The sequence below is a fragment of the Pseudomonas sp. GV105 genome (assembly GCF_003058185.1).
In the GTDB taxonomy this organism is placed as follows: Bacteria; Pseudomonadota; Gammaproteobacteria; order Pseudomonadales; family Pseudomonadaceae; genus Aquipseudomonas; species Aquipseudomonas veronii.
On record NZ_QBUF01000007.1, the window covers coordinates 1 to 112,494 of the forward strand.

The window sequence follows — 112,494 nt, forward strand, 5'->3', positions numbered from 1 at the left end:
CAGCAGTGAAACGATGCATCGCCGATGGTAGTGTGGGGTTTCCCCATGTGAGAGTAGGTCATCGTCAAGATTAAATTCCAGAACCCCTGTTTGCTCACGCAGACAGGGGTTTTGTTCTGGGCGGTCGGAAAGGGTCAAGGGGCTCGCACCCCCTCGGTACTCGACAAAATTGCGCAGTTATTTCTGAACCAGACCACTAGAATAGGTACCTAACCTTTTTTAGCGTCCGAGCCCTATCTATGCCCGATCCGGTTGATGCCCCCAAGGTGTCGGATTTACCCCTGGACGACCTGGTGGCATGCCATGAGTGCGATTTATTGATGCGCAAACCTGTGCTCGCCCTCGGCGAAAAAGCCCAGTGCCCGCGCTGCGGTTACGAGCTGTACGCACATCGCCACAACGTCGTCGAACGAAGCCTGGCCTTAGTCTTGGCAGCGCTATTGTTGTACATCCCCGCGAACTTTTTGCCCATCATGCAGCTCAATCTACTCGGGCAGTCCTCGGAGGACACCGTGTGGACCGGCGTCGTCGGCCTGTTCGACACCGGCATGCACGGCGTCGCTGCCGTCGTGTTCCTGTGCAGCATGGGTATTCCCCTGCTCAAGTTGCTCTGCCAATTGGCGGTGTTGCTCAGCATCCGCTGGAACATCGGTCGCAGTTACGGGCTGTTGCTCTACCGCATTTACCATCACCTGAGAGATTGGGGGATGTTGGAGGTGTACCTGATGGGCGTCCTGGTGGCGATCGTAAAGCTCGCCGACATGGCCTCCATCACGATTGGCCTGGGTCTGGTCTGCTTCGTCAGCCTATTAATGGTTCAGGTTCTGCTTGAGGTGGTGATGTCGCCCCACCAGATCTGGCAAGCACTGTCAGGAGAGGATGATCATGCGGGCGATTGATGCAGGCATTCTGATTTGTACCGAATGCCACGAATTGAACAAGCAAGAACCGGACACCGATGAGCAAACCTGCACCCGTTGCGGTGCGCTGGTCCATGCCCGTCGTCCCAACAGCCTGACGCGCACCTGGGCCTTGCTGATCGCCGCTGCGATTCTCTATATCCCGGCCAACCTGTTACCGATTATGACCGTCAATTCCCTCGGCCAGGGCGATCCCAGTACCATCATGTCCGGCGTGATCCAACTGGTGCAGCACGGCATGTTCCCCATCGCCGCCGTGGTGTTCATCGCCAGCATCCTGGTGCCGACGTTCAAGCTCGTAGGTATTGGTCTGCTACTGTTCTCGGTGCAGCGTCACCAACCGCTGTCCGCGCAACAACGGATTATCATGTACCGCTTTATCGAATTCATCGGCCGCTGGTCCATGCTGGATATCTTCGTGATCGCCATCCTGGTGGCGGTTGTAAACTTTGGACGGCTTGCCAGTGTCGAGGCCAACCTCGGCGCGGCGGCGTTCGCCAGTGTGGTGATCTTGACGATGCTTGCCGCAGTAACTTTTGATCCCCGACTGATTTGGGATAACACGGAGTCGGACGACGACCATGAGTGATTTGCCTAAAGCTAAAACCCGCCCGGCTTCCAACTGGTCGGCTATTTGGGTACTGCCCCTGATCGCCCTGATCATCGGCGGTTGGTTGGGCTGGCGTGCCTATTCTCAGCAAGGCATCGAGATCCAGGTACGCTTCGAAAGCGGCGAAGGCATCCAGGTCAACAAGACCGAAGTAGTCTACAAAGGCATGCCCGTGGGCAAGGTCAAGACCCTGGCCCTGGACGACGAAGGCAACAATCGCGGGGTGATTGCCACCATCGAGATGAACAAGGACGTCGAGCAATACCTCAAGACCAACACGCGCTTCTGGCTGGTCAAACCCAGCGTCAGCCTCGCCGGCATCACCGGCCTGGAGACCCTTGTGTCAGGGAACTACATTGCCGCCAGCCCCGGCGACGGTGAGCCCACACGCAAATTCAAGGCGCTGTCCGAAGAACCGCCCTTGTCCGACGCCAAGCCAGGCCTGCACCTGACCATCAAGGCCGACCGCCTTGGCTCGCTCAACCGCGGCAGCCCGGTGTTCTACAAGCAGATCCAGGTCGGCCAGGTCAAAAGCTACCTGTTGTCCGAGGACCAGAGCACCGTCGAGATCAAGGTCTACATCGAACCGACCTACGCCAGCCTGGTGCGCAAACACACGCGTTTCTGGAACGCCAGCGGCATCAGCATCGACGCCAACCTCTCCGGCGTGAAGGTGCGCAGCGAATCGCTCTCCAGCATCGTCGCCGGCGGTATCGCCTTCGCCACCCCGGAGAATCGCAAGGACAGCCCACCGACCGACTCGAGCCTGCCCTTCCGCCTGTATGAAGACTTCGACGCCGCCGCCGCCGGTATCAAGGTCAAGGTCAAACTCACCGACTTCGAAGGCCTGCAGGCCGGGCGCACCCCGGTGATGTACAAAGGCATCCAGGTCGGCAGCCTGAAAACCCTGAAGATCGACCCGGACCTGTCCAGCGCCAACGCCGAGCTGACCCTCGACCCATTGGCCGAAGACTACCTGGTACAGGACACCCAGTTCTGGGTGGTCAAGCCGTCGATTTCCCTGGCTGGTATCACTGGGCTCGAGGCGTTGGTCAAAGGTAACTACATCGCGGTTCGTCCCGGTGACAAAGGTTCTCCGCCCCAACGGGAATACGTGGCTCGAGCCAAGGCGCCGCCCTTGGACCTGCGTTCCCCTGGCCTGCACATGGTGCTGTTCACCGATAGCCTCGGCTCCCTGGATGTCGGCAGCCCGATCCTCTACAAGCAGGTCAAGGTCGGCTCGGTGCAGAGCTACCAGTTCTCGCGCAAAAACAAGCAACTGGTGATCGGCGTCCATATCGAGAAGGAGTACGCCAACCTGGTCAATGGTTCGACGCGTTTCTGGAACGCCAGCGGCGTGACCCTGACCGGCGGCCTCACCGGCGGTATCCAGGTGAAAAGCGAATCCCTGGCCAGCCTGATGTCCGGCGGTATCGCCTTTGAAACGCCGGAACCGAACGTGCCGCTGAAAAAACGTATCCCACGTTTCCGCCTGTTCGCCGATCGTGAAGCGGCCAATCAGAGTGGCACCCTGGTGACCATCAAAGTCGACCGCGCCGACGGCCTGCGCCCCGGCACCCCGGTGCGTTTCAAAGGCCTGGACGTCGGTAAGATCGAGAGCGTCGACCTCAGCGCCGATCTGCAATCGGTGCTGCTCGGTGCGCGCATCACCCAGGTGACGGATCGCATCGCACGCGTCGGCAGCCAGTTCTGGGTGGTCAAGCCGGAACTGGGCCTGATGAAAACCTCGAACCTGGAAACCCTGGTCACCGGCCAATACATCGAAGTACTGCCCGCGCTGAAAAACGCCGGGCCGCAGAAGAGCTTCGTCGCGTTGGACCAGCCGCCCGAAGCCGTCCACCAGGAGGCAGGCCTGAGCCTGGTACTGAGTGCCGCACGCCGTGGTTCGCTCAAAGAAGGCGTGCCCGTCACTTACCGCGAAGTCACTGTGGGCAAAGTCACCGGCTACGAATTGGGCCAGACCGCCGACCGCGTGCTGATCCACATCCTGATCGAGCCCAAGTACGCGGCGTTGGTGCGCAGCGGCAGCCGCTTCTGGAACAGCAGCGGTTTTGGTCTCGACTTCGGCCTGTTCAAAGGCGCGACGGTACGCACCGAGTCCCTGGAAACCCTGGTTGCCGGCGGCATCGCCTTCGCCACGCCCGATGGCGAACGCATGGGCAGCGCCGCGCGGCCGCAGCAAACCTTCCCGCTGTTCGATAAGTTTGAGGATGAGTGGCTGACCTGGGCGCCTAAGATTCCGCTGGGCAAGTAGGCCGAGGCGCGGCTATCGCGGGCAAGCCCCCTCCCACAGATGAGCGCATTCCTACAGGATAAACGCGGTCACTTGTGGGAGGGGGCTTGCCCGCGATGAGGCCCTCAAAAACACCACCAAACCCCAGCCCACAAAAAAGGCCGCGATCCATAAGATCGCGGCCTTTTGGCATTTCACCGCCGAACGTCAGACCTCATCCAACTCCGGCTCATCCGCCTGCACCGTCACCGTTGCCTTCACCGCATCATGGCGCCGGATGTACTTCCAGTCCGCCTCATCGATGTAGATCCCGTTCGGCCCGCTGCCGCCTTCCAGGTCGATCGCCACCTGGGCCGACACCTGCGGCTTCACGCTCGCCAGGATCGGCACGAAGCCCAATTGCAGGCTGGTCTCCAGCAGCGCCGCCTGGTTCTTCTCATCGATGTCGGCCGCTTCGTCGAGGTAGTACGGCAAGCGCACGCGCCCGGCCTGGTCGCGGTCCATCAAGTGCAGCAACAAATACATGTTGGTCAGCGCCTTGATGGTCATGGTGGTGCCGTTGGACGCCGCGCCATCGATGTCGGTGTGAATCACCGGCTGGCCATGCACCTTGGTGATCTCGAACGCCAGTTCGAACAAGTCCTTGAGGCCCAACTGGTTGTGGTTGGCCGCCACCAGGCGCGCCAGGTATTCCTTGGCCTCTTCGTTCTTGTTGTCCTGCTCGGCGCTCTGGCTCAAGTCGAACACCGACAGGGTTTCGCCTTCTTCGTACTGACCGGCGCTGTGGATGATCTGGTCGATATGCTTGAGCGCTTCCTTGTTCGGTGCCAGCACGATGCGGAAACTCTGCAGGTTCGACACCTGGCGCTTGTTGATCTCACGGTTGAACAAGGCCAGTTGGTGTTCCAGGCTGTCGTAGTCGCTGCGGATATTGCGCAAGGTCCGTGCGATATCGGTGACCGCCGCGCGCCGTGCCTTGCCCAGGGTCAGGGCTTCGTCGGTACGGTGAGCATAGGCGTTGATCAGCAGTTGCAGACGCCGCTCCACGTCATCCTCGCTGTCGAATTTGGCCACGCCCTTGAGGCGAACCTGGGCGTACAGCGCTTCGATCTGGCCATCAGCGCGCAGCAAGCCTTGCCAACTGTCCTGATAGTCATTGAGCAGCGGCAGCAGGTTGTCCATGGAATCGTCGACCGGGTCCATGAACGACGTGCCGAACGGTAAGTCCGCCGGCAGCAACTGGCGACGGCGCAAAGCGTCATCCAGGGTGCGTTGCTTGGCTTCCATATCGCCGATCTGGCGACCGACCAGTTGCAGCTTGGCCGACAGTTGCTGGACACGTTCGGTGAACGCGTCGCTGGAGCGCTTCAATTCATCCTGGGCGGCTTCCATCTGCGCCAGCTGTTCCAGCTTCTCGCCTTCTTCGGCGCTCAGGGTTTGCGCACGGCGGAAATCTTCCAGGGCCTTTTGCGCGTCCAGCACTTGCTGGTACAGCGCTTCGGTCTGGGTTTTACTCGCGGCGCGGTCAGAGGCCACCGCCTGCTGCGTCTTGAGCTGCTTGAGTTCTTTTTCCAGGCGCTCTTTCTGGTCGCGCAACGCCGCACGATCCGCCAGGGCCTGCAAGGCGGGCGGCTCGATGTGGGAGATGTCGATCGACAGCCCCGGCACTTCAAAGCGCTCACCCTTGAAACCATCGAGGATCAGTTCCAGGGATTTGACCCACTGGCCGTCCTCATCCAGCGTGATGCCATGTTCACCCAGCGGCAGGCTGAACAGCGAACTGTTGAACAGACGCATCAGGCGTTCGACATCTTGCTGTGAGAATTCTTCGCGCAGCTTGGCGTAGCTGTTGTTGTCTGCGTGATCGAGCTGTTGCTTGACCGACTTCAGGCGTTTTTCCAGCTCGCGCAGGCGCTCGTCCAAGTCTTCGGCGCTGAACTGACGTGACTGCGCCAGGGCGCCGGCGAGTTCATCGTGGGCATCCTTGGCCGCCAGCAGTTGCTGTTCCAGCACCCTGACATCATCGACCAGCGCAAAGCGATGCTTGAGCACCGACAGCTCGCCCAGCCAACGCTGGATACCGCTGATTTCGCGCTCCAGGCGCATCAGCTCCTGGGTGCCGCCACGTTGGTCGTGCTGCAGCGCGTCCTGCTCGTTGCGGTAGTGCTCGGCCTGGATGGTCAGCTCTTCCTTGCGCGCACTGGCGTAGTCCGACCAGGTGCCCAGCAGCGAGTCCAACAGCGGCGACAGGCGATGCAATTTACCGCGCAGGATGTCGCGTTGTTTCACGCCATTGGCCAGGGCCTCGACCAGCGGGCCGGCGGCGACCAGGGAGTTGTAGTCCTGCTCCATGCGTCGCACGTCGCGGAAGGCTTCTTCACACGCGGCGATGTAATCGACACTGCCGGAGCGCAGGCTGTGCTCAAACGCATCGAGGAACAATTGCTTGAGCTTGGCTGCGGTGATTTCGCGCATGTGCAGCAGGTTGATAAACAGCGCGCGGAAGGTCTTCAGGCTCTGTTCGCTGGTGGAACGCAGCGGGATCAGCGTCAGGTCCAGCGGGATCGACGTGTGGCCGCCGACCAGCAAACGACGTAGTTCATCGGGCTTGAGTTCGTAGGCTTTCAGGCCCTCGCGCTCCAGGTTGGTGAACAGCTCTTTCTGGCGCAGGCAGGTATCGTTTTTCTGGTAGTGGGCCAGGTCGAGCTTGCCGGCGTAGGCAAAGAACTGGTGACCGAAACCACCGCCCGGGCCGCGCCCGACCACGCCGATCACATGCGGGCCGTGGGGCAGGGAGACTTCCACGAGGATGTAGCTGGTGTCGGTGGCGAAGTAGAAGCGCCGCGATTGTTCCAGGGTGTACTTGCCGAAACTCATGTCCGACATGCGCGCCAGGATCGGGAACTGCAAGGCGTTGATCGATGCGGATTTACCCAGGTTGTTCGCGCCGTACACCGACAGCGGCTCTTCGAGCGGGAACAAACCGAGGCTGTAGCCGGCGGTATTCAATAGGGCGAAGCGGCGGATGCCGTAGCGTTCCTTGCTCATGCGTCGGTCTCCTGTTCTTCGGCAATGGCGCGGGCCAGGGCGTCTTCTTCGCTTTCGTCGGCAAAGTCGCTCAAGTCCAGCGGGTCATCGGTCTTCAGCAGTTTTTCATCGCTGTCTTCGTCGATGATCACCGGTGTCGGCAATGGCAGCACGCTGTGGATGCTGGCCGCGAGGTCGCGGTCCTGTTGCACCGACAGGCACACATCGAGGAAGCGATGCATCGGCGGCAGAAAGCGATAGATGCCGTTTTCTTCGCTGGCAAAACCCAGTTGGGTCATGCGGCGCATGATTTTCTCTTCGAGCTCTTCCTGGGTTTGCACTTCGGCCTGGATAAACAGGTCGCGGTATTTTTCCAGCAGCGACGGCAGTTCATCGCGGCCGAGGCTGCCGCCGTCGAGCACGGCAATCGGGTCGCGGCCTTGGTCGGCCAGGTGCTCGACGATGATGAAGGTGAACAGCGCCAGGCGCTGCGCGGTCTTGTTCACCTGCGCGCTGGCGATGGCCGAATCCGGCACGAAGTAATAGAAACCACGGGTATCGCACACCAGTTCAAAGCCCAGGGCCTTGAACAGCGTGCGGTACTGGTCCTGGAAATTCGACAGTTGCGCGTACAGCTCCGGGTCGCGGCGGCTGACGTGGTAACCCTTGAACAGCTCGCGAAAGATCGGCGCCAGCTGGGACAGTTCGGATAGATCAAGATGCATAAGGGGTGCTCGCAGAATTCTCGGCGGCGTCGGGCGTGGCCGGGAGCAGGGCGAATGAGCGCAGGCTGACCTGATGCTCGTGTGTGTGGTAATCGCGGCGTTCCAGGCGCTCGCGCTTGAAGCGTTTTTCGCGGGACAGGCGCGAGAACCAGTAGAGCAATTCGTCGGTGGCGCCGTCCGGTTCCTGTTCCAGCAGCCAGGTCATCAGGTCCGGCATCGGCAGCGCGTCTTCGCAGCGTTCGAGCATTTCCTTGACCGTGCGCGGTGCGCGCTGGGCTTCGCCTTTATGGGACTTGTGCGCCTTGGGGAAGCGCGCCGGTTTCGGCTCGAAGTTCGCCAGGGCGTACACGTAGGCCTCGACCTGACTCGCACTGCCGAGGAAGGTGCTTTGCGGCCGGGTGAACATCGGCATCGCGGCCTGCGGCACCGCGTCCAGGCCTTTACGGCGAATGGCCGACAGCGCCAGCGCGGCGCCACGGGTCACGGCGTTGTGCCGACGCGCTTCTTCACGCAGCGGCAGCAGCAGCTCGCGGGCGTGACGCAGGGTCAACTGGGCGCTGGTCTGCATTTCGAGGATGCGCGCGTGGGTGCGCAACAGCATGTCGTCGTCGACCAGATGGCCGAGGCGCTGCTGCTCGGTGAGCAGGCGCAGCAGCACGTTTTCGACCTTGCGCACGCCTTGTTCGAAGGCGCCGTCGGCGTTCACCAGTTGGATCATCGGTTCGACGTATTCGTCCCAGGTCGCCAGCACTTCGGCGTAGCGCTGACGCAACGGGATCTGCCGGTCGCTGGTCTTGGCGCGGTCGGCCACGGCGGCGAGGGCTTGTTCGTCGTTGGCGAGTTTTTTCAGCACGTCGCGCACGCGCATGTCGAGCAGGCGCAGTTGCCGGGCCAGGTCGTGGCCGTCACGGATGTCGAAGGCGTCCTGGATATAACCGGCCAGGCGCTCGAGGTGGCGCAGGTAGGCTTCGATTTCCAGGCACAGGCCAAGCCGGTGCTCCTTGCGAAGATAGGCGAGGAAGTCGTGGATCTGCGCATTGAGCTCGAAACGGTTCGGGCTCTTGGCGACAGGCACCAGGATATCCAGGCGAATCCACACGTCCAGCAGGCTGGTGATGTCCTGGGGCGTGCTGTCCAGTTGTTGGGCGGCCAGTTGTGCGCGCAGCTCGCCGAGGCTCAGGGTGCCTTGGTCGAAGTGTTCGCACAGTGGCTCAAGTAAGGCCCAGTGTTCGGCGAGGGCGCGCAGGACGCGCTTGGGTTCGATCATGGGAATGGCCGGCTGGTTGGCGATTAAAAGTCGCGATTGTACTGCATCAGGCGCGGGATTTATCCACAGCCGGTCAGTGCGCAGTGGGCGATTGTTACCGAACAGCGGTAGAATCCCCGCTCTTTACTTATCCACAAGTGGCCGAGCTGTGCTTATCGAGTCCCGACGTCGCGCTTACTTGACCGCCATGCAGGTGGTCAACTGGCTGCCCCGCACCGAACTGCCGTTTGCCGCCCCGTCGCGGCCCGAGCTGCTGCAGGCGCTCGAGCCCGATGACGGATTGGAAACGTCGGGCGAGGAGGCGGCTGCGCCCGTGGCGGTGGTCAAGCCTGAGCCGCCGACGCGGCCGGTGGTCGAACGCGCCAAGGTCGAGGTGCCACGCCCGTCGCCGATGGCCAAGCCGGCGGTGGCTGAAGAGGCGGCCCCGGTGGTCAAGGCGCCTGTCGTCCCACCGCCGCGGTTTGCCCTGCAATTGCTGCGGGCCGGGCGTTGCCTGTTGCTGGTCGAGCTGCCTACCGGCGAGCGCTTCCAGACCCGCGATCCGGCCTACATGTTGCTCAAGGACATGCTGCGCGCCGCCGGCCTGCCCGACAGCCCGCAAATCGTCGGCGACCCGGTGCGCTGGCCGTTGCTGGTGCGCGGCACCATGGACCAGGGCCCGGACGCCGCGCGGGATTTTGTGCAAGGTTTTGTGTCGGCACGCCTGGAAGACGAACCCTGCGTGTGCCTGTGGCTGATCGGCCTGCCCGCCGTGCGGTTTGCAGGCGAAGCCGATGCCGAAGTCTGGTACCGCGAGCTGCAGGTCGAAGGCCTGGGCTCGGTATGGGCCCTGCCGGGCCTGGAATTATTAATGGAAGAGCCACAGCGTAAGGCTGATGTCTGGCAAGCCATGCGCCGGCTGATGGCGCGCTGGAAAACAATCGATGAGTGAGGCTTTATCCTTCCGCCCGATGACCGAGGCCGACCTCGACGCCGTGCTGAAAATCGAATACGCGGCATACAGCCACCCCTGGACCCGTGGGATCTTTCTCGACGGGCTGGGCAAGTACCAGATCTGGCTGATGTTCGAAGGTGAGCAGCAAGTGGGCCACGGGGTGGTGCAGATCATCCTCGATGAAGCGCATTTGCTGAACATCACCGTCAAACCGGAAAACCAGGGCCGCGGTCTCGGCCTGGCGCTGCTCGAGCACCTGATGTCCCGCGCCTATGCCGCCAGCGCACGGGAATGTTTCCTCGAAGTGCGTGACAGCAATGCCGGCGCGTTCCGGCTGTATGAACGCTATGGCTTCAATGAAATCGGCCGTCGGCGCGATTACTACCCAGCCGTCGGCGGTCGCGAAGATGCGGTCGTGATGGCCTGCACCCTCGTCGACTGAACACGCAACCCATGTGGGAGCCAGCGCCCTCCCACATTTGGAACTACAGGGTGTCAGCGGTTGCCGTCGACAGGATCTCGCTCGGCCAATTCGGCCTCATCCAACCCGTTGCCGCCGCCGATGTCATCTTCATTCACGATGCTCAGGTCCCAATCGGCCTGTTCGCCTTCGCCTTCTTCCTGTGCATCCCGTGCGCCGTCCTCGCGGATCAGGTTCTCCGGGCTCATCTCGTCATCGGTCGTCTCGGCCTCGCCCACCCGTTTATCGCGCATCCGGTGTTTGCGCTCGACAAGCGGCAGTTCATCGCCGATTTGCGCCGTCGGCTCTTGATCGTCAAAGTCCAGCTCGCGCACCGAGCCCATGCGATCCTCATTGTCATCAATCGGTTCCGGCTGTGTAGCGCCGTATGGACGTCGTGATTCAGTCATGGCCAATCCTCATACTGTGGGGCTTATAGTGTGTGGACAGGCCTGGCGCACCAAGATTCAAGTCATCGCCTGCCGTCTATCTTTATTCCGGGCGTGACCCGGACGGGCGGTCGTCTGTCAAAGCTGCGCATCATTCCTGAGGCTTTCCCTGATGAACGAACTACAAGAGCTGCTTGATAACAACGAACGCTGGGCGGATGCGATCAAACAGGAAGATCCCGAATTCTTCGCCAAACTGGCCCGCCAGCAAGCACCGGAATACCTGTGGATCGGCTGTTCCGACGCCCGCGTACCGGCCAACGAAATCGTCGGCATGCTGCCGGGTGATCTGTTCGTACACCGTAATGTGGCCAACGTGGTGCTGCACACCGACCTTAACTGCCTGTCGGTGATTCAGTACGCCGTCGATGTGCTCAAGGTCAAACATATCCTGGTCACCGGCCACTATGGCTGCGGCGGTGTGCGGGCGTCGATGCAGGACCGTCAGTTCGGCCTGATCGACGGCTGGCTGCGCACCATTCGCGACCTTTACTACGAAAACCGCGATCTGCTGGCCAAGTTGCCGACTGAGGAAGAGCGCGTCGACCGCCTCTGCGAATTGAACGTGGTTCAGCAGGTGGCCAACGTCGGTCATACCAGCATCGTGCAAAACGCCTGGCACCGGGGGCAGAGCCTGTCGATCCACGGTTGCATCTACGGCATCAAGGATGGCCGCTGGAAGAGCTTGAACACCACTATCACTGGTTTTGAGCAGTTGCCGCCGCAGTATCGCTTGCGCCCGCTGGGTGAAGCCTAAGGGCGCTTGCGCTCGCGCCACAGGGTCATGAACGTCTGCCCTTCGGCGTTCAGCGGCTCCTGGCTGCCGGTGATCCAGCCCCGGCAGTTCAGCTCGCCGCATTGGCACGCGAACTGCCGGAACAGCGCGTCCTCGGTGCAGGCGTAATCCAGGGTCAACAGGGCGCCGGCCGCGATGGGCTGCACGGTCCAGAGCTCCAGGTAGGTGGTGTCCAAAAATACATTCGGGTTGCAGGAGTGGCGCAGCAGGCCGCAGAACCAACAGTCGTACAAGTGGATGCGCGGCGACAGTTGCAAGGTGTGCGGGCGTCGCTCGTTCACCGCGTAGCCGGAGACCTTGGCAATGCGTATGCGACTCTCAAAGGTGATGCGTGCCTTGACCCTGGCCCCGGCGCCGTCCCTGGAGTGGGTGACCTGGAAGTGTTTGGACGAAGGGTAGCCCTGCCCGACGAACAGTGTCTTGAACGGGTAAAGGCAGTCATTCACAGGGTTTACAGCCTTATCCATGGCGCGAGTTTTCATAACTCTCCTGGGGTGGGCTGCATCGACCTGCGGGTGGTGTCTGACTGCCAGTCTTGCAGCGGATGGGCCCGGATCAAGACTCGCTGAACATAACGCCGATTTCTACTGTCAACTTTGACAGTAGAAATCGGTTTTTTTTTTGCGCTTTTACAGCGCCGGGGCGCTGATCGTCGGGGTGGGCGCGGCGTCTTTCAGTTGTTTGAGCTGGGCTTTGATCGCGGACGTGGCGCATTTCGCGTTGGCCTGTTCCGGGGTCAGGTTGCGCACCGAGGTGTAGAACAATTCGCAGGTCTGTTCTTTACGCGTGACCTGCCAGGTGTTCATGCACGCCTTGAGCAGCACATTCGCATCGCTCGCCGGTTTCTGGCCCATTCCGGCTTGCCAGCAGGCGGCGCTCAAATCCTGGCCCATCACTTTCAAACCGGCCTCGTCGGCCTTCTGCTCGTTACCGTCATACGTGTCGGGGCTTGCCGCATACCAGATGTAACTGGGGTGGTTGGCGCCCAGGACCGAGACGGTTTTGCCGGGGATCGGGCTGATCTGCGCCAGGCCCAGCACACCCACGGTTTGCCCGTATTGTTGCTTGATCCAACTGCGCACCGGTGCGCCGAACGCGACCATCGGCAACGCACCTTTGGGCGGCAGGCTCAGTTCCTTGACCATGCGTGTCTGGTAGTCGGTGAAGTAGCTGTAGACGTTTTCCAGGTCTTTTCCGGCGTTGGACGGCGCGGCGATCGGGGCGATGTCGATGATGGTCTGGTAGGCCGGGGTTTCGGTGGCCGGAATGCCATTGTCGACGAGCAGGGCGGCCCAGCGGTCGGTGGTGGCCGATTCCAGGTAATCTTGGGCCTGGGTCAGTGAGTAATCTGGCGGAAAGTGCAGCAGTTCGATGCTTTTGCGGTTTTCCAGGGCCATGCCCAGCGGCAGGAACAAGTACCAGTTGTAAGCCCACTTGCCATCGCTGTTAAGCCGGCTCGCGCCCTGGTAGGCCAGGTCGGCGGTAGCGAGCAAGCTCGTCAGCGGCTGGCCATAGTTGTCGGGCACGCCGCTGAAGGTCGCCGCGACCTGGCCGTCATGCTTTCTGACGCTGACCTTGGCGCGGCTGTAACCGTCGCGCTGCAGGCTCTGGTTGAGGTAGTGCTCGACGGTCTGCTCCAGCGTCCACGGCCGGAAGCAGATCACGTTGCAGTTATTGGGGTAAGCGAACAACTGGGTAACCCGTTGCGTGCTGCCCAGCGGTACGTCGATGTCGGCCTGTACGACCGCACTCGCGATCAGTGCGGCCAAGGTGAAGGACAACCTGGTCGGTTTAAACATAGATGATTCCTTGTCAGCGAGAGCCCGTCTGCGCGGGGTGAAAGCCCACCTCCACACAGTAGCGGCTGACCAGGAAAACCGCGTGCAAAATCGCCGGGCGTGTCGCTATTGGATAAGCCGTCCTACATCTCGAACTGCAACGCATTGCTCAAGTCGCCCATCGGTTTCTGGCCGCGGGCGATCATGGCGTCGTCGCGCCGCTTGAGCCCGTCCAGTGTCTCCAACTGGAAGACGCGGGTGATCAGGCGCAGGATCGACGCGGTGTCGTACACCGTATGGTCCACCGTGCCTTTGCGCGCGAACGGCGACACCACCAGGGTCGGAACCCGTGTGCCAGGGCCCCAGCGGTCGCCTTTGGGCGGTGCCACGTGGTCCCACCAGCCGCCGTTTTCATCGACGGTCACCACCACCACCATGTTTTTCCACTGCGGGCTTTCCTGCAGCACCTTCAGGGCGCGGGTGATATGGCGGTCGCCCGAGGCTACGTCGGCATAACCGGCGTGCATGTTGAGGTTGCCCTGGGGTTTGTAGAAGGTCACGGCGGGCAGCTTGCCCGCCTGCGCGTCGGCAAAGAACTTGTTGGTGCTCGACTCATCGCCCAGGCCCGCGTCGCGCAGGCGCTTGTCACGCTCCGCGCGGTTTTCCGGGCCCTGTTGCTTGAAGTAGTTGAACGGCTGGTGGTGGTACTGGAAGTTGGGGATCTTCGGAATGCCGCCCGAGTCCTTGAACTGTTCCAGCGTCGCTTGCCAGGCCCCGGCGTACCAGGCCCAGTCGATGTTCTTTTTCGACAGCTTGTCACCGATGTGTTCGTGGGTCTGCGGCACCAGCACGTTGGGCAGGTCGGGCTTGGCGTAGTCCGGGTTTTGCGGGTCGCGAATCCAGGTCGGCCAGTAGGGCGGGGCCAGGGTGTTCACGGCGTAACCGTCCGGGGTCAGCGCGCTCGGGCCGAACTGCGGCGGGCCGCTCATGGCGCTGGCCGGGGATTTGTCCAGGGGCTTGAGGCGTGGGTCGGTGGGATCGTCGCTTTGCAGCGTGGCGATCTGCGCCTTGGCCACCGACTGCGCGGCGTTCGGATAAACCGGCGCGGTCGCGCTGATCAGGTATTGGTGGTTGAGGAACGAGCCGCCAAATGCGCCCTGGAAGAAGTTATCGCAGAGCACAAACTCCTTGGCCACGTCCCACAGGCGCAGGGAATAACGGCTCTGGGCGTAATGCCCCATCACCAGGCCGCCGGAATCGGCCCAGGCGACGAAATTGTCGTTCTTGCCGCCGTTGATCTGCATCTGGTTCTGGTAGAACACGTGCCACAAATCCCGGGTGACCAGGCTCAAGGGCAGGTCTTCGGCGTTCGGGCCCTTGAGGGCGAACGGGGCGTTGGGCAGGTTTTCCTGGAATTGCACTTCGCTGGGGTAGGTCACCCCGTCGACGCTTTGCGAGCCGACTTGCAACACACCACCCCACACCGGGGGCAGGGTGGTCAATACGCTGGCGTCGCGGTCGCGCTGCTGATAGTCGGCGGGAGACAACGCCGACAGCGGTTTCTCCAGACCGGGGAAATCGGCAAACAGGTTGTTGAAGCTGCGGTTTTCGGCGTAGATCACCACGACGGTTTTCACTTGGTCGTGTAATGCCTTATCCAACTCTTGCGGCGTGAGCGGCCGAGGCAGCGGTTTGCCCGGCGCGTCGCCGGGATTGCCGCAGGCACTCAAGGTCGCGCCCACCCCCAGCACCGCTGCGCCGCCGAGGAAGCGCCGCCGGCTGGTGTCTACCGGCGGTTGATCGATGGAATCGGGGGCCGGGCGGTCTTCGTGCTCGTCACTCATTGCGGGAGTCCTTGCTGGCAGTTTGTTGCAAGATATTTCGCCAGGACGGTAGCAGTGGAATGTGACGCAGGGAAGACAGCTTGAAGTTACACGCTTTAAGCGGAAAGCCTGGAGCTACAAACCTCAAGCTTGCCGCTGCGTTTAAGGCATCACCGGCGGCAAATACTTCAACGTCGTCCCCAACGCCCACAACAGAAACAACACCAACGGCGCGTGTACCAGCAACTGCACGAACGAAAACCCGATCAGATCCCGCGCCTTCAGCCCCAACACGCCCAGCAGCGGCAGCATATAAAACGGGTTGATCAAATTCGGCAGCGCCTCGGCCGCGTTGTAGATCTGCACGGCCCAGCCCAGGTGGTATTGCAGGTCAGTGGCCACTTGCATCACGTAGGGCGCTTCGATGATCCACTTGCCGCCGCCCGACGGGATGAAGAAACCCAGCACCGCCGAGTACACGCCCATCAACAGGGCATAGGTGTCGTGGGAGGCGATGGAGGTGAAGAAGGTCGAGATATGGTGAGCCAGGGTCTGGCCGTCGCCGCCCTTGACCACCGTCATCAGCGCGGCAATCGAGCCGTACAGCGGGAACTGGATCAGCACGCCGGTGGTGGTCGGCACCGCGCGGGCGACCGCGTCCAGAAAACTGCGCGGGCGCCAGTGCAGCAACGCGCCGACCATGATGAACAGGAAGTTATAGGTGTTCAGCCCGGAAATCGCGCTGATCGCCGGTTTGGTCGAGAACTCGTGGAACAACCAACCCGCCGCCAGCACCGCCAGCAGGATCGTCAGCACCGGGCTGTGTTCCAGCCATTCGCCCGGGCGTGTCGGGGCCTGCGGCGTGGGCAGGTTGAAGGCCGGGTCGACCCCGCAGGCCTTGGCGTCGCGGGCGCTGTTCGGGCCGGGCGCGGTGGCGTAGGCGATGATCAGCGAGACCACGATCAGCGCCAGCAGCAGTACGCCGGATTGCCACAGGAAGATGGTGTCGGTGAACGGGATCACCCCGGTGATCGACAGGATCGACGGCGGCAAACTGGCCGGGTTGGCCTGCAACTGCGCGGCCGACGACGACAGCCCCAGCGCCCATACCGCGCCGAGCCCCAGGTAGGCCGCGGCACCGGCAGCGCGGTAGTCCATGCGCAAGTCCGTGCGCCGCGCCAATGCGCGCACCAGTAAACCGCCGAACACCAGGGACAGCCCCCAGTTGAGCAACGAGGCAACCATGGAAATCAACGCCACCCAAGCCACGGCCGAGCGGCCGTTCTTCGGGATGCGCGCCAGGCGGTCGATCAGTTTCACCGCCGGTGGCGAACTGGCGACCACGTAACCGCCGATCACCACGAAGGCCATCTGCATGGTGAACGGGATCAGGCTCCAGAACCCATCGCCAAACGCCTTGGCGGCTTCGGTCGGCGCGGCGCCCATGCCCAGGGTCGCCACGGCGACAATGATCACGGCGAGGGCGGCAAACACCCAGGAGTCGGGAAACCAGCGTTCGGCGAAATTGGAGCAGCGCAGGGCAAATCGGGCATAGCGGCTTTCTTCGATAGCATCGGCCACGAGTCATTCCTCTTGTAATTGTTATGGTTTTGGCAGTTTTACGGCATGTTCCGCTACGGCCATTGATATGGGAATGCAGTTATCTTCATCGATCATTGAGGAAAACAAATATATCCGCCGCGATTGCCATCATCCGGCGCAGCTCATAACCTGCACGCCATTTTGTTTGTCTGCCGAGCCTCAACATGACTGCCACCTCGCTTGCCCAGGCGCAGCGTTTTTCCCGCTCCGACTACAAAACCCTGGGCCTGGCCGCCCTCGGCGGTGCCCTGGAAATCTACGACTTCATCATTTTCGTGTTTTTCGCGCTGACCCTCAGCCAACTGTTCTTCCCGCCGGAAATGCCCGAGTGGCTGCGCCTGCTGCAAAGTTTCGGGATCTTCGTCACCGGCTACCTCGCGCGCCCGCTGGGCGGCATCCTGATGGCGCACTTCGCCGATCACCTGGGGCGCAAGCGCGTGTTCAGCCTGAGCATCCTGATGATGGCCTTGCCCTGCCTGCTGATCGGGATCATGCCGACCTACGCGCAAATCGGCTATTTCGCACCGCTGATCCTGCTGGTGCTGCGCGTGCTGCAAGGTGCGGCGGTGGGTGGTGAAGTGCCCAGCGCCTGGACCTTTGTCGCTGAGCACGCGCCGCCCCATCACCGCGGTTACGCCTTGGGCTTCTTGCAGGCCGGCCTGACCTTCGGCTACCTGCTCGGCGCACTGACCGCCACGCTGCTGGCGCAAATCTTTACCCCGGCGGAGATCCTCGACTACGCCTGGCGCTTCCCCTTCCTGCTCGGCGGCGTCTTCGGCGTGATCGGCGTGTGGCTGCGCCGCTGGCTCAACGAAACCCCGGTATTCCTCGACATGCAGGCGCGCCGCCAAGCCGCCGCCGAACTGCCGCTGCGCACCGTATTGCGCGATCATCGCCGCGTGTTGCTGCCGGCGATGATCCTCACCTGCGTGCTCACCTCCGCCGTGGTGGTGCTGGTGGTCATCACCCCGACCATGATGCAGAAAACCTTCGGCATGACGCCCAGCCACACCTTCGCCCTGAGCGCACTGGGCATTGTGTTCCTGAACATCGGTTGCGTACTTGCCGGCCTGCTGGTGGACCGCATCGGCGCCTGGCGCGCGGTGCTGGTCTACAGCCTGTTGCTGCCACTGGGGATCGCGGTGTTATACGCCAGCCTGATCGCCGGTGGCGTCTGGCTCGGCGCGGCATATGCCGTGGCAGGCTTGAGCTGCGGCGTGGTCGGCGCAGTGCCGTCGGTGATGGTCGGACTGTTCCCGGCGCCGGTGCGGGTGTCAGGCATTTCCTTCACCTACAACATTGCCTACGCGCTGTGGGCGAGCACCACGCCCTTGATGCTGATCGCACTGATGCCGACCAGCCCGTGGATTTGCGTGGGTTATTGCGTGGTGATGGGCGCGGTGGGGGTGGTGAGTGTGGTGCTGTTCAGCAAGCGCCACGCAGTGGATGCAGGCGCTCGCGGAGCCTAAGGGCCACCAATTGACGGGTATTGCGGCCGCTCCTATAGTCAGGTCCACCCCCCGATCAGCACATAGCCCTTCATGACCCAGACGGCCCTTATCAACCCCGCCATTCTGTCCTGGTCTCGCCAGCGGGCGGGGCTGTCTGAGGCTCAGGTCGCCAAGGGGCTTACGGTCAAGACGCAAAGGGTCATGGAGTGGGAGAGCGGCCGGAGCCTTCCCACCTTTAACCAGGCGCAAAAGTGGGCTGCCATCGCGCATGTTCCTTTTGGTTTTCTCTTTCTCCAGGCGCCTCCACAGGAGCATCTGCCACTTCCGGACCTGCGCACGGTAGGCGGCGAATTACCCGATAAACCCAGCCTGGATTTGATGGACACCGTCAGGGATGTGCTACGCAAACAGGCCTGGTACCTGGAGTATTTGCAGGATCACGAACGAGCGCCGCTTTCCTTTGTCGGGAGCTTCAACAGTCGCTCGCCGATCAAGGACGTCGTTGCCGATATCCGTCGTGTCCTGGGCGTAACCGATGCCCCGGCCCGTATGAGTTATGAAGACTATATGCGGGCATTGGTGAGTGGCGCGGAAGACGCCGGCATTCTCGTTATGCGCAGCGGTGTTGCCTTGGGCAATACCCGCAGGAAACTTGATGTCAGCGAGTTTCGAGGATTTGCGATCAGCAACGTGATGGCCCCCGTTGTGTTTATCAACAGTGCGGATGCACCCTCGGCACGGCTTTTTACCCTGGTGCATGAGCTTGCCCATCTCTGGATCGGCAGTACGGGCGTATCCGATGGGGGCAGTCAGGGGCCTGGTCAAGAAGAAGCCTTCTGCAATGCGGTGGCGGGCGAGTTTCTTGCGCCGGGAATCGCCTTCAGCGCGTACTGGGACAGCGATCTTTACTGGGAAGACAACCTGGCGCCTTTGGCGGGGCGCTTTCATGTCAGCACACTCGTCATTGCCCGCCGTGCGCGTGACCTTGGTTACATCAGCGGCGATCAATACGGCGCCTACTACCGACGGATCTTGCAGGCATATCGAGATAAGGACGGCGGTGGAGGGGACTACTACCGTACCGCTGCGACCAGGAACAGTACCCGGTTGAGCAAGGCTGTTCTGGCGCAAGCCCAGAGCGGTCAGATTTTGCTACGCGACGCGGGAAAACTGCTGGGTGTGCAGCCTGCCAAGTTGAAGACGTATGGAATGAAGCTCTCGGCATGAAGCATCTATTGGATTCGAATACGCTGATCGAGGCCAAAAATCGCTATTACGGGATGACGATTTGTCCGGGCTATTGGGCATGGATACTTCAACAACACCAGGCTTTGGAGATTGCCAGTATCGTACCGGTAAGGGACGAGCTGGCTAAAGGCAATGACGATCTGACCCAGTGGGTCAAGAGCAATGCCCAGCTCTTTGAAGACGCCAGCGATGAACGGACTCAAGTGGCATTTGGGTATATCGTCGCCAAAATTGCCGAGCAGGCGCCGCTGATGAAGGTTGGCGCGCTTGAGGAGTTTCTTGAAGGGGCAGACCCGTGGCTGATTGCCAAGGCGATGACGACGGGAGCGGTGGTTGTAACCCATGAAGTGTATAACCCCGATATCAAGCGTAAATACACCATTCCCAATGTGTGCTCACTGGTCGGCGTCTCTTATATGAATACGTTTGAGTTGCTCGGTAAGCTGGACGCACGTTTCGTTTTGCACCGCTGACCCATTGGGGCAAAGAGGTTTTGGTGTCATCAAAGGTAACCGCCTGCTGGCGTGCGGATGACAATTTTGTAACCCGTGCCAGCGTATTTAGCCGATAGCTCTATGATTCATCCAACCACACCCCACGAGGATGTTTCATGAGCGCAGGACACAACCACGCCCAGGTACGCGCCGGCCACGAACGGCAGTTGTGGATGGCCCTCGGGCTGACCAGCAGTTTCATGATTGCCGAGGTGATCGGTGCCTTTATCACCGGCAGCCTGGCGCTGTTGTCCGACGCCGCGCACATGATGACCGACGCCCTGGCCATGGCGATTTCCCTGGTGGCGATCCAGATCGCCAAGCGCCCCGCCGACCGCAAGCGCACGTTCGGCTATGCCCGCTTTGAAATCCTGGCGGCGGCGTTCAATGCCTTGCTGCTGTTTGCGGTGGCGTTCTACATCCTTTATGAGGCCTATCAACGCCTGCAGGCACCCGCCGAAATCCAGTCGACCGGCATGCTGGTGATCGCCGTGCTGGGGCTGCTCGTCAACCTGATCTCCATGCGCCTGCTCAGCGCCGGCAGTGGCGAAAGCCTGAATGTCAAAGGCGCGTACCTGGAGGTCTGGAGCGACATGCTCGGCTCTATCGGCGTGATCATCGCAGCCGTCGTGATCATGTTGACCGGCTGGGCTTGGGTCGACTCCGTGGTGGCGGCGGCGATTGGTTTCTGGGTGTTGCCGCGCACCTGGGTGCTGCTCAAGGACAGCATGAATGTGTTGCTGCAAGGCGTGCCCGACGGCGTCGATATCGACAGCGTGGAGCAGGCCATGCGTGGCGTGCCCGGCGTGAAGGACGTACACGACCTGCATATCTGGGCGCTCACCAGTGGCAAGAACGTGCTGAGCAGCCATCTGGTGGCGGATGCGATGCCGGGCACCGAACAGCAGGTCCTCGCTCAAGTGACGCAATTGCTGCATGAACAATTCGATATTTCCCACGTCACGCTGCAGGTCGAGGGCGAGGGTTTTCATCGTGACGGGCCCGAAGACGCCCATGCTTGAGCCTTGCTAACGGATTTGTAATGTTCGCCCCACCGCCCTGATAAGTACCGAAAGTTACAGTGCCCCGGCTTGGATTTATCCGCCATTTCATGGGCCTGGAACTCTCGTTATGCCAACTCGTGCAAGAACTCTACTGTGCTCGATCATCGTGTTGCTGGCGACGGCGCAAGGGGTCGGCGCCCAAACCCTGACCCTCGACGCCGCCCTGCAAACCGCCTTCGCCAACAACCCCGACCTGGCCGCCGCGCAATGGGAGATCGACATCGCCAGCGGCGGCCGCCAGCAGGCGGGGCTGATCCCCAACCCGGTGGCCTCGTGGGATGCCGAAGACACCCGCCGCGACACCCGCACCACCACGCTCAAGTTAAGCCAGACCCTGGAACTGGGCGGCAAGCGCGGCGCGCGCATCGAGCTGGCCACGCGTGGCCAGGACGTCGCGGCGCTGACCCTCGAACAGCGCCGCAACGGCTTGCGCGCCGAGGTGATCGACAGTTATTACGGCGCCCTTCGCGCCCAGGAGCGCCTCGACCTGGCGCAACGCTCCCTGGCGTTGGCCGAGCGCGGCCTGGTGATCGCCAATGGCCGCGTCAACGCCGGTAAATCGTCGCCAGTGGAAGCCACCCGCGCCCAGGTGCAGTTGTCGGAAATCCGCCTGGAACTCAACCGCGCCCAGATGGGTGTCAGCGATGCCTATCGCCGCCTGGCTGCCAGCACCGGCAGCGCCGCGCCCGACTTCGCCGCCGTCGCCACGCCAAGCAGCGGCCCGGCGACGTTGCCGCCCGCCGCGCAACTGCTGGCGCGTCTTGAACAGACCGCCGAGCTGCGCCTGGCCGAACTGCAAATCCTGCAGAACGAAGCCAGCGTGGGCCTGGAAAAAGCCCAGCGCATCCCCGACCTCGATGTGTCGATTGGTAGCCAGTACGACGCCAGCGTGCGCGAGCGCGTGAATCTGGTGGGCGTGTCGATGCCGATCCCGCTGTTCAACCGCAACCAGGGCAACGTGCTCGCCGCCACCCGCCGCGCCGACCAGGCCCGTGACCTGCGCAACGCCGCCGAACTGCGCCTGCGCACCGAAACCCGCCAGGCCCTGGACCTGTGGCAAACCGCGAACACCGAAGTGCGCGCATTCAACCAGCAGATCCTGCCCGCCGCCCAGAGCGCGGTGGACAGCGCCACCCGTGGCTTCGAAATGGGCAAGTTCAACTTCCTCGACGTCCTCGACGCCCAGCGCACCTTGATCGCTGCCCGCACCCAATACCTCACGGCGACCGCCCAGGCCACCGACGCCTGGGTACGCATCGAACGGATCTACGGCGACCTCGCCCGTTTCTGATTTTTTTGGAGTCCTCTATGCAGACTAAACATGGCGTGGCGCTAGCCCTTGTCCTGGGCCTGATGCTGTCCGGCCTGGCAAACGCCGAGGAAGAAGAAGGCACACTCGAACTCACCGAGCAGCAGATCGAGGCCGCCGGTATTCAACTGGCCCAGGCCCAGCCGCGGCCGATCAGCACGGTGCTGTCGTTGCCGGGTGAAGTGCGCTTCGATGAAGACCGCACGTCGCACATCGTGCCGCGTGCGGCGGGGGTGGTGGAGGCAGTGAAGGTCAACCTCGGCCAGACGGTCAAGCAAGGCGAGTTGCTGGCGGTGATCGCCAGCCAGCAGATTTCCGATCAGCGCAGCGAGCTGGCCGCCAGCCAGCGCCGCCTCGAACTGGCGCGCACCACCTTCCAGCGCGAGCGCCAACTGTGGCAGGACAAGATCTCCGCCGAGCAGGATTACCTGCTGGCGCGCCAGGCCTTGCAGGAAGCCGAAATCGCCCTGAACAACGCCCGCCAGAAGATGACCGCCCTCAGCGGCAGCGCCGTGCCGGCCGGCGGCAATCGCTATGAATTGCGCGCACCGTTCGCCGGCGTGGTGGTGGAGAAACACCTGGGCGTCGGCGAGGTGGTCAGCGAGACCAGCAACGCCTTCACCTTGTCGGACCTGTCGCAGGTGTGGGTCACGTTCGGCGTCTTTCCCAAGGACTTGAACAAGGTCCGCGTCGGCAAGCCGGTGAAAGTCAGCTCCACCGAAATGGGCACCGAAGTACTCGGTACCGTGGCCTATGTGGGCAACTTGCTGGGCGAGCAGACGCGCACCGCCACCGTGCGCGTGACCGTGCCCAACCCCGATGACGCCTGGCGCCCGGGGTTGTTCGTCGCCGTACAGATCGCCACCGACACCTACCAGGCCAAGGTCACCGTGCCCGAGGCCGCGATCCAGACCGTCGAGGACAAGCCCTCGGTGTTCGTTCGCACGGCGGACGGGTTCGTCACCCGCCATCTGGAACTGGGCGTCAGCGAAAACGGCTACGTCGAAGTGCGCCGGGGCCTCGACGCCGGGGCACAGGTGGCCACGGTTGGCAGCTTCATCCTCAAGTCCGAACTGGGCAAAGGCTCGGCCGAACACGCCCATTGATCCTGCGAGTGATTTCCCATGTTTGAGCGCCTTATCCAATTCGCCATCGAGCAGCGCATCATCGTGCTGTTGGCGGTGCTGTTGATGGCCGGTGTCGGCGTCGCCAGCTATCAGAAACTGCCCATCGACGCAGTGCCCGACATCACCAATGTGCAGGTGCAGATCAACTCGGCGGCGCCCGGTTTTTCGCCGCTGGAAACCGAACAGCGCATCACCTTTCCCATTGAAACCGCGATGGCCGGGTTGCCGGGGTTGCAGCAGACCCGTTCGCTGTCGCGCTCCGGTTTGTCCCAGGTCACGGTGATCTTCAAGGACGGCACCGACCTGTTCTTTGCCCGCCAATTGGTCAATGAACGCCTGCAAGTCGCCCGTGAACAATTGCCCGTCGGTATCGAAACGGCGATGGGGCCGATTTCCACCGGTCTTGGGGAAATTTTCCTATGGACCGTGGAAGCCGAAGAGGGCGCGCGCAAGGACGACGGCACGCCCTACACGCCGACCGACCTGCGCGTGATCCAGGACTGGATCATCAAGCCGCAACTGCGCAACGTGCCCGGCGTGGCCGAGATCAACACCATCGGTGGTTTTGCCAAGGAATACCAGATCGCCCCCGACCCCAAGCGCCTGGCGGCCTACAACCTGACCTTGAGCGATCTGGTCACCGCCCTGGAACGCAACAACGCCAACGTCGGTGCCGGCTACATCGAGCGCAGCGGCGAGCAATTGCTGATCCGCGCACCGGGGCAAGTGGCGTCGATCGACGATATCGCCAACATCGTCATCACCACCTCGGACGGCACGCCGATCCGCGTGCGCAATGTGGCCCAGGTCGAGATCGGCCGTGAGCTGCGTACCGGCGCCGCCACCGAAAACGGCCGTGAAGTGGTGCTGGGCACGGTGTTCATGCTGATCGGCGAAAACAGCCGCACCGTGTCCCAGGCCGTGGCTGCGCGACTCGAACAGATCAACCGCTCGCTGCCCGAGGGCGTGGTCGCCGTGACCGTCTACGACCGCACCAACCTCGTCGAAAAAGCCATCGCCACCGTGAAGAAAAACCTTTTCGAAGGCGCGCTGCTGGTGGTCGCGGTGTTGTTCCTGTTCCTCGGCAACATCCGCGCGGCGCTGATCACCGCGATGGTGATCCCGCTGGCGATGCTGTTCACCTTTACCGGCATGTTCACCAACAAAGTCAGCGCCAACCTGATGAGCCTCGGCGCGCTGGACTTCGGCATCATCGTCGACGGCGCGGTGGTGATCGTCGAGAACGCGATCCGTCGCCTGGCCCATGCGCAACAGCGACACGGCCGCCTGTTGACCCGCAGCGAGCGCCTGCACGAAGTGTTCGCGGCGGCCAAGGAGGCGCGGCGCGCGCTGATCTTCGGGCAACTGATCATCATGGTGGTGTACCTGCCGATCTTCGCCCTCACCGGCGTGGCCGGGAAAATGTTCCACCCCATGGCCTTCACCGTGGTGATCGCCCTGTTCGGCGCGATGATCCTCTCGGTGACCTTTGTGCCGGCGGCGATTGCGCTGTTTGTCACCGGCAAGGTCAAGGAAGAAGAAAACCTGGTGATGCGCAGTGCGCGCCGGGTCTATGCGCCGGTGCTCGATGGGGTGATGGCGCGGCGCCCGCTGGTGTTCGGTTTGGCGCTGTTGACCATCGTCGCCTCGGGGCTGGTGGCCAGCCGCATGGGCAGCGAATTCATCCCCAGCCTCAGCGAAGGCGACTTCGCCCAGCAAGCCCTGCGCGTGCCCGGCACCAGCCTGACGCAGTCGGTGCAGATGCAACAGCAGTTGGAAAAAACCTTGATGGCCCAGGTGCCGGAAATCGAACGGGTCTTCGCCCGCACCGGCACCGCGGAGATTGCCTCCGACCCGATGCCACCGAACATTTCCGACAGCTACGTGATGCTCAAGCCCAAGGATCAGTGGCCTGATCCGCAGAAGTCCCGCGAAACGCTGATCGCCGATATCCAGCGCGCCAGTGCGATTGTGCCGGGCAGTGCGTATGAACTGTCGCAACCGATCCAACTGCGCTTCAACGAGCTGATTTCCGGGGTGCGCAGCGACGTGGCGGTGAAGGTATTCGGCGACGACATGGCGGTGCTCAACGCCACCGCCGGGGAAATCGCCGAGACCTTGCAAGGCCTGAACGGCGCCTCGGAAGTGAAGGTCGAGCAGACCTCCGGCCTGCCGGTACTGACCATCAATATCGACCGCGACAAGGCCGCGCGGTTTGGCCTGAACGTCGGCGATGTGCAGGACACGATTGCCGTCGCAGTCGGTGGGCGCCAGGCCGGAACGTTGTACGAAGGTGACCGACGTTTCGACATGGTCGTGCGTTTGTCCGACGCATTACGCACCGATATCGATGGCTTGTCGCGGCTGCTGATCCCGGTGCCGGCGCTGGCCGGTAACGCCTCCGGGCAACTGGGTTTTATCGCCTTGTCCCAGGTCGCCAGCCTCGACCTGGTGCTGGGCCCGAACCAGATCAGCCGCGAGAACGGCAAGCGCCTGGTGATTGTCAGCGCCAACGTGCGGGGGCGTGATATCGGCTCGTTTGTCCAAGAGGCCGAAGCCGCCATCGGCGCCCAGGTCAAAGTGCCGGTTGGCTACTGGACCACCTGGGGCGGGCAGTTCGAACAGTTGAAGGAGGCCTCCGACCGCCTGCGCATCGTGGTGCCGGTGGCGCTGCTGCTGGTGTTCGGGCTGTTGTTCATGATGTTCAACAACCTCAAGGACGGGCTGTTGGTGTTCACCGGGATTCCGTTCGCCTTGACCGGTGGGATCATGGCGCTGTGGCTGCGCGATATTCCGCTGTCGATCTCGGCCGGGGTGGGCTTTATCGCCTTGTCCGGCGTGGCGGTGCTCAACGGCCTGGTGATGATCGCGTTTATCCGCAACCTGCGCGAGGAAGGGCGCTCGCTGTCGATGGCCATCAACGAAGGCGCGCTGACCCGGCTGCGCCCGGTGTTGATGACGGCGCTGGTGGCGTCCCTCGGATTTATCCCCATGGCCCTGGCCACCGGCACCGGCGCCGAGGTGCAGCGGCCGCTGGCGACGGTGGTGATCGGCGGGATCATTTCCTCTACGTTGCTGACCTTGCTGGTGCTGCCGGCGTTGTATCACTGGGCGCATCGCAAGGACGAGGAAACACCAGGCTGAAGCGCGTAAAACGCCCCGGCTGGCTGCTGACATCGGCGTGGCCCTGATGCAGGTGCATGATCGACTGCACGATGGCCAGCCCCAGGCCGGTGCCGCCCTCGGCGCGGGTACGGCTGCTGTCGGCGCGGTAGAAGCGTTCGAACAAGTGCGGCAGGTGGTGCGCTTCGATGCCGCGCCCGGGGTTGCCGACCGACAGCGATACACGCTGGCCGTAGGTTTCCACCAGCAACAACACGGTAGACGCGGTTGGCGTGTGGCGGATGGCATTGGACAGCAAGTTGGAGATGGCCCGCTGGATCATCAGGCGATCGCCCATCACCCAGGCGTCGCCGCGCAGGTTCAGGGTCACCTGCTTGTCCTCGGCGCTCAAGGCAAACAGCTCCATCACCCGCTGCGCTTCGTCACCCAACGACACCCGGGCAAACCCGGCCCGCGCCGCCGGATGGCTGACCTGGGCCAGAAACAGCATGTCGGAGACGATGCGCGACAGGCGTTCCATTTCCTCGACGCAGGATTCCAGGCCCGCTTGGTATTCCTGCGAAGGCCGCTCGCGGGACAACGTCACCTGCGCCTTGCCCATCAGGTTGGTCAACGGCGCGCGCAGTTCGTGGGCCAGGTCATCGGAGAACTGCGACAGTTGCCGCACACCGTCGTCCAGGCGGTGCAGCATGAAGTTGATGCCCTGGGCCAACTCGCCCAGCTCCTTGGGCAGGTTGTCCAGCGCCAGGCGATGGGTCAGGTCCTGGGTGCTGACCTGCGCCGCCACACGGCTGAACTGCTGCAACGGCGCCAGCCCGCGCTGCACCAGCCACCAGGCGCCCATGCCGATCAGGATCAGCAGCAGCGGCAGGGCGATCACCGTGGAGCGCAGGTAGGCACTGAGCAACGCTTCATCGTCGGAGCGGTCCAGCGAGAGCAGCACGCGCACGTTCTCGCCATTGCGCAGCGCCACCATGCGCGAGGCGCTGAGGATGCGGTTGCCATGCCCGTCCACCCAGTTCAGGTAGGCCAGGGTCTTGCCGGCCGGTACGTCGAGCAACAACGGCTGCTGGGGTTTTGCGCCCACGCTGAGGAGCACCGGCGCATCGGCCTGGGTGCTCATGATGGTCAGGTAGATATTGTCGTGGCCCATCACCAGGTCCAGCAGCGAGTGGGGGCGGCTGCTGATGTCGCGGGGGGCGAGGCTCTGGCTCAGGCTGTGTTCCAACTGATCCAGCTTGTTTTCCAGGCCCTTGCGCGCGAGTTTGTCCAGCTCGTGGGTCAAGGCCAGGTAAGCCAGGGTCGCCAGCAGCACGACCAGTCCGGCGCCCATCAGGCTGACCGTCAGGCCCAGGCGCATCGACAGGCTGCTGGTCCTCATTGACGCGCCTCCAGCACGTAACCGACGCCGCGAATGGTGTGGATCAGCTTGACCTCGCTCTGGTCGTCGACCTTGCCGCGCAGGCGGCTGATGGAGACTTCGACGACGTTGGTGTCGCAGTCGAAGTTCATGTCCCACACCAGCGAGATGATTTGCGTGCGGGTCATCACCTCGCCGGCCTGGCGCATCAATACGTGCAGCAGGGCGAACTCTTTGGTGGTCAGGTCGATGCGTCGTGTGCCGCGGTAGGCGCGGTGGCGGCGCGGGTCCAGCTCCAGGTCGGCGACGCGCAACACGTCCGGCAACGGAATGTGCTCGCTGCGGCGCAACAGCGTGCGGACGCGGGCCAGCAGTTCGGGGAATTCGAAGGGTTTGACCAGGTAATCATCGGCGCCCATGTCCAGGCCCTTGATCTTGTCGGCCAGCCGGCCGCGGGCGGTCAGCATCATCACCCGCTGGTTGCCGTCGCGGCGCAGGTGTTCCAGCACTTCCCAACCGTCGGTGTTGGGCAGGTTCACGTCGAGGATCACCAGTTCATAGGTGTGTTGCCGGGCCAGGTGCAGGCCGTCGACGCCACTGGCGGCGCAATCGACGACATAGCCGCTTTCGGTCAGGCCCTGCTGCAAGTAATCGGCGGTTTTCTGCTCGTCCTCAACCACAAGGATACGCATGGGGATTTACCTTCAAAGGAAACGGAGAGGGGGCATGGCCTCATAGAGGCGCTGAATTTGGCTGTAGGAAAACTCTGAGCCGTGAAGTCGCTATAGGGTCAAGCCACGTCAGGTAGCTGCGACGATTCGCCGCTGTGCGAGTGAACAAAAAAACGCCCCAAGCGGGGCGTAAAAAGTTCATCTCCGTTCCAAAGGAGCTACACAAAAGCCGCAGAGATGAATAGTGCTCGATGCGCAGTATAAAAACTGCAACTTAACGCGAAGGTGAGGCCGATATTACAGTTCTGACAGATTTGAACCTGTGAAGAGATGTACTTCATCGGCAAGTAAATGTAAGCGTTGCTTAGAGCACCGCCAGTGGATATTCGATAATGACCCTTACTTCTTCCAGGTCCGACTCAAATGCACTTGAGCGCACGCTCGCCTGGCGCAGGCGCAGGGATAAGTCCTTCAGCGTGCCGGCCTGCACCACGTACTTGGCTTCGATATTGCGTTCCCAGCGGCGCTGATCGGTGAGCGGATTACCGGCGGCATCGCGGCGCATATACACCGCGTTGGCGTTGCTGTAGTCGGCCCCGCTGCCTTTGGCGTAGCGGGTCATGAACGTCAGGCCGGGAATGCCGAAGGCCTGCATGTCCAGGTCGTAGCGCACCATCCATGAGCGTTCCTTGGGCGAGTTGAAGTCGCTGTACTGGATCGAGTTGTTGAGGAAGATCGAGTCCGACTGGCGCAGGTAATCGAAGTCGTCGTCGCCATTGTTGCGCTGGTGCGACACGGCAACGCTGTGGGCACCGACTTTCACCCCGAGCCGGGCGCTCCAGATGTTGTTGTCGAATGTGCCCAGGCGCTTTTTGCCCTCGTCCACGGCCTTGTAGTAATTGACGTCGCCGAACAGCGAAACGTCTTCGGTGAGCGGGTAACTGGCGGTGCTGCCGACGTAGTATTGGTCCCAGGCGTCTTTCAGGCGGCTGCTGTACAGGCTGAAACCGAGGTGCTTGTTGAGTTGATAGTCACCGCCGAAATAGCCGATCCAGGGCGAGTCGACCGGGCCCGCATAAAACGTCGCGAAGCCTTTGTTCATGCCGCTTTCATTGGGCTGGCTCATGCCGCTCAAGCGTCCGCCCTGCAGGCTCAGGCCGGCGAGGCTGGTGTTTTGCACGGTGACGCCACGGAAACTTTCCGGCAATACACGGGAGTCGCCGTAGGCCACCACCGGCGTCAGCGGGAACACGTCGCCGGCCTTGATCACTGTGTCCAGCACGCGCAGTTTCGCGGCGCCGCCGACCTTGCTATAGCTGTCTTCGGGGCGGTTGTCGCGGTCCACCGGCAACATGCCGAACGAGCCCTTGCCGCCGCTGCGGCCGGTGCCCGAATCGAGTTTCACGCCGACCATGGCAAACGCATCCAGGCCAAAACCCACGGTGCCTTGGGTGAAGCCGGACTCGAACTTGCCGATCAGCCCCTGCGCCCAGGCTTCTGAATAGCCGTTGCCGGTCGGGCTGGATTGGCCTTTGCGATCATCGCGGTTGAAGTAAAAATTACGTGCCAGGACGTTCAGGCGGCTGCCTTCGATAAAACCGTCGGGCTGGTCTTCCACGGCCAGCGCTGCCAGCGGCAGGGCGGCGATGAGTGAGAGGGGGAGGGTGTAATAACGGATATGCATGTTTCGCTCCTCGGTATTGGCAGTGATCAGCTTCTTATGGAGGCGGGCGTTCTTATTGATTTGGCCCGGGCTGATAGTTGCAAACCGTGGATAACGGCTGTGTTGCGTGAACATTACAATTCTGGAACCTTAGTGCCACCTAACAAATACGTAATCTTCTGGTGAACATCGCGTCAGGGTTGTTTGGTTAGTCTCGACACTGAACTTTCAGTCGAGGAATGAACAATGAACTTTTATAAAACCAGCCTGGGTATATTGACGGCCATCCTGTCCTTCGGCGCATTGGCCGAAGGCGGCGGCGATCGCACGTTTGCGCTGATGATGGAGCGCAATGAACAAGCCATGACCGAGTACGCGGCCAGAGAGGGCAAAGCGGCCCCGGTGGTGCAGACCTATCGCTATGGCATGACCCTGGACATCGCCAAGGTGGTCAACGTGACACCACCGATCCGCTCTTGCAGCCCCGTGCCCTCGCGCATGACCTACGAAGACACCAGCGGCAAGCTCAATACCCTGGAATATCAAGTGATGGGGATCTGCCGGAACAATGGCAGCTGACCGCTGCAAAAAGAGTGACGCCGGGCATTGAAGCGCTCTTCAGAAAACGCCGGCCACACCGATGAAGGCCGGGTGGAATGGGCGAATGCCAACTTCCTGCAGGAACTGGCTTACTCGATGTCGCAACTGCAGGCGCGCGGCGAACACGTTGCCGGTGCGGTGCGCCTGATGAGCGACGGCCGCCAGCAAGCCGAGCAGGGCCTGGCCCTGGCGGCCGAAGCCGGCACGGTGATCGTGGACATCCAGGACGGCGCACAAAAGGTCGTCAGCGCAGTCGGACAGTTCGCCAACCAGCTCTCGAACTGACCCGTAGGGCTTGTGCTTGAGGTATCGTAGGTTTTTTCACTATTGAAGAGCCGATCCTTCATGAGCCCCGACCACTGCCGCCCCGTTCCGCTGTCCAAGGCCTACCGCTTGCTCAACCACGGCCCGACCGTGCTGGTCAGCGCCGCGCATGACGGTCAGCGCAACATCATGGCTGCCGCCTGGGCCATGCCGTTGGATTTCGAACCGCCGAAAGTCGCCGTCGTGCTGGACAAGGCCACCTGGACCCGGCAACTGCTGGAACGCGCCGGCACCTTCGTGCTGCAGGTGCCCTGCGCGGCCCAGGCCGATCTCGTACAGACGGTGGGCACTACCAGCGGCGCGGAACTTGACAAATTCGCCGCCTATGGCCTGCGCACCTTCAACGGTGAACACACTGAGGCGCCTTTGCTCGAAGGCTGCGTCGCCTGGTTGGAATGCCGCCTGTTGCCCGAACCGCACACCCAGCAGACCTACGACCTGTTCCTCGGCGAAGTGGTCGCGGCGTATGCCGACGAGCGCGTGTTCAGCGAAGGGCACTGGCACTTCGAAGGCTTTGATCAACTGCGCACCTTGCACCATGTGGCGGGCGGGCATTTCCTCACGATCGGCCAGCCGATTGACGGGCAGCAGCTGACGCCCGCCGGTTGAGCGCGTTCAGCGCCCGAGCATCTTCACCCAGCGCGCCGGCGGCATGCCGTAGGTGCTGTGAAATTGCCGGGTCATGTGGCTCTGGTCGGTGAAGCCGGCGATCATCGCTGCGTCCACCAGCGTTTTGCCCTGGGCCAGCAGGCTGCGTACCAGATCCAGCCGGCGCATGGTCAGGTAGCGGTAAGGGCTGGTGCCGAACAACAAACGAAAATCCCGCGACAAGGCCCAGCGGTCGCGGCCGGCGTGTTCGGCCATTTCATCCAGGGTGATGCTGCGGCCCAGGGCGCTGTGGATAAATTCCCGGGCGCGTTCGGCGGCGACGTAATCGAAGGTCTTGCGGGTGGTGATCGCTCCCGAGGCGTTGTTCAAGGCTTGGGCCAGGTCGAACAGGGCGTCCTGCTCCTGCAGCCGGTCGATCGGGCAGTCCAGGCTTTGCAGCAACACTTCGCTGGCGCGAAACAGCCACGGGTCGATGGACACCCCGCCGGGGATAAACGGCAACGGCTTGCCGCCGAGGATCTGTTGGACCAGCGCCGGCTCCACATAGATCATGCGGTACTTGAAGCCTTCCTCGCTGCCGGCGCGGCCGTCATGGGTCTCGTCGGGATGAATCACCATGGTGGTGCCGGGCAGGCCATGGGTCATGCCGCCGCGATAATGAAAACTCTGCACGCCGAACAAGGTGCGACCGATGGCATAGGTGTCATGGCGATGCAGGTCGAACGCGATGCCGGCGAAGTACGCCTCGATACGGTCCAGGCCACTGGCATGCGGCGCGCGGTGGACCCAGTCGAGGGTGGGGGTGGGTTTACCCATGGTGACTTGTCACAAGAAGAGGTGGAAACACGTTAACCGAGTCTGAGGCCCTTGTCTGCCGGGGTCTTGTACGATTGTGCAGGGGGGCAGGCGAGGCCTATGATCGCTGTTCGTGCCCTGTGCTGATGGAGTTGCCCGCCATGGATTTGCTCAACCCCGCCTACGTGACGCCCCTGATCTCGCTGGCCCTGCTGTGGACGGTGGCGGTGGTCACGCCCGGGCCCAATTTCTTCAACACCGCGCAACTGGCCGCCAGCTGTTCGCGCCGCCATGGCGTGGTGGCCTCGGCGGGTGTCGCGACTGGGACGATCCTGTGGGGGCTGGCCGGTGGGCTGGGCATAAAGTCGCTGTTTACCGCCGCCCCCATGCTGTACCTGGCGTTCAAGATCATCGGTGGCTGCTACCTGATCTACCTGGGGTTGAAGCTGTTCAAACGCTCGGCGCCGGTGATGGGGCAGAGCCGCTTGCCGGACGGGGCTAGGCGCTCGTTGTTTTCCGCCTGGCGCCTGGGGTTGCTGGGCAATCTGTCCAATCCCAAGGCCGCGCTGTTCGTCGCCACCATCTTCGCGTCCACCATGCCGCCGTCGCCATCGCCGATGCTGTTGACCCTGGCGGTGATCATCATGGCCACCTTGTCGTTCAGCTGGTATTCCAGCGTGGCCCTGGTGTTTTCCAGTGCGCGCATGGCCGACCTCTACAGCCGCTCGCGTAAATGGCTCGACCGTTTTGCCGGGAGTTGCTACATGCTGTTCGGTGTACATCTGGTAGCGAATCGCTGACCGCTCATGGTAAGAAGCCTTACTTTCAACAGTGAGGTCGGGTCATGAGCAAGGTGCGCGTAGGGATTATTTTTGGTGGCCGTTCGGCCGAGCACGAAGTCTCGCTGCAATCGGCGCGCAATATTGTCGATGCCCTCGACCGCTCGCGCTTCGAGCCGGTGCTGATCGGTATCGACAAGGCCGGTCACTGGCACCTTAACGACACCTCGAACTTCCTGATCAACCAGGAAAACCCGGCGCTGATCGCCCTCAACCAGTCCAACCGCGAACTGGCGGTGGTGCCGGGCAAGGCCAGCCAGCAAGTGGTGGAAACCGCCGGCAGCGGCCTGCTCGCGCATATCGATGTGATCTTCCCCATCGTCCACGGCACCCTCGGCGAGGACGGTTGCCTGCAAGGCCTGCTGCGCATGGCCGACCTGCCTTTCGTCGGCTCCGACGTGCTCGGCTCGGCGGTGTGCATGGACAAAGACATCAGCAAACGCTTGCTGCGCGACGCCGGCATTGCCGTCACGCCGTTTATCACCCTCAACCGCAACAACGCGGCGCGCACGTCGTTCGACATGGCGGTGGGCAAGCTCGGCCTGCCGATGTTCGTCAAACCCGCCAACCAAGGCTCTTCGGTGGGCGTGAGCAAAGTGAACGACGAGGCCGAATACCACGCCGCCGTCGAACTGGCCCTGGGTTTTGACGAGAAAGTGCTGGTGGAGTCCGCCGTCCACGGCCGCGAAATCGAATGCGCCGTGCTGGGCAACGAACATCCCATCGCCAGCGGTTGCGGCGAGATCGTGGTGAGCAGCGGCTTCTATTCCTACGACAGCAAGTACATCGACGACCAGGCGGCCCAAGTGGTAGTGCCGGCCGATATCAGCGTGCAAGCCAGCGAGCGGATTCGCCGCCTGGCCGTCGAAGCGTTCGAGGTGTTGGGGTGCGCAGGGCTGGCGCGGGTCGATGTGTTCCTCACCGAGGACGGCGAAGTGCTGATCAACGAAATCAACTCGTTGCCGGGTTTTACCCGGATCAGCATGTACCCCAAGCTGTGGCAGGCGGCGGGGATGAGCTACAGCGAGTTGGTCAGCCGCTTGATTGAACTGGCGTTGGAGCGGCATGCGGGGCGCAAGGGGTTGAAGATCAGCCGATAGTCATCGCCCGGCGCGTCAGTAACGCCATCAGGCGTTACTGAGGACTTCCCGGAAAACGTCCGGTCTTATAGCCGCAATATGCAGCAGCGAACGTGCTGCGCCGGAGGGGGAGCGACGCCCTTGTTCCCACTCTTGAAGGGTTCTTATCGACACCCCCAACAGCTCGGCAAATTTGGCTTGCGACAACCCAGTCTTACTTCTTGCGTCCGCGGCTTGAGTGATTTCAACCTGGTGGATTGCGCCGTAAAGCCCCGCTTTGACATCCTGAATGGCTGCCAGTAATTCTTCGCCGATAGCGCGCTTGGCGTCACGTTCCTTCAGCTGTTTCTCAGTGAGTGGCATGGTTCATGTCCTTCGCGATTTTGTACAGGATATGCGCTGGAATAGGCTCGGTAGCGCCCTTGCCGTAAATCAGCAGGGCTACTACTGCTCCACACGACAATTGTGTGGTGTAGATGATCCGCACTGATCCACTTTTACCTCGGCCTTCCAGGCTCCAGCGTACTTTGCGGCAGCCACCCGAGCCGGGAATTACGGTTCCGGCGTCTGACGTAGCTTCTGGCAAGAAAGGGCGGGCCAGAAAATCGCAGTAGTGGAGCCGCTGTTCAAGGGCGTTTTTATCGCAAAAAATGACATGGCACTTTGCGTTTTGTCTCAGGGAGCATAGGTATCCACACAACTTTGGCGTGGTCCTGAACCTGTGGCGAGGGAGCGTGCTCCCGTGACGGCTCGGGAGCCGACGACTATCTAACTGATGCCCCGCGACCTAAATGTGGGAGGGGTGGTGCGACGATTCGACTTGCCCCCGATGGCGGCCTGACAGCCGACCAAGATGTTGGATCAGACTGAGTACATATCCGTTGCTGCGGTAACGGCGGCTATTGGTTCCGCTCTTACAGCGGCTCACTTTTGGAAAGGCCCAAAAGTAAGCAAAAGGCCTTCGCCCCACCACTCGGCACCTCGCCTAGGCTCGGTGTGCCCGTAATCCGACATTGATTTGGGGGGCCGCCGCCACGCGCCATCCATGGCGCGGGGCGGCTAAACCGGCATCCCTGCCGGTTTACCCCCCAAATCAATATCGAATTCCGGCCAGCGTGGTTTAACGGGGCGCCTGAGATCAAAAGCAAAATCAAGAGCGGCTCGCTTCGCATCGTGGTTACCGTTGGCTGCTACAAAGTTGTGTAGATACCTATGCTCAGGGAGGGGACATTCAAAAGAGGGCTGTAGGCCTTTGTTAATCAGCTTGTACGAGCAATCCACGAATACAACAACGTCTTCGCCTCTTGCGGTTGATGCGTGCGTCGGCGGTAGCTGGCAAACGTCGGTGATGTGCAGTAGGTACACACCTCACTCACTTCAATCTGCTCGCGCCGAATGCCCGCCGCTTGCAGCAGCATCAGCCCATACCCGCTCAAGTCAAACCATGCGCTGCCCGCTTGTCTCGCCTGGGGCGGTGCAATTTCCGGCGTCAGCAGCGGTGCCGGTTGCTCAGCGCTCCATGGCGCCTGGCGGTGTGGCCACAGGTGCCCTTGGTCCGACTGGAACTCGGCAATAAACGCCGCGCTCACCTCATAACAACAGGGCTTGATCGACGGCCCGATTGCCACCTGCAATTGATCGACAGCCACTCCTTCAGCGGCAAAGCGCTGCACGGCGCTGGCGATGATCCCGCGTTGCAGGCCCTTCCAGCCACCGTGCACAGCGGCCACCCAGTCACCGTTGTTCGAGGCGAACAGAATGGGCAGGCAGTCGGCGGTGATCACCGCGATCGGGTGGTGATGGCGCGTCAACACGCCATCGGCTTCGACCGTATTGGCCACCCGATCTGCCTGCCATTCCATCACCGACGCACTGTGTATCTGCTTGCAGATGAATACCTCTTCCGGCCGCTGCGGGTCATTGATCGAACAAAAACCGTGGTCGACACCAGGAACGGAACCGAGATTGTTTGCCTTGCGCACTGTGCTGTTCTCCGTGCATTAACGATCAATCGCCCAACGCCTCTCCCTCCCGCCGAGGGTCGGCACCGCCGCTCAGCAGCACCTTGCCCTGCGCATCCCGCGTGCGAACGATGGCCTGGACGCCACTGGTCATCTCGATCTCGCTCAGCGCATGGCCCTTGTCCCTGAGCGCCTGTTTCAACGCCGGGCTGAACAGGCCGGTTTCCAGTTCGGTAGCGCCATTGCGGCTGCCGAAGTTGGGCAGGTTGATTGCGGCTTGCGGGTCGAGTTGCCAGTCGAGTATCGCCACCAGGGATTTGCTCACGTATTCGATGATCTGCGAGCCGCCCGGCGAACCCAGGGTGGCCAGCAACTCACCGCTGTGGCGGTCGAACACCAGGGTCGGCGCCATGGCCGAGCGTGGGCGTTTGCCGGGTTGCACGCGGTTGGCCACCGGCTGGCCGTTTTCTTCGGGAATGAACGAGAAGTCGGTCATCTGGTTGTTGAGCACAAAGCCCTGGACCATCAGGTGCGAGCCAAATGCGGACTCCACCGTGGTGGTCATCGACACGGCGCCACCCTGGTCATCCACCGCCACCACTTGTGAGGTGGAGATGCGCAGCGGCGAGCGGTCCGGGGCATACGCCACTTGAATGCCCGCCGGTTGGCCCGGCTGCGCGATGCCCAGGCTGCGTTCACCGATCAGCGCGGCGCGTCGGGCCAGGTAATCCGGGGCGACCAGGCCGGCGACCGGCACCGGCACAAAGTCGGCATCGGCCACATACAGGGCGCGGTCGGCAAAGGCCAGGCGCCCGGCCTCGGCGATCAGGTGAACCGCCTCGGGCGTGGGCTCAAGGCCGGCGGGGGAGGCGCTCTTGAGCGGCGTCATGGGCGCGATGGCCAGGCGCGGGTCGCGGGCTTGCAGGGCCTGCAACGTGCCGAGGATCTGCGCGATGGCAATCCCGCCCGACGACGGCGGCGGCATGCCACAGATTTTCCAGCGCTTGTAATCGGTACACAGCGGCGCACGCTCCTTGGCCGCGTAGCCTGCAAGGTCGGCCTCGGACAGGCTGCCCGCGTTGCGGTGGCCCTGCACTTTGCGTGCGATCTCGTCGGCAATCGGGCCGTGGTACAGCGCGTCCGGGCCTTCCTCGGCGATGCGCTTGAACACGGCGGCCAGCGCCGGGTTTTTCAATAGGGTGCCGGTGGCTTTGGGCGTGCCATCGGCGTTCAGAAAGTAGGCCGCCATCTCCGGCGACTGTGGGATAAAACGGTCAGCGGCAATCAGGCTGTGCAAGCGCGGCGAGATGGCGAAGCCGTGTTCCGACAGCCGGATCGCCGGCTCGAACAACCGGGCCCAGGGCAGATGCCCGGTCTTTTTGTGCGCCAGCTCCAGCGCTCGCAACACCCCCGGCGTGCCCACCGAACGCCCGCCGATCTGCGCTGCGGTAAACGCCATCGGCTGCCCGTCGGGCTTGAGGAACAAGCGCTCGGTCGCCCCGGCCGGTGCGGTTTCCCGGCCGTCATACGCCTGCACGCGGTTCCCGTCCCACAGCATGATGAACGCGCCGCCGCCAATCCCCGACGACTGCGGCTCCACCAGCGTCAACACCGCCTGCATGGCAATCGCCGCGTCGATCGCCGAACCGCCCTGGCGCAACATCTCGCGCCCGGCTTCGGCGGCCAGCGGGTTGGCCGCTGCCGCCATATGCTGCGCGGCGTGGCGCGGGCTGAGGTCGGTGCGATAGCCCGAGCCCAACTCCGGCGCCGCTGGCGGTTCGTTGACCGGGGAGTGGCAGGCCACCAGGGCCAGGGCTGCGGCAATGACCGTCAGGTGACGGCGGGCAATCGAAAACACGCGTTGAACTCCGTTCATTTTGCGAATGATCTGTCGTTCTTGGGGAGTGCGTTTTACAGGTAGATCGAGCCCTGCATATACAGCACAGCCTTGCCGGAAATAATCACCCGGTCGCCTTTGAGGGCACAGCGCAACTGGCCCTTGCGCGTGCCGCCCTGTTCGGCGCTCAGGCTTGTCTTGCCCAGGCGCTCGGCCCAGAACGGCGCCAGCGAAGTGTGCGCCGAACCGGTGACCGGGTCTTCATTGACCCCCACATTCGGGCCGAACCAACGGGAAATGAAATCGAACCGCGCACTCTTGGCCGTCACCGCAATCCCGCGTTTGGGCAGGCCCTTGAGCCGGGCGAAATCCGGGGTGAGCGCGGCGACCTGGGCTTCGTCGTCGAGCAACACGATGTAGTCATCGGTGCCGAACACCTCGGCGCGTTCAATCCCCAGCGCGCTCAACATTCCGGCAGGCGGCTCGCACGCTTGTGGCGCTTTCGCCGGGAAATCCATCGCCAGTTCATCGCCCTCGCGGGTTACCCGGAGCTCGCCGCTGCGCGTTGCAAACCGCAGCACGTCAGGCGCATCCGCCAACGCATTGATCAACACCCACGCCGCTGCAAGCGTGGCATGGCCGCACAGGTCGACTTCGACGGTCGGGGTGAACCAGCGCAACTCATAAAAATCGTCACGCGGTACGAAGTAGGCGGTTTCGGACAGGTTGTTTTCGGCGGCGATGTTTTGCAGTTGCACGTCGCTCAGCCACTCGGTCAGCGGGCACACCGCAGCGGGGTTGCCGCCGAAAGGGTGTTGGCTGAAGGCGTCGACTTGGTAGATGTCCAGTTTCACCGTGGTGTACTCCATGTGCGAGGGGGAGGCTGGACACTAACAGCGGGCTGCGGGGAGCGTCAAAATACAGATGGGCTGTTTTTTTGCGCGCATGCACGCTGCCGCGAGGGACGCGGCGCAGCTTTTTCGGCGGCTCGGAAAAAAATGCCCCGACGGGCCGGGGCATTTCAGGTCGCGGTTTTACGTGCTGGCGCTATTTCGCTGCTTGGTTTTGCGGGCCGCCACTGCCGATCTGCCACACGTAGGGCGGTTCGGTGCCGTTGATTTCCCAATCACCGATGATCCGCTCTTTATAGATCAATGGATTATGCGAGGCCGCGGTGCGCGCATTGCGCCAGTGGCGGTCGAGTTGCAGGCTCGTGCGTGCGGCGGAAGCGCCCAGGGCGTTGAACAGGTCGCTGGTGGCGCGAAGCACCAGCTCGGCAATCACCACTTGCGCTTGGGCCGACTCCAGCTCCGCAGCGATGTTGGCCTCGCGTTCGACCTGCGCATCCTTGGCGAAGTGCGCCGCGTAGGCGCGTTGCGACGCCGCGGCGGCGCGCAGGGCGGCCGCTTCGGCGGTGTAGACCTGCGCCGAGGCCTTGCCGACCACCTGCTGCACCTGGGCATCGTCACGCACCGCTGCCGCATTGCCATGGCTGAACACCCGGGCGCGAACACGTACCTGTTGGGCCACCTCTCGCACGGCCGCCTGCCCCGACCCGACCAGGACAGCCAGCAGGGTCAGTTGGTAAAACGCCGTCTGGTATTTAAAGCGCGTCGAGAAGTCGATCAGGTGGTCGTCTTCGACCACTGCGTTTTCAAACACTGACGTGCCGCTGCCGGTGGTGCGCTGCCCAAAGCCATCCCAATCGTCGCTTTGCCGCACACCCGGTTGCTGCACGCGGACCGCCGCGATCACGTCGGCACCGGTGTCGTCCCGTTGGGCGTACAGGTCGATCCAGTCGGCGAACAGGCTACCGGTGCTGTAGAACTTGGTGCCGTTGGCGACCCATTGCTCGCCCTGGCGGCTGATGCGGGTAATCACCTGGCCGATCTTCACGTCGCCGACTTCGGTCCAGGCATTGCCGACCAGTTCCCCGGCCACAAACCGCTCGAACCAGGCGTTCTGGGCGCTGAATGCCTGAGCGTTGAGGCGGTCTTCGACAAACGCAAAATGCCCGCGCAGGGCTTGTGTCACGTTGGAGTCGGCGGCCGCCAGTTCAATCAACAGTTGGAACAGTTGCGGCAGCGAGGCGCCGGCCCCGCCGAATTCGACCGGGACGCGCACGGCGCCGAACCCGGCGTGCTTGAGCCATTGGATCGGTTCGAACGGCAGCGTGCGGCTGCGTTCGCGCTCGACCGCCCCTTCGGCAATCCGCGCAAAGATCGGCCGAAAACGCGCGGCGAGCGCTTCGTAATCGGTGCCGACAGACAATGTATTCAGCGTGGTGAAACTGGACATAGGATGAATTCCTCTTCAGCGCAGTCAAGCGTCAAGTCAGGTCGGAGAATCTGGACGGTTTGGTGTGGTCGGTGGCGTTGGCGCCGGTTTTGAACGCTCCGCGATAACGCGCCGCCGGATGGTCATCGGCGGCATACGGCGAAGTGCCGTCGAGGAGGTTTTCGCGCAGGGTGTCGCCCTCATAGGAGGTGCGGACACGGCCCCGGCGTTGCAGCTCGGGAACGATGAACTCGACGAGGTCTTCGAAGGTGCCCGGGGTGATCGCATAGGCCAGGTTGAACCCGTCGATACCACCGACGTCCACCCAGCGCTCCATCTCGTCGGCCACCGTTTTCGGGCCGCCCACCAGCACTGGGCCCAAGCCGCCGATGCTGCGGTGTTTGATGATGTCGCGCGGCGTCCACTTGCGGTCGGGGTCGGCGGTGGCGAGCAGTTCCAGCACCGAGCGGATGCTGTCGTTGTCGATCGCTTCCAGGGGTTGGTCCGGGTCGTATTCGGAGAAATCGATGCCGGTCCAGCCGCCGTAAAACGACAACATGCCTTCGCCGTTGGCATAGCTCAGGTAGTCGCGGTATTTGGCTTGCGCGGCTTCATCGCTTTCACCGGTGATCACCGTCAGCAGCGTGAACACCTTGACCGAGTCACGGCTGCGGCCGGCTGCCACGGCGCGGTTGCGGATGTCATCGGAGACCTCGCGCGCCTGTTCGGCGGTGGCCGGGCTGATGAACACCCCTTCGGCGTGCTTGGCGGCAAAGGCGCGGCCACGGCTGGAAGCGCCGGCCTGGAAAATCACCGGGGTGCGCTGTGGCGACGGCTCGGACAGATGAATGCCCGGCACATCGTAGTATTTGCCCTTGTGGCCGATCGGATGGACTTTGCTCGGGTCGGTAAAAAACCCGCGCTCGCGGTCACGCAGCACCGCGTCTTCATCCCAGGAGCCTTCCCACAGCTTGTAGGTCACGTCCAGAAACTCATCGGCGATGTCATAGCGTTCGTCGTGGGAAATCTGTTGCTTGAGGCCCAGGTTGACCGCCGCGCTGTTGAGGTACGAGGTCACCACGTTCCACGCCACGCGGCCTTTGGTCAGGTGGTCGAGGGTCGAGAACTTTCGCGCCAGGGCGTAAGGCTGTTCGTAGGTCAGCGCCGAGGTCACGCCAAAGCCCAAGTGCTTGGTGACGGTGGCCATGGCCGGCACTTGAAAGAACGGATCGTTGACCGGCACCTGGTCGGCGTCGAGCAGGGAGGTTTCCACCGAGCCGCGATAGATGTCATAGACGCCGACGACGTCGGCGATAAATACCGAGTCGAAATAGCCGCGCTCAAGCAGCTTGGCCAACTCGACCCAGTAATCGAGATCCTTGTATTTCCATGCCTGGCTGTCCGGGTGACGCCAGGTGCCCGCGGCCTGATGACTCACGCAGGTCATTTCAAACGCATTGAGGATAATGCGGGAAGCCATAGTCGATTAACTCCAGTTGTCTTGATTCATGGGGCACGCAGGGCCGTTCACTCGTGGTTTGAGGGGGTGATTGCATGGTTCATGCCGAGTGCCAAAGGCCCGTAATGCCTGGGTTTTGTCGGTTCCTGGGGCTGGCGGCCTATCACTGGAGCAACACTTTGTTGTTCTGGTGAACGGTGGCGAACACCCGGCGCGTGTGGTCAGGAATAGAAACTCGGTGTCGGCGGTTTTTGCTTCAACGCCCATTCGCCGAGTTCGCGGATGCGGTAGTCCACCGGGTCGTGCAGGGTCTGGGTCCGCAGGTTGCGCCAGTAGCGGTCGAAGCGCCGCGAGGCGTGGGTGGCGCGGGCGCCTGTCACCTCAAACAGCCTCGAACTGAGGTCCAGGCCCACCCGCGTGGCGTGGACCTTGGCGCTGCCGATGGCCAGGGCCAGGTTCGCCCGTTCCTCGGCGCGCAGTTGTTCGCCGCGGTTCCAGGCCTTGTCGAACAACGCATTGGCCCGTTCGGCCAGGGCGCGGACTGCCTCCAGGCCGGCCCAGAACTCGCCGTAGTGGGCCAGCACATAAGGGTCGTCGACCGCCCGCTCGACCTCGGACTTGAACCAGGCGCGTGCTTCGTGGGTGGTGTAGTGCTGCGCCTGCTCGAAGGCGCCTTCGGCAATGCCAAGGAACAGGTTGACGAAGGTCAGTTGCGCCAACAGCGGTCGCAGCCCGGAAAACACCGTGCTCAGCGGGCCCGGGTCCAGCAGCAGTTCATCTGCGGCGACCCGCACGCGTTCGAAACGGGCGCTGCCGCTGTCGGTCTGGCGTTGGCCCATGTTGTTCCAGTCGTTGAGCAGGGTAATGCCGGCGCGGTCGGTGGGGATCGCGGCGATCAGCAGTTTGCCTGTGCCACTGTCCTCCAGCGCCGAGGCGATCAGGCGGTCGGAGTCGCTGGCCCCGGAACAGAAGCTTTTCATCCCGGTGAACTCGCGCCCGCCGTCCACGCGCGTGGCCACGGTGCGGGTGTCCAGCGGGTTGAGCGCGTTGCCCCAGAACCAACGCTGGCGGACGGTCTGCTCCAGCCAGGGCTGCCACTGATCGGGCCGCGAGAACAGGCGCACGGTGGCGAGCATCAAGTGTTGGAAACCGAACACGTGGGCCATCGAACTGTCGACCTTGGCGAACTCGCGCACGATGTTCAGGGTGTCGCTCCAGCTGGCGCCGAGGCCGCCGAATTCATGGGGAATACTCAGGGTCAGCAGGCCGCTGTCGCGCAGGGCATCACGCTCGCGCTTGGGTGTGCCGCCGCGTTCGTCGCGCTCGACAGCCGTACTCGCCCAGTCGGCCGCCAGACGGCGGGCGACCTGCACAGGATCGTTGGGGGTGGTCACAGGGGAACTCCTTGCAATGGAAAACAACGCCGGGCCGGCCTGGGTGGCGGTCGGTCCCGGCGTGTGGCGCGACGTGTTCTACAACCCGAACAGGCGGGCGGCGTTGCCATAGAGGACGTTGTCGAGCACCTCGGGTCGCAACCCCAGGCGCAGGACATCCTCGATGGATTGGCGAATCGGGCGGAACGGATAGGACGAGCCGAACAACAGCTGCTCTGCCAGAAAGCCGTTGGCCGCTTGCACGTAGGCTTCGCTGCCGGGCTGGAACAGGTACATGTCCGGCACCAGGTAGATGTTCGGGTAGCGAAAGGCCACGCCGAGCGCTTGCTGCACGTTGGGCCAGTAGCCGTGGTAGCAGACGATCGCCAACTGCGGGAATGCCCGGGCGACCTTGGCCAGGCGTTCGGGGTTGTTGAAGGCGGGGTCCGGGGTGGTTGGCCCGCTCATCAGAAACAGCGGAATACCGCGTGCCTGCAAATGCTCGTAGATCGGCCAGTACAACGGGTCATCCGTTTGCCTGGCTGGTTCGCCAAACCCCGGCTCCAGGTCGATGCCGGCCAGGCCCAGCCCGGAGATGGCGCGCTCGATTTCGCCCAGTGCGCCGTCGATACCCTGCAGCGCCGGGTCGATGCTGGCGATGCCGAGCAGCTCAGCGTGGTCGCGCACGATGCTGTGAATCAGGTCGTTGGGCAGATGCTGGCCGGGGGTGTGCCGACCGACCACCACCGCCCGGTTCAACCCGGCGTCGCGCACTTCATCGAGAAACCCCTGGGGTGTGCGCGAGCGGGCGAAGTGCTCGTCGTCGCCACGCGTGCCCACCCGGCGGTTCAGCCAGCGGGCAGTGGCGGTCTCGGCGCTGCCTGGGGTGGCGCCGAAAAAATCGTGCAGGTACGCCGGGCGGCAGCGCATATCAATCACGTTCATGCCGTGGCCTCTTCCTTGGCCGAGGTGTGGCCGGCGCGCACGTCGAACGCGCCGCCGGTGAGTACTTGGTCGCGGACCGTGACAGGCTGTTTGCCCAACAGCGGGAACACCAGTTCGGCAAAGCGGAAAGCCTCTTCCAGGTGCGGGTAGCCGGACAGTACAAAGCGGTCTACGCCGAGGTCGGCATATTCCTGCAGACGCTTGGCCACGGTCTGAGGGTCGCCCACCAGCGCCGTACCGGCGCCGCCGCGCACCAGGCCGACACCGGCCCACAGGTTGGGCGAGACCTCGAGTTTGTCGCGCTGTCCGCCATGCAAGGCGGCCATGCGGCGCTGACCTTCGGAGTCCATCTTGGCGTAGTTCTCTTGGGCGTCGGCGATCACATCGTCGTCGAGGTGGCTGATCAGCTCTTCGGCCGCCGCCCAGGCCTGCTCGTTGGTTTCACGCACGATCACATGCAGGCGCACGCCGAAATGCAGGGTGCGGCCATATTTTTTCGCGCGCTCGCGCACATCGGCGATCTTCGCGGCCACGGCCGCCGGTGGTTCGCCCCAGGTCAGGTAGGCGTCGACCTGTTGCGCCGCCAGCTCATGGGCGGCCGGGGACGACCCGCCAAAATACAGGGGCGGGTGCGGTTGCTGCACGGGTTTGAAGAAGTTCTGCGCGCCTTCGACGCGCACATGCTTACCGGTGAAATCCACCACCTCGCCACTGAGCAAGCGACGCCAAACGCTCAGGAATTCGCCGGCGGCTTCGTAGCGTTGGTCGTGGTCGAGGAAAATACCGTCGGCGGCCAACTCGGTGGCATCACCACCGGGCACCACGTTGAGTAACAGGCGGCCGTTGCTGGCCTGGTCCAGTGTGGCCGCTTGACGGGCCGACGCCGTGGGGTTGCCCAGCGAGGTGCGCAGCGCCACCAGCAACTTCAGGCGATGGGTGACCGGTACCAGGCTGGCGGCGGTAATCCATGGGTCCAGGCAACTGCTGCCGGTGGGAATCAACACCCCGTCATAGCCCAGGCTCTCGGCGGCGACCGCGATTTGCTGCATGTACTTATTGGTGGCCGGGCGGCCGCTGTCGGATCGGCCCAGGTAACGGGTGTCGCCGGAGGTGGGCAGAAACCAAAAAATATCAAGACTCATCAACATGCTCCTCGCTGCAAAAATAAGAAGCCCGCTGCCTTGGGTAAGGTAAGACGGCAGCAGGTTGTGCAACGCAGGGCCGGCACGGCTCTAGGGAGGCGCTTGTTGGAACAAGTCTGTGGCTGTGGCCGATGGTTCTGAAGGAGCAAGCATCGTACCAACCCATCAACTTATTGATTTGTAAGGTGATTGTTGTTTTTTTGCGAGACGCTGAGTGTCGCTGGAGGAGAGGAAGTGTTGAACCACTGTTGCCTGGCAGACAGTTGTGCACAAAGCGGGAAGTGTTCGCAGGGCAACAGGTGTTAAGCAGGCTGTGCCGAATCAATACATGATTGTGCTCGAGGTTTTTATATAACTAATTGATAAATAACGATTTAAACCTTGGCATGGAGACTGCAGAAGGGCCTGTATAGCACTCTGAAGGAGAGTCCCCATGGCCCAGACACTGCCTCTGGCGTTGTTACAGCAAGCCCAGGCCCGAGGTGCGGCGATTGCCCTGCGCTACAAGCGCCTGGGCATCTGGCATGCGCGCACTTGGAGCGAGTTGGCGCAGGAGGTCAGCCGCCTGGCGGCAGCCCTGCATCAGCGCGGGTTCAGTCGCCACGACGATTTACTGATCATCAGCCAGGCCCGTTCCGAAGCCTTGTTACTGGCCCTGGCCGCGCAGTGGCTGGGCGGCAGCGTCACCCTGCTGGACCCCGAACGCGACAACCGCGCATTGCTGGCCCGGCTGCGCCCGAGCTTCGTGCTGGCCGAAACCCTGGAGGCGGTGCAACAGGTCGGTCATGCCGATCGTGCGCCCCCGGTATTGCTGTTCCTCGACGGGCGCGGTCTGAATGCCGGTGACGGGAAGGGGTTGAGCGCTTACGCCGATTTGTCCGCTGGCGTGGCGGCGGAACCGCCGGCCTGCGCCACTGACTCCGCAGCCGTTGCCTTCGTGTTCCATGCCGATACGCACGGGCCTTCCCTGCGGTTGAGCCATGCGCAATTGCTGGGGGGCGCACGCAAGCTGGTGGCGCGCGAGCAACTGAGCGGCGCTGAAGAAGCCTTGGCCGCCCGCGTGTTCGCCGCCAGCGGTCAGGCGCGTTACCTGCTGGCGCCCTGGCTCTGCGCCGGGTTCTGCCTGAATTTCCCGGAAGCCATGGCCACGCGCGACACCGATCGCCGTGAATTGGGGCCAACCCTGGTGCTGGGCACGCGTGAGTCCTATGCCCGTCTGGAGCTGTGGGCCCGAGAGCGCCTGCCGTTGCCCGGCACGCTCGCGCATCGGGTGTACCGCTGGGCAATGACGCCGGATGCCCAGGGTTTGCGCCGCTGGCTCGGCTACTGGCTGGTCCGCAGACCCTTGCTCGATGTGTTGGGCATGAGCCGCCTGCGCGTGCCGTTGCTGGTCGGGCCCGCGCTGAGCCAAGAGAGCGCCGCTTTCTTTGGTGCTTTGGGCATCCATCCGGGCGCCTGGCAGGAACCTTCCGCCCGGCCGGAACGTGCCGAGGCCCACACCCATCTGATTTCTCACTCCGTCTGACGAGCCCCATGAGCGCAACCACTGAATCCGAATTACTGCGGCTCGATGACATCTCCCTGTCGTTCAAGGGCGTCAAGGCCATCACCTCCATCAGCTTCGCCGTGAAGGCCGGGGAAATCTGTGCATTGATCGGCCCCAACGGCGCGGGAAAAAGTTCGCTGCTCAATGTGATCAATGGCGTCTACCAGGCCCAGAGCGGCAGCATCACCTATGCCGGACAGGCCCGGCGGCGCATGCGCCCGCACCAGGCCGCCGAGCGCGGTATTGCGCGGACCTTTCAAAACATCGCGCTGTTCAAGGGCATGAGCGTGCTCGACAACGTGCTGACCGGCCGCAACCTCAAGCGCCGCAGCAGTTGGGTCGAGCAGATGCTGCGCCTGGGCCGTGCGCCTCGCGAGGACGACGAGCAGCGCCTTCACGCCGAACACATCATCGAGTTTCTGCGCATCCACCCCTGGCGCCATGTGCTGGTGGGCACGCTGCCTTACGGTTTGCAGAAACGCGTCGAGCTGGCCCGCGCCCTGGCTGCGCAGCCCCGGTTGCTGCTGCTGGATGAACCCATGGCCGGCATGAACGCTGAAGAGAAGGGCCAGATGAGCCAATTCATCCGCGACATCAACCGCGAGTTCGGTACCACCGTGGTGCTGATCGAACACGACATCGGGGTGGTCATGGGCTTGTGCGACCACGTGGTGGTGCTCGATTACGGCCGCAAAATCGGCGATGGCACGCCCGAGCAAGTGCGCGCCAACCCCGATGTGATCGCCGCTTACCTGGGCACGCGGCGTTCCCGTGCGGAGAGCCACTGAACATGCAATTTTTCTTCGAAGTGCTGATTGGCGGGCTGCTGGCGGGCGTCATGTACTCCCTGGTGGCGATTGGTTTTGTCCTGATCTACAAGGCCTCCGGGGTGTTCAATTTCGCCCAGGGGGCGATGGTGCTGTTCGCCGCGCTGACCTTTGTCAGCCTGCTCGAACGCGGCTTCCCGTTCGTGTGGGCCTTTGTCATCACCCTGGTGAGCATGGTGGTCCTGGCGCTGCTGATCGAAAAAATGGTGCTGCGGCCGTTGGTCAATCGCGCACCGATCATCCTGTTCATGGCCACGCTCGGGCTGTCCTACCTGATCGAAGGGTTTGCGCAGTTCCTGTGGGGCGCTCAGGTCCACGGCCTGGAGTTGGGCATCGCCGATGAGCCGTTGGAAATCCGCGGCATGCTGCTTTCGCAGTTCGACCTGTTCGCCGCCGGAACGGCCGCCACACTGGTGATCGCCCTGTCGCTGCTGTTCAACCGGACCCGCGTCGGTCTGTCGCTGCGCGCGGTTGCCGACGATCCGTTGGCGTCCCTGGCGATTGGCATCCGCCTGCCACGCATCTGGGCACTGGTCTGGGCGGTGGCGGGTTTTGTCGGGCTGGTGGCCGGGTTGCTCTGGGGCGCTCGCCTCGGGGTGCAGTTCTCCTTGTCATTGGTGGTGCTCAAGGCCTTGCCGGTGTTGATCATCGGCGGTTTTTCCTCCATCGGCGGGGCGATTGTCGGCGGGCTGATCATCGGCGCGGCGGAAAAAATCGCGGAGATTTACCTCGGCCCGATCATCGGCAGCGGCATCGAAAACTGGGTGCCTTATGTCCTCGCCTTGCTGTTTCTGTTGGTGCGGCCTGCCGGGTTGTTCGGCGAGCGGGCGATCGAACGGGTCTGATTTTCTTTCAAGGAATGCCTCCATGCTTTATCGAGAATCCGGTCAACTGAGCACCTCTTATGCGATGGAACGGCGCACGTTCCGCTTGCGCCAGGACCGCGTGGGCTTGTGGCTGCTGTTGGGGTTTGCCTTCATTGCGGTGCCCTGGCTGGGCAATGACTATTGGTTCAGCGCGATTCTGCTGCCGCTGCTGGTGCTGTCCCTGGCGGGGCTGGGGCTGAACCTGTTGACCGGTTATGCCGGGCAGTTGTCCCTCGGGTCGGCGGCGTTCATGGCGGTGGGTGCGTTCGCGGCCTACAACCTGCAATTGCGCGTGCCGGGTTTGCCGTTGCTGGTGAGTTTCGCGCTGGGCGGAGTGATTGCTGCGCTGGTGGCTGTGCTCTTCGGTTTGCCGAGCCTGCGGATCAAGGGCTTTTACCTGCTGGTGGCGACCCTGGCCGCGCAGTTTGTGGTGGAGTGGGTACTGACCCGGTTCAGTTGGTTCACCAACGACAACGCTTCCGGGGTCATCACCTCGCCACCGCTGCTGATCGCGGGGCTGGATTTCAGTTCGCCCCGTGGGCGTTATCTGTTGACCCTGACGGTGGTCGTGGTGCTGTTCTGGCTGGGCAAAAACCTGGTGCGCAGCGAGTTGGGCCGCAACTGGATGGCCGTGCGCGACATGGACACCGCAGCCTCTGTGATCGGCATCCGCCTGTTCAAGGCCAAGCTGCTGGCGTTTGCCATCAGTGGCTTCTACCTGGGGGTTGCCGGTTCGCTGTGGGCGTTTGCCTACCTGGGCACGGTGGAGCCCCACGGCTTCGATCTCAGCCGCTCGTTTCAAGTGCTCTTCATCATCATTATCGGCGGCCTGGGCAGTGTGCTCGGCAATGTCCTGGGCGCCGCTTTCATCGTGCTGTTCCCGATTCTGCTGGCCAACCTCTTCGGGCTGTTGCCCGGTGGGCTGATCGATTCCGGCCAGTTGGAAAACCTGCAGAAAATGCTCTTTGGCGCGTTGATCATCGCTTTTCTGATCAAGGAACCCGAGGGCCTGGCCCGACTGTGGCAACGCTTTCGCCAACGGGCGCGGATCTGGCCGCTGCGTTACTGATTGTTCTCATCCCTGACCCCCATCCTTCGTTCACGAGGAACTGCCTTCATGACTCTCCGCACACCGCTGCGCCGCCTGCTATTGGGCCTGGCCTTGATCACCGCCGGGCTCAGTGCCGGCGCTCACGCCGACAACGAACAGTACTTCCCCTTGCAGAGCTATCGGGTCGGCCCCTACGCCGCCGGTGGCACCGGCTTCTTCGGCGGGTTTATCGACTACCTGCAATACATCAACGCAAAGGGTGGGGTGAACGGCGTCAAGCTGACCTGGAGCGAGTGCGAAACCGAGTACGTGGTGGAGAAGGGCGTCGAATGCTACGAGCGCCTCAAAGGCGGCCTCAACGGCGCGCCAGCCGCCGCGACCAACCCGCTGTCGGTGGGCATCGCCTACGCGACGCTGGACCGTTCGACGGCCGACAAATTGCCGCTGATCACCATCAACCACGGCCGCACCGATTCCACCGACGGTAGCGTGTTCCCTTACGTGTTCCCGCTGCAGCTCAACCCGTATTCGGAAGTCTCGGCAATCATCAACTACATCGGCACGCGCGAAGGTGGGGCGGACAAACTCAAAGGCAAGAAAATCGCCGTGCTGTACCACGGCTCGCCGTATGGCAAGGAAACCAATGGCGTCTTGGAAACCCTAGCGAAAAACGCCGGTTTCGAACTGACCCTGCTGGAAGTGCCGCACCCCGGCAACGAGCAGCAATCGCAGTGGCTCAATATCCGTCGCCTCAAGCCGGACTGGGTGATCCTGCGCGGTTGGGGGGTGATGAATCCGGTGGCGCTGAAGTCGGCGCAAAAGGTCGGTTACCCGGTGGATCACATCATCGGCAACATCTGGAGCAACTCGGAAGAGGACGTGGTGCCGGCAGGCGCGGCCGCCAAGGGCTTCATTTCCATCACCACGCACCCATCCGGGACGGATTTCCCGGTGCTGCAGGGCATCAAGCAAAGCGTGGTGGACGCCGGCAAGGGTAACCTGGCCGATCCGAAGCGTTTCGGTACGGTGTACTACAACCTCGGTGTGGTGAACGGCATTCTCAACGTCGAAGCCGTGCGCCTTGCGCAGGCCAAATACGGCGCCAAGCCGTTGACCGGCGAGCAGGTGCGTTGGGGCTTCGAACACCTGAACCTCGACGATGCGCGGTTGCAGGCATTGGGCGCCAAGGGCCTGGTGCAACCGTTGAAGTTGTCGTGCGCCGATCATGAAGGCGGCGGCGCGGTGCGCTTTCAGCAATGGGACGGCCAGCGCTGGAACCTGATCAGCGACTGGGTCCAGGCCGACCGTGCGTTGCTGCGGCCGATCATCGAGGCTTCCGCGGCCCAGTACGCCAAGGAAAAAGGCATCAGCCCGCGCAATTGCAGCCAGGAGCAATAAGGTCCGTTAAGCCAGAGTCTGCAAGCCAACCCTCCCTTGTCGAGGGGGCGAGCGGGTCGTTGTTTTCTACGAACAGTCGATCCCCGCCTTGCGCGGCGTAACCCAAAGGAAAGGCCATAAGCCTTTCCTTTTTTTTTTGTATAGGCGACAGCACAAGTTCAACTTGTGCCAAGTGTTTGCAGTGCAACAGCGGGCGCGCAAAGTGCGGATTAATACATGCGATAAATAGTGGATAACTTTATTTAACTAATTGAAATATAAGTATTTATTGTATTGGCATGATTTTCGGAATGTTAAGGCAGGATCAGCATTTTTTGCCGCCCTCCCTCCTTAACAGTTTGAAGAGAACAACATGCGTAAAGTAGCTGTTTTGTCTGCGTTTTTTGCCGTTACCGCGCCCGGTTATTCATGGGCCGCCAGTGATAAAAATGAAAATGGATTTATTGAAGATAGCCATTTGAACATTCTCAACCGGGACTTCTATTTCAGTCAGGACTTCCGTAATGGCAGCAGTGCAACCAACCCACACACGGGGGCGCGCCAGAGCCGCCGGGCGGAATGGGCCCATTCGGTCATCGGGCGCTTCGAATCCGGCTTTACCCAGGGCCCCGTGGGGTTCGGGGTCGATGTTTACGGGCAGTTCGGGGTCAAGCTCGACGGCGGTGATGGCGTGGTGGGCAACGGTGTCGGCGGGCCGGGGTTGATTCCGCGCAAAGGCGATAACAACGGCGAGCCCAAGGATGAGTGGGGCAAGGCCGGTGGCGCGGTCAAGGTGCGGGCGTTCGATACGGTGGTCAAATACGGCGATGTGTCCCCGACCAGCCCGGTACTCCATGCCGGTGATATCCGCCTGTTGCCGCAAACCCTGACCGGTCTGATCTTCGACAACACCTCCATCGCCGGCTTGAAGATCGAGGGCGGCAAATTGACGGCGTCCAGCGATCGCAGCGGCGTCAACCATAGCGGTGACCTGGGCACGGTCTACGGTGGTCGCTTGACCGGGGCGGATAATGTGCAGTACATCGGCGCGGATTATCGCTTCAACGACAACTGGAGTTTCAAACTGCACACCAGCCGCCTGGATAACGTCTGGAACCAGTCCTTCGCCCGGGTCGACTTCAAGCAACGGCTGACCCCCACCATCACTTGGGATACGGGGCTCAATTACTATCGCACCCGTGACAGTGGCGACGCCCTGCTGGGTAAGATCGATAACGACAGCTGGAGCACGCACCTGGGGCTGAATGTCGGATTCAACCGTTTTCTGCTGGCATACGAGCAAGTGCGCGGTGACTCGCCGTTCGACTATGTGTGGAACACCTACGACCTGGAACTCGACAACGCTTCCCAATGGTCGGACTTCAACAACCCCAACGAACGCTCCTGGCAGGCCAGTTATACCTATGACTTCGCCGGGTTAGGGCTGCCGGGGCTCAGCCTCACGGGCCGTTACCTGCGTGGTGACAACATTGATGGCACGCGGGCAACGGGCGGCTACACGGCGTTCAACAGCGTCAGTGACGGCAAGCACTGGGAGCGTGATTTCTGGGCGAGCTACATCGTTCAGAGCGGCCCGGCAAAGGACCTGAAGCTCCAAGTACTGCAAGCGACGCACCGGGTGGGAGGCGATTTCGGTAACTACGACGCCAACGTTGACGAGCTGCGGGTCATCGTCGAATACCCGCTGGATTTGCGCATGCTGTAACCGCGCCATCGGTGGCATGGCAGCAACAAAAAGCCCGCGCGAGGCGGGCTTCTTGGGGATTCATAGGCGGCCGTGGACGTCTATGGATCGGTGCCTGGAACCGGTCAGATACGGAAACTGCCCACCAGATGCTTCAAGCGTGCCGCCTGCTGTTCCAGGTCGGCGCAGGCGCGCAGGGTCGATTGCAGGTTTTCCACACCTTCCTGATTGAGCGTGTTGATCTCGGTGATGTCCATGTTGATCGACTCCACCACCGAGGTCTGCTCCTCGGTGGCGGTGGCGACCGACTGGTTCATCCCATCGATCTCGCCGATGCGCTGGGTCACGCTGCTCAAGCGTTCGCCGACCTGGTTGGCGATCTCTACGCTTTCGAGGCTGTGGCGCTGGCTTTCGCCCATGGTGCTGACCGAATCCCGGGCGCCGACTTGCAGCTCCTCGATCATCGTTTGCACCTGTTGCGCCGACTCCTGGGTGCGGTGCGCCAGGTTGCGCACTTCATCGGCCACCACGGCAAACCCACGCCCGGCGTCACCCGCCCGGGCGGCTTCGATGGCCGCGTTGAGCGCCAGCAGGTTGGTTTGCTGGGAGATGCTGGTGATCACTTCGAGGATCTGCCCGATATTCACCGTTTTGCTGTTCAGCGACTCGATATTCGTACTCGAGGCGCTGAGCATTTCCGACAGCTGATTCATTGCACCGATGTTGCGCTCCACCACTTGCTGACCCTGCTCGGCCATCCCGCGCGCGTCGCTGGCCTGGTGCGAGGCCTCAGCCGCATTACGGGCTATTTCCTGAGCCGCGGCCCCCAGTTCGTTGATGGCGGCGGCCACACTGTTGGTTCGGCTAGCCTGTTCGTCGGAGTTGAGCATGGATGAGTTGGAGGCGCTGACCACGCGCATTGCCACTTCGTTGACGTGCTCGGTCGCCGACGAGACCTCTCGGATCGAGGTGTGAATACGTTCGACAAAACGGTTGAACGCATTGCCCAGCATGCCGAACTCGTCATGCGTGTGGATGACCAGGCGTTTGGTGAGGTCACCTTCGCCTTGGGCAATGTCCTCCATTGCGCGGGTCATCGCGTGCAGCGGTTGGAGCAATACGCGGATCAGCAGACTCAGCAGGACGATGATGATGACCACCGCAACGATGGTGGCAATCACCGCCGAATAGCGGAACTTGCTCAGCGTTGCGTAAGCCTTGTCTTTATCAATAGACAGGCCGATGTACCAGTTGGCGGAAGGTAGACCTTTGATCGGTGCGAAGGTCAGCAAGCGGGCTTGCCCGTTGAACTGGACCTCGGTCAGCTCGCCGGAAAGTTTCGGTGTGTGTGTAGGGTACAAATCCGAAAGCGACTTCATCACCAGCGCTTTGTCCGGATGGACCAGGATCTTGCCCTGATCGTTGACCAGGAAGGCATAGCCCATGCCGCCAAAGTTCAACGAGTTGATGATTTCCACCAGGCCATCCAGCGCCAGATCGCCGCCGACCACACCGATGTTGCTGGAAACCTTGCTGATGACACCAATGACCATCTTGTTGGTGGCCATATCGATATAAGGCTCAGTCAGCATGGCGCCGCTGGCGTTCATACCGTCCTTGTACCAAGCCCGGGAGCGCGGGTCATAGCCATCGGGCATCTTGGTGTTCGGACGAATACTGAAGCTGCCGTCGACCTTGCCTAGGTAGTCGGTGAGAAAATTTGAGGTCAGGACGCTTTCATCCATCAGCGTCTCGGCGTTGGCAGGCTCCCTGGCAATGTTCTGCGCCAGGTTCGTCACCAGATTGATCCGCCCCTCCAGCAGGTTGCGAATATTGGTGGAGGTCGACTCACCCATTTCAGCCAAATAGTTTTCCAGGCTGGTGCGGGTGGCATTGCGTTGTAGATAGTCGTTGTACAGCGTGAACAGGGTGAAGGCGAGCATCACTATCAGCGACACGGCCAAAAGAATTTTATGACTGAAACGAAGGCTTTTATTCATGGCGTATTGAGTTCGCTAGGTCTTTTGCGGGGACTGTGGAAGCGTATCGGCTGGAGCCGAGTAAACCTTGAGATGCGAAGAGCCCGATTACTGCGACGGAGGAAGGTAAAGGGGCAAGGAGCGACCGCCAGAAACAACAAAGCCCGCAGGAGGCGGGCTTCTTGAGGGGCGTCATAGACTGCTGCACAGCGGCGGGGGATTTCCGCTCATTCGGTTTTTAATCGATGCTCAGGGTCTTTCCAGCGGCTCAGGTATGAAGCCTTGCTCCCTGAGGGACTTGATTACACCTCGAATGAGATAGTTGTTGGAAAAACCGATCGTGTACTGCCTCGCGCCGGCGTTCAGCGGTAGAAGCATCCCTTGGTCCACCAGCTTTTTGATCAGGTAAGTCCGTTGATTGCTCGACTGCTGTGGGAGTACGGCTGCTACATCTGCCGATTTTACGACCTTCAGTTTTATTGCGGCCAACAGCACTGCTTCCTCTGTCTCCGTGATCCATTTGCGTTCCCGTGCGAAGGCCACGGCAGGCACGAGTATGCATTTGGTCAGGTATGCGTAGTCTGTGAGGCGATCGACTTTCTCCAGCTCCTCACGAACCCCTTCCAGCACGTAGGTACACCACGCCTCCAGTCCGTCCTTTGTTCCTTTGTCGGCGGTGGCAAGCATTGCGTAATAGCGCTCACGATCGTTGCAGAATACGGCCGTAGGATTCAGGACACGGCCGCCGGCGTTGACGTTGAAACCATACTTGATCAGGAGTGCGTAGGTTAGCAGCCTGACCACGCGGCCATTGCCATTGCCGAATGGATGTATCCATCCAAATCTATGGTGAGCGAGCGCAACCTTCATGAGGTCGTATTTCGGGGGGGCTTCGTGATTCACGAATGCGACAAGTTCCTGCATATACGCTTGAACGTGGATGAAGTCAGGAGGCTGGTGATCAGACTGAGATATTCTGACCTCTCCACTGCGATAGGCTCCGGGCGTTTTGTCGCCCTCACGCACCAGATCGTCGACGGTCATCGCGTGCAGCTCTCGAATCATCTGCTCGGTCAGCGCTGCGCCGGGCGCCATGATCCGCTCAATGTAGTCCATCGCCTTTTCAATATTGGCCACCTCGCGCAACGGGTCCGTGTCCTGGGCCTTACCTTCGACCTTGCTGTCTATATAGTCCGCCAACGTCGTGTGGTTGCCTTCTATGCGGGCAGAACCGAGGCTTTCCAGTGCATGGAAAAGCGATTTGAGTTGGTAGAACACCTGCGGCGGCGTATCACCTTCAAGCCTTAGGCGACGCAGATGCTCCAGTTCGCTCAGTACATCGACAAGGTCCGAGTCAAAGGACGGATTGAGAAGCTCAAGGTCGTGATGGATAAATGTAGGCATATGGAAAGATATCTCAAGCCGGCCGAAAGGTTATCTTGAAAAAAATCAGGGAAGCTACCGTAATTAAGGGTGTTTGCTTAGAGTGCGCTAAACATTATCTTGAATTCAGGCTTAAGCTAACTCAAAAATGAGCAATGATTAAGTGAGAAATCTCGATGGTTAGCGGAGGGCATGGCGAGGATGTGCTTTCGGCAGGTCTGACTGATGGGGCCTTTGAGCGTCATGAATCGCCGCCAGGCCTTCAAGGTCAGCAACAAGGGCTGACCTTGGTATTGCAGGTGCTGGAAACTGCTACGGAAATAGCCGTTAGTTTGACGATGGCGGGAAGTCGATATCGGTAGCGGCGATGTTGTTCAAATAGTTGGTCAGGGTTAACAGCGTGATCTGTGCCACCACCTCCACGATCTTGCTATCGGTAAGACCGGCGTTGTGCGCTGCGGTGATCTGGGCATCACTCAATTGTCCGCGGCTTTCGGTGATTTGATGCGCCAGAGCCGCGACCGCGCTGAGTGTGCCCATGCGTGCTTTGCCAACGGCCTCATCGCTCAAGCCAGCCTTGGCACCAAAGAATGCATGTGCGGCCACGCAGTAGTCGCAACCGTTGACCTCTGACGCAGCGAGGGCAACGACCTCACGCTCAACGGCACTCAGTGAGGTTTTACCCAAGGCCTGAGCGAGGCTCTGGTAACCACTCAATGCGGCCGGGGAGTGAGCCAGGGTTTTAAATACGTTGGGAATAAACCCAAGACCTTTTTGGATACCTTCAAGAGCAGCGCGCGAGCCAGCAGGGGCTTGGTCCAGCGAGAGAGCCGCGATACGAGTCATGGTAATTCTCCAGTAGATTGATTAGCCGGCTTGTCGATCAAGCCTGGTGTCAATATTAGGGAGGCAGACTTTCCTTTCGGATTCAGATCGTCGAACTTATGCAACAGATCGTCTAAATTTGAGCGAGCTATGGACCGATTATCGACACTGCTTAAACACTTCAATCTGCATGCGTCCACGTTTCACCAGGGTGGTTTTTGCGGAACAACCAACCTCTATGGGCAGGGCAGTTTCGGACACGCACATTTACTGCGTTCGGGACGCCTGGCCCTAAGGGACAAGCGCGGCCAGCTCATTGAGTTGACGGAGCCCAGCCTGATTCTGGCGGTGCGCCCGCAGGAGCATCAGTTGCTGGCGATCGAAGCAGATGAAGCGGAGTTGGTCTGTGCAACCTTGCAATTTGATGGCGGGGCGAATAATCCCCTGACTCTGGCTTTACCGGACTTCATCATCAAGCCACTTCGTGAATTGCAGGGGCTGAGTGGCACCCTCGACTGGCTATTTGAAGAAGCCTTCGGCGACGAGTGTGGCCGTGATGTCATCCTCAATCGTCTGTTCGAGCTGATGGTGATTCAACTGCTTCGCCACCTCATCGCCAGTCGTAGCATTGCGTCAGGGATGATGGCCGGATTGGCTAATGCTCAGCTGTCCCGCGCGCTCGTAGGCATCCACAACGAACCACAGCGCAATTGGTCCGTGGCGGAGTTGGCGGATCGCTCAGGTATGTCACGCGCCAGCTTTGCTGCGCACTTTCGCGAGACGGTGGGTAGTACCCCGGCAGATTATCTGGCGAACTGGCGAATCAGCTTGACGCAGAAACGCCTGCGTGAAGGGCGCCCCATCGCGTTGATTGCCGATGAGGTTGGCTATGAAAGTCCGTCTGCGTTAGCCCGTACTTTTCGGCGCAAAGTTGGTGCAAGCCCGAAGGAATGGCTCCAGCACACTAGGGGATGACGTCTAACCGATTGGTGGAGCAATCGCGGGAATGATCATGGTCCTGGGCTCAGTGTGGAAACCCTCACAGGTGTGCCCGGAGAAAATCGATGAACGCCATCGTCCGCGCTGAATGTCGCCGCTCACGACTGAACACGGCGCTTACAGGCAGCGCGGTGTTCTGATAATCGTTGAGCACACTACGAACGTTGCCTTGTTCGACGTCAGCTGCGAACAGCCATTCTGGAGAAAGAGAAATGCCCAGGCCGCAGAGGACCATTTCACGGATGGCATCGCTGCTGTTGCTGGTGACGTTGCCTTTGATAGCCACATCGAACTCTCCTGCACCGTGCTTGAAGTGCCAGGTGTCATAGTGCTCCAGCAACGTGAAACCGATGCAGTTGTGGCTTGTCAGGTCATCGGGCTCGCGTGGCAGACCGTGTAGATCCAGATAGGCGGGCGCGGCATAGACCCGCCGCGTGCTGGTACCCAGAGACATTGCCACCAATCCCTCGCTCTTGACCGCCCCGATCCGGATCGCAAGGTCGATGTTTTCCTTGAGCAGGTCTTCATTGTAATCGCTCAGCCGCAGGTCAATCCGGACATCGGGATAGCGCTGCAGAAAAGTCCCTACCAGCGGCGCTATGCACAACCTCCCGTAACTGACCGGTGCCGTTACTCTCAGGGGACCTGCGATCTGCTCCTGGCCGCAGGCAAAGCTAAGCGTGGCGGTTTCGAGGTGGCCGAGAATTTCTTGGCAGTGGCTGTAGAAGCGTTGGCCCTGGTCGGTCAGGGCCAGGTGCCGGGTGCTGCGGGCGAACAATGGCCCGCCCAGATACTGCTCCAGCGCGCGGACCTGCTTGCTCACTGCCGGCTGCCCCATGTTCAGCTCTCGAGCTACCGCAGAAAACGACCCGCGCTCCACGACGCGTACAAAGATGTGCATGTTGTCGAACAGGTCCATCGGCAATTAGGCCTCTTTGTGGAATAAGTCATATGCAAATTCAGTTTCTTATCGGAACAATGAAAGCGCGGCAACCTGTAAGCGTCCATTCAATCATAGGGTTTGCGTCATGAATCACACCATGCTTGCCGCTATCGCCGAATCTGCCCAGGTCCCTCTGACCGTCCGCCACATCGCTCGCCCTGTTCCAGGTAAAGGGCAGGTCCTGATCAGGGTTCACGCCGCGGGGGTCAATCCTCTCGATACCAAGATCGCGATCGGCGCAGGCGCCCACGCCCGTCAGGCGCTGCCGGCAGTACTCGGCCTGGACCTGGCCGGAACGGTCATCGGACTGGGCGAGGCGGTTGAAGGCTTCACCCCTGGCCAGGAAGTCTTCGGTATGGCCGGCGGGATCGGCGGCGCCCAGGGCACTATGGCCGAGTACATTGCTGTGGATGCACGTCTGATCGCGTTAAAGCCGCACAGACTCGACATGCGTGAGGCGGCCGCATTGCCTTTGGTATTCATTACTGCGTGGGAAGGGTTGGTGGATCGCGCCAATGTCCGTGCAGGTCAACGTGTGCTGATTCATGGCGGCGCAGGCGGGGTCGGCCAAGTGGCTGTGCAACTGGCAAAGGCTCGCGGTGCCGAAGTCTATGCCACCGGTTCGGCGGCGAGTCTCGACTTCATTCGCTCACTGGGTGCAACGGCTATTGACTACCGTGCGCAGCGCGTAGATGACTATGTCGAGCAGCATACGGCGGGGGAAGGTTTCGACATCGTCTACGACACGGTGGGAGGCAGCACCCTGGATGCGGCGTTCAAGGCAGTGAAGCCTTATACCGGGCACGTACTGAGCTGCCTGGGTTGGGGGCAGCACAGCCTCGCGCCGCTGTCGTTTAAAAGCGCAACCTACTCGGGCGTATTTACTCTGACGCCGTTGCTCACAGGCAAGGGGCGCGAAAACCACGGGGCTATCCTGCGCGAGGCCGCCGCGCTGGCAAATGCCGGGCAACTGACGATCCGGATAGATCAGCAGCCATTTGGACTGAATGAAGTCAACGAAGCGTTTCGCCAGGTCGCGGAAGGTCGCGGCAAGGGCAAGACGGTAATCCATTTGGTGAGCGAATAGTCCCCAACGACTTCAACGGTGTGCAGCCCTCCGTGAATGGTTCATACCGCATTACGCACTCACATTCGCCGGTCTTCAAAATGCCTTTATTTTGTCATGTTCTTGCAATGAACCCATGCGAGTTTGGTCGCCGGAAAATAGGACGAAACCGAGTGTTTCAGTGCGCTAATACACTGTTTTAAATATGGAAAATTGATTTTAATGTCGATGTTTTGTCAGCGCATGGATAAGTCTGAGAGTGGTGGGGGCGGGTGCAAAATCCCATCCAGTGTATTGACGAAGATTCTGTCGCAAGCAGCAGCGGCCACGCTGCGCATTTCCATCGACGAAGAACCGTGTCAATTGGCGTATGAGCGGTTTCTGGAGGGGATCGCCCAAGCGCTGAAGCGGCCTTCGACTGTCTCGACAACCCACGCTGTGGCCCACGTGTCATGAAGGTGGTGACCTCAGGCTCGGCCTACCTGGACATCGACGCGTATGCCTGTTGCATTGCGTACGCCGAGCTGTTGAATCTCCAGGGCGTTGATGCTCGGGCCGTCAGTAGCGCCCCGCTCAATGCCAGCATCTCCAAGACCGTGCTCGGATGGCAATCATCTCTGGACGATTATCTGCCGAGGGCGGGTGATGAGTTCGTGTTGGTGGATGTCTCCGACTACCAACATTTCGACCCGGCGGTGGTGCTTGAACAGGTGGTGGAGGTCATTGACCATCACCCAGGCTTTGAAAACTATTGGGCGCAGAAGCTCGGATCTGCGGCGGACATCCTGCCGATCGGCGCAGCGGCGACTCTGATTTTTCAGCGTTGGGAGTCGGCAGAGCTGTTGCCGCTGATCAGCAAAAAAAGTGCGGTGTTGCTGGCCACGGCGATTCTGGACAACACCCTGAATTTCACCGGGCAGTTGACCACCCAATCGGATATTCGGGCTTATGAAGTCCTCGCACAGCGGGCGAAACTGGAAGCGGACTGGCCTGAGCGGTATTTCGCCGAGTGCCAAGCCACTATCGAGTCGGACCTGATTGGCGCATTGGCGGTGGATATGAAGCGGCTGAAAGCCGATAGCAACCTGCCGCAGGTTTTTGCGCAGATGGCGGTGTGGGATGCCAGTGCGCTGATCCGAACGCATCGTTCAACGATCGGTCACTGGTTGGCGGCGCAGGGTGGCGACTGGCTGTTGAACGTCATCAGCATCCGCGAGTGCAGAAGCTACTTTCTGGCTGAGCCCTTGGTCAGTCAACAAAAGTTGAGCCAATTGCTGTCGATCGAATGGCATGCCGGAATGGCTGTGCTTGAGCGCGCGCTGCTACGTAAGGAACTGTTGAAGCTGGGCTTGGAGCGCATCTCGGTTATGAGTAAACCCCCTCTGGTTTTGTAGCCACGTCGAAGGGCTGTTTCTGGCTGTTTTCTGCCTGCCGTAACTGCTTGAATCCACCGCCAAAAGACGCCATTCAAAGGTGTCTGGGAACTAGGGGCTATTAGGGGAAGGGGACGGAAGGAGCCACGCTCCTTCCGCGGGTTCAGCTAATCAGTTCGTACCAATGTAGGGGTCCCATTGGATGAAACGTGTCGATGGCCGAAGCCCTCCAGAGGTCACCTTGACCTGGATCTGGTAGGTGGTCTGAGACGATGCGTTGCGAGCCAGGCCCACCCAATAGTTACCCGCGGCACCGACTTGCATCGGGTAGCCATCGCTGCCGAACACACTGCCCTGGGAAATTTGGAAGCCGGTGATGGACACCGTGTCGCCAGCGTTCGGATCGATCGGAACCACCTCGAAGCCGAGGTAGTCCCCGATGTTGCAGTGGGTGCGCAGTTCCAGCGTTCCTTCGCCGCTGCTGTCATTGCTCAGACGATTGTCGAACATGTACACACCGGTGGAAATGTTCCCGCCACCAGTGCCGAGTACATATGCGGTATCGATGGCAATGGTGATTGCGGTTTGCGGATTGGCGATGCCGGCAAGCACCTGCGAATCAGCCGTCCACACCTGGGCAGTACTTTTTTGGCCACTCATTGTCGTGCTCCTTCCTTAGGCAGAGACAGTCACGCTGGGGTTGAGCTTCACGGTGATACCGGAGCCGCCCGCCACCTGTACGTTGAGGGATACCGGGTAGGACGCAGTACCTGCGTTCTGCACGGTGCCGGTGTACGCGCTCGCGTTATCCGAAGCGGTTTGCGGCTGGCCACTGAAGCCCCAGGCGCTCGAGTTACCGAAGGCGGCAATGGAGACCTGCGAGGTCGACTTGGGATTGATCAGGAACACTTGCCAGCAGACATTGCTGCCTTTGGACGCAGCAGTATTCAGGTTGGCGGTGCCTTCGTGGGTGGTGCCAGCAGAGATACGGTTATCGACCAGATAGACCCCAGCGGTGGAGCCATTGGTCACTGCATTGTCGTCGACCCAGATTTGCACCTGGACGTCACAACTGGTGGTAGGAATTGCCATGAGAGAACTCCTTGTAAGGTTTCGACGCAAGCGTCGGGCGTGCCCTATGTCGACCCCACACGCTTACCTGCAGGCGTGGTGCCGAACCACCTTGAGCCTTGTGGTCGCGAGGACCTTGGCAAAGCATCTCGGTCAGGCGAGTGGGAGGATAGACAAAGCAAATAAAGGCAACTTGCCATTACGCTATTAGCAGTAGAGCCATTCGAAATAACTGCCGCGACAGCAGCCTCAAATCGCCTTGGGACGGCTTGGCGAAACCGCGGAATACAAGGTTCTCGAGATTGCAGGCATGGCAACCTCAATGCCGAAACGGCTGGCGATGACCTTGCGCCCGCTCCTCGGCGGGTCAGTGCATGGCTGTCGAGGTTCTGGGTTAGTCACTGGGGATTGATGGCTAACTTCTGTCGATCGCGACAGGTAGAAATCGGCCAAAAGCGGACCTTCAACTCGTTCTGCTTTCCACCCCTTGCGAGCCACTATGAATGGCTGCAATCGCTCGAAGAGTTGATATCGCAGCCGTAAAACGGTGTTGGATGAGTCATGTCAATGGAATGGAAATGCAGTCAGTACTCGTGGTGTCTAAAACATGAATTGAATGGCATTTTACTGGGGAGCGAGGAAGTTCGATTGTTGTAGAACCAGGTACATGTCACGCATTGGATCTGTGCAGGGACGGGAGTTCTACCATCAGCAGTTGAGAACGCATCCAAAGCGGCAGCTCATGCTGGGAATACCGAGATAACCGGCTGATTATAAGAGATAGCGGGTGCATAAGGTTGGGCGGAGACGCCAACCACTTGAAGGTCGTATGCAAGATAGTCGCGCCCGTCTGAGCGTTTTTGATTTGCGTGCATGAACTTTAATCAAAGATGATCGATTATGTACCTGACACAACCCACCAATGTGCTGATCACAAATCCAAAAATAACCATGTTCTTGGCTGTAACCACTATCGCCTCTTTCGCTATTGCCCGCATTTCCTTTTCTTCGGGCATAGTTGGATTAACGCCAACCAGAACCATGTTCTGAGATAGAATCAGCGCTCTATTCAATATCCAAACGACAATGACTCGCTGGAAGCGTTCAATGATGTTTAGACCGAAGTAGCAAAATAGACCCAGCCCTATAGTTAATGACGCCAACGTAGCTTCGTACCCTATGGCTTGGGCAGCAAGCACGGCTTTCATTTTTAGCAATTTTTCTGACGTGTCAATGTGGTAGGCTATGAACAAAGGAAAAAGCATTGAGAATGGCAGTAAAATATTTTTATTGGTCTCCGCACTTCTTTTTTGATCTTGAAGAGCGTTTCCGGTAGCGGCCAAAAAAACCAATGAAAGAAACATTGCCGGGGCTGCAGGCGCCAAGAAATCGGAAAAGAAGAACTGAAGTAATAGCAGAAATAGAAACACAATATTAACTATTTTATAAACCGCGCTCGACACGCCTGAAAGCCTAGCGCGCTTGACTCCGGGCCAAATTTTTTCCAGAAACTTGTTGATTTTTATCTGAAGCGAATAATGTTTAAGAAACGCCTCGTTTTCGATGATCTTGGGCTGATTGTCCAATATTACGCTAATCAATTTTAGCTGGTATACCGCGTAAGCGATCGCACCCACTAATACCGTATACCCGCCAGCTATTATCCAAAGCATTTAGTGATCCTAAAACCCTTTAAGTATAGACACGCAGTAGCTACGCTTTTGTATATCAGAAATTTATTTGGTCAATGATATCAAACTGCTATTTAAAGCTATGCTCAAAAAAAACACAATACAAACAGATCAAGGTGTTGTTCATTTGGACGCTGGGGGAGCGCAATAAGCTAGCCTTATTGCTTCTGGCCAGAAGGCAGTCCTTACCAATCGCGCTCCGCAGTCTAAACTGAAAACCAGACTGGTCGTGGAGCAACGGGGGGGGCATCTTGCATCGCACGAAGCATCCCTGCCGCTCAACCAAGATTCAGTTATAACGCTCGTATACTGAATCTCGGCTTATGGAGTCGAAAATGCCATATAGACCTGTAACAGTTCATCGGCGCAATGTGCAAGGTGTACTGTTGCCTTTAACTGCCGCGATCCATCGAGTGTTTGGTCATCGAGCTCAAGACTTGGGGCGTCCCATTGGCGCCTTCTACACCGTCAATGTGAGCTTGATCGTCTGGCAGCATCTTGGGGGGATTTGGTACAGGGCTTGGGATGAGCAAAGGGTTTTGAATCGAAGCGTCAATGAGTCTGTGGTGCGAGCTTTCTCCGAGAGCATCATTACCGGAGAAGCAGTCAATCTACCGAGCGGTAACCGCATAACCTGGGAGGAAATTTCACTTTTCGAGGCGGTGCAGTTACCGCCACCTCTCATCGCGTGAGCATCGCGGTTAAAGCTGTTGAAAGGTCTGTGTAATTTGGACAGAGTCGTTTACTGACCTTAGCGACAGGCGACAGCCGGCAAACTTTGGCCAATGCTTACCGACAGCTATTGGTCGAAAACAACCATCCACGAACGACCGCCTTCGGCCGAGGCTGTGTAAAAAAGCTTTAGTCCAGGTTTGACGGTCAGAACCAGAACTAAAATCGCGTTCCTACGCAAATTTCAGGCCTGCTGATTAACCAAGCGCTGGTAGATTTTACGTAGCAACGCAGACTTTAAAACGGTGCCTGCGTTTTTACACACTCTGGACCCAGGCTGTGTGAAAACGCCAGTGATTGTCTGACCTTCTGATCGTCGAGATCGTATCGGGGGCGATCATGAAGCGATTTATTGAAGGTGAGACTCGGACGCAAGTGACGTTGCTGCCAGAGTGCCTGGACGATTACGTAGCCGAAGAAAATCCAGTGCGCGTGGTCGATGTTTTCGTCGATGAACTCGACCTGGGCGCACTTGGTTTTGAGGGCGTTGATCCTGCTGCAACGGGTCGTCCGGCCTACCATCCAGCGGTGTTGCTGAAGATCTATATCTACGGCTATCTCAATCGGATTCAGTCCAGCCGCCGACTTGAGCGTGAGGCCGAGCGTAACGTCGAGTTGATGTGGCTGACGGGGCGTTTGGCTCCGGACTTCAAAACCATTGCCGACTTTCGCAAAGACAACGGTAAGGCTATTCGCAGTGTCTGCCGGCAATTTGTGCTGCTTTGCCGCAACCTCAATCTCTTCTCCCAATCAATCATCGCCATCGACGGCAGCAAATTCAAAGCCGTCAATAATCGCGACCGCAACTTCACTCAGGGCAAGGTGAAGGCACGCATGCAGCAGATTGAGCAGAGCATTGATCGATATCTGGCGGCGATGGATTCGGCGGATCGGGCAACGCCCGAAGTGGCCGAGGCCAAAGCAGAGCGGCTGAAGGAAAAGATAGAAACACTGAAAAAGCAGATGCAGAAACTCAAGGAAATCGAGGCGCAGCTCCACGATAGTCCAGATCAACAGATCTCCCTCACCGACCCAGATGCACGCTCAATGGCCACGAGCGGCCGGGGCACCGGGACGGTTGGCTATAACGTCCAAACAGCGGTCGACGACAAACACCATCTGATCATTGCCCATGAGGTGACCAACGTCGGTAATGATCGTGCGCAACTGAGCAATATGGCGAACCAGGCGCGTGAAGAAATCGGGGCTGAATCGCTAACGGTGGTGGCCGACCGAGGCTATTACAAAGGTCTGTAAATCCTTGCTTGCGAGCAAGCCGGAATCACTACTTTCGTTCCGAAACCCCTCACATCGGGCAGCAAAGCCGAAGGCCGATTTGGTAAGCAGGACTTCATCTACCTTGCGGCGTCGGACGAGTATCGATGCCCTGCGGGGCAGTTACTAACCAGGCGGCATTCGTCGATGGAAGACGGCATGTTATTGCATTGTTACTACTTCTCGGGCTGCCAGTCCTGCTCAATGCACAAGCAATGTACGACGGGCAAGGAACGCCGTGTGAAGCGCTGGGAACATGAGGCTGTAGTCGACGCGATGCAGGTTCGGCTAGAACATGATCCGGCGATGATGAGGGTTCGTCGACAGACTGTTGAACATCCTTTTGGAACGCTCAAGTACTGGATGGGAAGTACCCACTTTCTGACCAAAACCCTGCCGAGGGTGAGCACTGAGATGAGTCTTCATGTGCTCGCCTACAACCTCAAACGAATGATGAGCATCCTCGGCATCGCAGGGCTGCTTGAGGCGATCAGGGCATGAATCCAGCCGCTTGGCTCGCCAGTTAGAAGCCGTTTGGGCCGCTGACGCGGCCCAAACGGCATTATGAACTTCTATGTCACTGACTAAGCTAATTCGCGCTTCCGTCCGCTGATTCCATAGGCAACCCTTGTGACTCTCAGTTTTCGAGGTATTTAGCGCGTTTTCACACAACCTGGACCCAAAGCGGACGGTGAAATTTTCCAGAGGAACGTACTGCAAAAAAGAAAGGGCCTGATCACATGTAAATAGCTAAGAGGAGTTAGTCCCAGTCAATTTTGATGTTTTCTTGTTTTCGGAACTCATCCAGCACGCTGTGATAATTTGACCTTTCAAAAATCACGCTGGGTATCGCGTCGAACCAGTCAACATCGGTGTTTTCCAACGCAATCGAATCCTTTAGCAAGCCAAATCGGCCCCACTGAACTTGATGCTCATGGGCGCACTGCTCTGCGACAATAACTGTGCAGGTCAAGTCTAGGTCATCAGAGCAGACAAGCAGGGGAACCAGAGTTTTCCAACCAGGCGCAGTGGAATATATCCGATCCCATATCAACAAGTTATCTTCATCGCTGTACAAGCCTGAGTGGGCAGCTACGAGGTGGAACTCAGCAACTGGGTTCTGCCTAGGCAGCCAAACCTCCAGAGGCACTCCATCAATGGCAAAGGTCGGGTAAAAGCCGCTGCTGTATTTGGATTTATGTCTGGCAATTGATAGCAGGTTGATCATTCCATTCCTCGCTTTCCCTGAAATCTGTACAGACTAATTCTCCCAGTTGTAGATGTCTGCTCCTGGCCGACTTCTGCCTGTCACGAAGGGCTGAAGTCGGCCAGAAGCAGTTGCTCATGAGCCTAGAAATATATAAAAATGCTAACCTCGCATGGGCGAAGTAGCCTCAAAAGGTCATAAAAACTCGGGGAATCGAAATGGAGGAAACGTTTTTCGGTGCTCAATTTAATGCTTTACAGAAAGGAATCGTGATGAAGTATTCCGCCATTTTTTTGTGGATTCCCGTTATAACACTTGCAGTCACATTGCCGGCCGCGGCCGTAGAACCCTCCCAGCGTCTTCAGCGCGCCTCAGGTTTGTGGAAGGTAACACCGTCCACCTCGCCGTTTTCCTGGGAGATTTGCGTCGATCAGCCAAAGGACAGGCTGATCGACGACGACTTATGGTCCGACTTCGAACAGGAATGCAAGATCGAATCGGAAAGCGGCAAAGGCGACGGCTACAATTTTAAATCAAGCTGCCCAGACGCGAAGCTGGCAGGCTCGTTCAGCGGCGATCTTGCGAAATCGTACGTACTGACGGCCGATACTTCGTTTGACTTAAACGGGAAAATCAAAACGCAGCACACCGTCATCAATGGCATCTTTCAAGGCGCATGCCCTGCGGACATGGAACCGGGGGTCAAAAAAATGCGCGGCGGTATGAAGATGAAGAGCCTGTACATTAACCGATAAGCGGTTAAAGGTTGTACATCGCATCAGCAAATTGACTGTTGCCGTCAGCATGAGAATGACCCATTTAGTAAAAAGTTGGTGATCCAAGCTCAGATAACTTGCTGGTAGCTGGCATGCATTTAGGAGCGCTCGGCTTTGCTCATATCAAGCGCTCAGGGAGCACCTACGCCATTGCTTACGAAAGGTGAGTCAAGTACGGGCAGCAAACTGTCTTTCGATAGTTTTCTTCTCGAATGAAAACTTGCCAGGAACGCTAAAGGGGGCACATTTTTCTGAACGACTCTGACGTCCGCTTTTGGCCGATTTTTGCCGTTTGTGACGGGCAGCAATCGGCCCAGAGTGTGTAAAAACGCTTCGTCAAAATTGAAGTGTGCGCGTCTACGTTAAATCTGAAATTTATCGGCACGTCAGCAGATGTGGATTTCGCGTAGAAGCGCGACTTTCAGTCCGGTTTTGAGTACCTGCCGCGCTCAAAAACGTTTTTACACAGCCTCGGCCAGAAGCAGCCGCTCAATGGTGTTTATCAAAACAGCGGGATGAATCTCCTGACGTCTCGGTTTAGGGCATAGAAGCGTCTACGAAATTCTGAGCGATTCAAAAAACTAAGACCTGATCTCGTAGTTATCGAGTTTTCGGTTGTGACTGTTAGATCAAATTCAGTTGAGCATTGCCTTGACCTGCTAAGACTTTGGTCACACAGAGCATCCAATCCTTCCAAATTGTCGGATCGGCAGTCTCGCCATCGGCAAGATAACTCATACTGCCCAACATTGAGCCCAACTCATCCGACTTCGTTCGCTGATAGATATCCACAAGAAATTCATACATTGCAAGATATGCGAGTTCAGGCGTTAAGTTTTCGGTGATCATTGCTATTTTCCTCTAGACACTCCAGTAGCTGGATTGAAGCTTGAGCGCGTTTAAAGTAGTGCCTCGCCCGCCACGGTTTCGAGCTATTACGATACTTACGACAACGCATGAGTGACCTTCGCAGCCATCTTTTCAGCACTGTTCATCCCGTCAAACCGTAAGACCGTAGCCGTTTGCTCTGTTATCCACGACTCGTGCCACGCTCGGTTGCGTCCTGAAAATTTCGGATTGTCATGCACACGAAGCACCAAAAATGTAAAACCGCAATTTTTCCTCCATGAATACAAGTCGGTTTCGAGGTCAGAACGATATCCCATACCCGCCTGAGTCTCACTTTTTTCTGGGCTGTAAATGACCGCTTCTGGCCGATAGCAGTCAGTTGTCAACACCCTCTATCAGCCGACGTTGTTGAAATATCGAGTACGAAAGCGGTTTTGTCTGGCAATTGCGCTTACTTGCCGATCCGGGCGCCAAGATGGCGCTTGCCAATCGATAATTTTCGCAAGCAAGCACAGCGCCTTACCAGTTGTAACTCACCGATCCGGTCACATTTCGGCGATACCCGTATTTGCAGCTGTCGCCCGTGTAACCGCACTGAGAGACATAGGTTTCGTCGGTCAGGTTGGATGCATTGAGCGACAGTTTCGCCCCGGCATAGGCTGAAGACAGCTTGCCAAGGTCGTAACTCAGGCTGGCGTCAAACAGCATGTAGTGGGGGATGCCTTCGCTATTTTGCGAGTCGATATAGCTCGGGCCGACGTAGCGTACCCCTCCTCCTATCGCCAAGCCCGATAGCGCACCGCTCTGAACGGTGTATTGCGACCACAGCGAGGCCAGTTGTTCAGGGGTATTGCCAGGTTGATTGCCTTTTTCACCGGCCGTATTGCTGCGGGTAATTTCAAGGTGTGAATAGCTGTAGTTGGCCATCAACTCCAGAGCATCGGACAGTTGCGCCTTGCTTTCCAGTTCGATACCGCGCGACTGGATCTCTCCGGTCGCCACCGAGAAACGATTGTTGCCGGGATCTGCCGTCAGTACGTTTTGCCGCGTCAGGTCGAACAGCGAGACAGTCACGTAGCTGTCACTCCCGTTGGGCTGGAATTTGATCCCGACTTCGTACTGGCGGCCAGTTTCGGGTTCGAAGGCACTGCCGTCACGCGCCACCGCCGTGATGTTAGGAAAAAACGACTCGGAATAGCTCGCGTAGGGTGCCACGCCGTTGTCTGCCAGGTACATCACACCGGTCCGCCACGTGAAGGCGTGATCGCGTTGCTTGAGGTCCGCCGCCGTATCGGTGGCGTAATGGATCGTTTTCGAACGTGCCCAGTCTTGACGACCACCCAGGTTGAACACCCAGTGCTCGTCAAATTTGAGCTGTTCCGAGAGATACACACCCGCCTGGTCAAGCTGACGACGCTGGTTGATGTCGTAAAAGGCGTCCAGGTCGCTGTAATCCTGGTGGTAGACCGGCGCATAGATATCCAGCGGATCAACCACGTTGCCACCCCCCAACTGATTGGTGCTGGCGTGTTGCAAATCGATACCGACCAACGTTGTGTGTTCGAAACGGCCGGCGTTCCACTGGGCTTGGAAATGGTTGTCGAGCAGCGCGTTCTTCACCTTTTCGTGGCCCAGATAACCGAAGCGGCCCACGGTGCGCTGGTCGTCATCCAGGCCGTATTGGTAAATCGTGCGTTGCTCCTGATAGGAGCGGCTGTAACGGGCGTTTTGGCGGAATGTCCAGATATCGTTGAGGTGATGCTCAAACTGATAACCCAGCGACCACTGTTCTACATCGTACTTGTCGAAGTCGGGGTCGCCGACAAAGCGATCCGTGGCAATCCGTCCGTAACGCGAGCTGTCGAGGGTGCCCACCCGTGGCAAGGCGTAGTAGCCCAGCACATTGCGGTCTTTTTGAAATGACGCCAGCACCGTCAGCGAGGTGTCTTCCGAGGGGCGCCAACTGATCGCCGGGGCGATGAATTGACGGTCATCACGGGCGTAGTCGATTTGCGTGCCACTCTCTCGCCACAGCCCGGTGAGGCGATAAGTCAGGACGCCATCGTCGGTAAGCGGGCCGCCGAAGTCCACAGCCAATTGCTTGCGATCAAAACTGCCGGCCTGCATCACCAGTTCATGAAGCGGCTCATCGGTGGGGCGCTTGCTGATCACGTTGACCATGCCGCCCGGTGAGGTTTGACCATAGAGCACGGATGATGGCCCGCGCAGTACTTCCACGCGCTCCAGTCCATAGACTTCACCCACGGCACGGCTCTGGTTGGCAAAGCTGTACTGGCGCAGGCCATCACGGTAGATACCCCCGCCAGTCGTCGCGTCAAAGCCACGGATGCTGATCGTGTCGCGCCGGGTATCGACGCCATTGGCTTCACCATTGACCCCCGCCGTGTAGCGCAGCACCTGCCCGATGCTTTGTGGCTGCTGGGCGTCGATCTGCTTACGGGTGACCACACTGATCGATTGAGGCGTTTCCATGATCGACGTATCGGTCTTGTTGGCACTCATGGTTCGGCTGGCGACCAGGCCGTCGTTGTTGCCCAACGAGGTGTCGTACGCGGTACCACTGATTGCGGTCGGTGCCAACTCCAGCACGTCGCTGTTGCCCGGTACCAGCAGCAGGCTACCGTCGTCCTGGCGCTCATAAGTCAGCCCCGAGCCGAGCAAGAGCTGCGCCAGGCCGGCCTCAGTACTGAAATCGCCTTGCAGCCCCCGGGTATTCTTGCCGGCCGTGAGCGTCGAGCTGCCCGCCATGGTAATCCCCGCCTGTGCGCCAAAACGCGACAGCGCAGCATCCAGGGGGCCTGCGTCGATGCTGTAATGCTGTGAACTGCCAGCGGCGAAAACCGGCAGGCTGCAAAGCGGTTGCACGCTGAGCAACAACAGCCCAAGCGTACGGGCACGCAGGGCGCGGGAAGGTGAAGTCATACGGGGCTCCTAAGGGGTGACGACCCACCTCTGGCGGGTGGGTGATCCCTATAGGCCAAGCGAGTTTGAAAAAACTATCGCGCAGCGAAAAAAATAATTCAGGCCGGTACGATCGAGACCCAATACCGAGTCATGCGCTCGATACGCACCGGCAGCGTGCGAGCTATCAGCGTCAGTGCCGCATCGGTGTCATCCAGCGAAAAACTGCCTGTGAGGCGTAACCCTGACACCTGCTCATGACTCCGCAAAATACCGGGACGGTAACGCGAGAGCTCGGCCACCAGCGTATCCAGGCGCAGGCGATTCGCTGGCAAAATTCCGCGCAGCCAAGCCTGGGTGACCAGCAGGTCGGCGCGGTTTGGCACGCCGATCCCGAAGCGGTCCACGCGTGCCTGCCATCCTGCCTCAAGCGAGGATGGCGCTTGTTGGCCCCGTGAGTGCACCTGCACCTGGCCTTCCAGCACGGTTACCTGCGTGCCTTGCCGATCATGGCGCACCTGCAAATGCGCTTCGCTACTCTGCAGGATCGCGTCCGGTGTGATTAGTTGCAGCGAGCGCGACTCTGCTCGCACGCGCAAGGCCAACTCACCCTCGATCATTTGGATGCGCCGCACCTGATCAGTGAAATCCAGGTTCACGGCACTGGCCGTGTTCAGCCACAGCGAGCTGCCATCAACCAGCGTCCACTGGTGACGCTCGCCCGTACCTGTACGGTGGTTCGCCAGTGCGGCGCGCACCGGCGTGGAACCCGCGCCTTGCCAGGCAACCCCGCCAACCGCACCAAGGACCAGCAGGCGCTTGAGTACCTGCCGACGTTTCTGCATGTCCGGTCCGGCCGACTCCAGTGCCCTACGCGCGGTGGCATCGCGCAAAAGATTCGCTCCAGGCTGTTGCAACAGCAGCAAGCTGGCGACACGTTGCCAAGCCTGTTCATGCTCATTGCTCGCCTCGCGCCAACGCTGCAATGCGTCCAGATCAGGCGCACTCATAAGCCCGGACTGCATCCTGACAAGCCAATCAATGGCGATATCGCGCACCTGCGGACTAATCTCGGCCCTCATTCGAAACGGCTCGCATAGCAAACACTGAATGCCTTGCCCATGGCTCGTTGCACTTGAGCCTCGGTCAGCCCCAACTGCGCAGCGATCTGCGGATACGTGAGGCCGTCGAGCTGAGACATGAAGAAAATCTGCCGTATGCGCTCGGAGAGGCCAATCAGCAGCGAGTCAAGTTGCAACAAGGTTTCGATCACCAGATACCGGTCCTCGGGTGACGATTCCACCCCCTCGGGCCGAGCAGCCAACGCTGCAAGATAAGCCCGCTCAATCTCCTGACGGCGCCAGCGATTGACCAGCAGTCCATTGGCAATCGCCGCTAGAAACGCCATGGGCTGACGCAACTCGCGCACCTGCTGAGGGGCGCGCAGCACGCGGATGAACGTGTCGTGGGCCAAATCCTCGGCGTCGGCACTGTGCCCCAACCGCCGGTTCAGCCAGCCCCGTAGCCAGCCGTGATGATTCTCGTACAACTGTTCGACGGACGATGTTGGGCTGGCATCCTGCATGTAAGGCTCGCACTGCGCGAATGATAATGCTTCTCATCCTATTGATCGAGCGGGTGGTTGTACAGTGTTTATCATGTTTGATGTGGTGGAATTCTCCGCCAATATTCCTGAATGCCTTTGAATTACCCTGACCGGGTTTATTCGAACGCGAGAATGTTATCCCTCCAACTCTATCGGTCGCTGCAAAATGTCCGCTCCTGGCCGATCGCTGCCTTTCGCGAAGAGCAACTTAGGGTCGATTTTAGCCGGTCACAGAAGGCAGAAATGGGCTATCAGCGACATTACCGTGTCGATCTTTTAGCTTGCTGAAACGTTTCATCACGTTTATAAAAATGGCACAACTCCAAGAAAGGCTGCCGCCATGACCCCGCTCAAACTTTTTGTTGCCATCAGCGCACTGTCCGCTGCCTCCCACGCCATGGCCTGGGATTACGTTCTGCTCGACACTGACAAAGCCGCCCAGAGCTGGCAGATCACCAGTCAGCAACTCGGAATAAAAACCGACAAACCCTTCAGCGTTACCTTGCGCACCTTGCACGGCGGTCGGCAGGAGGGCGTCAGCATCGTCGACATCGATAACGGCACGATGAAACTCTCGGTAGTGCCGACTCGCGGAATGAACGTCTTGCAGGCCTCGGTTGGCAATGTACGCATGGGCTGGGATTCGCCGGTCAAGGAAGTGGTCAATCCGTCTTTCATCGAACTCAATGGCCGCGGTGGTCTGGGCTGGTTGGAAGGTTTCAATGAGCTGGTCACCCGCTGCGGATACGAATGGGTCGGCCACCCCGGCGTCGACAACGGCGAACTGCTGACCCTGCACGGTCGGGCCGCCAACATTCCTGCGAATAAAGTCACGCTGCATATCGATGAAAAACCACCGTACGCCATCACCCTGCGCGGCGAGCTGAAAGAGCAGGCGTTCAAGAAGGTCGACTTCTCGGTCGCGACCGAACTGGTCACCGAACCCGGCAGCGTCGTGTTCGCCCTCAACGACACCCTGACCAACAACGGCGACTATCCGAAGGAATACCAGGCGCTGTATCACAGCAACTTCAGCACCCCGTTCCTGGAGCAGGGCGCTCGTTTCGCCGCGCCGGTGAAACAGGTGTCGCCGTTCAACGACAAGGCCAAGGACGATCTCCCCGACTGGCAAACCTACCGCGCACCGACCAGAGACTACGACGAAACGGTGTACAACGTGGTGCCGTATGCCGATGCCAAGGGCGATACGTTGACCGTGTTGCATAACAAGGCCGGCAGCCTGGGCGTTTCGGTCGGCTTCAATACTCAGACACTGCCCGTGTTTTCCCTGTGGAAAAACACCGACACCCAAGGCCAGGGCTATGTCACGGGGCTGGAGCCGGGGACAAGTTTTTCCTACAACCGCCGTTATCAGCGGCCACTGAATCTGGTACCGACAATTGGGCCCAAGGAACACAAGCAGTTCCGCATCAGCTATAGCTTGTTGGCGGATAAGGCGGCGGTGGATAGAGCCTTGAAGCAGGTTAGCGAGATTCAGGATGGGCGGGAGACTGAGGTGCGGCAGACGCCGTTGGTTGATCTTACCAAGGGGTGACACGGGCAGGAGCATTGTCGGCCGATATTGCAGCCCCTCGGCCATGTGTTCGCGTCTGAGCCCATCGGCTTGTTCAAGGTCCACCAGCAAGCGCGCGACCTTGAGCGGCGATGGGCTGCTCGCAACGATTCGGTCACTGTCTGCGGTTGGCCGATTTCTGCCCGTCACGAACGGCAGAAGTCGGCTAGAAGCGGTCATCGCGACGATGCAGTACGATGCATGCCTACCGGTAGATCATTAGGACTAACCCATGCAATTCCATGGTTTCGTGTTCGGGCATATCGAGGTTGAGATTCACAGCCGTGCCTACGATCTGCATAACTTCTACCAAGCCAGCGCTATCAGTTACGACATCTTGGATCGGTCGGTTGTAGTTAGCTTTACTCGACGGAGTGACTCTTGGGTGCCGACTGAAGAAGCACGCAAGATTACTATCAGCTTCCATGAGGTTGACTACTTTTCAGCGAGTGGGCGGGATGAAAACTCGGCTGACAGTGACGGTAATGTTCTTCATTCGATTGGAGCGGTGGAGTCCAGTGCTGAGACACAAACCTTCTACCTCACAGATAATATCCAACCAAATCATCACCTTGTCATGCGCTTCGAGTCTGGTCTGACATTACGAGTACAGGCCGTTGAAGCACGGTGCGAAATCGTTTTCTGACCGGCGCATAACTAGGGCCCTCAACGACCCATAACTGCCGCTGGCGACAGATAGAAATCGGCCAGAAGCTGCCTCTCTATAACAAATGATCAGAACACCCTGTTCACAACCCCATGCTTCCAGACGGCGCCCACATGAACTGCCTTCGGTTTTTCATGGGTGCTGCGTTTCACGCACAAATTCGATCAGCGCCTGTAGCGCTGGCGGTACGTGACGCCGGCTGGAGTAATAGATAAAAAACCTGCTTGGCAGGGCTTTCCAATCTTCAAGAATTTCCTCCAATTGCCCCTGAGCCATGTAGTCCCTGGCCATCTCCTCATACACATACGCGATCCCGGCACCGTCCTTCGCGGCTTGGATCATCAAGGTGTCATCTTCCAGTATCAACGGTCCTGCCACGGCCAGGCGCATGGGCTGGCCCTCGGCACGATATTCCCACTTGTACAGTTTGCCGCTTGGGAAGCGTCTGCCAATGCAGGCGTGTTCAAGCAGCCTTTGTGGCGTGTCCGGTGTCCCGTGCCTTCTGAGGTAACCGGGGGCAGCAACGGTGACAAATCCCTGCGGTGAGCCCACCGGGACGGCGATCATGTCACCGGCAAGGCTCTCGCCGAAGCGCACGCCTGCATCGAAGCCTTTGTCGATGATGTCGCTCAATCCATCGTCAGCCACCAGCTCCACGTTGACACGTGGGTAGGCGGCAGTGAATGGCGCCAGCAGTGGCGCAATGACGAGGTGGGCTGCGGGTCGCGATACGTTCAATCGCAGCGTACCGGTGGGAACTTCTTGTTTGAAGGTCAGTTCATGCAGCCCTTTGGCGATCTCCGCCAACGCTGGAACCAGCGTAGCGAGCAGTTGATTGCCTGCTTCAGTGGGCGTCACGCTGCGAGTGGTACGGTTGAGCAGCCTGACTCCCAGCCTGCCTTCCAAGGCGCGCATGGCGTGGCTCAGGGCCGATGCAGACACCCCTCGCTCGTCGGCCGCTTTGCGAAAGCTGTGATGGCGAGCCACTGCGGCGAAGGCGTCGAGTTCGGAAAGATCGCATGGGGTTTTCATGAATAGGGTTCAGTAGTTCAAACACGATTGGCTATCTTATCGTCGGTAACCTCCCCATGGATACTTTGCGCATCAATCGATGTGAGGTGTTTATGCAAAAGAATCGACTGGGTACGTCCGAGTTGTTGATTTCGCCAATTGGCATGGGCACTTGGGCCATTGCGGGGCAAGGGTGGGAGTTCAGCTGGGGGGCACAAGATGACCGAGATAGCCTGGCGGCATTGGAGTACGCGGTCGAGCGCGGCGTCAACTGGATCGACACAGCGGGGGTCTATGGACTCGGCCATGCCGAACGGTTGACGGGGCAATTGCTGCGTCAGGTGCCGGCTTCGCGTCGTCCATTGGTATTCACCAAAGGCAGTCTGGTGTGGGATCCCCAGACCCGTGAGATTTCTCATTCGCTCGCCCCCCAGTCACTGATGAAAGAGATCGAGGACAGCCTGCGTCGCTTGCAGGTCGATGTCATCGACCTCTATCAGATTCACTGGCCAGCGTTCCCGGCAGATGGGACCAGCGAAGGCATCGAGGAGGCTTTGGCGACTCTGGCCCAAGCCAAGGCGCAGGGCAAGATAAGGGCAATTGGCGTGTCAAACTTCGATGTTCCCCAGCTTGAGCGAGCCCGCTCGGTCACCGATATCGCCTCCCTTCAACCGCCGTATTCAGCTTTGATGCGTGATATCGAGGACCATATTCTGCCTTATTGCGCAACGGCGCAGGTCGGCGTGATTGCCTACTCGACTTTACAATCTGGCCTACTGACGGGAAGCATGACCCGCGAGCGGATTGCACAGCTGCCCGACGACGACTGGCGAAAATCGCGCAGCGCCGACTTCCAGGAACCTCGCCTCAGCAAGAATCTCGCTTTGGTAGAAGTGATGGCAAACATTGGTGCCAGGCATGGGGTCAGTGCGGCGGCCATCGCCATCGCTTGGGTGCTGCGTGATTCGGCAGTCTCCGGCGCGATAGTAGGCGCACGCCGGCCTGAACAGGTGAATGGATTGATCGATGCCATCAGCGTTCGTCTTGGCCAGGCTGAAATAGAAGAAATCAGCCACTATTTACCTGAAGGTATGGGTACGAACGTACCCAGCAGTGTGGCCTGAGCAAGCTGATGTCTGCCGGTTGATGCTCAGTGGCGTGTGATCTCTGGAGTCAGCGAGTGACTCTTGGAGATCATTCGGGTTGATAGCCCGCTATCGGCCAATACCGGCCAGTCGGTTACCGGCAGAGTCGACAGAAGGACGAGCCACCAAGACCGGTGTTGACTACGCCCGATCTATTCGCCCGGAGTAGCAACCCTGCTTGGCATTGTGAACGTGAATGTAACTAACCTCTGGATTGGCAAACATCCGGGTGACTACAGGTTCTATTGCTATTCCATCCGCTACGTCGGCGTCGAGCATCATCCCATCATCAGTGAACGCGCGAAGTGATAGCAGGCGTATTCGCATAGACTCAGGTACCTGATCGACTGCGTTATAAGCTTGCGTGGCCCACTCCCGTATGAAGATCGCGTGTGAGGCGCGGTATGGCGTTTTGGCTGGCTGACAGACATGGTTGAGTAAAAGCACGCTCTGACCTAGCTCCGCATCTTTCATTTCGATACGGTCAGGAAACCCTGGGTTGCTGTCGACGATATAACGCTTCATCCCAAGAGATGCCAGCTCTTGGTCGGGCAATCCAAACAGTGACTGGAATGGTTCGGGGGAAAGGCCAGTTATACGGAACGCCATGGTCGAACTCCTATTGGTTTGGAGTCCTATCAGACTGGAAGTCGTACAGTACTTACTATCCGATTCTTGCTGCTTTATTCAAGCTGCCGCGACCGGCTGCTTCGGGCCGATTTCTGATTTTTGGCAGCGCTAGCGACCGGTCAAAACCTGACATCGGATCGATGTGCGCGGGCCTGGCGCGATGTTGAAACATGTGACGTCGGACGGACTTGGGGTCTTTAAACCGGTCGGTTTAGAAAGACCAAGCGTGCTGCCAGAGCAGCCATTACCGCAGCGAAGCCATAAGCGCCTAGGCGTTTGGAGATCAAGCCTTTGCGCAGGCGCGCATGAAGCCGTCCGGCGCAAAATCCGAGCAGGGAATGAAACACCAAGGCGATCAGCGCAAGCAGCACACCCAAGAACATCAATTGCAACGTGACGCTGCTGCTGCCTACGGTGACGAATTGCGGTAGGAATACCATGAAGAACAACAGCGCTTTTGGGTTTAACAGGCTATTGAGCGTGGCTCGGGTAAAGATTTTCCGCAATGAAGCCTGCGTAGGTTGAGTGTCAGTATCCGAAGGGGGAGCCTTCAATGCTTGCCAAGCCAGCCACATCAGATAGCAAGCACCTGCCCACCGCAGCAAGTCGAACGCCGGTGCCCAACTCATCACCAGCGCCCCTAGACCCGCGCTAACCAGGACGGTCATCAGCAAATCGGCCAGGGTTATTCCGAGTGCTGCCGCGAGGCCAGCTCGCCAGCCGTGGGCAACTGCGTGGCTGGTGACGATTGCCATGTTAGGGCCCGGCACAATAAGCAGCAGCAAGGCGGCAACAATGAACAGGTAGAGATTCGTAGCGTCTGGCATCGCGCAATACCTCCTTGGATGAGGAGCCATGCTAACCGGCAATGTTCAGGTAGAAGCAGATACAGCGGGGGGGTATTTGGGCGCTACAGTCTGGTGCAGAATGAGTCGGCCCTGAATTCGCAGGCACTCGATGTCTGCTCCTGGCCGATAGCTACCGTATGCAACTGAACGCTTCCGCCCCAAAAAAGCGGTCCCTAATCGCCGAATAAAGGCTAAGAAACCTGATCACCTATCACTATGATGGATGCTCCGAAGATTACGTGAGATAGCCGGGTAACCTCAGTCAATGCCCGTAATGGGGCAGGCAAATCGAATAGTTTCAGTGGATTCTGGGGACGGTATTGCAGCTCATACCCCCTCAACGCCTGGCGTGAATCGCGATGAACGTCCGACCAGTCGTAAGCAAAGAACCCACGTTTAGCAAATTCAACGAAAGCGTTTGCACCAGCCCCAACAGTGGCCCGATCTACATCGGACACTTTCGGCAAGGAAAGGACAAATTCTTCGGAGTTTTCGACGGAGGGTATCGCGGAATCAGGAACTGGTCCGGGGCCACCTGTAGTGAAGAGCGCAACCTGTCCGAGGGCGTCGGTAGCGACCCATCCAACGTCAAAGTCCTGAAGAACGAAGGGAGCCATCATTTGCACCTACTTTTGAAGAGGGGACGAGTTGATTTCCCAACTCTGCTTACCAGCCCAGAAAGCGTAAAAGTGCGTAGACAAACTCTCAAAGCGGGAAGAAATTCGAAGGATTTATTTTTCCAGCTTAAAGATCTGCTTCTGGCCGATATCCGCTACCACCCTGAAACTCACGCACTATCTGCACAACCAGCGGCTTCACATATTTCTCAATGGTATCAATCTCCGGCGGATCATCATGGCGCACCCACTCCCCCTGATCAAAGGCCTGATAAAGCGAGAAAGCAGGCTGCGGCATGTCATTGGTCATGCCCACATCAACGATGGCAGCGATGAGCCCGTTCATGACGCCATCGCAGAACTCGTAAGTCAAAGCCCCTGCCAAGTAGCCTTCAGCAACCGCTATGGATAGCTCGTTCAGCAGATTGCTGGGGGCCACGCCGAATTCCTCGCAGGTGGCAGCAAGATCATTCAACGTTAAACCGTAGGCTTCGGCTTCAACCAAAAGCTTATTGCGTTGGTTCTTTGGCAACCTCCCGTCCACGGTTCCCTTCCACGTTACGGATGTCGTACCCGTGTCACTCATAATACTTCCCAGCCAGCAAAATGGCCGCACAGCGATGCCAAACATTGGGTATCGACCTATCCTCTTGGGCAAGTCGGGAACTGGCGTCTGCCCACGAAGCTGCCGCATCAAAAAACGCGTCAACGGACACATTTTCCCAGCCAAGAGCACTTGGCCCATAGACCGATGAAGGCGATGTCTTTTCAATTAAACGCCCGCTGGCGAAATCTACACCGAGGGCTTCGATAAATCGTATGAACGACGGTTCATCTCTGACGTGCGCCAACAACTCATGAAGATCTACAGGGCTATGCATAGGTTTCCTGGAAGCACTTAATGATTGATCACATGCTGCTGCACTGCATCGTGAACGGTCAACTCGGCTATCCAGGCTTTCAGGCCGGGGATGTGATGCGCAGTGACCGCTTCTGGCCGATTTCTGCCGGTCATGCCCACGAGTCGTGCTGGTCAAATCCGATGCAAATGACTGGTCCGCTCGAACGCAAACGGATGGGCAAGTCCGTGCACTAACCCCGCTCAGCAATGATCGCCGTTATTTTTGCAGCATGGCCGGATAGGCGTAGACAGAGGTGAACAGCCAGAAACAAGAAAGCCCGCACGAGGCGGGCTTCTTGAGGTGATTCATAGACTGCTGTAGACGTCTATGGATCGGTACTTGGCGTACACAGACATTTGAACTGGTATGTTAAGTTGCTGTTTTAGTTGTTTATTTTCATGGTCGTATTATTAAGGGATACACATGGGGATACACGGCGCTTGCTGCTGGGGCGTTTTGGCCTGTCTCACGCTGGCTGAAAAAACCGTTTAGGTTCGTTGCTTTGTCCCCGACGAACGGTAACGGCATCGCGATAAACCCGCCACAAATGCAAAGGTATGGTCGACACCACCACTTCCATTGATGGATCAATCCAAAGTGGCCCGACTATCTCGTTCTTCGCTTTTGAGGAGTCATCGCCACATCTTGCAGCGGTGATCCTGGAGTCGTGTTGCACCTTCACCGCAAGCGCTACCCTGTTTCGGGGTAATGGTCAGTTGCCTTAAGGTGAGTTCCACCTGATAGTGATAACTCGTTGGTCGAGATGCGTTCGTGCCTATAAACCAATGAATTCTGTCCATTTCGCCCTTCGCTTGCAGATCGCTAAAACCGCACTAATCTCCACATCAACAAAAACCAATGGATGGGGGGATGGAATGGCAAGCTTAGATAATCACATTTTGATGGCTTTAGGCCATTATAGGTCTTTGGTTTCTCAGCATTTCCAGTGTCCAGTTTTGGCTTATGCAGGTCCCATCCATCCAGCGGTATTGAGCGCTTACGTTGTAGCTGTGGAGGCTATTGTCGCCCAAGCTAAGAGCACTGACGTACAGGGCCGGATCTGCATTTTGCTCGCTACACCCGGCGGTGTAGTTGAGGCCGTAGAGAAAATGGTAGAAGTTACTCGCCATCACTTCACTGAGGTGCTTTTTGTCGTGCCCACGGCTGCGATGTCTGCCGGAACCATTTTCTGTATGTCTGGCGATAAGATTTTCATGGACTACACGTCTTCTCTCGGACCAATCGACCCACAGGTCCCACTTGAGAATGGAAATCTTGTGCCAGCACTTGGTTATATCGATAAGGTCAACGAGCTCATAGAAAAGTCAGCTAATAACAAGCTGACTGACGCCGAACTTTTGATGTTACAGCGGCTAGACCTCGCGACACTGCGTCGCTATGAGCAGGCAAGGGATCTTTCCGTGAGCCTTCTTAAGCAGTGGCTGGTGAAATACAAATTCAAGGATTGGGCGACGCACTCGATCACTAATCCGGGCGCCCCGGTCACGCAAATCGAGAAGGAACAGCGCGCCGAACAAATCGCCAAAGACCTCAGTGATAACAATCGGTGGCATTCTCATGGTCGGATGATTGGAATCCAGACATTGACCGACGGTCTGAAGCTTAAGATTGAGGACTATACGAATGACTCAGTGCTTAGGCAGAATCTGCGCATTTATTCGGAACTGCTTGCTGAGCATGCAGAGCGCCAGCAATCAGCCTTTATGCTTCACTATCAATAACGGACCACGAGGGATCACAGATGACCATCGACAAGCGTACCTCTGAAGCGGTACAGCGAGAGCTCGCCCAACGCTCGACTGATCGAGCTCAGCGTCTGAATGATATGAACGATCGCTTTGAACGCTTGGTAAAAAGCGGAGCGGTCCAGCCGGAGCGTTACAATATTGCTCCTATCAATCCGATGTCCCTAACCACCCAGAACACCTTTTCTTAAGTGGCTATGGCATGACAAAAGGCCCCTTTTAGGAGGGGCTTTTTTGTGCCTGACTGGTTTAAGCCTGTTCTACCAGGTAGCACTATTTCCAGCGGGTCACCTACAAGCGCATCTCCCTGATGACCCGCCTTAGCTCAGATCCTTGCGAAAGGGCGCGCCGGGCGTCCTTGGTGAGCTGGTCGAGCGCTTGCTCCTCGAATGCTGCCGCCATTGCGCTGGCCTTCCTGACAATCAGCAGCGCCAGCTCCGGCGGAAACACCACCTTATCGGCGGGTAGATAATCACAGTCAATAACGGACACGGCTCTATCCTCGGTACGCGGTTGATGCTGGCGCCGGAATGAAGCGGGCCAGCAGATGACCTGCAGATGTTATCAGCGGGCGTGAGCAACTACCTTGAAACCGCGTGCTGGCTAGGCTGACATACCGACCGGTTTCCGCTCCAGGGTGAACGACTCGTTCACCACCTGCTCCGACCTGCTGTCAGGTCGCTGGAAGCCCCGGAAAATACTTGACGAGCATCAAGCACCAGCACGCCACCTTTAACGCTGGAAGCGGCGCATTGCTTGGGCTGGGGACAATTTCCCCGCGGGCTGTCCGCGAAAATCCGTCTAGTGCCTGTCTAGTATTGCCCGGCGCGCTTAGCATTCGTGTGGCCCGGTATTTCACCACCCCATCCCGCCAGCAGGGCCTCGATATTGAGCGAGTAATTACCTTGACGGCCGCCTCTCGAATTTTAGACGAGGCTGGTGCTGGTCTAGCCAAGCGAATGCCCGCAAAGCATTGTCCTGCTTGGCTTTGAGCGTTCCCGCCGCTGGTGGCGCCAGATAAATCCGTCAAGACCTGTCTAAAATTTTGTCAAGGCTGGTCAAGGATTATGGCCGCGTTTGCCGGGTTCGATCGTGCGCCACTTGTCCCGCAAGTGACTGTCGCGGCTCGCCCCTGTTTCTGGACGACGTGGCTATGCGGCCGCATGCCCGATCTGCCATCAGCCCTTGCTGGCTATGGCCTGCGGGCCGGACCGGAAGAACTGCGGCCTCTCCAGCCGTCCAGAGCCTGTCCAGAATCCTAACCAGCGTCACGACTGGCCCAGACTCCCGGCGACGGTCAGCTCAGCAATGCCCTGGCGAATGAATACCAGGTTCTCATCGAGCGTTTCGAGAGCGCCGCGCACGTTGTTTGCAATGTCTGCCGATCCGCGCTGTTCGACCCAGTTGGAAAGCTCCTCCACCGCGGCGCCCAGGGCGAGCTGGTTTTGATTGAGGCGGTCGAACAGGCTGGCGATCAATTTGGTGTCCGTCATGGTGGCTCTCCGTGTTTCGAGGAAGCGTAGCACCGGTGCCTGGAAAGCTGTCTGGGGTCTGTCGGGGGTATGAGACGGCAAAGCCCGGTTCTTTGACGGCCCCCGCATGGAGCAAGCCTCAGACGCCCACCCTGCTTGGATTCCGTCTCACGCCTGTCTTACATTCCGTCAAAGCGTGGTCAAAGTGGCTTCCATTCTGAGTGAATGAAATAGTCCTCTCCTTACAATATCCGTACCTCCCATCAAGCGTATCAAATCCATTTGTAGTGCTAATCTCCCATGGTTATTTACCTCTTTGAAAGGTCGGCGCAGGACTGAAAACACATGAATAAAGACGATGAATGGAAGCTTTTTAGATCTGTTTTTGGGTTGAATTTTGATGGTTTAGTTTGCGAGTCTGAGGCCCCTGATTTTTCAATTTCATCTGTTGAAGGTCTAACTCTAGGTGTTGAAGTTACAGAAGTATACTTGGATAGTACGGAAGCTAGATTGAAATACCATGAAGGCTATCTCGCTAGCTTGTTGGATGGGAACGGAAAGGTCTTCCGATCAGATAAGGGGAAGATGGTTGTTGATGAGATAAAGTTGCTCGATGAAAGTGGTGAGGTTCGGTCTACGCAGATTGCTGTAATGCGAGATGTTCTAAAGTTTGATGATGCAATTAAGTTGGTTTGTGACTCTATCCTCGCCAAATGTAAAAAGGTACCTGCATACCTCATTTCCTGCGATGCCGTGGATCTTATAGTTAATGACTCGTCAGGTTTGTTTTTTATAGAAAGTGACGATGATTTTCATCGTTTTTTCTTTCACAAGTTTGATCGTAATATTGTTCCTCTAATTAAGTTTAGAGAGGTGTTTTTTATATGCTCGCTATGGGGCGGGCGTCGAATATATATGCCATTGAGGCTGAATTTATTTTTGTGTGATTATTTGGCAGTTTCCGTTGTTATAGAGTCGGAGCTGGGCAGGACGTGGAGTGATTCTGAGCAAGACTTTGATGTGCTATTGTTAAGTTTGTATGAGATCGGTTATCAAGATTTTTCTTACGATATCGTGGCAGGAAACCTCTCTGTCGATCTTGGGGCCTCAATCATAGAATTTACTGATGCGGGCATCATCATAAAGGATCATACAAGCTACTTAGTACCCCATGAATTTAATAAAAGCATATCGAAGATTAGATCGTCGACATCAGGTGAAAGCCTTGAAATTGCCCGAAGAGTTTCAGCGAGAAGGTGGGAGAATATCGCGCATGTGCCAATTTACTCTCCTGTGGCTGACGGGCCGAACTAGGAGCCGCCATAAAATTTCAGTGCGGCTTACGGTTTCCAGGTAAAAGCTCTATTTCAGGTGGAAACCGCAGTGGAAACTAGCGCCTGGCAACCATAACTTTTGATAACAGGCTGGCGGCCTAGTTCGCACCAGGTTCGCGTAAGAGGGTGCGAACCTCAGTGCGAACCTGCTATCGGTACGTGCCCAAATGCGTACCAACCGTGCGTACTGAGCTGCGTACTTCCTGTGCGCAATTTGAGGAGTTACTGTGCAGTCCAGAGGCCGTTGCTGAGGTTTGAGCGTCTGCGGACCGCCTGGCCATCACTCGGCCCAGTGCGTGAATATGCTGCGTGAAGGGTGCGTGAAACCTTGCCGAGGGAGGGCTTCGCGCATTGACCACGTGCGCGACGGACGTGCGCGAAGCACTGCGCGAAAACGTGTCCACCGTCACCTGACGAGAGTCGTCCATGGGGTGTTTCGCAAATTGGGCGTCTTGTGGCAGTGACCAGCGCCAATTGGTCACTGATGGTGGTCACCGCGCCTGGTCAACGCGGGGTATCCATCTTGGATCAGCGTCAATTCGTGGATACCTAGGTGGATACTGGCAGGTTTTGACCCATACATAGTAGTCACACACGCCCAGCGGGTCGGTAGGCTGCATCCAACGTCCAGACCACTAGGTAGCTTTTTTGTATGGCCAACAGCTATCATCGGTAAAAATACGAATTCGGTACTTTATTTAGTGCCTCAACCCTCCTTGATATACCTAACTCAATGAATACAGCAACCCAATCCGACGCGCCGTCCGATGAAGAGTCTACAGGTCAACTCACTAATGCCGCACCACGTCAAAGAGAACTGAAAAAACCATATGACTACATTGTTGATGAAAAGGACAACGATGGTGAGTGCATAGAGAAAATTTACTCAAAACTTCCAGAGTTTGTAGTTTACAGAACAAAAAACGCAATCCGTATTGATATCAATGACGATCACGAACGTGCTAAAGAAATCATGTCTTGCCATATGAAAATTTCCGTCGACTTAGGGCGGATTTATTCTTGGCTACCCGAACAGCTTAGTGACTCGGAACCTGTCAATAAACAGATCGCTAGAGCTATGACGGCGAATGCGGTAGGTCATTATGACAAAGCCCAGTTGCTTCTTAAACATGCCGAGGAAAGAATACTAAAAACAAAAACTCTCAAGGGGCGTCTGGAATATACAGTTAGTGCGCTAAAATCGGTTGTTGTAATTGCTGCGGTTCTACTGGCCACAACTTTTTATATTGAGTCAGATGATATAAAAACCTTTCTCTATGTGATCCTGTGTGGCAGCTTAGGTGGATTGCTGTCAACTTCTATCGGTTTTTCGACTCTGGAGATAGATCTAGACGCAGACAAGAGAACCAATGTCCTAATTGGGCAGTCTCGCATATTAATTGCGGTCACAGCTGCGGTGTTTTCATATTTTGCAATTAAATCGGAAATAGCCTTCACGTTTATAGCTAAATCTCCAGAGCACTACGGCATCTATATGATTGCAATGATGGCTGGATTTGTTGAACTATTGATTCCTAATATGATGAATAATTTGGCTAGAAGTGACAAGACATCCAAGCCAGAGTAGCCGACCGTCCGCTTCTGTCCGATTTCTGCCGTTTGCTCAGCGCCAACGACCTTTAAAAGTCTGTCATCGGGGGAGCACCAGAACCTGACAAAACCTGACATCGGATCGAGTGCTCAAGCCAGGCTCGATGTTGACAAATGTTGACATCGGATCGGCCTGGAGCAGATGACGACGCTCGCGGCCTGTTGGCAAAAGTTAGTCCGGGGAGGTGCAATTGTTCAGGTTGGGAGGACATTCGGGCGCGCAACTCATCTTTTTGGAGAAATCCGAATACTGTCAGTTAAGCGCGAGGGTAGTATTTGACGGTGAGGTCTGCCGACCAAGACGCATAACGATAGGACGCGGGCGAAGATATGTTGCTGACAAAAACTAAGAGCAATACACCATGACCGAACCCAGCTTGCGCACACCGGCTGACTCTGACCGTGTGGAGCTAATTGAACTTCTGAAGCAGGCCAAACGACTTGCCACCCGATACCAGCAGTTGACCGGAAAGCCCCTAGGTATCACTGGCGAAATTGCCGAGTGCGAAGCTGCTGCGATTCTTGGTTTGGATCTGCACGCGGCGCGTACAGCGGGTTACGACGCCACAGAAATAAGGGAAGGGGGTTCGGTCCAAATACAGATCAAAGGGCGGGTGATTGCCAATTTGAAAAAAGTTGTCGGCCGAGTGGGCTCCATTGACCTCAGGCAGCCATTCGATGTTGTCCAGTTGGTTTTATTAGATGCTGACCTGAACGCATTCGCGATCTACGAGGCAGAGCGCCCAGCTATTGAGGAGTTGCTGACTAGACCTGGTTCAAAAGCTCGGAATGAGAGGGGGTCTGTCGGCATCCCCCAATTTAAGGCGATAGCACGATTACGTTGGGCTCGTTGAGTTCGTGGCCGAAATTGCTTTGGTGGATGACAATTATGTATGGGGTTACTTTTGGTGGTTACCTGAGTGGTTACCAGCGATATGGCGAAACAGACGATTTGGTCTGAGTGAGACCATATCGTCTGTCTCAAAGCGTGACAAAGCCGCCCGAAGGTGGCCCTATCTTTTCGCTACAGCGTGGTAGGGAGAACGTCTAAAACACCGTCACCGCTTGTTGATATTCGGTAGTTTTTTACCTTTCCGCCACTGACGATTGCCTCTCGCTCTTGTCTGTCCGCGCCCATCCCGCAGATGCCGCTTCCTTGGTATGCCGCACCGACAACAACAGACCCTGCTGGGACGTGGAGGGAAACCTTCTCTCCAGGCTTGAGTAATGCCGCCACTTTTCCGTCTACGAAAAGGCCAACCGAGCAAAGGCTTCCCGTATGGCCCGTGTCGCGGGTTACCGACAGCGTGCCGGTACCTGGGGAGCTCGTCTGATATGCGAGAACCCTTTCAGGAGGCACCGCAACAGCGGTTTTCGTGGGTACCGGAGAAGTAGCACAGCCGGCCACCAGGGCAACCAGGGCGGCAACAGCGGTAATTTTCAGCATGAGAGCTCCTTTCCATGAGGTGGCCACTTTAGCACCGCCCTGTGGCTCCTACATCTGGTCTTCTGCGTAAATGGCAGCACTGATGATCGCTCCGCCTACCCGCCGTCTGCCGTAACAGAGCGGCACCGGATTGCCACTGGCCGTGGTGTTCTTGGCACTGCCAAAGGCGTATCCAGGCGTGTTCTCGGGCGCGGCGCTGGTCTTGAGGCCGCCGGCCTGAGGGCTGAGCATCTGAATTATCCCTCCGATGGACATTGCAGCGCCTGCCGAATACAGAAAAGGTGACGCGGCAGCGAATGGGGTGAAAGACAGCACGTATGCTGCTGCAATCAATATCCCGCCAACAATGGTTTGAAGAGAGCCTGCACGCTTACTGCCGGTGATCACGGGCGCAATGATGATGTCGCCTGCGCCCTGGAAACCCAACTCCGTCTCTCCGACATTCTTCTTGCCCACGAACACTGCAAACTCCAGACCTCTCGACTTGGCGTTGGAGATAAATCTCTCGAGCCCGGGGATCTGCACGCATAAGGCTTTTATGGCTTCCGCCGGCGTGCGGACGGCGAGCGGGTAAGACTTTCCGAATTGTCGCAACTGCGCGCAAAGCCTAATGTTTCTCATCGGGGTGTATTCAATCGAAAGTGCGGGCATGATTTGTTTCTCCTACTTGTCGCTGGTGGTGTGGGTTGGTACTTCGGCGCCGATCTGCATGGCGAGCATCATTCGGGATGCCATGGCGTCGTCACGGATCGCCTTTTCACGGCGCGGGTCAGGGTTCCACGCCCAGCAATGGGTGGACACAAACGCTCGAGCGAACGGCTCTATTGGCTTCATCAGATCTACTGCTATACAAGCCTCATCCTCGGTGTAATACGGGCCATCGATCTCCTTACGGCCGCCCTTGACGATGCGGTCAACGCCCCAGACGTAATACCCAGCCACCGCTTTCGGGTTGATCGCGAAGTCAGTCACCTTGCACGCCTCGGCGAAACGCTCCCGGTGCGTGGGCGCCTGGCCCGTTGTGTTGCTGTCTTGGTCAGTCATGTTTTCCTCTATGCGCCGCTGGCGCTGGTCATGGGCTGCTGCCCGGTGGTGTTGCTCGTTGTCGCGCCACGTTTTCGTGATTCGCAAAACGTGGCGCGGAAAATGGTCAGTCGCCGACGATGCTCAGGGCGGGCGGCAGCTTTGGGCCGAACGGCGCACCAGGGGCGAATGGGTCGGGTAGTTGGTCTTCTGGGCATTCCCTGATGAACCGGATCATGGCCGCGTGGCAGGCTTGATACAGCGGGCCACCGGCGCCCCATTCGTCGCTCTTGCGGTCGGCGCTGTCCTCTAGCTGGGATAGGTGCGCCACTCCGCGAAGGCTGGTATCACCGTCTGCGCTGGCCTGTTGGCGATGTACTGGGTTGACGCTTAGCAGGTCGCACATCTGGTCGAAGCCCAACGCCTGCGCCAGCCCCTCACGGTCGAACATCAGTGATTGGCCAAACCCAGCAAGTGCGCTCCACGCTCCGCTGCGGGTAGCCTCCTGGTGTTCGTTGGCCTGCTCCTCCAGCTCCGCAATGGTCTGCCGGGTGAATGGGAGAAACGCTTTCAGCTTTCCCGCTTGCCGGCGTAGGGCTCGCCGTTCACCGCGGATAACGTCGAGCTGGTCAGCAATGGCGCGACATATTCGCCGGGTGGTGATGAGCTGCGTGGCGGCGCTGATGCCGGGTTTCATACCGATGTTGCACAAGCGGGTGATAAGGCTGGGCGTCATTGGTGCGCCTCCATAGGTGTGGCGTCGTAGCTGGCGCGCAGGTGGGCGCCAGCCGTGCAATAGCGGCCCGTGGGCGCGTAGCAGCTCCGACAAACCATAATGTGGGTGAGGTACTGGTCACGGGCTTGCCGCCATTCGGGCGTGGCGGTGGCGGCGCTTGCGTGTGGGCTTGTGATGAGTCGGGGAGTGCGCTCGACAGGGTTGGCCAGCACCAGGCGCGGGCGAGGTTCAAGGCGACTCCGCAAATTTGTGGAGTCGGCACCTGCAATGGCTGGCGGCATGTGATCGAGCAGGCTGGAAAGGAGGCTCATACCGTCACCTCGGCATGATTGCCGGTAATCCAGTGTTCCTGTGATTTCAAAAACACCGGCAACAGCGGCAACAGTGGCAACAGCCCCGTAAACCGTGGCCTCCAGGCGTTGCCGATGCTGCCAAACTGTTGCCACCGGTTTTCTACCGGCAACAGTGATAACCAAATGAAGGGAAAGTGCGGGGTTCTTATGTTGAAAATGAGGTGTGCGTTGCCAGTTGTTGCCACTTTTTTTATAGGGTGGCAACGGCTGTAAGCCACGCCACACAAGGCCGTTGCCGGTGTTGCCACTGTTGCCAGTGATTCTAGGTTCCTGTGAACTTGGGCAATCTGGATTGCTGGTCTTTGAGTGACGTTCATACGCCACCGCCTTCACGATCCATGATGTCTGGATCGATCACATAGAGACGAGCCTGGCCACCACCAGGGAGTCGGTAGTTTTTGGTTTTACGCTCGTTGTCACGGCGTGCGAGGACGTTAGCGCTCTCCAGAGCCTTGATGATGCGAGACATGCCATAGCCGTGCGCCGCCTCGATGAGCGCCGACTTGTTGAACAGGTACAGGCGGTTGGTGCCCGCCAGCTCCCAGTAACCGGCCCGGTTGAAAACCTTGGTGTCAGGCGTTTGATCGTCGACATCTGAAAAGCGGCTGCTACCGTGGCGGTCGATAAAGTCCAAGATGCCGGCCAGGATCTGTCGATCCTCTGCATTGCCACTACCAACCCGGCTGAGCCACTCGCCGTACAGCAAGCGGCAGTCGGCGAGGGCGGTACCCGGCACCCAAGGCAGCAGGCCATACGCGATTGCCATTTCACCGGCCAGTGCGATCACTGCAAACCGATCGGCTACGCGGCCGGCCTGGGCGTTATCTTCAACAAAGCTGGCGCGTACACCGGCGAAGTCTTCCAGCAGGCCCGTTCGGTCGTCGCTCTCGAGCAGCTTCTCGACAAAGGCTGGCCCAAGATGGCCGTGGTGGGCGCCGACCGCCACGGTGAGCTGTCGGTGAAAGTCCGCTCCCTCAAGCCCGTGCAATTCGTCGAAGGCCCGGTGTGTGCGGGTACCGGCGTTCACGTCGACCATGCGCAACTCGGCGCCAGCGTGGGCGGCATTGCCGGATATGGCCGCGTGTTCAGAGAGTGAGCGCTCGCCGCTGGAGAGTGTCAGCAGGCGCCAGCTCAATTTAGCGCGGCCTTCGCGCTCACGGGTCATGGTGCCCTTACCCTGGCCGTTGGCGAGGGAGTACGCCATTTCCTGTACGCGCTTGGGGTCGGCGCGCTTTATCTCATCCAAGGGCAGGATGGTGTCATTGCGGCTCGATGCTTCGATCTCCAGGCCGCCCTTGGTCATGTCCCAACTGGCGGCGAACACGCCCGGGTCGCCCCATACCGACGAGCCGATCAACTGCGCCAGCGACTTGCCGCTTGAGCTATCGCCCACCAGGTGAACACCACCGCCCAGCACGCCCACCAAACTCAGCAGTGGGCCAGCTAGTGAGCAGCCGATCGCCAGCGTCAGCACCGGGTTGCCCGCGCACTTGGCGGCCACCTCCGATTGCCACAGCGCCAGCTCGCCGCGCCGGCTGAAAAGTACCTGAGCCTTGTTGCTGGCCTGGTACCGCACATTGGCGCTGCCGACGGTTCGCCCAGGCAGCACGAATGCGCCCGATTCATGCCAACCCGGCCGGCTGGTGGTGGCAAACACTTCTGCAGGATGCTGGTCGAGCAGGTACTCCATGAACGTGCCGCGCTTCTTGAGGGCGATAATGACGCCCATCCCGAACAAGGCACGCCGGGCGTCCTCGCCGCTGCCGCCGAACACTTCCATGGCGATGATCCATTCCTTGATGCCGCCCTCTGTGACTAGGCGTAGCAGCCGGCCCTCGCTGCCATCGTCGCTGTTGGTGGTGCGGGCGACGACGGTGACGGGGCTGGAGATCCACTCATCATTGATAGGCCGGTCGCCGGTATCGCCCTCGGCGTCGTCCTGGTCAGCGGCGGCGCGCTTGAAGCTATGCCAGTAAACGCCCGGGCGCAGCTTGCGGCCCTTCTCATTGATCACCCAATGCTCATACACCGCCCAGCAGGGGCGATCTGGCGCAATGGTCGCGGCGTCCGGCCGAAGATTGATCACGTTGGTGTCAGGCTTGGACATGGGCGAGTTTCCAGTTGGCGAGGTCGTTGAAGTCGGTGAGGTCATCGGGAGCGCCTTCCGGCCACTCAGGGAAAGCCACTTGGCCACCCACCGCCGCCGCCGCTGCGTTTGCCGCTGCGCGCCCCGGGTTGCCATCGGTGAGCCGGTCGTCGTCGCCGGCGATGACGATTGGCTGGCCCGGGTAGCGAGCGCGTAGGCTCATCGCCGCCGGGATCAGGTTGCCCGCGTTCATGGCAGCGGCAACGACATAGCCGCCGTGCTGGTGGAGGCTGGCGGCCGTCGCCCACCCTTCGCAGATGCAAAGCACAGAACCTGGCTCGATGATGCCCAGCGGCGAATAGGTGCCCTTGATCCGTCCGCCGAACAGGAAGCGCTTGTCGCCGTCCGGGGCAATTCGTTGCAGGTTGACCAAGCGCCCATCCAGATAGAGCGGGATCAGCAGGTCAGTGCCACGCTGGCGCAGGCCGTAGGAGCGAACTGCCTTGGCTACCAGATACGGATGGTCGGGTGAGGCGCGGCGCGCATTGCGCCACCAGTGGTTAGCCTTCTCGGCGGCCTGCTGCTGGCGCCGGTGTTGCTCGGCTTCGCGCTGGCGCCGGGCCTGGTCAACTCGCTCGCGGATCTGGACCGCTTCGCGGGCGTCCACCGGTTCGCGACTACACCAGGTGCTGGCGCCGCCGGCTTTCCAACTGCCGAACGCGCCGGATGCAATGCCGTCCAGGTACAGCACATACCAGCCGTTGAGCGAGCCAAGCTTATCCTCCGGCACCCGGAACCTGTGGATTGCACCGTCGGGCTCTGGTAGCCAGTCGAGAGGGCCATAGACGGCCTGGAGCGCATCACGGAATAGGATCGTTGCGTTAGTCACGCGGCCCCCTTCGGCGGGGTAAACCGCTTGGCCAAGTTCTCCAGTTTCTGAGTCAGGCGTTCAAGCTCATCGCAGTGGCGGCCTTGGTCGCCTTCCGAGATGCGCAGCTCCAGGAAGCCGACTAGGGTTTCCACCAGTAGGGCATAGCTGGTGCTGTCGATGTGGGCGCCCGCTGTGAGCGGCACGCTGCTGCCCTTGCGCTTGATTGGGGTCACGTTACCCATGGGTGACCACCCGGCGATCAGCGCCAGCAAAGGCCCGGCAAACTTGACCGTTGTTCACACCGTGCCAGTGGGTGATGTCGTCGATCCCGTCAACCAGGCAGGCCGTCACTTGAGCGTCAGCACTACGCATAACAACGCGCCCACACTCAGCGTCGGCCTCGCTCAAGAGCGGCCCCAACAATGCCTTGGGCACCTTCGGGTGGGTGACGTAAAACAGTTCGGTGGCTTTTTTCAGGCAAGCCGATCCCGTCGACGCAGATGCGCCGTTTTGAATTTTCATGCTTAACCTCTTAGGTCAGTGCGTCGGCGGTTCGCGTGAGTACGCGGTGGACAAGATGTGGGGCTGATAAAAAGGATCGAATGTGAACGCATGTGCTGGCTCATAGGGCGACCTCGCGGTATTGCTGAGCGCCGCCTAGGTCGTCCGATCCGAATAGGGCTTGATTGACAGCCTTCCGGCTTTCCAGCATCAGATCGTGTTCATCATGCGTGCCGACGCCCGCCGCCACCCAGTCAGGCAGTTCCTTGCGGCGCCGCATCTCGTTCAAGTGCGTCCACCACCGGGTCGCGTGTGAGCGCTCGGCAGAAATCGCGTCGGCCACATCGTTGCTGCGCTGGTCCAGCAGGTAGTGCGGCAATGGTGCTGTCTTCTTCGCCTCGGCGTTCGCATCATCCAGCTCGTTTTCCATGCACTCGCACCACTGATAAATTTTCGTGGACCAGTCATTCGCCTCGAGAATGCCGAGTTGGGCGAACGCGTTGCCGGTACTGTCTTCGGGGAAGTGCTGGAGCATTAATGTGAAGATCGCGTGCATGTTGCCTAGCGCTTCCTGTGCTTCGTACAGATCACTAATGGCGGTTTCGGCGATTTCTTTGTAGGAGCGGCTCATAGGGCACCCCCATCCAATTTAAAACGCCGATAAAGATCGTAGCTCGCATCATTCAGGCCGGGCCGGTACTTGGTCCTCAACAAATCGCGCACCCGATCTTCAAGCATGGCAGTTATGCCCGCGATGTCGTCAGCCGAGGAATAACGCATCATGACTCGCAGAAGCTCTGCGCAATATGCCTTCTGGATCTCAAGAGGATGTCTCATTGCTCACCCTCGACGCCCAGACCAGTGCACCCGGACAGAGCGGCGGAGATTGCCTCGCGGTCGCAGTCGGCGGTGTTGGCACCGTCAGCGGCCAAATTCCACGCGACGTCTACCAGGTTGCGGACGTGCTGACTGGTGCCCTTGTCTGCCAGTGCGGCGTAGAGGACGGCCTCAATCTTGCGTAGAGCGATCTGGGCGCTCTCGAGATCCTCGAGCGCATCGTGGGCAACTTCCTGGATGACGCGGGCGGGAGTATTCATTGCGCACCCCCGATAGACTCCAGGGAGCGGGCAATGGCCATGTGGGAGTTGTAACGGGCGAGACGAACGGAGAGTGATGAGTTTGCGCGGAGGGCGCTCAGGGCCATGCGGCGGTGAGCAAATGCGCGAATTACGGACGGAATGATGGCGTGTTTCATCGGTGTAGCTCCTTCTGCTGAGGAGCTGCCACGTTCGTTACCAAGCGAATGGGTGGCAGCTGTGCGCAGGTTGGTAAACCGGGGCAAAAGGAACCCGGCAGGCACGAATGCCTCCCACGCACAGCCGCCATAACACGTAACTGCGGGCACAAAAAAAGCGCCTGCAATCGTAATGGGGGCGCTGTTGCGCCTTTTGCTGATCGGGTTACCAAGCCCGGTCGCTGAATTTGCAGCGACGGGCAAACCATACCGACGAGCACGACTGCTGGCAATAGAATTTATCGGCCATTTGTCTCTGATCATGAGCATAGCTGTCATGCGGCATCACTCCGGAGGTGCTTGGCCGTTAGGCTTTGGACATAGCGCAACAGGGATGCTTTGCGGGCAGCGAAGTCTTTGCCCTGGCCGATCAGCAGCACGTCACGGATCTCGATCAGGGTGACAAGCAACAATTCATGCGCCGTGAGCTCGTCGCGATTGCGGCCGGCAAACTCGCCAGTGATTACCTGGTTGATGAGCTTCGCTTCATTGATGAAGTGGTGGCGCTGGGGAGTTTTACCGCTCTCTTCGTAAGCGATCGCCAGCGCATCACACAGGCCGCGATAGCCGACGGCCGATTGCTGGCGGGCCTGTTGCCATTTGGCCTGGTCACCACGTACCAGAGCGTCGATCTGCTCGTCGCACCAGATCTCAAAGTCCACTGAGAGCCAGCGGGCGAACTTCACTGCCAGCTTTGGGTGGAGCCAGGTGCCGCTGGTGGAGGTGTTGCCGCGCCGGGTCTTCACCAGAGTAATGTGTGATTTCCCCACATTACTTTTTTCCATTCGCTCAGACAGCCGATTGATGTATTCCTTGGTCGAGTCGAGGCGCAACCACTGCGCAGGCTCTTTGCCAAAGCGCTCCGCTATCTCAGTTGCATGGAGCCAGCCGTCACCATTGAAGCGCACTGCCTGGCCTTCGTAGTCGAAGGGGATGATGCGGGCGCTCATGCTGTTACCTCCGCCGGCGGGTTGGTACTGAGGTAGTAGAGCGCCATGCCCTGGTGAGTGCGCCCTTGATCGTCGGTCAGGGTTAGGCGGTGGGTCAGGATCTTGTGGCCCAAGCCACGCAGCTCATTGATGCGGGCACCAGGGCGAACGATGTTCAGCTCGCGGATGGCGGTGAAGGTATCAATCGGGCCAACTTGCAGGCGCTCCAAAAGGCGAGCGCGTTGTGCGGTTCCGCTGGTATTCTCGACGCGAGTATTTTTGTGGCTGGCCTGTTGGTCGGCCTTTTTTTTGTTCATTAGGCGGCCACCTCGCGCAAAGCGATGCGCTGACGCACCCAAGCCTGAACCTCGGCCAGCACGAAGCCCACCGGCGAGCCGCGCGACTTGCTGTTGCTCAGCGGCACTGGGCGGGGGAAAGTCGGATCGTCTTTGAGGCGCTTGTACACAGTGGGGCGAGCGAGGCCGGTGATTGCTTCCAGATCCGGCATGCGGATCAAGGTGATCGCCGGGTCGAAGTTCTGTGCCGATGCGGCAGATGGCTGATGTGGGGCGTGGATAGTGTGCATTTTGCGTTTCCCGATACTGTTCTAGACGGGAAACAGGATGATTGCGCGACGGTGCTCTCAACAGACCAGCATGCGCGGAGACCGTACCGTTAGCGCGTATACCGTACTGTATGCGCGCAGATGGTAGTCAGTCAGGTCTTTGAACGCACGTGCGCCGTGACCCATCCATAAAGCGTTCTCTCGGTAACTCCGTATTCTCTGTGTTTATTCCGAGCGAAGGCCGTGCGGCTGCTGAAGTTTGACCCGGTATTATCCCAACACAGCAGAGCTGCTGACCTGCTCTCGCTTGTTTCTTTATGTCGAGCATTGGCTGCGAGACTGGCTGCGAGCGAAACCTTTTTCCTCACCAGATCCTCTACCTGCTCGGGGATTCTTTTTTCATTGTCGCGCAAGAAAAACTCGATTCTTTTGCGCATTTCGTGTTCGTCCTGACGCTGCTCTGCTCTACAAATAACCTCCATGATGTCTACCGCGTTGTTGGCAATGGAGCGAAGGCACACCATAGGTAGGTCTGCTTTCAGGACGGGTGGCCACCACTCATCTTCCTGGTATGAAAGGATCGCTTCCCCAATGAGCACCAATGCTAAAACTGCGAAGTATTCGTAGGGTTTTGCGTCAGGGAAATTATCATCATCAAGGTCGACTCCTTTTAAACTATCCTCCAGTGCCTCCAGGCGGGTAGTGTTCTCTTCATTCGGAAAATCGAACTCATCAGAAATGATGTCAGGGTTTTGATCGACCAGCGTTCCCAATCCATATTCCGTCCGGTCCTCCTCGGGGAGATGACGGAGTATCGAGCCATTGGTTTTCACTTGGTGGGTGATCCAAGATTCTTTCTCTTTTTCAAAATATTCGTTGGTGAGCCACTCGATAGTTGAGGCGGCTACTCTGATCTCGTGTTCTGATCGGTTCGCAAGTACCAGCCTGGCGCGTGCTTGCATAACGGGCAGCCGCCATATTGGCTTGAACGGAGCCTCGTCCGTAAAGGCATCAAACTCTTTATCCGTTTCCATGATCAACCCCTATCCCGTCACCCTAGAATGAGAAGCCGGCTGGCCGTATGGGGGGCTTCTCTCCCCGTGCGGCTAATCGGGCTAACATATTGTGTGTGTCTGATAGCCTGCAATTGAACAGCGCTAGATTTCAGTCTATATGTGTCTACGAGTACCTTGGAAGGCCCTGCTCAGGCCCTTTGCCCGAAGTTGCCTTGCACTATTACGCCGCCTGCAAGGCCATCAAGGTAGTTCGCATACCATTGCATCATCGTTTTGCGCTGCGGCAGGTATTGGGCTTTGTTGTAGACCCCGGCAACGCCAGGCTTTTTGTGTGATAACTGGGCCTCGATGTGATTCTCGTCGAACCCGTTCTCGTTGAGCACCGTCGACGCGATATGCCGGAAGCCGTGACCGGTTTGTCGGCCTTCATACCCCATACGGCGCAGCGCCATCAAAAACACGGTGTCACTGCGTGGTTTGGTGTGGTCGCTGCGGCCAGGGAACAGAAGGGGATAGCTGCCGGTGTACTGGCGCAGCTCCTCCAGCGCCTCGATCGCCTGAGACGAAAGTGGCACCAGGTGCTCTAGTCCCTTTTTGCGGCCTTTGCGCTCGACTGGGATCGTCCAGACCTTCTTGGCGAAATCGAACTCCGACCACTGCGCCTCGCGCAGCTCGCTGGGGCGCACGGCGAACAGGCTCAGCAGGCGCAGGCCGAGGCGCACATCGTGGGCGTGCGGATAGGCAGCGATGGCGCGGATCAGGCCGGGAAGCTCATCGGGTGAGACGTGGGCGTAGTTCTCGGCCTTGCCTGACTGGAGGTATTTTTGCAGCCCCTCAAGCGGGTTATGGGTCGCCCGGCCAGTTACTCGGGCGAGGTCGTAGGCGTCTCGGCAGTACGATCGCACACGGCTCATTTGCTCGAGAATTCCCTGCTGTTCCATGCCGCGTAGGAACTCCATCCACTCAAGCGGAGTGATGTCGGCGTAGGGGCGCTTGCCGAACACCGGGAAGACGTGACGTTCCAGGGCACCGATGATTCGCTTGGCGGTGCCCGCGTCCCAGTTGGTGAGACGAGAGGCGTACCACTCCCTCGCCAGTGGCTCGAATGTCTCGCCGGCGATATCTCTTTCTGCTTTCTTGCGGGCTTGCTTGGTAACGATCGGGTTTTTGCCGTCGGCGGCGTCGGTGCGCAATTCGGCAGCTTTCTGTCTGGCGACTGATCCGCTCACCTCGGGGTAACCGCCAAGCCCAAGCCATGACCATTTGCCGTCGGGCTTCTTGTAGCGAAGCTGCCAGGACTTTTGGCCATCGGGCTTCACGCGGAAATAAAGGCCGCTCCCGTCCAGCTCGCGATACTCGTTGGCATCAGGCTCCAGGCCGGCCAATGCGGTATCGGAAAGGGGGCGGCGTTTTATCTCGGATCGCTTCATTTGGGCTTGTATCCCCTCGGTTCAATTATTTTTCGAGGATACACAGGGGGATACACGGAGGGAAGGTACAGGGGGATACAAGGAGAGATAGCCAGAAACAAGAAAGCCCGCACTAGGCGGGCTTCTTGAGGTTGTTTAGAGACTCATGGAGACATCTGTAAACAGGTACTTGGTGGCTACACAGGGACTTGAACCCCGGACCCCAGCATTATGAATGCTATGCTCTAACCAACTGAGCTATGTAGCCAAGTGGCGCGCATTATTCGCGGAGAACGACAAAGCGTCAAGCGTTTTTATTGAATTTTTATCTACGCTTTCAATTGTTTAACGAAAAGCCCTGGCTGGGCCGACGGGTGGCAGGGGGATTTGCAGGTCTTTATGGCACGCCCCGGTCTCCCACATTTGATCGGCGTTGGCTGTCAGGACGTGCGGGGCATGCAGTCGATGGAGCGGTCGATCACGGTCTTGGCCATTTCCAGCAGGTGCCACACGGCGTGGATCTTGGCGCGGTCGTGGGGGGGCAGGTGGTCGCCGCAGTCCAGCACGGTGGCCGAGGCGCTGTGGATCAGGTGGGCGATGTAGAGCTGGGCGTCTTCGAAGCTGAGGTGTTCGTTGACGGCGAGGCAGTCGACCGGGGGATCGGGGAGTGCTTTGGTCATGGTGTGGCTCCTATTGAACGAGAGAGCGACCCCCCACGCTGCTAAACGAGGGGTGGTAGCTGTACGCGGGTTAGCAGACCGGTCAATAGGAAAACCAGCGCACCCGAAGGCGCCCCACGCACAGCCACCATAAGCGGTGACATGAACCATGCGTCTATTGAAACGGGCTGCTAAACCCGATCACTGATTCCAGTGACGGATCGAAGACTAGCCAGCGGTTTCCACAGGCACAAGGCGCCGGGGATTGTCTAGGAAACATCCTTCAAATTAAAGCGATCCACCCTGCTGGCCTTTTACAAAGCGTGACCGCTACAGTCGTTAGCTCCCTAACGGGATAGCCTTGCCCTGGGCAAAAGTGGCACATTGTCGCACCTGCACCTGTGCATTCCCCCGCTGTACGGAACCCTCTTATGGCTCTTAGCAATTCCCCCGCCGCCGGGCAGACCAGCCCGCTGGTCATGCGGATCATCGGCGCGGTGGCGCTGGCGCATTTGATCAATGACTTGATCCAGTCGGTGCTGCCCTCGATCTACCCGATGCTCAAGGCCAGCTATGGCCTGACGTTCACCCAGGTCGGGCTGATTACCCTGACGTTTCAGCTCACCGCGTCGCTGTTGCAGCCGTGGGTGGGTTATTACACCGATCGGCATCCCCAGCCGTTTCTGTTGCCGTGCGGGATGGTCTGCACCCTGGTGGGGATTGTGATGATGTCCCAGGTCGGCAGCTTCCCGCTGATTTTGCTGGCGGCGGCGTTGATCGGGATCGGTTCGTCGACTTTTCACCCCGAGGCGTCCCGCGTGGCGCGGCTGGCGTCGGGTGGGCGCTATGGCCTGGCGCAGTCGACGTTCCAGGTCGGCGGCAACGCGGGCTCGGCGTTCGGCCCGTTGTTGGCGGCGGCGATCATCATTCCGTTCGGCCAGGGCAATGTGGCCTGGTTCGGCCTGTTCGCGGTTTTTGCGTTGGTGCTGCTGTATGCGATCAGCCGCTGGTATCGCACGCACTTGAACCTGTTCAAGCTCAAGGCCGGTCAGGCGGCGACGCATGGCTTGTCGAAACGGCGCGTGATGGCGGCGCTGGTGGTGCTCGGGCTGCTGGTGTTTTCCAAGTATTTCTACATGGCGAGCATCACCAGTTACTTCACGTTTTACCTGATCGAGAAGTTCGACCTGTCGGTGGCCAGCTCGCAGTTGCACCTGTTTCTGTTCCTCGGCGCGGTGGCGGCGGGCACGTTCTTTGGCGGGCCGATTGGCGACCGCATCGGGCGCAAGGCGGTGATCTGGTTTTCGATCCTCGGCGCGGCGCCGTTCACGTTGTTGATGCCCCATGTGGACCTGTTCTGGACCAGCGTGCTCAGCGTGATCATCGGCTTTGTACTGGCCTCGGCGTTCTCGGCGATTGTGGTGTACGCGCAGGAGTTGGTGCCGGGCAATGTGGGGATGATCGCCGGGGTGTTCTTCGGGCTGATGTTCGGGTTTGGCGGGATCGGGGCGGCGCTGCTGGGGCACCTGGCGGACAGTCACGGCATCGAGTACGTGTACCGCTTATGCGCGTTCTTGCCGTTGTTCGGGCTGCTGGCGATCTTGCTGCCGCGCACGAAAAAGGTCTGATACGGTTGGGCAGATATCCCTCTCGCCCAACGGTTGCCAGCTAGGGCTGGACTACGGTTGCAACGGGTTGCGGGTGGCGCGCTTGAGGTGTTCGCGGGCCCGGGACAGGCGTGAACGCACGGTGCCGATCGGGATGTCCAGGGCGTCGGCGGTGTCCTGATAGCTGCCGTCGGTTTCCAGCGAGGCGTACAGGGTTTTGCGCATCTCGGTGGGCAGGTCCTTGATGGCGACCAGGGTTTTTTCCAGGCGGCGGTTGACCTCGAACTCCCAATCCAGATTCTGGCTGTCTTCCTGGCCGTGCCACAGCGCTTCATCGAATTCACAATGCACCGGTTTGGCGTACATGCGCCGGAAGTGGTTGCGGATCAGGTTCTGCGCAATGCCGCACATCCAGGTGCTAAGGGTTGCCTGGCCGCTGAAACGCTCCCTGCTGCGCCAGGCCTCCAGGTACGTCAACTGCAGAATATCGTCCGCATCTTCCGGGTTGAGTACACGCTTGTGGATGAAGCGCCGGAGTTTTTTTTGCTGGTCGTCCGTCAGGTGGAGCATGAATTGAGGCGAGTCGCCAACAAAGTGAGCTAAAGCACCAATAGGGATATCCATGATTTTTTCCTCAGGGTGGGCGCGATCGAAATGGTTTCGATGGGAACCCCTTTAGCACCGGCTGTGCCAAACAGAAAAAAATCGCAAGGTGTTGATTTATATAAATAAATATTTTTTGTTCGGAAGGTTTTGTGCGGTTTCTTGCAAAAGCCCAGGCGGGTTTGTGCCGGTAATTTCAAAACACTGCAGAGGGGAAATTTGTTGGAACCGTAAAGCCAGCGTTTGCCACATAGGGACACAATCTCTTTGTCCTGGCCTGCCCCATGAAAGTCGAATCGATCAACGATGTGCAACCGCTCCAACGCGTGGACCCACCCCGCGTCAGCCCTGAAAAAACAGCGGCCGTGGCGACGGGCTTCGATGAGGTTGCGCAGGTTTTCAACCAAGAAGTCGCGCTCAACAATCAAGCGTTGAACCGGCGCTCGATGGGCCTGGCCGTGCCTGCCGTCGAGCAGCTCGTGCGGCTCTATGATCAGCTTGGCCATCCGGCCCAGGAGACCATCGCGTCCATGGCGCGCCGGGTGCGTTCGCAACTGGCGCACAACGTCAGCGCGGACAAGTGGCTGGCGCTGACCGGAGGCGACCCGGCGCGGGCGTTCGTGGTGCTCAAGTATGTGGCCGCGCAAGCCGAAGCCCGCGCCGCCGACGTGGCCTTGGCGCAAGAGGCGATCGATCGGTTGCAGGTGCGCTACAGGGGCGAGATCCAGGCCGGCCTGAACATTGCCGCGGTGCTGGAGCAGGCCGCCGGCGACCCGCAAGAGCGTCAGGCCGTGCGTGGGCTGTATTACGCCAGTGTGGTAACGCGCCAATCCCTGACTTCGATGATGCAATCGTTGTTGGGGCTGTTCGGCGGGGACCGCTTCGCAGACGGCCTCAACGTGATGCGCCGGGCCCTGGCCGATGACATCGCCGCCCATTCGCCTTCGGTGCCCACGGCGCAGTTGCGCACGCTGCTGTTGGGGTTGCAAAGCTGCGCTCAGTTGGGCGGGGCGTTAGCCAATTGCCAGGCATTGCTGCAGCGCCTGAGCACCGATCAGGACTCGGTGAGTCTGTTGCAGCGCCTGTTGGGGTATACCGCCACGGGTGTCGATTCGGGCGAGGTATTGCGCCTGGCCGAAGACCTCGGTGGCGAGCTGGCGAGCGGCCAACTGGTGTCCCTCAACGCCCTGTACCCGGTGATCCAGCGTCTGCCGCAGACCTTGTGGCGTGACAACCGGGGGCGCCAGGAGGCGCTGCACAAATTCTTGTTGGTGATGGACGAGTTCGCGCGCGTGGAGCGGGGCAGCCCCCGCATTGCCGGCGAGTCGAGGGGGAACGCATGACGGTGCTGGCGACCATCAACGCTGCGTTGCTCAAGGTGGCGCGGCGTGCCGAAGTCTTGGGCGCGGTGGTGGTCATGGCCATTGTGTTCATCTTCATCGTGCCGTTGCCGACCTGGCTGGTGGATATTCTGATCGCGCTGAATATCTGTATTTCCTGCCTGTTGATCGTGCTGGCGCTGTACCTGCCCGGGCCGTTGGCGTTCTCTTCCTTTCCCTCGATTCTGCTGCTGACCACCATGTTTCGCCTGGCGCTGTCGATTGCCACCACGCGCTTGATCCTGTTGGAGCAGGACGCGGGCGATATCGTGGAAGCGTTCGGCAACTTCGTGGTGGGCGGCAACCTGGCGGTGGGGCTGGTGATTTTCATGATCCTCACGCTCGTCAACTTCCTGGTGATTACCAAGGGCTCGGAGCGGGTGGCCGAAGTGGCGGCGCGCTTCAGCCTCGACGCGATGCCGGGCAAGCAGATGTCCATCGACAGCGATCTGCGCGCCGGCTTGATCGACGGCGGCCAGGCCCGCGACAAGCGTGAACAACTGGGCCGCGAGAGCCAGTTGTTCGGCGCAATGGACGGCGCCATGAAGTTCGTCAAGGGCGATGCGATTGCCGGGCTGGTCATCGTGGTGATCAACCTGTTGGGCGGGTTTTCCACCGGCATGTTCCAGCACGGCATGAGCGCCGGCGATTCGATGGCGCTGTATTCGGTGCTGACCATCGGTGACGGCCTGATTGCGCAGATCCCTGCGCTGCTGATCTCCCTGACCGCCGGCATGATCATCACCCGTGCGGCGCCGGATGGGCGCAAGGGTGCCAATAACATGGGCGCGGAAATTGCCCGGCAGATGACCAGCGAGCCCAAGAGCTGGATGATCGCGTCGGTGGGCATGCTGGCTTTCGCCGCCTTGCCTGGCATGCCGACCGTGGTGTTCATCCTCATTTCGCTGATGACCGGCGCCCTCGGTTACTACCTGATGCGCCAACGCCAACGCGAGGAACAGCCCGAAGCCGAAGCCACCGAGGCGGTGCGCCCCGAGGACAACGGCGACGAGGATTTGCGTGGGTTCGACCCGTCGCGGCCCTACCTGTTGCAGTTCTCCCCGGTTCTGCAAGGCTCGCCCGAGGTCACGGAACTGATCCACGGGATCCGCCAGGCGCGCAACGCGATGGTGGCCCATATCGGTCTGACGCTGCCGCCGTTCGAGGTCGAACTCGATGCCTCGCTGGCCGACGATGAGATGCGTTTTTGCGTTCACGAAGTGCCGATGATCAAGGCGTCGGTGGTCACGCTCGTCGCGGTGGAGCGCAAGGCGCTGGCGTCCGAGCCGGCCCACGCGGTGCCGGGGTTGCCCGAGCGCGACGAGCAGGACTGGCTCTGGCTGCCGCCCGACGATCCGCTGCTGGATGACCCGCAGTTGGAACGCTTCAGCGCCACCAGCCTGATCATCGACCGCATGAAGCAGGCCATGATGCTCAGCGGCCCTCAGTTTCTCGGGATTCAGGAGAGCAAGGCGATCCTCGGCTGGCTTGAGCACAACCAGCCGGAGCTGGTGCAGGAGCTGCAACGGATCATGCCGCTGTCGCGCTTCTCGGCGGTGCTGCAGCGCCTCGCGGGCGAAGGCGTGCCGTTGCGTGCCGTGCGCCTGATCGTCGAGTCGCTGATCGAGTACGGCCAGCATGAACGTGAGCCGGACGCCTTGGCGGACTATGCGCGCATCGCCCTTAAATCGCAGATTTTCCACCAGTACAGCGAGGCGGACGGCCTGCATGCCTGGCTGTTGTCGCCGCAGACCGAAAACGTGCTGCGCGAGGCACTGCGCCAGACCCAGACCGGGGTGTTCTTCGCCCTCGATAACGACAGCAGCGCTTCGCTGATCAACCTGCTTAACCAAGCGTTTGCCGTGCGGCCCAAAAGCAAGCGCGTGATGTTGGTCGCCCAGGATCTGCGCAGTCCCTTGCGGACCTTGCTGCTGGAAGAGTTCAGCCATGTGCCGGTGCTGTCGTTTGCTGAGCTGGGAAGTGCATCGAAGGTCAAGGTGCTGGGGCGCTTTGACCTGGGCCAGGACGAACTGATGCGAGGAGCGGCAGCATGAGTGCAACGTACATACCCACGCCAGGGAGGGCTTGCTGATGTTTGAACTGCGCGTGTTGGAGGGGTTGAATCAGGGCGCTGCGTTGCCGTTGTTTGGCGAGCAGTGGAGCCTGGGTTGTCACACGGACGCCGACCTGCTGCTGACCGACGCCGGGGTGGTCGAGCATCATGCGCGGCTGCGGTTGATCGACGGGTTCTGGTCGGTGCAGGCGGAAGCCGGGCTGTTGCAAAGCAGCACCGGGCAGGCGCTGGCACAGATCGCCGACCTGGCGCTCAATACGCCTTTTTCGCTGGGCAGCATTCGCCTGTGCGTCGCCTTGGCCGACCAGCCTTGGCCCCGGGCGGCGGTCGCGCAGGTCACGCCAGCCGCCGAGCCGCGCCAGGAGGCGCCGCCCGCGCTGGTGCTGTCGTCCATCCCGCCGTTTCAGCAGAAGCGCCTGATCAGCCTGGTGCTGGTGTGTGCGGTCATCATTGTGGCGGTCGGCATGGCGTCCACCGGCGAGCATGAGGCCCAGGCGTCGTTGATGCCCGTCGAGCCGCAAAAGCCCAACCTCGGTTCGCCGCTCGAGGTGCGTCAGCAGTTGCTCAAGATGCTCGGCGAGCGCGAGCTGGACCATCGCGTCGGCTTGCAGGTGATCAACGGGCAGATCGCCCTCAATGGCGATGTGTCCCAGGAAGAGGTCGAACTCGTGGCGCGCATGCTCAGCCGCTTTGCTGAACAGTTCGATACCGCCGTGCCGGTGATCAGTCGTGTACGGGTACGTGACAGCATCCTGCCGTTCAAGATCTTGCAGATCGTCGGCGGGCCGAGCGGTCATGTGGTGTTGGAACACGGCGACCGTTTGTTCGTCGGCGATGAAGTGGATGGTCTGCGGCTGGTGCTGATCGACAACAGCAAGGTGGTGTTCGACGGCGCGCAACGCTATGAGGTGCGCTGGTGAGCGGCACGGTGCAGGAGCGTCTCGACGCGTGGCAATTGATTCAGTCCCAGGGCCTGGCCCGTTTCGCGCCGGTGTCGATGCGCGGGCGTATCCAGCGTGTCAACGGCATGCTGTTGCAGTGCCGGCTGCCCCAGGCGCGTATCGGTGATCTGTGCCAGGTCGAAAAAAAGCCTGGCGATTACATGCTGGCCGAAATCATCGGGTTCGATCAGCAGGATGCGGTGCTCAGTGCCCTGGGCAATCTGGAGGGGGTGCGCGTCGGCGCCGCGGTGGAGCGCCTGGGGGTGCCGCACCGGGTGCGGGTCAGCGACGAGCTGTTGGGCCAGGTGCTGGATGGTTTTGGTCGGCCGATTGCCGGCGAGGGCCCCAGTGCGTTCGTCGAGGCGGATACGCCCGACGCGACCACGGTGTTGTGCGAGGCGCCATTGCCCACGGAGCGCCCGCGCATCAGTCGCGCGTTGGCCACTGGCGTGCGCTCGATCGATGGCTTGCTGACGTTGGGCGAGGGCCAGCGCGTCGGGCTGTTCGCCGGCGCCGGTTGCGGCAAAACCACGTTGTTGGCCGAGATCGCCCGTAACGTGGAATGCGATGTGATTGTGTTCGGCCTGATCGGTGAACGGGGCCGCGAATTGCGCGAGTTCCTCGATCACGAACTGGATGACCAGTTGCGTGCCAAGGCCGTGCTGGTGTGTGCCACGTCCGACCGCTCCAGCATGGAGCGCGCGCGTGCCGCGTTCACGGCGACGGCGCTGGCCGAAGGTTTCCGGCGCAAGGGCAAGCGGGTGTTGTTGCTGATCGACTCGTTGACGCGTTTCGCCAGGGCCCAGCGTGAAATCGGCCTGGCCGCCGGTGAACCGTTGGGCCGCGGTGGTTTGCCGCCGTCGGTGTACAGCTTGTTGCCGCGCTTGGTGGAGCGCGCCGGGTTGACGCGCGAAGGCGTGATCACCGCGATCTACACCGTGCTGATTGAGCAGGACTCGATGAGCGATCCGGTGGCCGATGAAGTTCGCTCGCTGCTCGACGGCCATATCGTGCTGTCTCGCAAGCTGGCCGAGCGGGGCCACTACCCGGCAGTGGATGTGCTGGCCAGCCTTTCGCGAATTTTGAGCAACGTTGCCGAGCCTGGGCACATCCAGTCCGGCACGGCGTTGCGCCGCCTGTTGTCGGCTTACCAGCAGATCGAGTTGATGCTCAAGTTGGGCGAGTACCAGCCCGGCAACGATGCGCTGACCGATCTGGCCGTGGACAGCCGCCAGGCGGTGGATGACTTCCTGCGCCAGGACCTGCGTGAACCCTCGCCCATCGCCTCGACCCTGGATCACCTGATGGAGCTGACTGCCTATGTCCCTTTCTGAAGTATTGCCGAGTGACATCGACACCTTGCGGCGCTTGCGTCGATACCGTGCAGACCGCGCCGAGCGGGCGCTGCGCGAGGCCAAGCGGGCGCATCAAACGCTGGTCGCGCATATCCAGCAGGCCCAGGAGACGCTGGAGCAAACGCGCCAGGAAGAGGCCCGGCAATGCGCGCAACTGTTGAATGAACACCAGGGCCAGGTGGTGACCTTCAAGGCGCTGAAAACCTGGAGCGCCAAGGAGCAGCACTTGTCGGCCGGCACCCGCCGCGAAGAAAGCCAGTTGAAGACCCTGCAAGGGCAACGCGAAGAGCAGGCGGTGCAGGTCGGCAGTGCGCAAAAGCACGTGACCTTGTGTCTGCGTCAGGTGGAAAAAATCCAAGAACTCTCCCATTTACTCGCGCAGGAACCGCTATGAACCACGTTTCAGTCAACCCGTCTGAGCGCCAGTACCCGCTTGAGTTCTGGGGCGACCGTGTGCCGGCAATCGACGCGCTGGCGCCTTGGGAGCAACGGCTGTTTGCCCAGTTGTTGAATGATGACAGCGACGACGCGAGCCAATGGCAGTTCCTGGCCGGAATCAAGGCTTCGGGGGAAACCGCCAGGGTCGATGCGTTGAGCGAGCAATTGGTTTCGCGGATGGACGGCGTGTCGCAGTGGCCGCTGACGGCGGTCTTGTATTTGCCGCACCTGGGGCGGATCGACAGCAGCATCGGCCGAGAGCAGGGCGCCTGGAGGGTTGAGTTGCGCGCCGAGCGAGAGGGCACGACGCGCTGGCTCAGCGGGGTACGGCAACAGTTCGAGCAAAGGCTCGCTGCGAGCCTGGCACGGCCGGTCAGCGTGCATTTGGCACATACGGCGCTGGCATGATGATGCCCTCCCTGGCGTTACCCACGGTCAAGGGCGATGTGGCGGCGGCGCGGCAACGGTTGGGGCGCGGATTGCGCATGTCGTACCAGGTTGGCGAGCTGCGCGGAGAGTTGCGGCTGGAACCCGGGGCGGCCCCCATGGGCGTCCAGCCGCTCTGTTTCGAAACAGCCTGCGGCGTATTGGGGTTCAGTGAGCCGGGGCCGCAATTCAGCTTGCTGGGCGAATGCCCGGTGACGTTGGCGCAGGCGGGCAACGATCCGGACTCCTGGTTCTGGGCCCTGTTTCAACATCATTTGAGTGCCCAGGTGCGGGCGCTGTTGGGGCATCTGCGGCTATTGCCCTCTGCCCGGCCGTTGAACTTCGGTTGCCGGTTGTGCGTGACGCTCGGCGCTTCCCACGTGGTGGGCTATCTGTGGCTGTCGACCGAGAGCTTTCTGGCGTTGTGCGAGGCCGGGCCGTGGCGCCGCATGGCCAGCCCGATGCCGACGCGTTTTCAGTTGGCGCTGCCCGTGACGATCGGGCGCCTGCGCGTGCCCCTCAGCCAATTGCGCGGCCTGCGCGCCGGCGATGTGCTGATGTTCGAGCAGGTGTATTTCCAAGCCCATGGCAACGGCCATGTGCAGGTCGGCAGGCAACGCCTGTGCGTGTTTATTGATGATGAATCCGGGCCTGTCTGCCTGACCCTTACTTCGATCGAGGAAGCGCCTTTGGAAGAGGATTTCGCAACACCGCCCTATGCAGGGCATGAAGACGACACGCCGGTGGTGGATGTCTTCGGGCATGAACCGTTCGACGAACTGAGCATGGCGCTCAATGTGCGATGCGGCACGCTCAACCTGACCCTCGGCGAGCTGCGCAACCTGGCGCCCGGCGCGGTGCTGGGCATTTCCGGGTATGCGCCGGGCATGGCCGGGTTGTATTACGGCGACCGCCCGCTGGGCGTGGGGCAATTGGTGGAGGTGGACGGTCGCCTGGGGTTGCAGATGTCTCGTGTGATTTTTTCCCGATGAGTTTTCAAGGCGTAGACCCGATTGTCCTGGCCGTGTTCGTGGGTGCCTTGTCGTTGATGCCCATGCTGTTGATCGTCTGCACCGCGTTCTTGAAGATCGTGATTGTGCTGATGATTACCCGCAACGCGATCGGTGTGCAGCAGGTGCCGCCCAGCATGGCCATCAACGGCATCGCATTGGCGGCGACGCTGTTCATCATGGCGCCGGTGGGCTATGAGATCGCGGAGGTCGTCAAGGTATCGCCCCTGGACTTGAGCAACGTGAGCACGCTGCAACAGACCGGGCTTGAGGCGGTGCAGCCGTTGCGGACGTTCATGGTGCGTAACAGTGACCCGGACATCCTCACCCACCTGCTGGAAAACACCGCGCGCATGTGGCCGCCGGCCATGGCGCAGGAGGTCCAGCGCGAAGACCTGATCCTGCTGATCCCGGCGTATGTGTTGTCGCAGTTGCAGGCGGGGTTCGAGATCGGCTTCTTGATCTACATACCCTTTATCGTGATCGACCTGATTGTCTCCAACCTGCTGCTGGCGCTGGGGATGCAAATGGTCTCGCCCATGACCATTTCCCTGCCGCTCAAATTACTGCTGTTTGTGATGGTGTCCGGCTGGTCGCGGCTGCTGGACAGCCTGTTCCTTTCCTATCTCTGAGCTGCCTATGGAACCGATCGTACTGTTCAAACAGGGCATGCTGCTGGTGGTGGTGCTGACGGCGCCGCCGCTGATTGTCGCGGTGATCGTGGGCGTCCTGACGTCACTGATCCAGGCGCTGATGCAGATACAAGACCAGACGCTGCCTTTCGGCGTCAAGCTGGTCGCCGTTGGCGTCACGTTGGTGGTGACCGGGCGTTGGATTGGCCTGGAGTTGGTCCAGTTGATCAACCTGACGTTCGACATGATCGCCCGTTCGGCCTTGAATTGAGGCGTGCCCATGCTGCTCTATCTTGATTTACTGCCAAGCCTGCTGATTGGCATGGCACGCATCTACCCCTGCGCTTTTCTGGTCGCGGCGTTCTGTTTCCAGCACATTCGCGGCATGCCCAGGCACGCCGTGGTGATGGTCATGGCGTTGATGCCCGCGCCGGGTATTCATGCGGCGCTGATGGGGCAGGAACTCTCCGCGATGATGTTGGGCGCGCTGGTGCTCAAAGAGGCGATCCTGGGCGTTTTGCTGGGGGTGTTGCTGTCGATGCCGTTCTGGATGTTCGAGTCGGTCGGGGCGCTGTTGGACAACCAGCGCGGGGCTTTGGCCGGCGGTCAACTCAACCCGTCGCTGGGCCCCGACGCCACGCCGATCGGGCATTTGTTCAAGCAACTGGCGATTTTTTTATTGATGGCCAGCCTGGGCCTGGGCGCACTGACCCAGGTGATCTGGGACAGCTACCTGATCTGGCCGCCGACCGTGTGGTTTCCGTTGCCTGCGGCCAATGGCCTCAGTGTGTTTGTCGAGTTGGTCGGCGACACCTTCACTCACATGATGCTGTACGCCGCGCCCTTTATCGCCGTACTGCTGTTGCTCGAGTTCGGCGTGGCACTGTTGGGGATCTACAGCCCGCAACTGCAGGTGAGTACGCTGGCCCCGCCGATCAAATGCCTGGCCGGCATCGGTATTCTGCTGCTGTATTTCGCCCTGCTGCAGGACTTGATCGTCGGGCGCATGGCGCTGCTGAGTGACCTCAAGCATTCCCTGGGCCTGCTGTTCAAGGGGCCTTTTACATGAGTGATTCAGGGGAAAAGAAACACCCCGCCAGTGCCAAGAAACTGCGTGACCAGCGCAAGAAAGGCCAAGTCGCGCAGAGCCAGGACGTGGGTAAGTTGCTGGTACTGACGGCCTTGAGCGAGATCGCCTTGTTCACGGCCGACACCAGCATGCAGCGCTTCCAGCAGATGATCGCACTGCCGCTGGCGCGCATAGGGCAACCCTTTGCGCGCGCCCTGGAAGAAGTGCTGACGGAGGCGCTGGTGTTGTTTTTCTCCTTCGGCCTGCTGATGGTCGGGGTCGCGATCGGGGTGAAGCTGATCAGCAGTTGGATGCAGTTCGGCTTGCTGTTCGCCCCCGAATCCCTGAAGTTGGACTTCAACCGGCTGAACCCGCTCACCCAGCTCAAGCAGATGTTCTCCGCCCAATCCCTCATGAACTTGTTGATGGGCATCGGCAAGTCATTGCTCCTGGGCTTGATACTGTACGTGGTGATTGGCCCGTCGCTGGGCGCCCTGATCAACCTTGCCAACAGCGATCTGCAAACCTACATCCTCGCGCTGATCACACTCTTTCGGCACTTGTTGCACGCGTGTCTGGGGGTGCTGCTGGTGCTGGCGCTTATCGACCTGACGTTGCAGAAGTACTTTTTTGCCAAGCGCATGCGTATGACTCAGGTCGAGGTGGTCAAAGAGTACAAAGACATGGAGGGCGATCCCCACGTCAAGGGCCAGCGGCGCTCGTTGGCCTATCAATTGGCCCAGGAAGAACCCAAGGTCAAGCTACCCAAGCTGGAGGAGTCGGACATGCTGGTGGTCAACCCGACGCACTTTGCCGTCGCGTTGTATTACCGCCCCGGCCAAACGCCGCTGCCGAAACTGGTGGCCAAGGGCACGGACGCGAATGCGCGTAAGCTGATTGATCGAGCCAAGGCGGCGGATGTCCCGGTGATTCAATGCGTATGGTTGGCCCGCACGCTGTACGAGGCAAAACTGGGGGCGGGCATTCCGCGCGAGACCTTGCACGCGGTGGCGTTGATCTACCGTACCTTG

108 protein-coding genes, 1 tRNA gene and 4 pseudogenes (1 of these 113 only partly in view) are annotated in these 112,494 nt (G+C 59.7%); 51 read left to right on the plus strand and 62 right to left on the minus strand.

From position 1 onward, the window contains the following. Window positions 1–239: 239 nt before the first annotated feature. Genes C8K66_RS14610 through C8K66_RS14620 form a run of 3 tightly spaced genes read left to right on the plus strand, consistent with a single transcriptional unit; the run spans window position 240 to window position 3,805 of the window. Window positions 240–899 (plus strand): paraquat-inducible protein A, encoded by a 660-nt coding sequence (locus C8K66_RS14610; RefSeq protein WP_046384830.1) that lies wholly within the window; start codon window positions 240–242, stop codon window positions 897–899. Beyond that, entirely contained in the window at window positions 886–1,509 is a 624-nt protein-coding gene (locus C8K66_RS14615; RefSeq protein ID WP_108525182.1) for a paraquat-inducible protein A, read from the plus strand. The genes C8K66_RS14610 and C8K66_RS14615 overlap by 14 nt, the downstream gene beginning before the upstream one ends. After that, window positions 1,502–3,805: a PqiB family protein gene (locus C8K66_RS14620; protein WP_057005632.1), complete on the plus strand. Its 2,304-nt coding sequence runs from the start codon at window positions 1,502–1,504 to the stop codon at window positions 3,803–3,805. The genes C8K66_RS14615 and C8K66_RS14620 overlap by 8 nt, the downstream gene beginning before the upstream one ends. 186 nt (window positions 3,806–3,991) lie before the next feature. Here the strand turns inward: C8K66_RS14620 and mksF are convergent, their stop codons facing one another. The 3 genes from mksF to mksB are packed head-to-tail and all read right to left on the minus strand — an operon-like array spanning window position 3,992 to window position 8,803. Continuing rightward, window positions 3,992–6,832 (minus strand): Mks condensin complex protein MksF, encoded by a 2,841-nt coding sequence (gene mksF, locus C8K66_RS14625; RefSeq protein WP_079442760.1) that lies wholly within the window; start codon window positions 6,830–6,832, stop codon window positions 3,992–3,994. After that, window positions 6,829–7,536 (minus strand): Mks condensin complex protein MksE, encoded by a 708-nt coding sequence (gene mksE / locus C8K66_RS14630; RefSeq protein ID WP_017844512.1) that lies wholly within the window; start codon window positions 7,534–7,536, stop codon window positions 6,829–6,831. The genes mksF and mksE overlap by 4 nt, the downstream gene beginning before the upstream one ends. After that, window positions 7,526–8,803 carry an Mks condensin complex protein MksB gene (gene mksB / locus C8K66_RS14635; protein WP_017844511.1) on the minus strand — a complete coding sequence of 426 codons (1,278 nt, stop codon included), beginning with the start codon at window positions 8,801–8,803 and terminating at the stop codon, window positions 7,526–7,528. The genes mksE and mksB overlap by 11 nt, the downstream gene beginning before the upstream one ends. A 187-nt stretch (window positions 8,804–8,990) precedes the next feature. Here mksB and C8K66_RS14640 point away from each other — a divergent pair, with 187 nt between their 5' ends. Continuing rightward, window positions 8,991–9,734: a hypothetical protein gene (locus C8K66_RS14640; protein WP_017844510.1), complete on the plus strand. Its 744-nt coding sequence runs from the start codon at window positions 8,991–8,993 to the stop codon at window positions 9,732–9,734. Next, window positions 9,727–10,179 carry a ribosomal protein S18-alanine N-acetyltransferase gene (rimI, locus tag C8K66_RS14645; protein WP_046384825.1) on the plus strand — a complete coding sequence of 151 codons (453 nt, stop codon included), beginning with the start codon at window positions 9,727–9,729 and terminating at the stop codon, window positions 10,177–10,179. Before C8K66_RS14640 ends, rimI begins: the two co-directional genes overlap by 8 nt. Before the next feature lie 53 nt (window positions 10,180–10,232). Here the strand turns inward: rimI and C8K66_RS14650 are convergent, their stop codons facing one another. Next, on the minus strand, window positions 10,233–10,607 hold the full coding sequence (locus C8K66_RS14650; protein WP_046384824.1) for a hypothetical protein: 375 nt from the start codon (window positions 10,605–10,607) through the stop codon (window positions 10,233–10,235). A gap of 151 nt (window positions 10,608–10,758) precedes the next feature. On the opposite strand from C8K66_RS14650, the gene can reads away from it, so the two are divergent. Beyond that, entirely contained in the window at window positions 10,759–11,403 is a 645-nt protein-coding gene (can, locus tag C8K66_RS14655; RefSeq protein ID WP_017844507.1) for a carbonate dehydratase, read from the plus strand. Here the strand turns inward: can and C8K66_RS14660 are convergent. The 4 genes from C8K66_RS14660 to C8K66_RS14675 form a co-directional block, all read right to left on the minus strand. Beyond that, on the minus strand, window positions 11,400–11,924 hold the full coding sequence (locus C8K66_RS14660) for an SET domain-containing protein-lysine N-methyltransferase (protein WP_108525184.1): 525 nt from the start codon (window positions 11,922–11,924) through the stop codon (window positions 11,400–11,402). The genes can and C8K66_RS14660 overlap by 4 nt on opposite strands. 147 nt (window positions 11,925–12,071) lie before the next feature. Continuing rightward, entirely contained in the window at window positions 12,072–13,241 is a 1,170-nt protein-coding gene (locus C8K66_RS14665; protein WP_057005635.1) for a hypothetical protein, read from the minus strand. A gap of 122 nt (window positions 13,242–13,363) precedes the next feature. Continuing rightward, window positions 13,364–15,064 (minus strand): acid phosphatase, encoded by a 1,701-nt coding sequence (acpA, locus tag C8K66_RS14670; protein WP_108525186.1) that lies wholly within the window; start codon window positions 15,062–15,064, stop codon window positions 13,364–13,366. A gap of 141 nt (window positions 15,065–15,205) precedes the next feature. Beyond that, window positions 15,206–16,624, minus strand: a complete 1,419-nt coding sequence (locus C8K66_RS14675; protein WP_017844502.1) for a short-chain fatty acid transporter — start codon at window positions 16,622–16,624, stop codon at window positions 15,206–15,208. A 185-nt stretch (window positions 16,625–16,809) separates the two neighbouring features. Here C8K66_RS14675 and C8K66_RS14680 point away from each other — a divergent pair, with 185 nt between their 5' ends. The 7 genes from C8K66_RS14680 (at window position 16,810) to C8K66_RS14710 (ending at window position 26,482) form a co-directional block, all read left to right on the plus strand. Continuing rightward, window positions 16,810–18,114, plus strand: coding sequence for an MFS transporter (locus C8K66_RS14680; protein WP_046384821.1), 1,305 nt, complete (start codon window positions 16,810–16,812; stop codon window positions 18,112–18,114). 72 nt (window positions 18,115–18,186) lie between these two features. Beyond that, complete coding sequence (locus C8K66_RS14685) at window positions 18,187–19,323, plus strand: XRE family transcriptional regulator (protein WP_046384820.1); 1,137 nt, start codon at window positions 18,187–18,189, stop codon at window positions 19,321–19,323. Next, window positions 19,320–19,817, plus strand: coding sequence for a DUF4411 family protein (locus C8K66_RS14690; RefSeq protein ID WP_017844499.1), 498 nt, complete (start codon window positions 19,320–19,322; stop codon window positions 19,815–19,817). Before C8K66_RS14685 ends, C8K66_RS14690 begins: the two co-directional genes overlap by 4 nt. A 137-nt stretch (window positions 19,818–19,954) precedes the next feature. Next, entirely contained in the window at window positions 19,955–20,860 is a 906-nt protein-coding gene (locus tag C8K66_RS14695) for a cation diffusion facilitator family transporter (protein WP_046384819.1), read from the plus strand. A 109-nt stretch (window positions 20,861–20,969) separates the two neighbouring features. Beyond that, window positions 20,970–22,193: a TolC family protein gene (locus C8K66_RS14700; protein WP_057005636.1), complete on the plus strand. Its 1,224-nt coding sequence runs from the start codon at window positions 20,970–20,972 to the stop codon at window positions 22,191–22,193. 17 nt (window positions 22,194–22,210) lie between these two features. Then, window positions 22,211–23,317: an efflux RND transporter periplasmic adaptor subunit gene (locus C8K66_RS14705; protein WP_057005637.1), complete on the plus strand. Its 1,107-nt coding sequence runs from the start codon at window positions 22,211–22,213 to the stop codon at window positions 23,315–23,317. Between the two features lie 18 nt (window positions 23,318–23,335). Beyond that, on the plus strand, window positions 23,336–26,482 hold the full coding sequence (locus C8K66_RS14710; RefSeq protein ID WP_057005638.1) for a CusA/CzcA family heavy metal efflux RND transporter: 3,147 nt from the start codon (window positions 23,336–23,338) through the stop codon (window positions 26,480–26,482). Here C8K66_RS14710 and C8K66_RS14715 read toward each other — a convergent pair. From C8K66_RS14715 to C8K66_RS14725, 3 genes are all read right to left on the minus strand, one after another. Then, a complete protein-coding gene (locus C8K66_RS14715) occupies window positions 26,406–27,842 on the minus strand; it encodes a heavy metal sensor histidine kinase (protein WP_046384815.1) in 1,437 nt (478 codons plus the stop codon). The genes C8K66_RS14710 and C8K66_RS14715 overlap by 77 nt on opposite strands. Next, window positions 27,839–28,513 (minus strand): heavy metal response regulator transcription factor, encoded by a 675-nt coding sequence (locus C8K66_RS14720; RefSeq protein WP_046384814.1) that lies wholly within the window; start codon window positions 28,511–28,513, stop codon window positions 27,839–27,841. The genes C8K66_RS14715 and C8K66_RS14720 overlap by 4 nt, the downstream gene beginning before the upstream one ends. Window positions 28,514–28,856: 343 nt before the next feature. Next, window positions 28,857–30,176, minus strand: a complete 1,320-nt coding sequence (locus C8K66_RS14725; protein ID WP_108525414.1) for an OprD family porin — start codon at window positions 30,174–30,176, stop codon at window positions 28,857–28,859. Window positions 30,177–30,401: 225 nt separating this feature from the next. Between C8K66_RS14725 and C8K66_RS14730 the strand changes: the two genes are divergently transcribed. The 3 genes and pseudogenes from C8K66_RS14730 (at window position 30,402) to C8K66_RS14740 (ending at window position 31,688) form a co-directional block, all read left to right on the plus strand. After that, window positions 30,402–30,734: a DUF2790 domain-containing protein gene (locus tag C8K66_RS14730; RefSeq protein WP_046384813.1), complete on the plus strand. Its 333-nt coding sequence runs from the start codon at window positions 30,402–30,404 to the stop codon at window positions 30,732–30,734. 156 nt (window positions 30,735–30,890) lie between these two features. Then, window positions 30,891–31,040 (plus strand): annotated as a pseudogene (locus C8K66_RS14735) (chemotaxis protein); the annotation flags it as partial. A 60-nt stretch (window positions 31,041–31,100) separates the two neighbouring features. Continuing rightward, window positions 31,101–31,688 carry a flavin reductase family protein gene (locus C8K66_RS14740; protein WP_046384811.1) on the plus strand — a complete coding sequence of 196 codons (588 nt, stop codon included), beginning with the start codon at window positions 31,101–31,103 and terminating at the stop codon, window positions 31,686–31,688. A gap of 6 nt (window positions 31,689–31,694) precedes the next feature. Here the strand turns inward: C8K66_RS14740 and C8K66_RS14745 are convergent, their stop codons facing one another. Continuing rightward, entirely contained in the window at window positions 31,695–32,504 is an 810-nt protein-coding gene (locus C8K66_RS14745; protein WP_108525188.1) for an AraC family transcriptional regulator, read from the minus strand. 140 nt (window positions 32,505–32,644) lie between these two features. On the opposite strand from C8K66_RS14745, the gene C8K66_RS14750 reads away from it, so the two are divergent. Together C8K66_RS14750 and ddlA are read left to right on the plus strand one after the other, a co-directional pair. Further along, window positions 32,645–33,283, plus strand: a complete 639-nt coding sequence (locus C8K66_RS14750) for a LysE family translocator (protein ID WP_108525190.1) — start codon at window positions 32,645–32,647, stop codon at window positions 33,281–33,283. A gap of 44 nt (window positions 33,284–33,327) precedes the next feature. Then, entirely contained in the window at window positions 33,328–34,422 is a 1,095-nt protein-coding gene (gene ddlA / locus C8K66_RS14755) for a D-alanine--D-alanine ligase (protein ID WP_017844486.1), read from the plus strand. 27 nt (window positions 34,423–34,449) lie between these two features. Here ddlA and C8K66_RS14760 read toward each other — a convergent pair whose 3' ends face one another. The 9 genes from C8K66_RS14760 to ssuD all read right to left on the minus strand — a co-directional run bounded on the left by C8K66_RS14760 (window position 34,450) and on the right by ssuD (window position 45,395). Further along, window positions 34,450–34,764, minus strand: a complete 315-nt coding sequence (locus C8K66_RS14760; protein ID WP_108525192.1) for a DNA-binding transcriptional regulator — start codon at window positions 34,762–34,764, stop codon at window positions 34,450–34,452. Between the two features lie 896 nt (window positions 34,765–35,660). After that, on the minus strand, window positions 35,661–36,383 hold the full coding sequence (gene pgeF / locus C8K66_RS14775; RefSeq protein ID WP_057005643.1) for a peptidoglycan editing factor PgeF: 723 nt from the start codon (window positions 36,381–36,383) through the stop codon (window positions 35,661–35,663). Between the two features lie 25 nt (window positions 36,384–36,408). Further along, window positions 36,409–38,238 (minus strand): gamma-glutamyltransferase, encoded by a 1,830-nt coding sequence (gene ggt, locus C8K66_RS14780; protein WP_108525194.1) that lies wholly within the window; start codon window positions 38,236–38,238, stop codon window positions 36,409–36,411. A gap of 35 nt (window positions 38,239–38,273) precedes the next feature. Beyond that, a complete protein-coding gene (locus C8K66_RS14785; protein WP_108525196.1) occupies window positions 38,274–39,053 on the minus strand; it encodes a PhzF family phenazine biosynthesis protein in 780 nt (259 codons plus the stop codon). Window positions 39,054–39,246: 193 nt separating this feature from the next. Next, complete coding sequence (locus C8K66_RS14790) at window positions 39,247–40,497, minus strand: acyl-CoA dehydrogenase family protein (protein ID WP_108525198.1); 1,251 nt, start codon at window positions 40,495–40,497, stop codon at window positions 39,247–39,249. Between the two features lie 31 nt (window positions 40,498–40,528). After that, window positions 40,529–41,956, minus strand: a complete 1,428-nt coding sequence (locus C8K66_RS14795; RefSeq protein WP_108525200.1) for an LLM class flavin-dependent oxidoreductase — start codon at window positions 41,954–41,956, stop codon at window positions 40,529–40,531. 200 nt (window positions 41,957–42,156) lie between these two features. Continuing rightward, window positions 42,157–43,329, minus strand: a complete 1,173-nt coding sequence (locus tag C8K66_RS14800) for an acyl-CoA dehydrogenase family protein (protein WP_057005646.1) — start codon at window positions 43,327–43,329, stop codon at window positions 42,157–42,159. A 78-nt stretch (window positions 43,330–43,407) separates the two neighbouring features. Next, a complete protein-coding gene (locus tag C8K66_RS14805; protein WP_108525202.1) occupies window positions 43,408–44,253 on the minus strand; it encodes an amidohydrolase family protein in 846 nt (281 codons plus the stop codon). Then, on the minus strand, window positions 44,250–45,395 hold the full coding sequence (gene ssuD, locus C8K66_RS14810; RefSeq protein WP_108525204.1) for an FMNH2-dependent alkanesulfonate monooxygenase: 1,146 nt from the start codon (window positions 45,393–45,395) through the stop codon (window positions 44,250–44,252). Before ssuD ends, C8K66_RS14805 begins: the two co-directional genes overlap by 4 nt. Window positions 45,396–45,828: 433 nt before the next feature. Between ssuD and C8K66_RS14815 the strand changes: the two genes are divergently transcribed. From C8K66_RS14815 to C8K66_RS14840, 6 genes are all read left to right on the plus strand, one after another. Beyond that, the gene (locus C8K66_RS14815; protein WP_046384800.1) at window positions 45,829–46,920 is read left to right on the plus strand and encodes an AMP-binding protein; all 1,092 of its coding nucleotides are present in this window, start codon (window positions 45,829–45,831) and stop codon (window positions 46,918–46,920) included. 8 nt (window positions 46,921–46,928) lie between these two features. Next, complete coding sequence (locus C8K66_RS14820; RefSeq protein WP_046384799.1) at window positions 46,929–47,729, plus strand: ABC transporter ATP-binding protein; 801 nt, start codon at window positions 46,929–46,931, stop codon at window positions 47,727–47,729. Between the two features lie 2 nt (window positions 47,730–47,731). Next, on the plus strand, window positions 47,732–48,613 hold the full coding sequence (locus C8K66_RS14825) for a branched-chain amino acid ABC transporter permease (RefSeq protein ID WP_046384798.1): 882 nt from the start codon (window positions 47,732–47,734) through the stop codon (window positions 48,611–48,613). 22 nt (window positions 48,614–48,635) lie between these two features. Further along, window positions 48,636–49,703 carry a branched-chain amino acid ABC transporter permease gene (locus C8K66_RS14830; RefSeq protein ID WP_108525206.1) on the plus strand — a complete coding sequence of 356 codons (1,068 nt, stop codon included), beginning with the start codon at window positions 48,636–48,638 and terminating at the stop codon, window positions 49,701–49,703. A gap of 48 nt (window positions 49,704–49,751) precedes the next feature. Beyond that, window positions 49,752–51,083, plus strand: coding sequence for an ABC transporter substrate-binding protein (locus C8K66_RS14835; protein WP_108525208.1), 1,332 nt, complete (start codon window positions 49,752–49,754; stop codon window positions 51,081–51,083). 352 nt (window positions 51,084–51,435) lie between these two features. Further along, the gene (locus C8K66_RS14840) at window positions 51,436–52,788 is read left to right on the plus strand and encodes an OprD family porin (RefSeq protein WP_108525210.1); all 1,353 of its coding nucleotides are present in this window, start codon (window positions 51,436–51,438) and stop codon (window positions 52,786–52,788) included. 104 nt (window positions 52,789–52,892) lie between these two features. On the opposite strand, the gene C8K66_RS31635 is transcribed toward C8K66_RS14840, so the two are convergent. From C8K66_RS31635 to C8K66_RS14855, 4 genes and pseudogenes are all read right to left on the minus strand, one after another. Then, a complete protein-coding gene (locus tag C8K66_RS31635; protein WP_371928141.1) occupies window positions 52,893–53,687 on the minus strand; it encodes a methyl-accepting chemotaxis protein in 795 nt (264 codons plus the stop codon). Between the two features lie 63 nt (window positions 53,688–53,750). After that, a pseudogene (locus C8K66_RS31640) lies at window positions 53,751–54,767 on the minus strand (cache domain-containing protein); the annotation flags it as partial. 228 nt (window positions 54,768–54,995) lie between these two features. Beyond that, window positions 54,996–56,150: a Fic family protein gene (locus tag C8K66_RS14850; RefSeq protein WP_108525214.1), complete on the minus strand. Its 1,155-nt coding sequence runs from the start codon at window positions 56,148–56,150 to the stop codon at window positions 54,996–54,998. A 306-nt stretch (window positions 56,151–56,456) separates the two neighbouring features. After that, window positions 56,457–56,975: a carboxymuconolactone decarboxylase family protein gene (locus tag C8K66_RS14855; RefSeq protein ID WP_057005654.1), complete on the minus strand. Its 519-nt coding sequence runs from the start codon at window positions 56,973–56,975 to the stop codon at window positions 56,457–56,459. Window positions 56,976–57,104: 129 nt separating this feature from the next. On the opposite strand from C8K66_RS14855, the gene C8K66_RS14860 reads away from it, so the two are divergent. After that, window positions 57,105–57,929 carry an AraC family transcriptional regulator gene (locus tag C8K66_RS14860; protein WP_102618047.1) on the plus strand — a complete coding sequence of 275 codons (825 nt, stop codon included), beginning with the start codon at window positions 57,105–57,107 and terminating at the stop codon, window positions 57,927–57,929. A gap of 64 nt (window positions 57,930–57,993) precedes the next feature. On the opposite strand, the gene C8K66_RS14865 is transcribed toward C8K66_RS14860, so the two are convergent. Then, window positions 57,994–58,872: a LysR family transcriptional regulator gene (locus C8K66_RS14865; RefSeq protein ID WP_108525216.1), complete on the minus strand. Its 879-nt coding sequence runs from the start codon at window positions 58,870–58,872 to the stop codon at window positions 57,994–57,996. A gap of 109 nt (window positions 58,873–58,981) precedes the next feature. On the opposite strand from C8K66_RS14865, the gene C8K66_RS14870 reads away from it, so the two are divergent. Both C8K66_RS14870 and C8K66_RS14880 read left to right on the plus strand, forming a co-directional pair. Beyond that, window positions 58,982–59,983 (plus strand): zinc-dependent alcohol dehydrogenase family protein, encoded by a 1,002-nt coding sequence (locus C8K66_RS14870; RefSeq protein ID WP_046384790.1) that lies wholly within the window; start codon window positions 58,982–58,984, stop codon window positions 59,981–59,983. 431 nt (window positions 59,984–60,414) lie between these two features. Beyond that, window positions 60,415–61,356, plus strand: a complete 942-nt coding sequence (locus C8K66_RS14880) for a DHH family phosphoesterase (RefSeq protein ID WP_046384788.1) — start codon at window positions 60,415–60,417, stop codon at window positions 61,354–61,356. Between the two features lie 150 nt (window positions 61,357–61,506). On the opposite strand, the gene C8K66_RS14885 is transcribed toward C8K66_RS14880, so the two are convergent. The 3 genes from C8K66_RS14885 to C8K66_RS14895 form a co-directional block, all read right to left on the minus strand. Next, window positions 61,507–61,995 carry a hypothetical protein gene (locus C8K66_RS14885; RefSeq protein ID WP_017844471.1) on the minus strand — a complete coding sequence of 163 codons (489 nt, stop codon included), beginning with the start codon at window positions 61,993–61,995 and terminating at the stop codon, window positions 61,507–61,509. A gap of 15 nt (window positions 61,996–62,010) precedes the next feature. Next, window positions 62,011–62,427: a hypothetical protein gene (locus C8K66_RS14890; RefSeq protein WP_017844470.1), complete on the minus strand. Its 417-nt coding sequence runs from the start codon at window positions 62,425–62,427 to the stop codon at window positions 62,011–62,013. 863 nt (window positions 62,428–63,290) lie between these two features. Next, window positions 63,291–64,079 (minus strand): hypothetical protein, encoded by a 789-nt coding sequence (locus tag C8K66_RS14895; RefSeq protein WP_108525220.1) that lies wholly within the window; start codon window positions 64,077–64,079, stop codon window positions 63,291–63,293. Window positions 64,080–64,432: 353 nt separating this feature from the next. Here C8K66_RS14895 and C8K66_RS14900 point away from each other — a divergent pair, with 353 nt between their 5' ends. Continuing rightward, entirely contained in the window at window positions 64,433–64,789 is a 357-nt protein-coding gene (locus C8K66_RS14900; protein WP_132849946.1) for a hypothetical protein, read from the plus strand. 379 nt (window positions 64,790–65,168) lie between these two features. Continuing rightward, window positions 65,169–66,605, plus strand: a pseudogene (locus C8K66_RS14905) (IS1182 family transposase). Between the two features lie 259 nt (window positions 66,606–66,864). Here C8K66_RS14905 and C8K66_RS31295 read toward each other — a convergent pair. After that, on the minus strand, window positions 66,865–67,332 hold the full coding sequence (locus C8K66_RS31295) for a hypothetical protein (protein WP_241561590.1): 468 nt from the start codon (window positions 67,330–67,332) through the stop codon (window positions 66,865–66,867). Between the two features lie 197 nt (window positions 67,333–67,529). Between C8K66_RS31295 and C8K66_RS14915 the strand changes: the two genes are divergently transcribed. Next, the gene (locus C8K66_RS14915; protein WP_226927612.1) at window positions 67,530–68,066 is read left to right on the plus strand and encodes a hypothetical protein; all 537 of its coding nucleotides are present in this window, start codon (window positions 67,530–67,532) and stop codon (window positions 68,064–68,066) included. A 645-nt stretch (window positions 68,067–68,711) separates the two neighbouring features. Here the strand turns inward: C8K66_RS14915 and C8K66_RS14925 are convergent. The 5 genes and pseudogenes from C8K66_RS14925 to C8K66_RS14945 all read right to left on the minus strand — a co-directional run bounded on the left by C8K66_RS14925 (window position 68,712) and on the right by C8K66_RS14945 (window position 73,443). Beyond that, window positions 68,712–68,936, minus strand: coding sequence for a hypothetical protein (locus C8K66_RS14925; protein ID WP_177410564.1), 225 nt, complete (start codon window positions 68,934–68,936; stop codon window positions 68,712–68,714). 95 nt (window positions 68,937–69,031) lie between these two features. Further along, window positions 69,032–69,172 (minus strand): annotated as a pseudogene (locus tag C8K66_RS31300) (adenylate kinase); the annotation flags it as partial. A 283-nt stretch (window positions 69,173–69,455) separates the two neighbouring features. After that, on the minus strand, window positions 69,456–71,879 hold the full coding sequence (locus tag C8K66_RS14935) for a TonB-dependent siderophore receptor (protein WP_108525224.1): 2,424 nt from the start codon (window positions 71,877–71,879) through the stop codon (window positions 69,456–69,458). A 98-nt stretch (window positions 71,880–71,977) separates the two neighbouring features. Then, window positions 71,978–72,940 (minus strand): FecR domain-containing protein, encoded by a 963-nt coding sequence (locus C8K66_RS14940; protein ID WP_079442791.1) that lies wholly within the window; start codon window positions 72,938–72,940, stop codon window positions 71,978–71,980. Then, on the minus strand, window positions 72,937–73,443 hold the full coding sequence (locus tag C8K66_RS14945) for a sigma-70 family RNA polymerase sigma factor (protein WP_108525226.1): 507 nt from the start codon (window positions 73,441–73,443) through the stop codon (window positions 72,937–72,939). Before C8K66_RS14945 ends, C8K66_RS14940 begins: the two co-directional genes overlap by 4 nt. Window positions 73,444–73,804: 361 nt before the next feature. Between C8K66_RS14945 and C8K66_RS14950 the strand changes: the two genes are divergently transcribed. Both C8K66_RS14950 and C8K66_RS14955 read left to right on the plus strand, forming a co-directional pair. After that, on the plus strand, window positions 73,805–75,019 hold the full coding sequence (locus C8K66_RS14950) for an aldose 1-epimerase family protein (protein ID WP_057005660.1): 1,215 nt from the start codon (window positions 73,805–73,807) through the stop codon (window positions 75,017–75,019). 250 nt (window positions 75,020–75,269) lie between these two features. Next, the gene (locus C8K66_RS14955; RefSeq protein ID WP_079442793.1) at window positions 75,270–75,683 is read left to right on the plus strand and encodes a hypothetical protein; all 414 of its coding nucleotides are present in this window, start codon (window positions 75,270–75,272) and stop codon (window positions 75,681–75,683) included. A gap of 153 nt (window positions 75,684–75,836) precedes the next feature. Here the strand turns inward: C8K66_RS14955 and C8K66_RS14960 are convergent, their stop codons facing one another. Next, complete coding sequence (locus C8K66_RS14960; protein WP_079442794.1) at window positions 75,837–76,736, minus strand: LysR family transcriptional regulator; 900 nt, start codon at window positions 76,734–76,736, stop codon at window positions 75,837–75,839. A 92-nt stretch (window positions 76,737–76,828) separates the two neighbouring features. Here C8K66_RS14960 and C8K66_RS14965 point away from each other — a divergent pair, with 92 nt between their 5' ends. Next, window positions 76,829–77,839: an aldo/keto reductase gene (locus C8K66_RS14965; protein WP_057005667.1), complete on the plus strand. Its 1,011-nt coding sequence runs from the start codon at window positions 76,829–76,831 to the stop codon at window positions 77,837–77,839. A gap of 162 nt (window positions 77,840–78,001) precedes the next feature. Here the strand turns inward: C8K66_RS14965 and C8K66_RS14970 are convergent, their stop codons facing one another. The 4 genes from C8K66_RS14970 to C8K66_RS14990 form a co-directional block, all read right to left on the minus strand. Further along, window positions 78,002–78,469, minus strand: a complete 468-nt coding sequence (locus C8K66_RS14970; RefSeq protein WP_108525228.1) for a DUF1203 domain-containing protein — start codon at window positions 78,467–78,469, stop codon at window positions 78,002–78,004. 218 nt (window positions 78,470–78,687) lie between these two features. Further along, window positions 78,688–79,317, minus strand: coding sequence for a LysE family translocator (locus C8K66_RS14975; protein ID WP_108525230.1), 630 nt, complete (start codon window positions 79,315–79,317; stop codon window positions 78,688–78,690). A gap of 765 nt (window positions 79,318–80,082) precedes the next feature. Continuing rightward, window positions 80,083–80,487, minus strand: coding sequence for a hypothetical protein (locus C8K66_RS14985; protein WP_132849947.1), 405 nt, complete (start codon window positions 80,485–80,487; stop codon window positions 80,083–80,085). A 46-nt stretch (window positions 80,488–80,533) separates the two neighbouring features. After that, entirely contained in the window at window positions 80,534–80,836 is a 303-nt protein-coding gene (locus C8K66_RS14990; protein ID WP_093121147.1) for a hypothetical protein, read from the minus strand. A 20-nt stretch (window positions 80,837–80,856) separates the two neighbouring features. Here C8K66_RS14990 and C8K66_RS14995 point away from each other — a divergent pair, with 20 nt between their 5' ends. The 3 genes from C8K66_RS14995 to C8K66_RS15005 all read left to right on the plus strand — a co-directional run bounded on the left by C8K66_RS14995 (window position 80,857) and on the right by C8K66_RS15005 (window position 82,814). Next, window positions 80,857–81,051 (plus strand): hypothetical protein, encoded by a 195-nt coding sequence (locus tag C8K66_RS14995; protein WP_108525236.1) that lies wholly within the window; start codon window positions 80,857–80,859, stop codon window positions 81,049–81,051. A 681-nt stretch (window positions 81,052–81,732) separates the two neighbouring features. After that, on the plus strand, window positions 81,733–82,599 hold the full coding sequence (locus C8K66_RS15000) for a serine dehydrogenasease (RefSeq protein ID WP_108525238.1): 867 nt from the start codon (window positions 81,733–81,735) through the stop codon (window positions 82,597–82,599). Window positions 82,600–82,619: 20 nt separating this feature from the next. Then, window positions 82,620–82,814, plus strand: coding sequence for a hypothetical protein (locus C8K66_RS15005; protein WP_108525240.1), 195 nt, complete (start codon window positions 82,620–82,622; stop codon window positions 82,812–82,814). A 100-nt stretch (window positions 82,815–82,914) separates the two neighbouring features. On the opposite strand, the gene C8K66_RS15010 is transcribed toward C8K66_RS15005, so the two are convergent. Together C8K66_RS15010 and C8K66_RS15015 are read right to left on the minus strand one after the other, a co-directional pair. Then, window positions 82,915–83,115, minus strand: a complete 201-nt coding sequence (locus C8K66_RS15010) for a hypothetical protein (RefSeq protein WP_108525242.1) — start codon at window positions 83,113–83,115, stop codon at window positions 82,915–82,917. A gap of 776 nt (window positions 83,116–83,891) precedes the next feature. Continuing rightward, window positions 83,892–84,116 carry a hypothetical protein gene (locus C8K66_RS15015; RefSeq protein WP_057010581.1) on the minus strand — a complete coding sequence of 75 codons (225 nt, stop codon included), beginning with the start codon at window positions 84,114–84,116 and terminating at the stop codon, window positions 83,892–83,894. A 324-nt stretch (window positions 84,117–84,440) separates the two neighbouring features. Here C8K66_RS15015 and C8K66_RS15020 point away from each other — a divergent pair, with 324 nt between their 5' ends. The 3 genes from C8K66_RS15020 (at window position 84,441) to C8K66_RS15030 (ending at window position 87,894) form a co-directional block, all read left to right on the plus strand. Continuing rightward, window positions 84,441–85,409, plus strand: coding sequence for a hypothetical protein (locus C8K66_RS15020; protein WP_108525244.1), 969 nt, complete (start codon window positions 84,441–84,443; stop codon window positions 85,407–85,409). Between the two features lie 753 nt (window positions 85,410–86,162). Beyond that, window positions 86,163–87,017, plus strand: coding sequence for a hypothetical protein (locus tag C8K66_RS15025; protein WP_108525246.1), 855 nt, complete (start codon window positions 86,163–86,165; stop codon window positions 87,015–87,017). Window positions 87,018–87,402: 385 nt separating this feature from the next. After that, window positions 87,403–87,894: a hypothetical protein gene (locus C8K66_RS15030; protein ID WP_108525248.1), complete on the plus strand. Its 492-nt coding sequence runs from the start codon at window positions 87,403–87,405 to the stop codon at window positions 87,892–87,894. Window positions 87,895–88,064: 170 nt separating this feature from the next. Here the strand turns inward: C8K66_RS15030 and C8K66_RS30605 are convergent, their stop codons facing one another. The 18 genes from C8K66_RS30605 to C8K66_RS15120 all read right to left on the minus strand — a co-directional run bounded on the left by C8K66_RS30605 (window position 88,065) and on the right by C8K66_RS15120 (window position 99,950). Continuing rightward, the gene (locus C8K66_RS30605) at window positions 88,065–88,487 is read right to left on the minus strand and encodes a hypothetical protein (RefSeq protein WP_115930819.1); all 423 of its coding nucleotides are present in this window, start codon (window positions 88,485–88,487) and stop codon (window positions 88,065–88,067) included. Between the two features lie 48 nt (window positions 88,488–88,535). Next, window positions 88,536–89,138, minus strand: coding sequence for a tail assembly protein (locus tag C8K66_RS15035; protein WP_108525250.1), 603 nt, complete (start codon window positions 89,136–89,138; stop codon window positions 88,536–88,538). A gap of 12 nt (window positions 89,139–89,150) precedes the next feature. Beyond that, window positions 89,151–89,531: a hypothetical protein gene (locus C8K66_RS15040; RefSeq protein WP_108525252.1), complete on the minus strand. Its 381-nt coding sequence runs from the start codon at window positions 89,529–89,531 to the stop codon at window positions 89,151–89,153. A gap of 106 nt (window positions 89,532–89,637) precedes the next feature. Continuing rightward, window positions 89,638–90,246 carry a hypothetical protein gene (locus C8K66_RS15045; protein ID WP_108525254.1) on the minus strand — a complete coding sequence of 203 codons (609 nt, stop codon included), beginning with the start codon at window positions 90,244–90,246 and terminating at the stop codon, window positions 89,638–89,640. A gap of 307 nt (window positions 90,247–90,553) precedes the next feature. Further along, window positions 90,554–90,916, minus strand: a complete 363-nt coding sequence (locus tag C8K66_RS30610; protein ID WP_132849948.1) for a hypothetical protein — start codon at window positions 90,914–90,916, stop codon at window positions 90,554–90,556. Continuing rightward, entirely contained in the window at window positions 90,913–92,706 is a 1,794-nt protein-coding gene (locus C8K66_RS15055; RefSeq protein WP_108525258.1) for a DUF927 domain-containing protein, read from the minus strand. The genes C8K66_RS30610 and C8K66_RS15055 overlap by 4 nt, the downstream gene beginning before the upstream one ends. Then, window positions 92,693–93,574 (minus strand): toprim domain-containing protein, encoded by an 882-nt coding sequence (locus C8K66_RS15060; protein WP_108525260.1) that lies wholly within the window; start codon window positions 93,572–93,574, stop codon window positions 92,693–92,695. The genes C8K66_RS15055 and C8K66_RS15060 overlap by 14 nt, the downstream gene beginning before the upstream one ends. After that, window positions 93,571–93,798 (minus strand): hypothetical protein, encoded by a 228-nt coding sequence (locus C8K66_RS15065; RefSeq protein ID WP_108525262.1) that lies wholly within the window; start codon window positions 93,796–93,798, stop codon window positions 93,571–93,573. The genes C8K66_RS15060 and C8K66_RS15065 overlap by 4 nt, the downstream gene beginning before the upstream one ends. Continuing rightward, the gene (locus tag C8K66_RS15070; protein ID WP_108525264.1) at window positions 93,791–94,078 is read right to left on the minus strand and encodes a hypothetical protein; all 288 of its coding nucleotides are present in this window, start codon (window positions 94,076–94,078) and stop codon (window positions 93,791–93,793) included. Before C8K66_RS15070 ends, C8K66_RS15065 begins: the two co-directional genes overlap by 8 nt. 100 nt (window positions 94,079–94,178) lie before the next feature. Next, entirely contained in the window at window positions 94,179–94,688 is a 510-nt protein-coding gene (locus C8K66_RS15075; protein ID WP_108525266.1) for a hypothetical protein, read from the minus strand. A gap of 202 nt (window positions 94,689–94,890) precedes the next feature. Then, complete coding sequence (locus C8K66_RS15085; protein ID WP_108525270.1) at window positions 94,891–95,154, minus strand: hypothetical protein; 264 nt, start codon at window positions 95,152–95,154, stop codon at window positions 94,891–94,893. A 472-nt stretch (window positions 95,155–95,626) separates the two neighbouring features. Continuing rightward, the gene (locus C8K66_RS15090; RefSeq protein ID WP_108525272.1) at window positions 95,627–96,301 is read right to left on the minus strand and encodes a KilA-N domain-containing protein; all 675 of its coding nucleotides are present in this window, start codon (window positions 96,299–96,301) and stop codon (window positions 95,627–95,629) included. Next, window positions 96,298–96,597: a helix-turn-helix domain-containing protein gene (locus tag C8K66_RS15095; protein ID WP_108525274.1), complete on the minus strand. Its 300-nt coding sequence runs from the start codon at window positions 96,595–96,597 to the stop codon at window positions 96,298–96,300. The genes C8K66_RS15090 and C8K66_RS15095 overlap by 4 nt, the downstream gene beginning before the upstream one ends. After that, entirely contained in the window at window positions 96,597–96,866 is a 270-nt protein-coding gene (locus tag C8K66_RS15100; RefSeq protein ID WP_108525276.1) for an AlpA family transcriptional regulator, read from the minus strand. The genes C8K66_RS15095 and C8K66_RS15100 overlap by 1 nt, the downstream gene beginning before the upstream one ends. A gap of 131 nt (window positions 96,867–96,997) precedes the next feature. Then, a complete protein-coding gene (locus C8K66_RS15105; RefSeq protein WP_108525278.1) occupies window positions 96,998–97,879 on the minus strand; it encodes a hypothetical protein in 882 nt (293 codons plus the stop codon). 170 nt (window positions 97,880–98,049) lie between these two features. Next, the gene (locus C8K66_RS15110) at window positions 98,050–99,291 is read right to left on the minus strand and encodes a tyrosine-type recombinase/integrase (RefSeq protein ID WP_108525280.1); all 1,242 of its coding nucleotides are present in this window, start codon (window positions 99,289–99,291) and stop codon (window positions 98,050–98,052) included. 170 nt (window positions 99,292–99,461) lie between these two features. Continuing rightward, a tRNA-Met gene (locus tag C8K66_RS15115) sits at window positions 99,462–99,538 on the minus strand. A gap of 172 nt (window positions 99,539–99,710) precedes the next feature. Beyond that, on the minus strand, window positions 99,711–99,950 hold the full coding sequence (locus tag C8K66_RS15120) for a hypothetical protein (protein ID WP_079442814.1): 240 nt from the start codon (window positions 99,948–99,950) through the stop codon (window positions 99,711–99,713). A gap of 410 nt (window positions 99,951–100,360) precedes the next feature. On the opposite strand from C8K66_RS15120, the gene C8K66_RS15125 reads away from it, so the two are divergent. After that, entirely contained in the window at window positions 100,361–101,557 is a 1,197-nt protein-coding gene (locus C8K66_RS15125; protein ID WP_046384781.1) for an MFS transporter, read from the plus strand. 51 nt (window positions 101,558–101,608) lie between these two features. Here the strand turns inward: C8K66_RS15125 and C8K66_RS15130 are convergent, their stop codons facing one another. Both C8K66_RS15130 and C8K66_RS31310 read right to left on the minus strand, forming a co-directional pair. Next, window positions 101,609–102,160 carry an RNA polymerase sigma factor gene (locus C8K66_RS15130; RefSeq protein WP_026139726.1) on the minus strand — a complete coding sequence of 184 codons (552 nt, stop codon included), beginning with the start codon at window positions 102,158–102,160 and terminating at the stop codon, window positions 101,609–101,611. Next, a complete protein-coding gene (locus C8K66_RS31310) occupies window positions 102,136–102,645 on the minus strand; it encodes a hypothetical protein (RefSeq protein WP_256590926.1) in 510 nt (169 codons plus the stop codon). Before C8K66_RS31310 ends, C8K66_RS15130 begins: the two co-directional genes overlap by 25 nt. Here C8K66_RS31310 and C8K66_RS15135 point away from each other — a divergent pair. The 11 genes in view from C8K66_RS15135 to sctU are tightly spaced (at most 37 nt apart) and all read left to right on the plus strand, a layout consistent with a single transcriptional unit that may run on beyond the window. After that, the gene (locus tag C8K66_RS15135) at window positions 102,619–103,482 is read left to right on the plus strand and encodes a TyeA family type III secretion system gatekeeper subunit (RefSeq protein WP_231589991.1); all 864 of its coding nucleotides are present in this window, start codon (window positions 102,619–102,621) and stop codon (window positions 103,480–103,482) included. The genes C8K66_RS31310 and C8K66_RS15135 overlap by 27 nt on opposite strands. Further along, the gene (gene sctV, locus C8K66_RS15140) at window positions 103,479–105,572 is read left to right on the plus strand and encodes a type III secretion system export apparatus subunit SctV (protein ID WP_017844429.1); all 2,094 of its coding nucleotides are present in this window, start codon (window positions 103,479–103,481) and stop codon (window positions 105,570–105,572) included. The genes C8K66_RS15135 and sctV overlap by 4 nt, the downstream gene beginning before the upstream one ends. Before the next feature lie 37 nt (window positions 105,573–105,609). Beyond that, window positions 105,610–106,512, plus strand: coding sequence for an FHA domain-containing protein (locus tag C8K66_RS15145; protein ID WP_046384779.1), 903 nt, complete (start codon window positions 105,610–105,612; stop codon window positions 106,510–106,512). Further along, window positions 106,509–107,867, plus strand: a complete 1,359-nt coding sequence (locus C8K66_RS15150) for a FliI/YscN family ATPase (protein WP_046384778.1) — start codon at window positions 106,509–106,511, stop codon at window positions 107,865–107,867. Before C8K66_RS15145 ends, C8K66_RS15150 begins: the two co-directional genes overlap by 4 nt. Then, complete coding sequence (locus tag C8K66_RS15155) at window positions 107,854–108,282, plus strand: YscO family type III secretion system apparatus protein (protein WP_108525282.1); 429 nt, start codon at window positions 107,854–107,856, stop codon at window positions 108,280–108,282. Before C8K66_RS15150 ends, C8K66_RS15155 begins: the two co-directional genes overlap by 14 nt. Then, on the plus strand, window positions 108,279–108,734 hold the full coding sequence (locus C8K66_RS15160) for a type III secretion system HrpP C-terminal domain-containing protein (RefSeq protein WP_046384776.1): 456 nt from the start codon (window positions 108,279–108,281) through the stop codon (window positions 108,732–108,734). The genes C8K66_RS15155 and C8K66_RS15160 overlap by 4 nt, the downstream gene beginning before the upstream one ends. Beyond that, entirely contained in the window at window positions 108,731–109,744 is a 1,014-nt protein-coding gene (locus C8K66_RS15165) for a FliM/FliN family flagellar motor switch protein (RefSeq protein ID WP_017844424.1), read from the plus strand. Before C8K66_RS15160 ends, C8K66_RS15165 begins: the two co-directional genes overlap by 4 nt. Then, a complete protein-coding gene (gene sctR, locus C8K66_RS15170) occupies window positions 109,741–110,394 on the plus strand; it encodes a type III secretion system export apparatus subunit SctR (RefSeq protein ID WP_046384774.1) in 654 nt (217 codons plus the stop codon). Before C8K66_RS15165 ends, sctR begins: the two co-directional genes overlap by 4 nt. A 7-nt stretch (window positions 110,395–110,401) precedes the next feature. Then, window positions 110,402–110,665, plus strand: coding sequence for a type III secretion system export apparatus subunit SctS (sctS, locus tag C8K66_RS15175; RefSeq protein WP_017844422.1), 264 nt, complete (start codon window positions 110,402–110,404; stop codon window positions 110,663–110,665). A gap of 9 nt (window positions 110,666–110,674) precedes the next feature. Next, entirely contained in the window at window positions 110,675–111,463 is a 789-nt protein-coding gene (sctT, locus tag C8K66_RS15180) for a type III secretion system export apparatus subunit SctT (RefSeq protein ID WP_017844421.1), read from the plus strand. Then, window positions 111,460–112,494, plus strand: the 5' portion of a protein-coding gene (gene sctU / locus C8K66_RS15185; protein ID WP_046488028.1) for a type III secretion system export apparatus subunit SctU. The gene runs 63 nt beyond the window's last position; the window shows 1,035 of its 1,098 coding nt (coding positions 1–1,035); the start codon lies at window positions 111,460–111,462; its stop codon lies off the right edge, out of view. The genes sctT and sctU overlap by 4 nt, the downstream gene beginning before the upstream one ends.

Coding starts and splice junctions, on each gene's coding strand:
- C8K66_RS14950 (WP_057005660.1), top strand. CDS start 73,805: ATGACCCCGCTCAAACTTTTTGTTGCCATCAGCGCACTGTCCGCTGCC.
- C8K66_RS15105 (WP_108525278.1), bottom strand. CDS start 97,879: ATGGAAACGGATAAAGAGTTTGATGCCTTTACGGACGAGGCTCCGTTC.
- C8K66_RS31310 (WP_256590926.1), bottom strand. CDS start 102,645: ATGGCCAAGCTGATCATAGAGCCGCACGAGCTGCTCGACGGCAGGCAC.
- C8K66_RS14795 (WP_108525200.1), bottom strand. CDS start 41,956: ATGGCTTCCCGCATTATCCTCAATGCGTTTGAAATGACCTGCGTGAGT.
- C8K66_RS14860 (WP_102618047.1), top strand. CDS start 57,105: ATGGACCGATTATCGACACTGCTTAAACACTTCAATCTGCATGCGTCC.
- C8K66_RS14890 (WP_017844470.1), bottom strand. CDS start 62,427: ATGGCAATTCCTACCACCAGTTGTGACGTCCAGGTGCAAATCTGGGTC.
- C8K66_RS15155 (WP_108525282.1), top strand. CDS start 107,854: ATGTCCCTTTCTGAAGTATTGCCGAGTGACATCGACACCTTGCGGCGC.
- C8K66_RS15095 (WP_108525274.1), bottom strand. CDS start 96,597: ATGAACAAAAAAAAGGCCGACCAACAGGCCAGCCACAAAAATACTCGC.
- C8K66_RS14700 (WP_057005636.1), top strand. CDS start 20,970: ATGCCAACTCGTGCAAGAACTCTACTGTGCTCGATCATCGTGTTGCTG.
- C8K66_RS30610 (WP_132849948.1), bottom strand. CDS start 90,916: ATGAACGTCACTCAAAGACCAGCAATCCAGATTGCCCAAGTTCACAGG.
- acpA (WP_108525186.1), bottom strand. CDS start 15,064: ATGAGTGACGAGCACGAAGACCGCCCGGCCCCCGATTCCATCGATCAA.
- C8K66_RS15035 (WP_108525250.1), bottom strand. CDS start 89,138: ATGCCCGCACTTTCGATTGAATACACCCCGATGAGAAACATTAGGCTT.
- C8K66_RS15040 (WP_108525252.1), bottom strand. CDS start 89,531: ATGACTGACCAAGACAGCAACACAACGGGCCAGGCGCCCACGCACCGG.
- C8K66_RS14715 (WP_046384815.1), bottom strand. CDS start 27,842: ATGAGGACCAGCAGCCTGTCGATGCGCCTGGGCCTGACGGTCAGCCTG.
- C8K66_RS14835 (WP_108525208.1), top strand. CDS start 49,752: ATGACTCTCCGCACACCGCTGCGCCGCCTGCTATTGGGCCTGGCCTTG.
- C8K66_RS14925 (WP_177410564.1), bottom strand. CDS start 68,936: ATGATCACCGAAAACTTAACGCCTGAACTCGCATATCTTGCAATGTAT.
- C8K66_RS15015 (WP_057010581.1), bottom strand. CDS start 84,116: ATGACGGACACCAAATTGATCGCCAGCCTGTTCGACCGCCTCAATCAA.
- C8K66_RS14915 (WP_226927612.1), top strand. CDS start 67,530: ATGGAGGAAACGTTTTTCGGTGCTCAATTTAATGCTTTACAGAAAGGA.
- C8K66_RS15025 (WP_108525246.1), top strand. CDS start 86,163: ATGAATACAGCAACCCAATCCGACGCGCCGTCCGATGAAGAGTCTACA.
- C8K66_RS14740 (WP_046384811.1), top strand. CDS start 31,101: ATGAGCCCCGACCACTGCCGCCCCGTTCCGCTGTCCAAGGCCTACCGC.
- C8K66_RS31635 (WP_371928141.1), bottom strand. CDS start 53,687: ATGCGCGTGGTCAGCGCCTCCAACTCATCCATGCTCAACTCCGACGAA.
- C8K66_RS14940 (WP_079442791.1), bottom strand. CDS start 72,940: ATGAGGGCCGAGATTAGTCCGCAGGTGCGCGATATCGCCATTGATTGG.
- C8K66_RS14850 (WP_108525214.1), bottom strand. CDS start 56,150: ATGCCTACATTTATCCATCACGACCTTGAGCTTCTCAATCCGTCCTTT.
- can (WP_017844507.1), top strand. CDS start 10,759: ATGAACGAACTACAAGAGCTGCTTGATAACAACGAACGCTGGGCGGAT.
- mksF (WP_079442760.1), bottom strand. CDS start 6,832: ATGAGCAAGGAACGCTACGGCATCCGCCGCTTCGCCCTATTGAATACC.
- C8K66_RS14805 (WP_108525202.1), bottom strand. CDS start 44,253: ATGAACGTGATTGATATGCGCTGCCGCCCGGCGTACCTGCACGATTTT.
- C8K66_RS14870 (WP_046384790.1), top strand. CDS start 58,982: ATGAATCACACCATGCTTGCCGCTATCGCCGAATCTGCCCAGGTCCCT.
- C8K66_RS14935 (WP_108525224.1), bottom strand. CDS start 71,879: ATGACTTCACCTTCCCGCGCCCTGCGTGCCCGTACGCTTGGGCTGTTG.
- sctR (WP_046384774.1), top strand. CDS start 109,741: ATGAGTTTTCAAGGCGTAGACCCGATTGTCCTGGCCGTGTTCGTGGGT.
- C8K66_RS14885 (WP_017844471.1), bottom strand. CDS start 61,995: ATGAGTGGCCAAAAAAGTACTGCCCAGGTGTGGACGGCTGATTCGCAG.
- C8K66_RS14650 (WP_046384824.1), bottom strand. CDS start 10,607: ATGACTGAATCACGACGTCCATACGGCGCTACACAGCCGGAACCGATT.
- C8K66_RS14880 (WP_046384788.1), top strand. CDS start 60,415: ATGAAGGTGGTGACCTCAGGCTCGGCCTACCTGGACATCGACGCGTAT.
- C8K66_RS14685 (WP_046384820.1), top strand. CDS start 18,187: ATGACCCAGACGGCCCTTATCAACCCCGCCATTCTGTCCTGGTCTCGC.
- C8K66_RS15165 (WP_017844424.1), top strand. CDS start 108,731: ATGATGATGCCCTCCCTGGCGTTACCCACGGTCAAGGGCGATGTGGCG.
- sctT (WP_017844421.1), top strand. CDS start 110,675: ATGCTGCTCTATCTTGATTTACTGCCAAGCCTGCTGATTGGCATGGCA.
- sctV (WP_017844429.1), top strand. CDS start 103,479: ATGACGGTGCTGGCGACCATCAACGCTGCGTTGCTCAAGGTGGCGCGG.
- C8K66_RS14955 (WP_079442793.1), top strand. CDS start 75,270: ATGCAATTCCATGGTTTCGTGTTCGGGCATATCGAGGTTGAGATTCAC.
- C8K66_RS14815 (WP_046384800.1), top strand. CDS start 45,829: ATGGCCCAGACACTGCCTCTGGCGTTGTTACAGCAAGCCCAGGCCCGA.
- C8K66_RS14690 (WP_017844499.1), top strand. CDS start 19,320: ATGAAGCATCTATTGGATTCGAATACGCTGATCGAGGCCAAAAATCGC.
- C8K66_RS14990 (WP_093121147.1), bottom strand. CDS start 80,836: ATGCATAGCCCTGTAGATCTTCATGAGTTGTTGGCGCACGTCAGAGAT.
- C8K66_RS15085 (WP_108525270.1), bottom strand. CDS start 95,154: ATGAATACTCCCGCCCGCGTCATCCAGGAAGTTGCCCACGATGCGCTC.
- C8K66_RS15000 (WP_108525238.1), top strand. CDS start 81,733: ATGGCAAGCTTAGATAATCACATTTTGATGGCTTTAGGCCATTATAGG.
- C8K66_RS14895 (WP_108525220.1), bottom strand. CDS start 64,079: ATGCTTTGGATAATAGCTGGCGGGTATACGGTATTAGTGGGTGCGATC.
- C8K66_RS15110 (WP_108525280.1), bottom strand. CDS start 99,291: ATGAAGCGATCCGAGATAAAACGCCGCCCCCTTTCCGATACCGCATTG.
- C8K66_RS15090 (WP_108525272.1), bottom strand. CDS start 96,301: ATGAGCGCCCGCATCATCCCCTTCGACTACGAAGGCCAGGCAGTGCGC.
- C8K66_RS14945 (WP_108525226.1), bottom strand. CDS start 73,443: ATGCAGGATGCCAGCCCAACATCGTCCGTCGAACAGTTGTACGAGAAT.
- C8K66_RS14665 (WP_057005635.1), bottom strand. CDS start 13,241: ATGTTTAAACCGACCAGGTTGTCCTTCACCTTGGCCGCACTGATCGCG.
- ssuD (WP_108525204.1), bottom strand. CDS start 45,395: ATGAGTCTTGATATTTTTTGGTTTCTGCCCACCTCCGGCGACACCCGT.
- C8K66_RS14995 (WP_108525236.1), top strand. CDS start 80,857: ATGATTGATCACATGCTGCTGCACTGCATCGTGAACGGTCAACTCGGC.
- C8K66_RS14620 (WP_057005632.1), top strand. CDS start 1,502: ATGAGTGATTTGCCTAAAGCTAAAACCCGCCCGGCTTCCAACTGGTCG.
- sctS (WP_017844422.1), top strand. CDS start 110,402: ATGGAACCGATCGTACTGTTCAAACAGGGCATGCTGCTGGTGGTGGTG.
- C8K66_RS15100 (WP_108525276.1), bottom strand. CDS start 96,866: ATGCACACTATCCACGCCCCACATCAGCCATCTGCCGCATCGGCACAG.
- C8K66_RS30605 (WP_115930819.1), bottom strand. CDS start 88,487: ATGCTGAAAATTACCGCTGTTGCCGCCCTGGTTGCCCTGGTGGCCGGC.
- C8K66_RS15030 (WP_108525248.1), top strand. CDS start 87,403: ATGACCGAACCCAGCTTGCGCACACCGGCTGACTCTGACCGTGTGGAG.
- C8K66_RS14680 (WP_046384821.1), top strand. CDS start 16,810: ATGACTGCCACCTCGCTTGCCCAGGCGCAGCGTTTTTCCCGCTCCGAC.
- C8K66_RS14900 (WP_132849946.1), top strand. CDS start 64,433: ATGCCATATAGACCTGTAACAGTTCATCGGCGCAATGTGCAAGGTGTA.
- C8K66_RS14725 (WP_108525414.1), bottom strand. CDS start 30,176: ATGCATATCCGTTATTACACCCTCCCCCTCTCACTCATCGCCGCCCTG.
- C8K66_RS14730 (WP_046384813.1), top strand. CDS start 30,402: ATGAACTTTTATAAAACCAGCCTGGGTATATTGACGGCCATCCTGTCC.
- C8K66_RS14965 (WP_057005667.1), top strand. CDS start 76,829: ATGCAAAAGAATCGACTGGGTACGTCCGAGTTGTTGATTTCGCCAATT.
- C8K66_RS14745 (WP_108525188.1), bottom strand. CDS start 32,504: ATGGGTAAACCCACCCCCACCCTCGACTGGGTCCACCGCGCGCCGCAT.
- C8K66_RS15160 (WP_046384776.1), top strand. CDS start 108,279: ATGAACCACGTTTCAGTCAACCCGTCTGAGCGCCAGTACCCGCTTGAG.
- C8K66_RS14970 (WP_108525228.1), bottom strand. CDS start 78,469: ATGGCGTTCCGTATAACTGGCCTTTCCCCCGAACCATTCCAGTCACTG.
- C8K66_RS14840 (WP_108525210.1), top strand. CDS start 51,436: ATGCGTAAAGTAGCTGTTTTGTCTGCGTTTTTTGCCGTTACCGCGCCC.
- C8K66_RS14865 (WP_108525216.1), bottom strand. CDS start 58,872: ATGGACCTGTTCGACAACATGCACATCTTTGTACGCGTCGTGGAGCGC.
- C8K66_RS14975 (WP_108525230.1), bottom strand. CDS start 79,317: ATGCCAGACGCTACGAATCTCTACCTGTTCATTGTTGCCGCCTTGCTG.
- C8K66_RS14830 (WP_108525206.1), top strand. CDS start 48,636: ATGCTTTATCGAGAATCCGGTCAACTGAGCACCTCTTATGCGATGGAA.
- C8K66_RS14720 (WP_046384814.1), bottom strand. CDS start 28,513: ATGCGTATCCTTGTGGTTGAGGACGAGCAGAAAACCGCCGATTACTTG.
- C8K66_RS14705 (WP_057005637.1), top strand. CDS start 22,211: ATGCAGACTAAACATGGCGTGGCGCTAGCCCTTGTCCTGGGCCTGATG.
- C8K66_RS14790 (WP_108525198.1), bottom strand. CDS start 40,497: ATGTCCAGTTTCACCACGCTGAATACATTGTCTGTCGGCACCGATTAC.
- mksB (WP_017844511.1), bottom strand. CDS start 8,803: ATGATCGAACCCAAGCGCGTCCTGCGCGCCCTCGCCGAACACTGGGCC.
- C8K66_RS31295 (WP_241561590.1), bottom strand. CDS start 67,332: ATGATCAACCTGCTATCAATTGCCAGACATAAATCCAAATACAGCAGC.
- C8K66_RS14960 (WP_079442794.1), bottom strand. CDS start 76,736: ATGAAAACCCCATGCGATCTTTCCGAACTCGACGCCTTCGCCGCAGTG.
- mksE (WP_017844512.1), bottom strand. CDS start 7,536: ATGCATCTTGATCTATCCGAACTGTCCCAGCTGGCGCCGATCTTTCGC.
- rimI (WP_046384825.1), top strand. CDS start 9,727: ATGAGTGAGGCTTTATCCTTCCGCCCGATGACCGAGGCCGACCTCGAC.
- C8K66_RS15005 (WP_108525240.1), top strand. CDS start 82,620: ATGACCATCGACAAGCGTACCTCTGAAGCGGTACAGCGAGAGCTCGCC.
- C8K66_RS15020 (WP_108525244.1), top strand. CDS start 84,441: ATGAATAAAGACGATGAATGGAAGCTTTTTAGATCTGTTTTTGGGTTG.
- C8K66_RS14695 (WP_046384819.1), top strand. CDS start 19,955: ATGAGCGCAGGACACAACCACGCCCAGGTACGCGCCGGCCACGAACGG.
- C8K66_RS14615 (WP_108525182.1), top strand. CDS start 886: ATGCGGGCGATTGATGCAGGCATTCTGATTTGTACCGAATGCCACGAA.
- C8K66_RS14855 (WP_057005654.1), bottom strand. CDS start 56,975: ATGACTCGTATCGCGGCTCTCTCGCTGGACCAAGCCCCTGCTGGCTCG.
- ddlA (WP_017844486.1), top strand. CDS start 33,328: ATGAGCAAGGTGCGCGTAGGGATTATTTTTGGTGGCCGTTCGGCCGAG.
- C8K66_RS15065 (WP_108525262.1), bottom strand. CDS start 93,798: ATGGGTAACGTGACCCCAATCAAGCGCAAGGGCAGCAGCGTGCCGCTC.
- C8K66_RS14710 (WP_057005638.1), top strand. CDS start 23,336: ATGTTTGAGCGCCTTATCCAATTCGCCATCGAGCAGCGCATCATCGTG.
- C8K66_RS15120 (WP_079442814.1), bottom strand. CDS start 99,950: ATGACCAAAGCACTCCCCGATCCCCCGGTCGACTGCCTCGCCGTCAAC.
- C8K66_RS14750 (WP_108525190.1), top strand. CDS start 32,645: ATGGATTTGCTCAACCCCGCCTACGTGACGCCCCTGATCTCGCTGGCC.
- C8K66_RS14610 (WP_046384830.1), top strand. CDS start 240: ATGCCCGATCCGGTTGATGCCCCCAAGGTGTCGGATTTACCCCTGGAC.
- C8K66_RS15045 (WP_108525254.1), bottom strand. CDS start 90,246: ATGACGCCCAGCCTTATCACCCGCTTGTGCAACATCGGTATGAAACCC.
- C8K66_RS15125 (WP_046384781.1), top strand. CDS start 100,361: ATGGCTCTTAGCAATTCCCCCGCCGCCGGGCAGACCAGCCCGCTGGTC.
- C8K66_RS14760 (WP_108525192.1), bottom strand. CDS start 34,764: ATGCCACTCACTGAGAAACAGCTGAAGGAACGTGACGCCAAGCGCGCT.
- C8K66_RS14640 (WP_017844510.1), top strand. CDS start 8,991: ATGCAGGTGGTCAACTGGCTGCCCCGCACCGAACTGCCGTTTGCCGCC.
- C8K66_RS15145 (WP_046384779.1), top strand. CDS start 105,610: ATGTTTGAACTGCGCGTGTTGGAGGGGTTGAATCAGGGCGCTGCGTTG.
- ggt (WP_108525194.1), bottom strand. CDS start 38,238: ATGAACGGAGTTCAACGCGTGTTTTCGATTGCCCGCCGTCACCTGACG.
- C8K66_RS14825 (WP_046384798.1), top strand. CDS start 47,732: ATGCAATTTTTCTTCGAAGTGCTGATTGGCGGGCTGCTGGCGGGCGTC.
- C8K66_RS15075 (WP_108525266.1), bottom strand. CDS start 94,688: ATGAGCCGCTCCTACAAAGAAATCGCCGAAACCGCCATTAGTGATCTG.
- C8K66_RS14820 (WP_046384799.1), top strand. CDS start 46,929: ATGAGCGCAACCACTGAATCCGAATTACTGCGGCTCGATGACATCTCC.
- C8K66_RS15130 (WP_026139726.1), bottom strand. CDS start 102,160: ATGGATATCCCTATTGGTGCTTTAGCTCACTTTGTTGGCGACTCGCCT.
- C8K66_RS15070 (WP_108525264.1), bottom strand. CDS start 94,078: ATGAAAATTCAAAACGGCGCATCTGCGTCGACGGGATCGGCTTGCCTG.
- C8K66_RS15055 (WP_108525258.1), bottom strand. CDS start 92,706: ATGTCCAAGCCTGACACCAACGTGATCAATCTTCGGCCGGACGCCGCG.
- C8K66_RS14660 (WP_108525184.1), bottom strand. CDS start 11,924: ATGAAAACTCGCGCCATGGATAAGGCTGTAAACCCTGTGAATGACTGC.